Below are 111,290 nucleotides of genomic sequence, written 5' to 3'. Positions count from 1 at the left end.
TCGGCTCGCGCCAGCGGTGCGCCGGGGCAGCTGTGGATCCCTCGTCCGAATGAGATGTGCTGGCGAGCATTCTTGCGGCCGGGATCGAAGGTGGTGGGGTCTTCGAACCGGCGCGGGTCTCGGTTGGCGGCCGCCTGCACGACCATCACCGTGGTGCCCGCGGGCAGGTCGACCCCACCGACGTTGACGGGTACCCGGTTCATCCGGAAGTCGCCCTTGACCGGGCTTTCGATGCGCAGCGCCTCTTCGATGAAGTTGGGAATCAGGCTGCGGTCCTTGCGCAACTGCGCCTGGATGTCGGGACGCTCCCCGAGCGTCTGCAGCGCGGCGCCGAGCAGCCGCACGGTGGTCTCCTGGCCCGCCGAGAAAACATTGCTGGCGACGCGGGCCACGTCCTCGACCTCGGGTATCGAACCGTCAGGGTAGGTGGCGGTCGCCAGGCCGGTCAGCACGTCGTCGCGGGGCTCGCGGCGGCGGTCCCGGACGTAGTCGGAGAAAAGGCCGTAAAGAAATTCCAGCGGGCTGTGTGACAGCGACTCCTTGCCCGTGCCTCCAATGCCGCCGCCCGCGTGCTCGGCGATGCCCTTGACGAACTTGTCACGATCCTCCAGGGGCACACCCAACAGGTCGGCGATGACGAGCAGCGTGAAGGGACCGGCGAAGCCCTTGATCCATTCGCCGTGGCCGGGCGCCAGGAAATCGTCGAGAGCCTGGTCGGCGAGCGCCCACATCGCGTCCTCGTTCTCCTTGAGGCGCTTGGGGGTGATCAGCCGCATCAGCAGGGAGCGGTGGTTGGTGTGGGTCGGCGGATCCAGCGTGGGCAGCTGGTCGCTGAACGGCAGCTCGTCGCGGTGCTGCTCGATCAACTCGGTCACGTCGTCACCCTCGAGCGGCACGGGGAAGCCGGGAAACGGGCCGGTCACCGAGATGCAGGAGGACCAGGTCTCGGCGTCGTTCAGCACGGCGCAGGCTTCTTCCCAGCCGGTCACCATGGTGACGCCGTGGTGCTCTTCCCGGGTGACCGGGCATTGCTGCCGGAGAGCCTCGTAGTAGGGGTACGGGTCCCCGATGAGCTCCTTGCCGCGGAAGAAGTCCATCTTGGTGAAGTCGTTCACCCTGTCGCTCCGTTCGAATCTCAGCAGTGAGAATGATCCTCTCAGAGATGAGTATTACATTTCCACACGGCGTGGTCGCCGTCAAACGGCGACGGAGCTGCTGTGGGAATACCGACGCGCTAGCCGGCGGGTACCAGATCGGCGGCTACCGACGGACACGCCAGCAGACCGCTGCGGAAGGTTTCGACGTGATCGATCGAGTCGTGCGGCGTCGCGGCGGCGGCCAGCGCCCGCGCCTTGAATATCTGCGCGGCCGTGCTCAACCGGTGTTGCACCAGGCCGACGCTGCCATCGACCTCGGCCGGCCACGTCTCGCCCCAGAGCGTGACCTCCGTGACGCCGTGATCCAGGGCCTGCAGTACGCCTTGGCGGACCCGCGGGTCGCATCCGAAGAGATCCGCACCGGCCGCCAGGGCCTGGGGCCGGGGTCGGGTTTCCATCGAGGCCAGCGCGTCCTCGAGGTCGAGTATCTGCGCACCGAGGATCTGCAGTGGCCGGTCGTCGGGACGGTCGGCGATCAGCACGGTGACGTCCCATCCCGCCATCGCCCGGTCAAAGAGCCACCCGCCGGCGAATCGCACGACGTCGACGACGTCGCCTGCGACCACGTCGAGCCGGTACCTCAAGTCTTGGTCGGCGGCGCGAAGTCCCGCGCCAGCGACTCCGCGTACTCCTTGAATACCTCGGTCAGCGGTATCGAAGGGTTGAGCAACCATATCGTTTCCATTCCGTGGACGAAGGCGAGAATTTCCACTGCCTTGACGGCGGGGTCTATGTCGGCGCGATACCGGCCGTCGGCCTGACCCAGCCGGATCAGCTCGGCGACGATGTCGATCGCTTCGCGCTGCCTGGCCAGCATTCGGTCGTGCAGCGGGGCGTCGGGAAGGATGTTTTCGACCAGCAGGACGGTGAAGGTGCCCAGCATTTCGGGCGCCCGGTTGAACCGCTCGGCGACGCGGGCGATCTCGACGAGGAGATCTCCGGCCCGGTCGGCGTGGGTGTCGTCGTCGAGATCACGCGCGTCCAGCACGGCGTGCAGCAGCTGCTCCTTGGATTCGAAATGGTGTAGCAGCCCCGCCGGCGTGACCCCGGCCTCGCCGGCGATCTGGGCAAGCGTGGTGTTGCGCCAGCCATTTCGCGTGAGCAGGCGCTGCGCGACGTCGAGGATCCGCTGCTTGCGGTCCTCGCCTTTGGCGAGAAGCGTGTCGTATCGCCGTGCGACGGGCACCGGACTCCTTGCATCGATTCGGGGCCACAAACCTACTGAACACACAGTAGGTTGGTTTGACCGTTGTGACAAGGGTCTCAACCCAGACGGATTCTCGACGCGCTTAAGAGATGAGTTCGACCAGGGTGGCGTTGGCGGTGCCGCCGCCTTCGCACATGGTCTGCAGGCCGAAACGAATGCCGTTATCGCGCATGTGGTGAGCCATGCGAGTCATCAGTACCGCGCCGGAAGCACCCAGCGGGTGGCCCAGCGCGATGGCGCCGCCCAGCGGATTGACCACGCGCGGGTCGGCACCGGTCTCGGCGATCCACGCCAGCGGCACCGGCGCGAACGCCTCGTTCACCTCGAAGGCGCCCACTTCGGACAGCGCGACGCCGGCCTTTTTCAGCACCTTCTCGGTCGCTGGGATCGGGCCGGTGAGCATGAGCACCGGATCGGCTCCGGTGACCGCGCCGGCGCGGTAGCGGACGAGCGGCGTCAGCCCCAGCGAAACCGCCATCTCCGACGTCGTCACCAACAGTGCGGCCGCGCCGTCGGAGATCTGCGACGAATTGCCCGCGTGGATGACGCCGTCGTCGACGAACGCGGGCTTGAGCGCGGCGAGTTTCTCCACCGTGGTTCCCCGCCGCACCCCCTCGTCGGCGACGACGACCGTGCCGTCCTCGCCCTCGGTGAAGACCGGAACGATCTGTTCGGTGAACGCCCCGCCGTCCTGGGCCGCGGCGGCGCGTTCGTGTGATTGCACGGAGTACTCGTCGAGCTGGTTGCGGGAGAATCCCCACTTCTTGGCGATCATCTCCGCCGACAAACCCTGATTGAAGGAGAAATCGTCATAGCGGGCAAGGACTTTCGGACCGTATGGCATCCCGGTTGCCCTGGCCGCGCCGAGCGGGACGCGGCTCATCACCTCGACGCCACCGGCCACCACGACGTCCTGCTGGCCCGACATGACGGCCTGCACCGCGAAGTCGAGGGCCTGCTGGCTGGAACCACACGCGCGGTTGACCGTTGTCCCCGGGATGCTCTCGGGCCAGCCGGCCGCGAGCACGGCGTAGCGCCCGATGTTGCTGGACTGATCGCCCACCTGCGAAACACAGCCCCAGATCACGTCATCGACGATCTCCGGACCGACGCCGGCGCGTTCCAGCAGTTCGTTCAGGACGACCGCGGACAGGTCGGCGGCATGCATGCCGGACAGCCCGCCGTTGCGCTTCCCGACTGCCGTGCGTACCGCCTCAACGATGACCGTCTCACGCATGTTCACTCCGTTGTCCCTCGTCAAATTTTGACAGCGCCCACCGACCAGTAAACGACGGCTCCCGCCGCTCCGCGAAAGCGGCATAGGCGGCCGCTGCATCCGTCGTCGCGAAATTGACTGCCTGCGCGCGAGCCTCGTTGGCCAGCGCGTCGCGCAGCGTGTGGTCCGCGCCCTCGTTCAGCAGCGCCTTCGTCTGCGCGAGCGCGACGGGCGGACCGGCGGCCAGTCGGTCGGCGAGATCGGCGACGAAGGCGTCGATCTCAGCGGCGGACACCACCCAGGTCACCAGACCCAAAGCGTGAGCTTCCGCGGCGTCGATGGTTTCGGCAAGCAGCGTGAGCCGCTTAGCCTGTTGCAGGCCAACGAGTTTCGGCAACAACCACGAGCCGCCGAGGTCGATCGACAGGCCCCGCTTGGAAAAGATCTGGCAGAACTTCGATTCCGGCGTCGCGACCACGAAATCGCAACCCAGTGCCAGGTTCCATCCGGCGCCGACCGCTACCCCGTCGACCTTGGCGACCGTTGGGATCTGCAGCTCGTGCAACGCGAGCGCCACGTCGGTCAGGCGCCGCAGTTTATCCCTTGGATGGACGTCGTCGCGGACCGAAATGTCGGCGCCGGAGCAAAAACTGCCGCCGGCGCCGGTGATGACCAGGGCGCGCACGCTGCGGTCGCGACCGGCGGCATCGAGAGCGTCTCGCAACGCGATCCACAGCTGCGGGGTGATCGCGTTTTTGCGGTGCGGGCGGTTAAGGGTGAGGGTGCGCACCCCGTCGCGGTCATCGGACAGCAGCACGGGGTCATCGGTTTCGGTCATCGGAGGCGGACGGTCATCAGTAGCTGCGCGGCAGTTTCAGCGTGTGGGCTCCCAGGAAGTTCAGGATCATCTCCTGGCTGATCGGCGCGATCTTCATCAGGCGGGCCTCACGGAAGTAGCGCGCCACGTGGTATTCCTCCGAATAACCCATGCCGCCGTGGGTTTGCAACGCGCGGTCCGCGGCGGTGAAGCCGGCGTCGGCGCACAGGTATTTGGCGGTATTCGCTTCGCGCCCACAGGGTTTGCCGTTGTCGTACAGCCAGGTGGCCTTGCGCAGCATCAGCTCCGCAGCGTCCAGCCGGGCCAGGGAGTCCGCCAACGGGAACTGGATGCCCTGGTTCATACCGATCAGGCGGCCGAAGACCTCGCGCTCGTTGGCGTACTTCACCGCTTTTTCGAGGGCGACCCTGCCGATGCCGAGCGCCTCGGCGGCGATCAGCATGCGTTCGGGGTTCAGGCCATCGAGAATGTACTGAAATCCCTTGCCCTCCTCGCCGACTCGATCCTCGACCGGCACTTCGAGATTGTCGATGAACAGCTCGTTGGAGCTGACGGCGTTGCGGCCCATCTTTCGGATCGGGCGGACGTCGACCTTGCTGCGATCGAGGTCGGTGAGGAAGAGCGTCATCCCGTCGGTCTTCTTGGCGACCTCGTCGTAGCTTTGAGTCCGCGTCAACAGCAGGATCTTGTCGGACTCCATGGCTTTGGAGATCCACACCTTACGGCCGTTGACGATGTAGCGATCCCCGTCGCGCTTGGCGAACGTGGTGATGCGCGACGTGTCCAGCCCGGCACCGGGTTCGGTCACCCCGAAGCAGACGTGCACTTCGCCGGTCGCGACGGGCGGCAATGTCCGCGCCTTGAGTTCCTCGGAACCGTGCACGACCACGGGTTGCATTCCGAAGATGGACAGGTGGATCGAGCTGGCCGCGTTCATGCCGCCGCCGGATTTGGCGACTTCCTCGAGCAGCAGGGTGGCCTCGGTGATTCCGAGGCCATGGCCGCCGTACTCGGTCGGAATCGTCATACCCAGCCAGCCGCCCTGAGCGATGGCGTCGTAGAACTCCGTCGGAAACTCGTGCGCCTGGTCTTTTTCCATCCAGTACTGGTCGTCGAACTTCCGCGCCAGCTCGGCGACCGACCGGCGGATCAGCTCCTGGTCATCGGTCAGCTCGAAATTCATTCCTTCGCCGGGCACTGCTAAATCTCCTCTGATCGAAATGCACCGGCGCACTTAGCATTCCGGCGGCGCATCAGTCCTTGTTGCCGGAGAGGGCTTTCGCGTTGGCCGCGAAGTCCGCGAACGACGAGCCACCGCGGCTGTCCTTTTCGTGGCCCTTCGCCTTTATGGACACGTCGTGCCCCTCGGCCGCCTTACGCAGCGCACCGACGGTCGCCTGCTCCGGCGTGATGTGGGTGAACGGGTCGAACGAGTACCACCGCATCGCGTTCTCATGGGTCATCTTCTTGATCTCGTCGTCCGGCACGCTGTTGATGGACAGCACGTCCCACAGCTCTTCCGGCGCACCCGGCCACATCGAGTCGCTGTGCGGGTAGTCGGCCTCCCAGCAGATGTTGTCGATGCCGATCATGTTGCGCAGGGCGACACCGACCTTGTCGCTGATGAAGCAGGTCAGGAAGTGATCCCGGAAGACCTCACTGGGCAGCTTGCCGCCGAAGTTCTGGTGTGTCCACGCGGAGTGCATCTCGTACGTGCGGTCCGCCCGCTCCAGGAAGTAAGGAATCCAGCCGGTTCCGCCCTCGGACAGCGCGATCTTGAGGTCCGGGTACTCCTTGATCGGCCGCGACCACAGGAGGTCGGCAGCGGCCTGGACGATGTTCATCGGCTGCAGCGTGATCATCACGTCCATCGGCGCATCGGGCGCGGTGATGGCCAGCCTGCCCGAGGACCCGATGTGGATGTTCATCACGGTGTTGGTGTCTACCAAGGCTTCCCACAGCGGGTTCCAGTACTCGTCGTGGAAGCTGGGGTAGCCCATCGCGGCCGGGTTCTCGGTGAACGTCAGCGCGTGCACGCCCTTCTTCGCGACTCGGCGCACCTCGGCGGCGCACGCCTCGGCGTCCCAGATCACCGGTATCGCCATCGGGATGAACCGCGCCGGGTAGGCCCCGCACCATTCGTCGATGTGCCAGTCGTTGTAAGCCTGCACCAACGCGATCGAGAAATCGTGGTCTTCGGTGACGAACAGCCGACCGGCAAAGCCCGGGAAGGACGGGAAGCAGATCGAGGCCAGGATGCCGCCGGCGTTCATGTCCTTGATGCGTTCATCGACGTTGTAGCAACCCGGCCGGATCTCATCCAGGCCCGTCGGCTCGATCCCGTACTCCTCCTTGGGCCGGCCGGCGACCGCGTTGAGCGCGACATTCGGGATGACCGTGTCGCGGAACTTCCACATGTCCGAGCCGTCGGGGTTGTGCACCAGCCGGGGCGCGTCGTCGGCGTACTTCTTCGCCAGATGGTTCTTGAACATGTCGGGCGGCTCGACGGTGTGGTCGTCCACGCTGATCAGGATCATGTCTTCTTTGTTCATGTCCGCTCCCTCTCGATCGAATCCGTCGGACGCGCTGTGCCCACACAGCTACGGCGAACCGCCGCTTGGCGCCAAGAACACTATTTTGAAAACTATCTTCTCGTGCAGCGAGAATCAACATCCAGCACCCCTCGCAGCGAACCACGGAGCCCTGACCAGGCGCTAAGACGATTAGCCCGATTGCCCTCTTCCGAGCGACACCGCCACGAGGTAAATGCCGGGGCCACCTAGAGAAACCTGACGTTTCGCGGGAAAGCGCGGACCCACGGCACGGGCCGAGCGGGCAACGCTTCCTTCGCGGTCCGCCCGGGCGGCTGGCCAGTGCGGATCGCGACCCGCTGGCATTGACCAGCCGACCGAATCGTGCAAGTCTGTTGGTTGGAAATGAGAATATGATTCTCTTTCACCGAGAGGAGCTTGCCTGATGCGTCTGCGGCCGCTGCCCGCCGACCAATGGGACGAGGCTGTCGAGCAGTCACTGTCCGGCATGCTTCCCCAGGAACGGCGCAACCCCCGGGACGCCGGCACCCTCATGTCGACCCTGGTCCGCCACCCCAAACTGGCCCGCGCATTCCTGCGGTTCAGCGGGTACCTGCTGTTCGGCTCCACCCTCCCGGCGCGCATCCGCGAGCAAGCGATCCTGCGCGTCGCCCATCGACGCGGCTGCGACTACGAGTGGTCCCACCACGTGAGCATCGCGAAGAAGGAGGGACTGTCCGAAGCCGAGATCGCCGCCGCCCAGACCGGCGAGACGAGCGACGAGTTCGATCGCGCCGTGTTCACGGCCGTCGACGAGCTCGACGAAAAATCCAACCTCTCCGATCAGACGTGGACGGCTCTTTGCGAACGGCTTGACGAACGTCAGCGTATGGACCTGATCTTCACCATTGGTGGCTACATCGCACTCGCGATGGCCATCAACACTTTTGGCGTACAGCTCGAGAACGAGAAAGGTTAGAGCCTTGCCCCACTTTCCGAAACCGGCCGCAGGCAGCTGGACAGAAAACTATCCCGAACTGGGCACAGCGCCAGTCGATTACACCGACTCGATCGATCCGGCATTCTTCGAGGCCGAACGCGACGCAATCTTCAAACGGACGTGGCTTAACGTCGGCCGCGTCAATCGCCTGCCGCGCACCGGCAGCTACTTCACCAAGGAACTGCCGTCCGCGGGCAAGGGCATGTCGGTCATCATCGTCAAGACCAAGGACGGGACCGTCAAGGCGTTTCACAACGTCTGCCGCCACCGCGGAAACAAGTTGGTGTGGAACGACTTTCCGCATGAGGAGACATCGGGCACCTGCCGGCAGTTCACCTGCAAGTACCACGCCTGGCGCTACAGCCTCGACGGAGACCTGACCTTCGTCCAGCAGCCGGATGAGTTCTTCAATGTCGACAAGGCCGACTACGGCTTGGTACCGGTGCGCTGCGAGGTGTGGGAAGGCTTCATCTTCATCAACTTCGACAACAACGCCGCGCCGCTCACCGACTACCTCGGACCGCTGGCCAAGAGCATCGAAGGCTATCCCTTCGGCGAGATGACCGAGACCTACTCCTACCGCGCCGAGGTCGGCAGCAACTGGAAGCTGTTCATCGACGCGTTCGTCGAGTTCTATCACGCGCCAATCCTGCATCAGGGGCAGTACACCAAGGAGGAAGCGGCCAAAATCCAGAAGTACGGCTACGAGGCGCTGCACTACGAGTTGGCCGGCCCGCACAACCTGCAGTCGACCTGGGGTGGGCAGGCGCCGCCGCCCGACATGTCCATGGTCAAGCCGATGGACCAGGTGTTGCGCAGCGGGTTGTTCGGTCCGTGGGACAAGCCGGAGATCATCCAGAACCTGGAGCTGCCGCCGGGTGTCAACGTGAAGAAGGTGCCGCAGTGGGGCATCGACTCCTGGCTCTTCTACCCGAACTTCATGCTGCTGATCTGGGAGCCCGGCTGGTTCTTGACCTACCACTACTGGCCAACCGCCGTCGACAAGCACACCTTCGAGTGCTCGCTCTATTTCGTTCCGCCGCGCAACGCGCGCGAACGCCTCGCCCAGGAGCTGGCGGCGGTGACGTTCAAGGAGTACGCGCTGCAGGACGCCAACACGCTGGAGGCGACCCAGACCATGATCGGCACTCGGGCCGTCAAGGAGTTCCTGTTGTGCGATCAGGAGGTCCTGATCCGCCATCTGCACAAGACGACCGGCGACTACGTGAAGGAGTACCAGCGCAATGGCGTTACCGTCTGAATTCGCTGACCTGGAGCCCTATTTGGATTGGGACCTGGCCACCGAACCCGAGCGCTACGCCAAGCGGCTGGCCTCGACGATGCCCGAGATGCAGGCGTTCTATGACGTCGCGTTCCCCAGGCTGAACGACGCCATCGAGTACTGTGACAAGTTCCCGCTGGACGATCTGCCCGAGGACGCCCGTACGCTCATGCACATCATGCAGTCGCTGGTCATGGTGTCGTTTCCGATAGAGGCGTGGAAACAGCCGCGCGTGCCTGACAGCGGCGCCGCGTGGGTGGAGCTGATCCGGGAGCCGGTGATCTGAGAGGTGTTGACGCTCAAGGCCGCCGGGCTGCTCGACGTTGACGCCGGCGAGATCCTGCGGCCCGGTATCCTGCGCATCGATGGCGATCGGATCGTCGGTGTCGGCGGTGACGCCGAAGGCGAGCTGATCGACCTCGGCGACCAAATCCTGCTGCCCGGATTCATGGACATGGAGGTCAACCTCCTGATGGGCGGCCGCGGGGAGAAGCCCGGGCTGTCGCAGGTTCAGGACGATCCCCCGACGCGGGTGCTGCGCGCGATTGGCAACGCCCGCCGCACGCTGCGCGCGGGGTTCACCACCGTGCGCAATCTTGGTCTCTTCGTCAAGACCGGCGGCTATCTGCTAGATGTCGCACTGGGCAAGGCAATCGACGCGGGCTGGGTCGACGGGCCGCGGGTGGTCCCGGCCGGTCATGCCATCACGCCGACGGGCGGGCATTTGGATCCGACGATGTTCGCGGCGTTCGCACCGCACGTGCTGGACTTGACGGTCGAGGAGGGCATCGCCAACGGAATCGACGAGATCCGCAAGGCGGTGCGTTACCAGATCAAACACGGCGCCGAGCTGATCAAGGTCTGCTGCTCGGGTGGGGTGATGTCACTGACGGGACCCCCTGGGGCGCAGCATTATTCGGATGAGGAACTGCGCGCGATCGTCGACGAGGCCCACCGGCGCGGGCTGCGGGTGGCCGCGCACACGCACGGCGCCGACGCCGTCAAACACGCGGTGGCGGCCGGTATCGACTGCATCGAGCACGGTTTCCTGGTCGACGACGAGGCCATCGCGATGATGGTCGAGCACGGCACGTTCCTGGTTTCCACCCGGCGCCTCGCCGAGGGGATGGATGTCTCGCACGCCCCGCCCGAACTACAGGCCAAGGCCGCCGAGATGTTCCCGAGGTCGCGCACCTCGATAGTGGCCGCGCACGAGGCCGGCGTGAAGATCGCGGTCGGCACCGATGCGCCGGCGATTCCACACGGCCGCAACGCCGACGAGCTTGTCACGCTCGTCGACTGGGGCCTACCTCCGCTAGCGGTGCTGCGGGCGGCGACGGTGACCGCGGCCGAGCTCATCAACTCGACCGACCGCGGGCGGCTCGCGCCGGGCCAGCTCGCCGATATTATCGCGGTACCGGGAAACCCGTTGGAAGACATAACCGTTACCCAGCACGTCAGCTTTGTCATGAAAGGCGGCAAGGTCTATGTCGACAAATCGGCCGACCAGAACTGAGGATCTGGTCGAGATCCAGCAACTACTCGCCCGCTACGCGGTCACCATCACCCAGGAAGACATCGAGGGCCTCATCGGCGTCTTCACACCAGACGGAACCTACAGCGCGTTCGGCGACACGTACGGCTTGGACAAATTCCCGGAACTGGTGGCCGCGGCACCAAAGGGCTTGTTTCTCACCGGAACTGCGTTGGTCGACATCGACGGCGATGCGGCCAGCGGGACGCAACCGCTGTGCTTCATCGATCACGCCACCCATGACATGCGCATCGGCTACTACCGCGACACCTACTCACGCACCGCCGACGGATGGCGGCTGAAGACCCGGGCCATGACGTTCATCCGGCGCAGCGGAGTGCACGATTCCGGGCGTCCGCACGCCGTCGGCCGCCCCACCCCGTGAATGTCGAGGACTTCCGGGCGGGGCTGTGCGCATGGCTCGACGACAATGACCTGACCCCGGGACCAGATCATTCGCTGCAGGGACACATGCAGCAATTCGCCCGAGTGAGCCGGGCGCTGTATGACGCCGATTGGATGCGCTACGGCTGGCCGGTCGAAGTCGGCGGATTGGGCGGGCCCGCGGTGTTTCGCGCGATCGTCGGCGAGGAGGTGGTCGGCCGACGGCTCGCCGAGCCCGGCCCGTACTCGATGCTCGAGGTGCTCGCGCCGACGATGATCGATTACGCCCCCGCAGAACTCGCCGCGGAGATGGTGCCGCGCCTGCTCAGCGGCGGCGAGCATTGGTGTCAGGGCTTTTCGGAGCCGGGCTCCGGCAGCGACCTGGCCTCGCTGACCACCCGGGCCGTGCAGCAGGGTGACGATTGGATTGTCAACGGGCAGAAGGTCTGGACGAGCTTCGCGCAGTTCTCCACGCGGTGTGTCCTGCTCGCCCGCACCGCGCCCGGCCACGACGGAATTACCGCGTTCTTCGTCGACCTGGACACCCCGGGCATCACCATTCGGCCGCTGCGCACGATGCACGGCGTGGACGAGTTCTGCGAGGTGTACTACGACGACGTGGTGATCCCGTCGAGCCGGATGCTCGGCCAACCCGGAGACGGATGGCGGCTGGCGATGGACCTGCTGCCCTACGAACGCTCCGCGTGCTTCTGGCAGCGGATCGCCTACCTCTACTCCCGCTTCGACGAGCTGATTGCACAGACGGCCGCGGGCGAACCCGGCGGCCACGACGAGTTCGAGCTTGGCGCAGCGTATCTCGCGCTGCACACACTGCGCTGCCGATCCCGCGACACCCAGCACAGATTGCGCGACGGGGCGCGGCTCGGACCGGACACCTCCATCGACAAGGTGCTGCTGGCCAGCGCCGAGCAACGGCTCTACGACACTGTCCGCGACCTGCTCCCCGGAACCCTCGAGCTCGACGACACGCCGTGGCGCTCGGAGTACCTGTATTCCCGGGCCGCGACGATCTATGGCGGCACCGCCGAAATTCAGCGCAACATCATCGCCCGCCGGCTGCTCGACCTCGGAAAGGAGTAGAGCCGTGGACCCCGAGGCGTTGCGCATGCTGGCCGACTCCCTACGCACCGCAATGACCGCGGCGACGGGAGCCAAGCTCGACGCCGCGCTAACCGAGCTCGGCTGGCTCGACATGCTCGACGAAATCCCGGATGCCGCAGTTCCTTTGGTGTTCGAGCTGCTCGGCGAGACCGGCGCGCACGCCTCGGTGCTTAACGACGTCGTACTGCGGGCGACCGGAAGCGCGCCGGAAGGCACCGTGCCGCTCCCGTGTGCCGGTGACCGCTGGGTGGTGTGGGAACGGGGCGACGGCTCCAGCTCGGCACTCGACGACGAGCTGCCGATACGTTCCGTACCCGGGGGAGAGTCGCTGCCGCCGGCGGCGTTAGCCGCCGGACGGCGTGCCGTGGGCTGGTGGCTGGTGGGCGCCAGCCGGGCGATGCTCGCACTGGCGCGCCAGCATGCCGTGGACCGCGTTCAATTCGGCCGGCACATCAGCTCGTTCCAGGCGATCCGGCACCGGCTTGCCGAGACGCTCGTCGCGATAGAGGGGGCCGAAGCGAGCCTGCGGGCCGTCACCGCGGAGACGGATGACCCGGATGGCCTGGCCGCCCTGCTGGCCAAGGCCGCCGCCGGCCAGGCGGCGCTTTCCACCTCGCGCCACTGCCAGCAGGTCCTCGGTGGCATCGGCTTCACCGCCGAGCACCCCCTGCATCGCCACGTCAAACGGGCGCTGGTCCTGGACGGCCTGCTGGGCAGCGCGAGAGAACTGACACACGAGGCGGGAAAGACATTGCGGTCCAAAGGATATGCGCCGCGGGTGGCGCAGCTGTAGGAGCTCGATGTCCCACCGGTCACAAATCGGGAGGGATACCCAATGTGCCCGCCTCACAGCGACAATCTGGCGGTGCTGGAGGCCAGGGCACGAGTTTGTCGCTATGAGGCGGGCAATGCGCGACATCCCGCAACTTCTGCGACACGAGAGGATCTCGTGCCAGACCGGCCACGGGCCCTAGAGTTGGCACGCATGGGCCGCCCAAACGCACCGCGCAACCAGGTAGGCGTCGCCTCCGTCATCTTGGGCGTGCTCGCGCTCGGCACCTGCTGGCTCCTGATCGGGGTCCCCCTCGGCATCGCCGCGGTGCTGACCGGTGACGTCGCCCGTCGGCGCGTCCAGCGCCGCGAAGCCAACAACCTTCACGCCGCGGTAGCCGGCATCGTGCTGGGGTCGGCGGCGATCGTCGCCGGGCTCGTCGCCATCGGCTACTACGCGTGGGTGGACGCCCAAAAGCCTTGACCTCGCAGGCTAATTGCGCGGCAGGCCGAGGATGCGTTCGGCGATGATGTTCCGTTGGATCTCGGAAGTCCCGCCGGCGATGGTCGCGGCGAAGGTGCGCACGTAACGGTCGAACCAGCTGCCGTAGTGGCTGTCCAGGTTAAGCGGCGCGACGGGCGAGGTGACCGCGTGGAGCACGAGCCCGTCCGGCCCCTCGGCACTCAGCGCGTCCTCACAGGCTCGTTGCATCGCCTCCGACCCCAGCAGCTTCAGGACCGACTGGGCGGGTACGTCCTCTTCTCCGCGTGCCGCCTTGGCCAAAGTCGCCGACCCGATCAGCCGCAGCGCGTAGCAGTCCATCACGAGGGTTGCGTAGAGATCGCGCTGCACCGGTCCCGACGGACCGAAATCGACCGTGAGCGCGTGCAACATCCCGGCGTAGTCCATCCACAGCATGGCGCGCTCGTGACCGAGCGAACCGGTTGCCACCCGCCAGCCTTGGTTGATCTCCCCCACCAAGTTCTCGGCGGGGACACGCACGTCGGTGAAGAACACCTCGTTGAAATCGACGTCTTCGCTGTCGGCCACCGACGCGAAGGGACGGCGGACCACGCCGGGGGTGTCGGTCGGGATGAGTAAAGCACTGATGCCCTTGTGTTTTGGCGCCTCTGGGTCCGTACGCACGAACGTCAAAAGCACGTCCGCGTCGTGGGCGCCCGATGTCCACACCTTCTGCCCGTTGACAACGAAGTGGTCATCGTCGAGCACCGCACGGGTTTTCAGGGACGCCAGATCCGAGCCCGCGCCGGGTTCGCTCATGCCCAGCGACGCGGTGATCTCGGCGCGCAGAATCGGCACGGCCCATCGCTGCTTTTGCTCATGCGTGCCGAATGTCAACAGTGATGCCGCGATGATGCCCACGCCCTGCGGATTGAAACTTTGATAGATCCGGCGCCGCGACAACTCTTCGAGGTACACGTATTGCTGCAACAAAGTGGCGTTTCGTCCACCGAACTCCGGCGGGTTGCCCGGCAGCAGCCACCCGCTGTCGAACAGCAGCCGTTGCCAGCGTCGTGCCCACTCCGGAATGTGCGAACTCGAGCGGGGCCGGTCGAATGCCTCGGCTTCCGAGGGCAGATGGGCATCGAGGAAGGCGACGAATTCGGAGCGAAACGCCTCGACATCGGCATCGAAACTCAGCTGCACGGCACTCCTAGAACAGGGGTAGATCAAGGTTTCCGCTGACGGCGCAGTTCGCTCTTGCGATTTCACTTCCATACACGCGTGTAAGAGAATAGTATTCTCGTCGTAAGAAAGTTACAATCTCAGACACGTCGTCCGTGAGGGGGTCGAGCGCACAGATGCCACGGCGTTCTCCGGTAGAGTCCAATCATGTTCTCCCCTCGCGGCAATCCTCTGAGCCGCTCGTGACCAGCCCTAGCGAGGAGCCCGCCTGGAAGCAGCGCGCCGTCGAACGGTCGATCAAGACCGCAAAACTGCGGGCCGCCCAGCGCGTCCAGCGTTTCCTCGACGCGGCGCAGGCCATCATCATCGAAAAGGGCAGCACGGACTTCACCGTCCAAGAGGTCGTCGACCGCTCCCGCCAGTCGTTGCGGAGCTTTTACCTGCAGTTCGACGGCAAGCACGAGCTGCTGCTCGCGCTGTTCGAGGACGCGTTAAGCCGCTCTGCCGACCAGATTCGCGCGGCCACGGAAAGCCATACGGATCCGCTCGAGCGGCTCAAGGTTGCCGTTGAGCTGTTGTACGAGTCCTCGCGCCCGGATCCCACGGCGAAACGGCCGTTGTTCACCGACTTTGCGCCGCGATTGCTGGTCACACACCCGGCCGAGGTCAAGGTCGCGCACGCGCCGCTGTTGGCGTTGCTGACGGAACTGATGGAAGCGGCCAGCGAGGCGGGCGAGTTGCGCGCCGAGATCAACCCCAAGCGGGTGGCCGCCATGACGATGCAGACGGTGATGTTCATCGCTCAGTCCAGCGGGGGCTCGGACGACGCGACGATCCATCCCATCACCGCCGACGAGGTGTGGGACTTCTGCTCACGCGGATTCGTCGGCTAGCGATCACGCGATAGCCGGGCTGCTCGGCAACGGTCAAATGAGCAACTATCGCACGTCACTTGCCTCGTGAGAATCAGATTCTCTAATATCTAGAATTGCAAATAGCCAAAACGGATTCGTCGTTGACACTGGTTTGTGGCGATGACAGAGTTCTCAGGCGACACGACGGCGATTCCCCGGGGGGCGGGGCGACGCGGTTCCGGCGAGAGGCGATTGATTTCCCGTGACAGTCAGCGCGGCCAGCGATGTGTACTTCGACCCGTACGACGTGCAGCTGAACGCCGACCCGTACCCGATGTTTCGGCGGCTGCGCGAGGACGTTCCGCTGTACTACAACGAGCAGCATGACTTCTATGCGCTGAGTCGCTTCGCCGACGTCGATGACGCACTGGTCGATTTCCAGACCTTCAGTTCGGCCAAGGGCGCAATACTCGAGCTGATCAAGGCGAACATCGAGATCCCTTCGGGGGTAGTGCTGTTCGAGGACCCGCCGATCCACGACATCCACCGCAAGTTGCTATCCCGGATGTTCACACCGCGCAAGATCAACGAGCTGGAATCCAAAATCCGCGAATTCTGTGCGCAGAGTTTGGATCCGCTGATCGGCACGGACCGGTTCGACTTCGTCGCCGACCTGGGCGCGCAGATGCCGATGCGGGTGATCGGGATGCTGCTCGGTGTGCCCGAGGAGTTCCAGGAGGCGGCGCGCGATCGCGCCAACGCCAACTTGCGCACGGAAGCCGGCAAACCCATGGACACCACGGCCGAAAACATGATGAACGGCGAGTTTTTCGGCCAGTTTATCGACTGGCGCGCCGAACATCCTTCCGACGACATCATGACCGAACTGCTCAATGTGGAGTTCGAAGACGAGAGTGGGACCGTCCGCCGACTCCGCCGTGACGAATTGCTCATCTACATCAGCGTGGTGTCCGGGGCCGGCAACGAAACCACCACCCGGCTCATCGGGTGGACCGGCAAGGTGTTGGCCGAACACCCCGACCAGCGGCGCGAACTGGTCGCCGACCCGTCGTTGATCCCAGGGGCCATCGAGGAGTTGCTGCGCTATGAACCGCCGGCGCCGCACGTGGCCAGGTACGTGACCCGTGATGTCGAGTACTACGGGCGCCGCATCCCGGAGGGCAGCGTCATGATGATGCTCATCGGCGCGGCGAACCGCGATCACCGCCAATTCCCGCCGGACGGAGACGTTTTCGACATCCGACGCGAGCCACGCCAGCATCTGACGTTCAGCGTCGGAACCCACTACTGCCTTGGCTCGGCGCTGGCCCGCCTGGAGGGCCGCATCGCGCTCGAGGAAATTTTGAAGCGGTTTCCGGAGTGGGATGTCGACCTTGCCGAGTGCAAACTCTCCCCGACCTCGACCGTGCGGGGTTGGGACACCATGCCGGCCGTAATCGGTTGAGCCATCAAGGAAATGGGGTAGCCATGACTGGACGTGTTGAGGGCAAGGTCGCTTTCGTCACCGGAGCGGCGCGGGGTCAGGGCCGCAGCCACGCGGTCCGATTGGCGCAAGAGGGGGCCGACATCATCGCGGTCGACGTCTGTAAGCCGATCGTGCGCAACACCACCATCCCGGCCTCGACGCCAGAGGATTTGGCCGAGACCGCCGACCTGGTCAAGGGCCACAACCGCCGGATCTTCACGGCCGAAGTCGATGTGCGCGACTACGACGCGCTGAAAGCCGCGGTGGACAGCGGCGTGGAGCAACTGGGCCGGCTGGACATCATCGTGGCCAACGCGGGGATCGGCAATGGCGGCGACACCCTGGACAAGACCTCCGAATACGACTGGCAGGAAATGATCGACGTGAACCTGTCGAGCGTTTGGAAGTCGGTGAAAGCCGGTGTGCCACACCTGATCGCGGGCGGCAAGGGCGGCTCGATCATTTTGACCAGCTCGGTCGGCGGGCTGAAGGCCTACCCCCATTGCGGCAGCTACGTCGCAGCCAAACACGGTGTGGTGGGCATTATGCGGTCCTTTGCAGTGGAGTTGGGACAGCACATGATTCGCGTCAACTCCGTGCATCCCACGCACGTGAGCACGCCGATGCTGCACAACGAGGGAACCTTCAAGATGTTCCGGCCGGATCTGGAGAATCCGGGGCCCGACGACATGGCCCCGATCTGCCAGATGTTCCACACGCTGCCGATTCCGTGGGTGGACCCTGTCGACATAAGCAATGCGGTGCTGTTCTTCGCCTCCGACGAATCTCGCTATGTCACCGGCGTGACCCTGCCCGTCGACGCGGGTAGCTGCCTGAAATAGGGTTCCGTCCTATGGACGGATTCGAGGGACGCGGGGCGGTCGTCACCGGCGGTGCGAGTGGTATCGGGTTTGCCACCGCCACCGAGTTCGCTCGCCGTGGAGCGCGTGTGTTGCTTGCCGACGTCGACAAGCCCGGGCTGGAACAGGCGGTGGCACAGCTGCACGACGCGGGGTTCGACGCGCACGGCGTGACGTGCGATGTCCGGCATCTCGAGGAGATGGTTCACCTCGCGGATGAGGCCTTCCGCCTGCTCGGCCAGGTCGACGTGGTATTCAGCAATGCCGGCATCGTCGTGGCCGGCCCGATCGCGCAGATGACACATGAGGATTGGCGCTGGGTGATCGACATCGATCTGTGGGGCTCGATTCACGCCGTCGAGGCGTTCGTGCCGAGGCTGCTCGAGCAGGGCACGGGCGGCCACGTCGCCTTCACCGCGTCCTTCGCCGGCCTGGTTCCCAACGCCGGCCTCGGGGCCTACTGCGTCGCCAAGTACGGTGTGGTCGCCCTCGCCGAGACACTGGCCCGCGAGGTCAAGGAGAACGGAATCGGGGTGTCGGTGCTCTGCCCGATGGTCGTCGAAACCAAGCTCGTCTCCAACTCCGAACGAATTCGCGGCGCGGACTACGGATTGGCGTCGACCCCCGACGTGACCGGGTCGCTCGGGCCGTTGCCGGCGCAGGACGACTCGCTGGGCGTCGACGAGGTCGCCCGCCTGACTGCCGACGCGATTCTGGCCAACCGGCTGTACATCCTTCCGCATGAGGCCGCCCGCGCTTCCGTGCACCGCAGGTTCGAGCGCATCGACCGCACCTTCGACGACCAGGCCGCCGAGGGCTGGCGCCACTAAGCCGGAGCCTGGCCGATGATTCCGTCGGCCTCCAGCTCCGCGATCTCTGCAGGCGTCAAACCCAGCTCGGCAAGCAACTCGTGGTTGTGCTGCCCCAGCAGCGGCGCGGCCTTCGTGTGGAATCGCGCCGGACCGCCGGCGAACCGCATCGGCACAGTGCTGAGCCTGGCCCGGCCATTGACCGGGTGGTCGACTTCTTCAAAGAAGCCGCGAAAAGCCAGCTGCTGCAGTTCCGTTTGGCGATGGGGCTGCATGACCTTGGCCACCGGCACTCCGGCATCCCAGAGTTTCGCGACGATGTCGTCGCGGGTGCGCTGCTCACACCAGGCGGCCAGGTGCTCGTCGATCGAATCCTGCTGTGCGCGCCGCCCGGCTTCCGCCGACAGCGCGGGATCGGTCGCCCAAGACGGTGATCCGAGCGCGCCGCACAGGCTTCCCCACTGTTCGTCGCTAGTCACGGCTATCGCGACCCAGCTGTCGAGTCGACCGAACTCGTCGATGTCGGCGGCGCGGTAGAGGTTCTGCGGCGCCGCGGCAGGCCCGCGATTGCCCGCGCGTTCCAGCAGCGCACCGTACGCGGTGTACTCGATGATCTGTTCGGCCGAGATGCTGAGCGCGGCATCCACCATCGCGGCCTCGACGAGCACGCCCTCACCGGTGCGGCGGCGGTGTTCCAGCGCCAGCAGCAGGCCGTTAAGCGCATGCACACCCGCATTGGGGTCGCCGATCGAATACGGTTCGTAGGGAGGGCGGTCAGGATATCCGGTCAGCCAGCTCAGGCCAGAAGCAGACTCGATGGCATAGGCGAACGCGGGATTGTCGCGCCACGGCCCGTCGAGGCCGAATCCGGGCATCCGCAGCATGACGGCATCGGGCCGAATGGCTTGCACGGCAGCAAAATCCAGCCCGATCTGGTCCAGCACCCGAGGAGTGAAGTTCTCCACGATGACGTCACAAGTCTCGATGAGCCGAAGCAATACCTCGCGGCCGCGCCGGGTCTGCAAGTCCAGCGTCAGGCCCTTCTTGTTGGTGTTCAGCGCCGCGTAGATCGGCGACTTCTCCCACCATTGGTCTTCGGTGATCGGCACGCCGGCGATCAGCCGGGTACCGTCGGGCCGGCGTGCGGATTCCACGTGCACGACGTCGGCGCCGAGCATCGCCAGGAAGTGGGTGCAGCAAGGACCCGCCCAGAACGTCGTCATGTCCAATACCCGGATCCCGCTGAACGGCAATCGATTCGGGCCGGAGGAGCGCGTCGGAACCGGCCGTGGCCTCGAATTGCCGGCCCGGTAGCGCGCCGTGTGTTCACCAAGTCGCGGCGCCGGACCCGGCGGCCGAAGCCGGGCGGGCCGCATCCGGTAGGGAAGGTCCGGCTGCTGGAAACCACCACGCGGGTTGCGCACGAAGGAGCCGCGTTCGACAAAATGCTCCAACGTGGCGATGTTCGCGCCGTTGGCCACGGGAGCGTTGGGAATCCGGAACGCCGTCGCGAGTTCACGGATCTCGTCGACCCGATTGGCCTCCACCCACGCGTAGATGTCCTCGGCGTGGACGTTGGCCTGCTCGGTGATGGTCAGCGGCGACTCTTCATCGATCCACTCCGGGTGACCCACCATCGCGCACAGATCGAACCACTGCTGCGCGGTGCCGCATCCCAGGTCGACCAGACCGTCCTTCGCCTGGGCCACCCCCGGAACCGTGAGTCGGCGCGCATCCCGCCAGGGGCGGCCCAGCATTTCGAAGTAGGTGACCGGATAGTAGGTCAGACAAAGGATTTGGGTCTCGAGCATCGACAGATCGATGAGTTCTCCCGGCTCCCCAGAGGCATCGCGGCCGAACCGCGACGCCAGGATCGCGGCGCTGGCGTAGGCTCCGGCCATATATTCCCCGACCTGCCCGCCGATGTAGACGGGGGCTCGTTCGGGCAGCCCGCGTCCCAGCCCGACGATTCCACCCGACCACGCTTGCAGGGTGAACTCCGTTGCGGCCCGATCGCGCCAGGGGCCTTCCAGGCCGAAAGGCGTGATCGACGCGACGGTCAGGTGCGAATGCACTCGGTGAATCGCCGCGGGTGTGAAGCCTTGGCGTTCAGCCACTTTGGAACCCGCGGACCAGACCACCGCGTCGGCCGCGGCGAGCATCCGGTGGACCAACTCGACGTCATCGTCCGCCTCGGGATCGGCGACGACGCTGTGTTTCGATCCGGCCAGGAAGCTGAACAGCGCGCCGTCGCCGCCGGGTGGGATGGGCGCGCCGGAGGCCGACCACTGTCGCAGCGGATCACCGTGCGGCGGCTCGACTTTGACGACGGTAGCGCCGCCGTCGGCGAGCAACTTGGTGCAGTACGCGCCCGCGATTCCGGTTGAGAGGTCGACCACCGTATAACCGGCGAGCGGCGCCTGCGGTTCAGGTTCCCCCACTCATGCCTGCCACGACGGACTACGGGTCAGCACTTCGGGACCGTCGGCGGAGATGAGGACCGCCTCGCGTCCGAAGACCGCCCCGACCCCGGCTTCCCAGACGTAGCCGGTTACGGCCAACACCATGCCTGGCTCCAATCGTTCGCGGACCGCGCTTTCGGGCAGGTGGTCGGAGACCACGGGCGGGTCGAAGCCCATGCCCAGGCCCCGGGCCACCGGCATCGGCGGTGGCGGTTCACCCGCGGCCTGGTAGGCGCCCAGCAATTCGGCGGTCCCGGCTCCGGGCCGGCACGCGGCTAACAGCTTGGCCCACAGGCTGTCCCAGCGTCGGTACAGCGCCGCGGCGCCGGAGGGTTCGCCCACGGGCCAGGTGCGCCCCACCTCGCCGATGTAGCCGCCGGCCAGGACGCCGGCGGAAAAGGCGACGAGGTCGCCGTCCTTGATGCGGCCGTCTCCGTTGACCCGCCGCCACGGATATTCGCGCGAAGTCACCCACGCGACATCCTGGTTCGACGGCGTGCTCACCCCGCCGGCCGCCAGGGCCTCCAGCAGCACCCCGACCAGAATCTGTTCGCTGACCCCCGGCCGCAGTTCGGAGACCGCGGCGCCCAAGCCCGACTCCGCGACCGCGATCGCCTCCCGCAGGGAAACCAACTCTTCGGCCGTCTTGATGCGCCGGGCGGCGCGCATGGCCAGTTCCCCGTCGACCAACTCGGCGTTGGGAAACGCGCTGGGCAGTAACTTGGCGAAAGCCGGTGAGAGCGCATCGGTTCCGACGCGGCGCGCGGTGGCCGCGCCGTCGATGCGCTGCAGCGCCGCAATGGTGTTCATCGGGTTCCACGAGATGCCGTACAGGTTTTCGTGGGGGATGTCGTCGGGAACACCCTCATCCCACGTGCTGAGCAGATGAACGGCGCCGGTCTCGCGGACCAGCACGCAGGTGGGGCCGAACGGGCGGGTGCCCGCGACCCACAGCTGCGGTGCTCCGGACACATAACGGACGTTGGCCTGCCGCCCGAGCACCAGGACATCGAGATCGTGCGCGGCCATTTGCTCCAGTGCCCGGTGCCGGCGCCCCAGCCGCAGCGCCCTATCGTCGGGCAGGACTTCAGTTGCCATAGGGGTCATAGGGGTAGTCGGTCAATTTGATCCAGCCGTCGTCGGTAATCACCAACACCTCTTCGCTGCGGTAGCCGCCGGTGCCGTCCTCCCAGACCACCGGCTCCAATACCAGCACCATGCCCTGCTGCAGGACGAAATTCTCGTCGAACTCGTCGCCGAGATCCGTTCCTATCATCGGCATTTCGGCGGCGTTGACGCCGATGCCGTGACCGAGGTAGAAGTGCGGCAGCCAGGGCTTCCGGCCGCCGTTGGCCTTGATTGCGGCCCTGCCCAGATCGGCGGCGGTGGCTCCGGCCCGTGCGACATCCAGCACCGCGGTCAAGATCTCGAACCATTTGTCGAACTGCGCGCGTTGGCGCGACGACGGGTCCCTGCCGACGATCCAGGTGCGCCCGAAGTCCGAGCAGTAGCCGTGGTAGGTGATGCTGACGTCCGTCCAGAGCACGTCGCCTTCGGCCAGCTCGCGTTCGGTGGAAAGCAGCGGGAGCGCGAGGTCTCCGTGTGTGGTCCACACGCCCTCGGCCTTGCTCGGCGGCATCACCTGCCAGATGGGTTCCAGCATGCTTGCCTCGGCGCCCAGTTCGAATGCTCGTCGCAAAAAGCTTGCGGATAGGTCGATCTGGCGGATGCCGGGTGCCAGCGCCTTGTGGACTTCCACCATCGCCTGGTCGGTGATCCGGACTGCGGTGCGCATGCAGGACAATTCGTCGGGCGTCTTGACTGCCTTGGCGGCGCTGACGACAGCGGCGGCATCGGCGGGAGCGCCGCTGGGGAACAACAAACTCGCCGCGCGCGACATGGCGCCGGTGCATTCGTCGACGGCGATCACGGCGCCGGCGGGAATGAGGTCGGCCAACTGGCGCGCGAAATTCCGGACGCCCTCGTCGAATTCGAGATAGACCGGCCCGTGCAGGTGGTCGGCTGGCAGATCCGACTCCTGCGCGGCACCCTCCCGGAACGGCAGGAACAGGTGCGGCCACGGGTCGCCGGCGACTATGACGGCGACGGGTCGTTCGACGTAGGACAGCCCGGCGTCGCCCAGGGGCCAGCTGGTCCCGGTGGCGTACACCACGGCGTTGTTGCCCAGCAGGATCATCGCGTCGACTCCGCGTTCGGCCATCGCCGAGCGCAGCCGAGCCCCGGTCTCGCGACGCATGCGGGCGAGATCGGGTGTTTCGGGAATCACCAGGCCGTTACCGGTGCCCGCTTGCGCGCACGTCGTCACTACGCCGCTCCTACACGCCCAGGAATTCGGTGATGTTGCCGCTGACGATGCGCGCCGCGTCGGCCGGTCCGACGGCGTCGACAACCGCCGCCAGTGACTTCTCCGAATAGCCGTATGTGCTTTCGTTGTGCGGATAATCGCTGGACCACATCACCTTGTCCACGCCGATCTTGTCGATCAGTTGCAGACCCAGCGGGTCGACCATGAACGAGGCGCTCATGTGGGTGTCCCAGTAGTAGCGCACGTCGTGTTCCAGCGGCCGGTTGAACATGTGCCGATAGGAGGCGACAAGGTGCTCGGCGTCTTGCAGCGCCCACGGCACCCACGAAATGCCGCCCTCGAACCACCCGATCCGCAGGCTTGGGTGCTGGTCGAGGATGCCGCCAAAGATGTACTTGGAGAACGTCTCCCGGAATCCATCGATGTTGATCATCATCCCGACGACGACGCTGTTGAACTCGCACGGGCTTTTCGGCGGGGTTTCGCCGATGTGGTGGGTTACCGGCAGGCCGGCGGCCTCGATCTCGTCCCAGACGGCGCTCATCGACGTGCTCGAGTAGTCGATCGGGTTGCCGTCGTCGTCCTTGCCGGGGTTCAACGGCATCAGGAACGTCTTGAGCCCCAACGACTTCAGCTCTTCCAGCGTTTGCCGTGTGCCTCGCGGGTCCCACCAGTTGATCAGCCCGGCACCGTAGAAATGGCCATCCGAGCGTTCCTGGAGCTCCGCGATGTATTCGTTGTAGATCCGGAAGGCAAGCTCGCGGAGCTTCTTGTCGGGATAGTGGAACAGCGCTAACACCGCGTTGGGGAAAGCAAGCTCCTTATCGACGCCGTCATCGTGCAGCTCCTGAATCCGGGCCTCGATGTTGGTGCTTGCGGCGCCGGGCAGGTCGTCGTATTGCATCAACACCGCGCTGAAGTCGCCCGGCAGGAACGACTGCCCCTTGCGCCCAACCTGGTACGCGCCGTCCTCGTACCAGATCCGCGGCGCCTTCTCCTTGAGATCGTCGGGGAAGCGTTCGTAAAAGATGTCGGCGGCCAGGGAGATGTGGTTGTCCGCGGAAAAGACCACGGTCCCGTCGGGCAGGCCCACATCGGCGCCGCCGGCGTGCCCGCGGCGATCCTTCGGTGCGCCAAAGCCTTCGGGCGGGTAGAGCGAAATGGTGCTTGATTGAGTCGTCATCATTGACCCTCCATTCGGATCGGCATGGCTACCAGGTCACCGGCAATTCGTAGACGCCGTAGGCGAGACGGTCGTCCTTAAAGGGAATGTCCTCGATCGGGACCGCCAGCGTCAGCGTCGGGATGCGGCGGAACAGTGTGCGGTAGACGATTTGCAACTCCGCGCGGGCGAGCTGCTGGCCCACGCACTGATGCCGGCCGTAACCGAATGCGACGTTGCGATCGGCCCCCGCGCGGTGCAGATACAGTCGGTCCGGCTCGGGGAAAGCATTTGCATCCCAGTTCGCCGGAGCCAGATCGATGATGATGCCTTCGCCGGCCTTGATGACCTCTCCGCCGATGTGGATGTCTTCGACCGCGACTCGGCGCTGACCATTCTGGATGATGCTGAGGTAGCGAAGCAGCTCCTCTACGGCGCTCGCGATGATCTTCGGGTCTTCGGCGTCGCGGATGACGGCGAGCTGCTCGGGATTCTGCAGCAGGGCAAGCACGCCGATACCGATCATGTTCGAGGTGGTTTCGTGTCCGGCGATGAGCAGTCCGGTGCCGAGCTGCGCGGCTTCCTTCACGCTGAGCTCGCCGGCCTTGACGCGCTCGGCCAGGTCGGAGACCGCGTCCTCGTCGGGGTTTTCCATTTTGGCTTCGACCAGCTGGGCCAGATATTTGTGCAGGCTGATCGCACCCTTGGCGGTGTCCTCGCCGGTCGCGTAGCGCGCCAGGCCCACGTTGGCGTGGTGCTGGAACATCTCGGCGTCCTCGTACGGCACCCCGAGCAGCTGGCTGATCACCAGCGACGGGACCGGCAGCGCCAGCGCGGTGACAACGTCGGCAGGCTGCGGGCCGGCCAGCATCGCATCGATGTGGTCGTCCGTGATCCGCTGGATGTTCGGGCGCAGACCTTCCACCCGCCGAAACGTGAACGGTTTCGACAACATCCGCCGGAACCGCGTGTGCTCTTCACCGTCGGCGGTGAAGACCGATCGCGGACGCTTGTGCACCGTGGACAACATGCCCGCGTTCCAGTGCGGGAACCCGGGCACCCGATCGTCGACGCTGACGCGGGAATCGGAGAACAGCTCGCGCACTTCCTCGTAACCCGTGATGAGCCATGGGGTGCTGCCATCCCAGATCCGCACCCTGGACAGCGGCTTGCTCGCCGCCAGCGCCATGACGTCCGGGGGCGGGGCAAACGGGCAACGCGCATTCCTGGCCATCGGGTAATCCGGGATTTCGGCGGTCGCCTGGTTTTCGGTGCCCGTCAGTGTTTCTGACATTTCATTCCTCGATGTAGATGGCCTGGGCGGGGCATGCCGCTGCTGCGCGGCGTGCGCCCTCGGTCTGTTCCGCCGACGGATGCTCGTTGAGTAGGACGACAACCCCGTCGTCGTCGCGCTGATCGAACACCTCCGGGGCATTCATGACGCAGTTCCCCGAGGACGCGCAAAGGTTTTGGTCGACAGTCACTTTCATCTTCAACACACTTTTATTCGTACGGCGTGACGGGTGCCAACCAGAGGCCCACGATCGCGTCGATGAGTCCGGATGCTGCTGCCCGCCAAGAGGTTTGGTGCATGGTTGATCCCGCCGCCAGCGCGCGCTCACGGTCGGCGCAGGTATGCATCAGCAGGTTGCGTGCCATGATGTTGCGTTCGAAACGAACCTCGGCGGGCAGGTTGGGCAGGCAGCTATTGATCCCGTCGACGACCTGGACCAGCGACGGCGAGCTGAGCGCACCCTTGACGATGATGTTGTAGTAGGCCGGATCGGTCATCGCCTGCGCCGCGAAGCGCGCGTACCACGTCGGATTGCCCAGATCCGCCAGGTGCTCCGTGAGCGGACGCACCAGGCAGCCCACCCAGTCGCGCATCTCCGCCGGGCCGCCGGAGGCCGACAGCTCCGCCACCATTTGTTCGCGGAGTTCCTCGACGGGTCCGCGGTGTTTCTGCTCGATGGCGCGCACCAGATCGGCCTTCGTGCCGAAGTGGTAGCCCACCGCGGCGTTGTTGCCCTGCCCGGCGGCCTCGCTGACCTGCCGGTTCGACACGGCGAACATGCCGTGCTCGGCATACAACCGCTCCGCCGCCACCAGGATCGCCTCCTGGGTGGAGCTGGCCCGCTCGGTGCGAACCGTCCTGCCCGCCGTGGTCATTGCCCCAGTCAACCCGGAGGTCCGGATTAAGTCAAGCGCTTGATTTAAACTCTGGAATGCCGAGCGTGACGCTGCAGTCACTCTCGGGGCCGAACGTGACTGCAGCGTCACGCTCGAGGCGCCTCCACGGGTTGACTTCAACAACACTTGAAGTCCTAGCCTGCCGTCATGACCTTCAAATCGCATGAAATTGCTTTCCTGCGCCAGGCCGACCTGGGCCGGTTGGCCACCATCCAGCGCGACGGCGCGCCACAGAACAGTCCGGTGGGATTCACCTACAACGAGGCACTGGGCACCATCGATATCGCTGGCTATCGGATGTCGAAGAGCCAGAAGTACCGCAACGTCGCTCACGACAACAGGGTGGCCTTCGTCGTTGACGACATCACCTCGCGCGACCCGTGGCGGGTGCGTTGCCTCGAGATACGCGGAACCGCCGAGCAAGCCGAGGCACCGTCGGCACAGGGCGCGGCCGGTGACGAGCTCGACACGGCCATCATCCGTGTCACGCCGCGGCGCATCATCAGCTTCGGCATTGACGATCAGGTCAGCGAACCGCACCAGCTGCAGGTGGACCGGCGCGACGTTTAGCGCGAGGTCACCCCTTGCGCTTGGACCGAATGGCCTTGCCGGCGACCGTCCCCCCATCCACCGGAAGCACGGTTCCGGTGACGTAGCGCGACCGGTCGCTGGCGAAGTACAGCGCCGCCTCGGCGATATCCGCGGGCGTGCCCTCGCGCTTCAACGGCCGGTCGGCTCGCATCGTCTCGCGGATCGCCGCCTCATACCGCTCGAGCTCCTCCGGATCCATGTTGACCGTGGTAGCGAGGAGGGGGGTGGGGATGTTGCCGGGCGCGATCGCGTTGACTCGAATCTCGTAGTACGCCAACTCGATTGCCGCGGACTTGGTGAACTGAATGACGGCGGCTTTGGACGCGCGGTAAGTCATCACACCACCACCGGCTTGGATTCCGCCGATCGAGGTCATGTTGACGATGGATCCCCCGCCGTGGGCGGCCATGTGCCGGGCGGCATCTCGCGTGCCGGCCATGACACCCAGGACGTTGACCGCCATGACGCGGTGGAAATCGGCCAGGTCGTCGTCGAGGAATCGACTGTGCATGGTGCTCGAAACCCCGGCGTTGTTGACCATGACGTGCAGCCCGCCGAATGCCTCGACCGCTGTCGCTACCAGGGCCCCGATCTGCTCGGGATCGGAGACGTCGGTCCGCCGAAACAGGGCGTCGGCGCCTAGCTCCGCCGCGAGAGCTTCACCCCTGTCCTCGTCGATGTCGGCGATGACGACGCGCGCGCCCTCGCCGACAAACCGCTCCACGGTGCCTCGGCCGATGCCGGAAGCACCGCCGGTGACGATGGCGACTTTGCCGGCCAGTTCATCAACCACACGACGAGTTAATCGGCGTGTGCCCCGTTAAGTCAAGCAGTTGATTTAAGTTGTTCGAGCGAACTGGGCGCATATCAATTCGTTTGCAGAAGTGGAAAGCTGACTTCACCGGTTCATTGACTACCTCGGAAGGGCTCGATCATGAAGGTGTTGGTCATCGGCGGCAGCGGGCTCATCGGCTCCCAGGTCATCGCCAATCTGACCGAGCTTGGGCATGAGGCGATCTCGGCCTCGCCGCGCTCGGGTGTCAACAGCGTCACCGGTGAAGGCCTCGCCGAAGCGGTGGCGGGCGTCGACACCGTGGTGGACGTGTCCAACTCCCCGTCGTTCGACGACGATCCCGTGCTGCAGTTCTTCACCGCGTCGACCAAAAACCTCCTCGCCGCCGAGCGCGAGGCCGGTGTGCAGCACCACGTCGCCCTCTCGATCGTGGGCGCCGACCGCGCCCCCGACAGTGGCTACATGCGGGCCAAGGTTGCCCAAGAGAAATTGATCGAGGAATCGGGATCCCCGTATTCGATCGTGCGGGCGACGCAGTTCTTCGAATTCGTCGACGCCATAGCCGATTCGGCGACTGACGGCGATACGGTCCTGCTGCCGGAAGGGGCGTTTCAGCCCATCGCCGCCAAAGACGTCGCCACGGCCGTCACCCGCGCAGCGACCGCCGATCCGATCAACAGCACCACCAACATCGCCGGCCCCGAAAAACGTGGGATGGACGACTTCATCCGGACCGCGCTGGCCGATTCCGGCGATCCACGCCGGGTAGTGGGCGACCCGACGGCCCGCTATTTCGGTACCCAGCTCGACGAGCACACCATCGTCCCCACCGACGGCGAAAACCCGACGATCTATCCCACCCGCTTCAGCGACTGGAAGGCCGCCCGGACGCCCAGCGGTTCGCAGTAAGCAAGGAGCGATCAATGCCCGAGCTGCCGACGAGCGGGGTCCCCTTCGACACGACGCGGTTCACCAGGCGCGGCTTCATGGTCGCCGGCATCGCCGGCGGACTGACGCTAGCGGCGTGCAGCCAATCCAAATCTCAGGTGACCGGCAGCGCCGCACAGATGACCGCAGCCATAGCCGAGGTCGAGGCCGCTCGCCCACACAGCGGGCGGACCGTGACTGCCTCCCTAACCCCACAGCCGGCCCAGGTCGATCTCGGTGGGCCGATCGTCCATACGTTCGCCTATGGCAATTCCATTCCCGGACCGCTGATCCGGGCCAGCATTGGCGATGAGCTGGCCGTCACGGTTTCAAACCGCCTCGACCGGCCCACATCGGTGCATTGGCACGGTATCGCGATGCGCAACGACATGGACGGCGCTGCACCCGCCACCCCGAACATCGCAGCGGGCCAGGACTTTACCTACCGGTTCTCCGTCCCGAATTCAGGCACGTATTGGGCCCATCCACACACCGGCCTGGACGCCGACAAGGGACTCTATCTGCCGGTGATCGTCGACGATCCGACCGAGGGCAACTACGACGCCGAATGGATTGTCGTCCTTGATGATTGGACCGATGGCGTCGGCAAGAGTCCCCAGCAGCTGTACAACGAACTCACCAGCCCGAATAAGCCCCCCATGTCGAACATGCCGATGACAACCGAGCCGACGTCGACGACGACAACGACAACGACCACGACGAGCCCGACGACCTCGGCGACCTCGACGACGTCGGCGACAACAACAACGACGACCACACCGTCGAGCTCGTTGGCCGAGACACCACGGGGCGGTGCCAGCAAAAGCGACCTGCTAGGCGGCGACGCCGGCGACATCACCTACCCGTACTACCTCATCAATGGCCGAATCCCCGCGGCTCCCACCACTTTCAACGCGAAGCCGGGTCAGCGAATCAGGATCCGCTTCATCAACACCGGCTCCGACACCGCATTTCGCGTCGCGCTGGCCGGTCATTCGATGACGGTCACCCACACCGATGGTTACCCCGTCGTGCCCAGACAGGTCGATGCCCTGCTCATCGGCATGGCCGAACGCTACGACGTCATCGTGACCGCGGCTGACGGGGTCTTCCCACTGGTGGCGCTCGCAGAAGGAAAGGGTGCCTTGGCGCGGGCGCTGCTCGCCACCGGCTCCGGCAGCCAACCCGACCCGGGTTTTCAACCGGCCGAACTGACCAAACGCGTGGGCACCATCGACATGTTCACCGCCACCACACCGGTCAACCTCGGTCGCCCCGAAGCCGGCCTGAACCTCCCGGTCGTACTGGGCGGCAACATGATGCAATACAACTGGACGATCAACGGGCAACCCTACCGCAGCACCAATCCGCTGCATGTCCGGCAGGGCCAACGGCCCACCATCACGTTCGACAACCCCACCATGATGTATCACCCAATTCACCTACACGGCCACACATTCCAGTTGATCAAGGCCGACGGCAGCCCCGGCGCACGCAAGGACACAGTGATCGTCTTGCCAAAGCAGAAGATCCTCGCGGTCCTCATCGCCGACAACCCCGGCTTGTGGGTGCTGCACTGCCACAACACATACCACCAAGAGGCGGGCATGCAGACCCGCCTGGACTATGTCTTCTGACTTTTCGCCAGAAAGTCCAGCAGCAGCTCGTTGACCGTTGCCGCCTGCTCGATCTGCGGGCAGTGACCCGCCTCGTCGACCACCACCGAGCGGGCACCGTCGATCTGCTTGGCGATCTGGGCCGCCCAGCCCGTTGGCAACAACTTGTCGTCTCCGCCCTCGACGACGAGGGTCGGCACGTTGATGCGCTCGTAGGCTCGCGCCGCTGGCGGTGTCGGCGGTGGTGCGGCATCCGGACGCCGAAATCTGGCCGCGGCCACGGCCTCCCATGCACCGGGCACAGTGCTTGATTCGTAGCGGCGCCGCACGTAGTCGTCGTCGGCCGCGTAGCAGGCGTCGTAGAACAACGCTTCGACGATGCGCCGCATCGCGGGCAGGGTGGCGTCGTATTGCTGGAGCGCCTCGAAGTGCCGGTTCTGTTGGATTTCTCCCCCACCGCAGATGATCACCAAGCTGCGGATCGGCAGCAGCGGTGCATCCGAGGTCGCGTCGGTGAGCAGGTTGATGGCTCCCATCGAATTGCCGACGAAATGCGCCGAGTCGATGCCAAGCGTCTCGCAGAAGCGGGCCACATGCCGAATCCGCATGCCACGGCCGTTGACGAAATCGATGACCTTCGCCGACTGACCGAATCCCAGCTGGTCGAGCGCCAGGACGCGATTTCGAGCGGCGAGGGCGGCGATGTTGCGTTCCCAGCCGAGCTCGGCGCTGGCACCGAACTCGCCGCCGTGCAGCAGGACCACCGGATCGCCCTCGCCGGCCTCCAGGTAGCTGGTGACCAGCCCGTCGACCAGCGTGGACTTACGCCGAACTTCCATCACTTGATCGCGATCGGATTCACCGGGGAGCCCACGGCGCCAACAACTCTCAACGGTGGCGCGATCAGCTGAAATTCGTACACGCCGTCGGCCGCACAGTCGTCTGCTAGGGCACCAAGGTCCCAGTACTCGCCAAACATCAGCCCCATGTCGCGCAGGCACAGCAGATGCAGGGGCAAAAAAACCCCGTCCACCCCGGACACCAGGTCTTCGACTTGCAGGTTGTCGGCGGCGACCGCGGCGACCTCATGATCATGCAGCCACGATGCGCATCGCCAATCCAGCCCGGAGTAGCCTTCCATCTTGTTGCCGGTCTCCAGAAACCGTGTCCACCAACCGGTTCGGATCAACACGATGTCACCCTGCCCGATCGTCACGCCCTGCGCGCGGACCACGTCGTCGAGTTCTTCGGGAGTGATCGGGTTTCCGGGTTCGAGGAAGACCTGCGCGCCGCGATGGCGAACCACGTCCAACAGCACACCGCGCGAGGTGATGCCCTTGCCGTCGACCTTGTCGATGCCGCAGTGATAGGCCCCCATGCTGGTCACCGAACCCGCCGGGAAACCGTTGTAGAGCTTGTCGTCGTAGTAGACGTGGGACAACGCATCCCACTGGCTGGCGGCCTGGAGCGGCATGATGATCAAGTCGTCGTTGAAGCGGAACGGATTGTCCGCCATGTATTGACTCAGCTGCTGCGCCAACGGGTTACGCGCCCATGCGGGCCCGTATCGGGCCAGGGTGTTCACGTCGCCACCGTCGATGGTCATGACATGCACCGGGTTGTGGCGGAATTCGAAGGCGCCCTGCGGTCCTGATGCGCCGAAGTCCACACCGAGCGGAAAGACCTTGCCACGCCGGACCAAGCTTGCCGCCTGAGCAACTTTCTCCTCGGTGATGAAGTTCAGGGTGCCGAGCTCGTCGTCGCTTCCCCATCGCCCCCAGTTGGAGACGTCACGAGCGACCTGCCGAAAGTCAGTCACGCTGGCCACGGGGCCCGCCCTTCCTCGAGTTCACGGGCGATCGCCGCGCCGACGTTCCCACCGTCGACCCAGACGACTTGACCCGAGATATAGCTGGCTGCACAGCTATTCAGAAACAGTAGAACCGAGGCCTGCTCGTCCGGACCGGCGACGCGCCCCAGCGGCTTGGGAATGTCGTCGAGATAGCCCTGCCCGTAGGCCGTGCGCAGCTGGTCAAGAATGGGCGTTTCGGTCACCCCGGGTCCTGTGCAATTGATGCGGATGCCCCGCGCGCCCAGCGGCGTGGCGCTCCGCATGGTGTAGAGGATGATCGCTTCCTTGGACAATTGGTACCCGCCGCCGGTCAGCTCCTCGGGATGGCTGTGGCACCAGTCGATGCCCTCTTGCATCGTCGCGGTGTTCAGCAGCGGTGCCACGTTTCGCAGGTGTTCGCGATATCCGGCAGCGGCCAGCGATGACACGCTCACTATGGACGACCCCTCGACCATCTTGGGAATCAGTGCCTCGGTGGCGTGCCGCAAGCCGAGGAAGTTGATCGTGACAACCAGCGGCGGGTCGCCGATCCCGGAGGAGACACCGGCGACGTTGAATAGCGCGTCGACCCGCCCGCTGATGTTGGCTACCGCATCGTCGATTGATCCCGCGTCGGCGAGGTCGACTTCATGAAAATCATTGAGCTCGACGGGCGGCGGGCGCTTGTCCAGGCCGACGACGTCGGCTCCGAGTTCGGTGAGTTGCCGCACCACGTGTTCGCCGATGCCCGACGCGCACCCGGTCACCACCGCGCGGCGGCCGTCATAACGCCAGAGCTCGTCGAATCGTGTCAACACTCTTCCTAAACTCAGAGGCCCTTCGGAATCACTTGCCCTGCTCCTTCGCGCGCTGCGCCGCCTGGACGCGACCCTCGTTGATCTCCGCCATGGCTTCGGGGATCTCGCTGGCGGTGAACTTACCGCCGCGCCCGGTCGGCAGGCCACCGAAGGAGTAGTTTTCGTCGAATTGCGGTGCGGTCGACGGCGGTCGCCGCGCCTCGACCTTCTCGATCACGGGTGCGAGCCGGACGGCTTTGTCGGCCACCGCCTTCTCGTCGCGCTCGATGAACTCGGGCAGCACCTCCTTGCCCATCAGCTCGATCGATTCCATGGTCCCCTCGTGGCTGCGCGGGTTGAGCAGCAGGATGATCTCGTCGACGCCGCTTTCCTCGTAGCCGCGCAGGAACTCGCGCACGGTGGCCGGCGAACCGATCGCGCCGCGTCCGGGGCCGTAGGCCAGTGTCGGGTCCTTTTCGACCTCTTCCAGGTAGCGCTTCCACACCCCGGTCCGCCCGGGCGTGTGCACACCGGTCATGTAGAAGTGCATGATGCCGAACGAGAAGAATCCGCCGCCCTGGCCGAGGCGTTTGAGCGCCTCGTCGTCGGACTTGGCGACCATCATCGACAGGTCGCCGCCGATGGCGAGAATGTTCGGGTTGATCCGTGGTGTGACCGGCACACCGTTCTCCTCGAATTCCTTGTAGTAGCCGTTGACCCGCTCGGTGAGCGGTCCGGGGCCGGTGTAGGCGAAACTCAAGGCGCCGATGGCCTTTTGGGCGGCCATCTGCACGCTGGCCGGCCGCGTGCAGGCGACCCAGACCGGCGGATGGGGCTTTTGCAGCGGCTTGGGGATCACGTTGCGGGCAGGCATCTGGATGTGCTCGCCGTTGAATCCGGCGAAGGGTTCCTCGATCATGCAGCGAATGGATACCTCGAGGGCCTCTTCCCATTGCGCGCGTTTGTCGGCGGGGTCGATGTTGAATCCGCCGAGCTCACCGACCGAGGACGATTCCCCGGTGCCGAACTCGACGCGTCCGTTGCACAGTAGGTCGAGGGTGGCGATGCGTTCGGCAACCCTCGCGGGATGATTCACCGCGGGCGGAAGGTGCATGATGCCGAACCCGAGCCGGATATTCTTGGTCCGCTGGCTGGCCGCGGCCAGGAATATCTCCGGAGCGGTGGAATGACAGTATTCCTCGAGGAAGTGGTGCTCGGTCAGCCAGACCGTGGAGAACCCCGCCTTGTCGGCCGCCTCGACCTCTTCCAGGCAGTCCTGCAACAAGACATGTTCGTCGTCGGGTGCCCACGGACGGGGAAGGGCGAACTCGTAGAACAGCGAGATTTTCATCGTTTACCTCCTATGAGAATTAAGTGTTCGCGTGACCGCCTGGGCGGCAAGGTGTTTGGCCGCGACAAAGCCGAAGGTCATCGCTGGGCCGATGGTCGCCCCGGCTCCGGCGTAGCTGCGGCCCATCACCGGCGCGGCGGTGTTGCCCACCGCGTACAGCCCCCGCACGACGGTGTCGTCGGGCCGTAGTACTCGGGCGTATTCGTCGGTACGCAGGCCCCCTGACGTCCCGAGGTCGCCGAGCACGATTCGAAACGCGTAGTACGGGGGATCGCCCAGTGGATACAGATTCGGGTTGGGCAGCGTCGGGTCGCCGTAGTAGTTGTCATAGACGCTGTCCCCGCGGTTGAAATCGTCGTCGTGTCCTCTGCGGGCGAGTTCGTTGAAACGCGTTGCGGTTTCGGACAGCTGGCGCGCCGGGACGCCGATCTTGTTCGCCATGTCTGCCCAACTCGTGGCGGCTTTGACGACGCCGGATTCCAGCCAGGCCGACGGAACCTTACGTCCCGTGGGCACCGGCGCCCCAGGGATTTTGGGAATCGGCAAATGGCCGCCGATGACATAGCGATTCCAAGACCGATGGTCGGTGATGAGCCAGCAGGGGATGTGCGTGACGCCGGATTTCTGGCCGTCGATCATGGCGTGGCCGAAGTCCATATAGGGCGCCGCCTCGTTGATGAAGCGCTTGCCGTCGCCGTTGACGATGAACTGCGCGGGCATCATCCGTTCGTTGAGCATGAATTGCATTCGGCCGTCCGGCCATTGGATTGCCGGGAACCACCACGCCTCGTCGAGCAGGTCGGTTCCGGCGCCCACCTGCTGGCCCGCCCGAATGCCGTCGCCCATGGCGGCGGGGTTGCCGAAGCTCCAATCCTGGGACCCCGCAGTCTCCAAGACGGGCAGCTGCTCTTTGCGCCGGGCGAGATCGTGATCGAATCCACCGGACGCCAGGATGACGCCGCGGCGGGCGCCGATTCGCTGCTTACCGCCGTCGCGCTCCAGCACTGCCCCGGTCACCGATCCGTCGCCGTCGGTGAGCAACTCAACCATCGGCGAGTCCAGCCACAGTGGGATGCCGCGCTCCCGCATCGCCAGAAACAACCGTGTCGCCAGTGACTGCCCGATCGCCGCCATCCGCTCGTTGAGCGCTCTGGCTTTGACCATGCGCCAGATCAGCTTCAACAGGACGCCCTTGCCCGCCCATGACTGCCTGATCCGGTAGAAGGTTCGAAGCTCCTTGGGGCCCAACCAGATTCCCTTGGGGGCGAGCGCGAGCGGCTGAAGCAGCTTCCCCTCGTCGGGACCCAATGTGCGCAGGTCGATGGGCGGCACGTTAATTGTGCTACCGAGTTCGGAGCCGCCGGGAAATTCCGGATAGTAATCCGCGTAGCCGGGCTTCCAGACGAACTCCAACCATCCCGACAGCCGCTCGAGGAAGTCGAGCATCTGCGGCGCCGACTCGGCGTACTGCCGGATGCGCGCCTCGCTGACCAGGCCATCGGTGATCTTGCGCAGGTATTCGACGACACCTTCGGGGTCCGGGACGTAGCCCTCCCTGCGTTGTGCGGGCGCCCCGGGCACCCAGATGCCGCCACCGGAGAGGGCGGTGGAACCGCCGAAATGGGACGACTTTTCCACCACTAGCGTGTCCAGTCCGGAAGCGTCCGCGGTGAGGGCGGCCGCCATGCCGCCACCGCCGGATCCGACGATGAGCACGTCGACCACGTGGTCGAAACCGTCGGCAGTCATGCCGGTGTCGCCGTTCTGATGGCAAACCCCGCGATCAGTTCGGGGGCCGGCTTGTAGTAGCGCATCACGGTCCGGTACGGCCCCGCCGATTCCAGTGCGGCGAAAGCCGCTACCCAGGTTCTGATTTCGTGCGCCGAACTGCCGCCTTCGTGGACTACGAACGAGTTTGACCACTGATCGAGTTCGTCCAGCCGTCCCGCGTCGACGATTTCAAGGAAGCGATGATCCCACGCAGGGTTGAGGGGTTGCAGGTCATTTTCGCCGGCGGCGAAGCTTTTGGCCGCGCCCGCCGTCGCCGCTTGCCGAGCCTGCCGCTGCTCGGGTGTCATCGGCCGGCCGTCCACGATGCGTTCGCGCACAGCGGGAGACGCGGTCGCCAGCGTCGGAACCGGAGGGCTGTGCGAGAGTCCACCGGAGCCGATCACCAGCACCCGCTTGTCCAGGGTGGCGAGGTAGCGTCCGACGGCGGCGCCCAGTGCGCGGCAGCGCTGCAACGGCCCCAACGGAACCGCGATTGCGTTGACGAAGACCGGGATTACCGGGCACGCGGTGGCGTTCCCGAAGAGCTTCTCCAGCGGCTGAACGGTGCCGTGGTCCACGTCCATATTGGCCGACACCGCGACATCGACACCCGCGCCGAGTACGGCCTGCGCGCATTCGGTGGCCAGCTCCTCGGGAACGTCGAGCGGGCCGGCGTGGGTGCCGTAGTCGCCAATCCCGTTAGCACTCATGCCTATACAGAATGGCGGCATCACTTTGTAGAAGAACCCGTTGTAGTGATCCGGCGAGAAGATGACCGCGAGTTCCGGGTTGTAATCTTCGACGAATGCGCGCGCCTCGGCGATCGCGCCTTCGATGTCGTCAAGCAGGTCCCGCGACGGTCCTGGAAGATTCAGGAGCGGGCTGTGGGACATACAGCACAGAGCCAGAGGCACTTCGGTGATCACCCCCTCCCGGGGTGAGCGTGAGGGCATCGAGGAGCGCGGCGCTCAGCTCGGGCGCGCGCTGTGCGATGCAGGCACCCGCGATACACCGATCGGGGCGCAGGAACACGACCGATTCAGGGTGCGTGTCGAACCAGGATTTGACACCACCACTCCGGTCGCCGACGACCATGACATCGGGATCGTCGTGGCCGGTCCAGTGCAGCTGGGTGGCGGGGCGCAGCGCGATGAACCGCGCGCCCAGGGCTTTCCATGCCGCGAAGGCCTCATCGCCGAGAATCTTGCGTGGGTTGTTGTTCCAGCTCAGCACCGCGAACCAGTCGCCGAGGACATCGTCCAACAGGACGTCTTGCTGGACGCGGGTGTCGACCCGGGGCTGGATGAACAGGGTGCCGACCGGCGAGTCCGCGCGAGCTGGCGCGTTGGGACCCACCGAATGCACCACGGCGCCCTGCTCGTAGCGAGGCATCGGCTTGAATCGCATCTCCAGCACATATCGCTTGAGCGAGGGCACAATTGACGCGGATCGCACGAGGAGGTCCCGCGCGGTCGCCACCCGGCGGTTTGTCGGCGAGATGACGCGGCCGACCATGGTGGACAGGTCGATCATCGCCCGTGCGTGCTTGCGGCGCTCCATGTCGTAGGTGTCCAGCAACTTGTCGGTGGCCTGCCCGTTCACCACCGCGGCGAGCTTCCAGCCCAGATTGGCCGCGTCCCGAATGCCGCTGTTGTAGCCCTGGCCCTGCCACACCGGCATCAGGTGGGCGGCGTCGCCGGCCAGCAACAACCGGCCGCTGCGAAACGCGCCGGCGATCCGCGAATGGTGGGTGTAGACCCGGCGCCGGATCACGTCGACCCGGTCGGGTTGGGGCACCATGCGTGCCAGCATCCGGGTCAGGAAGGCCGGGTCCTCCGCTTGCTCGTCGGTCTCGTTGGCGTGAATCATGAACTCGAAGCGGCGAATTCCGTGGGCGATCGAGATCGAGGCGTAGGGGCGTTCGGGGTCGGCGCCGACCTCGCTGTTGGGGTGGCCCAGCGGGTCGTTGGCGACATCGACCACCAGCCACCGCGTCGACGACGTCGTCCCGTCGAAGGAAACGTCCATCATCCGTCGCGTCTGGCTGCGGCCGCCGTCGCACCCGACGACGTAACGCGCACGCGCACTGGCCGCGTCGCCGTCGCCGCCGAGCTCGACGATCACCCCGTCGTCGTCCTGGGCACACGACGTCATCGGGCGGCCCCACCACACCTCGACGTGTTCGAATCTGTCCAGTCCGGCGAGCAATTCGGCGTCGACGAGCGGTTGCACGAACCCGTTGCGCTTGGGCCAGCCGAAACGCGCGTCGGGCGGGGCCATTTCGGCGAGCACACGACGTTTGGCGTCGACGAAACGCAGGATCTGGTTGGGCACGGTATGCGGCAGGACGCGCTCGACCAGGCCGATCGATTGGAAGGTCCGCAGGGACTCGTCGTCCAGCCCCACGCCGCGCGGGTAGTCGATGAGCGTGTCTCGTTCCTCGACCACCAGCGTGCTGACACCTTGTAGGCCAAGGATATTGGCCAGCGTCAGCCCGACGGGGCCGGCGCCGACGACCACAACGTCGACAGCGGCGGATTGTGTCTGGTGCCCGTCGGTATCCATCAGCGGCCCAGCAGGAAATCGAGATGTAAGCGATTGAAGGTCTTCGCGTCCTCGTACTGCGGCCAGTGGCCACACCCCGGCATTACCTCGAACCGTGCGTTCGGGATCATCGACGCGATACGGCGCCCTTCCGTGACGTCGGCGGTGGGGTCGTCACTGGTCCACAGCACCAGCGTCGGCGCGGTGATCGACCCGTACTCGGCCGGGCCCAGGATGTTCCGAGCCCGAATCTCGGGGTCTTGCAACGCCATAATGTCGCGCATGGCGGCGACGAATCCGGGTTGCCGATAGACCCGCTGGCGGCTTGCCACGAGGTCGTCGTAATCCTTGGACTTGTCGGCCATCAACCATTTGATCCTGGCCTGTACCGTCTCCCACGTCGGGTCCTCGGCGGCGGCCATGGACAACGTGATGATCCGTTGCATCACAACCGGATCGGCCTGGGAGCCGCCTGCTGTGTTGAGGACCAGCCGGTCAACCACGTCGGGATGGTCGACGGCGGCGCGGGCGGCCACCCAGCCGCCCAGCGACTCGCCGCTGAGGCAGGCGCGGTCGACGCCGATGGTGCGCAGCACGGCCATCAGGTGCTCGACGTAGTGGTTGACTTCCAGCGGGTGGCCGGGCTTGTCGGTGTACCCGTGCCCCAGCATGTCGATCGACCAGGTCCAGAAGTGTTCGGCGTGCGCTCCCAGATTGCGGACGTAGGCCTCGGCATGGCCGCCGGATCCGTGGAGCAGGACCAGCACCGGCTTGCCCGGGTCACCGGCGCGCAGATAGCGGGTTCGAACTCCGCCGGCGTCCAGGTAACCCTGCGAAAAGGCGACGCCCTGGAGATCGCTCCATATGCTCTCGAACTCCGCCACGGTTCCTCTCTGGCTGCAGCTGGGGAAATCTCGTTCTCGATTTCTACTTATCTGGTGTGCTAATATCGCACAATAGTGTGCGTTATATATAGAGCTTCGCTCTCGCATGAAGGTCTGTCAAGGCTGTGACGGGTCCTGGGACCGGTTCGCAGACCCTGGCCAGGGGCCTGACCGCGCTGCAGATGGTGGCGGCCTCGCCGGCTGGGCTCACCGTGCAGCAGCTCGCCGACCAGGTCGGAGTGCACCGGACCATCGCGTATCGCTTGCTGTCGACGTTGGCTCAGTTCCGGTTGGTCGCCAAGGGAGAGGACGGGCGCTACCGACCCGCCGCCGGCCTTGCCGTGCTGGGCGCGTCGTTCGACCGCAACGTGCGCCAACTAAGTCTGCCCACGCTGCGCGCGCTGGCCGACGAACTCGGGACCACGGTGTCGTTGCTCGTCGCCGAGGGCGACCAGCAGGTGGCCGTCGCGGTGATCGTGCCGAGCCACGTCGCCTACCAACTGTCCTTCCATGAAGGCAGCCGATATCCGTTGGAGCGCGGTGCCGCCGGGATCGCATTGCTCGCGAGCATGCCCCCGCGCCCGGGCGAGCGGGATCTGGTCGCTCGCGCTCGCGAACGCGGATGGGTGACGACGTATGCGGAGATCGAGCCGAACACATACGGCCTGGCCGTGCCGGTCCGCCGCCAAGCCCCCTCTCCCCCAACGTGTATCAACCTCATCTCCCATCGAGAGGATGTCGTGATGCGCGGGAAGGATGCGGTCATCCGTGCCGCAAAGCAGTTGTCTGACCTATTGAGCTGAAGGGATATCAGTCCATGCCTTGGGACTCCGAAGTCGACGTCGTCGTGCTGGGCAGCGGCGGGGCCGGGCTCACCGCCGCGCTGTCGGCCGCCGCGGCCGGGGCGTCCGTTGCGGTCTTCGAGAAGGCACCGACCGTCGGCGGCACCACCGCCGTGTCGGGTGGCATCGTGTGGATCCCGGCCCATAACCGTTCTCCCGATGGCGAATTGACGGTCGACGATGCGTTGCGATACCTGCGCGCGCAGTCCCACGGCTCGATGGACGACGCCCTGGTCGAGACGTTCGTGCGAACCGGCCCGGCCATGCTCGAATTCGTCGAAGCGCACAGCGGTCTGCGCTTCGAAATCGCCACCGGCTTCCCCGATTACCAACCGGAGTTGCCGGGAGGACAACCCACGGGAGGCCGGTCGCTCAGCGCAGCTCCCTTCGATCTCGCCCAATTGGGCGAGTGGGCCACGCAGATCACGTCGTTTCCCGCCGATTGGTCCAACGTCGGTTTCGATGCCGAGACCCGAGCCCGGTTGCACGCAGCCATAGACGAACGCACGAGCCATCTGTGTGTCGCCGGGACCGCGCTGATCGCGGGGCTGCTGAAAGGGTTGCTCGACGTCGGGGTGACGCCGCGGGTGAATGCGCGGGCCGAACAACTACTCGCCGAGGGCGGGGAGGTCACCGGCGTACAGGTGGCAGTGCCCGGAGGAAGCCTGAACGTGCGCGCTCGACGCGGTGTCATCCTGGGCACTGGCGGATTCGAATGGGATCCCGTTCTGGCGCAGGCCTTTTTGCGTGGACCGATGCACGGGGCGGTCTCGCCGCCGAACAACACCGGCGACGGGCTGCGCATGGCGATGGCGCACGGCGCCGACTTGGCCAACATGGGCGAGGCGTGGTGGGTGCCGATCGTACGGATCCCGGGCGACACCATCGACGGCGAGCCGCGCAGCCGCAGCGTACGCCTGGAGCGGACCCGGCCGAGGAGCATCATCGTCAACGCAGCCGGCCACCGGTTCGTCAACGAGGCATGCGACTACAACTCGATGGCCGGCGCGTTCCACTACCTCGATCCCCGCGGCGGGTACGTCAACGATCGCGGCTGGATCGTTTTCGATTCCGCGCACCTGCAACGCTACGGATTTCTGGGTGTGGCTCCCGGACAACCGGTCCCGGACTGGTTCTGCGAGTCGGCGGACCTTACCGAGTTGGCCGCGAAGACCGGCATTGACGCCGACGGTCTCACCCAAACGGTCCAGGAGTGGAACCGCCAGGTCGCGGCGGGCGCGGATCCCGACTTCGGCCGCGGCTCGAGCGCATACGACGGCTACTGGGGCGACGACAGCGCTACCACTCTGGCCGGAAAGACGCTCGGCCCGATCGACACCGCTCCCTATTACGCGGTACCGGTATGCATCGGTTCGATGGGAACCAAAGGCGGACCGCGAACCGATCCTGACGGCCGCGTGCTCCATGTCAGTGGTGAGCCGATCACCGGGCTGTTTGCCGCGGGCAACGCAATGGCCGGTGTGACCGGCCGAGCCTATGGCGGTGCCGGCGGAACCATCGGCCCGGCAATGGTTTTCGGTTATCGCGCTGGCCACGCAGCGGCCACCGGGAAGTCCGTCGAGCTTTAGCCTTGCGCCGAACGTGTACCGAGTGCGAAAAATCGGTGCAAATCTCGCACTGAGTACACGTTCGGCGCTGCGGGCGGCATACGTCAGCGTGTTGCGGCCGCAGACAGAAGTTTCGTCACGAGCGGGTGCGGACTGTCGATCGTCGAGCGATTCTGCGGCACAAATAGCGTGGCGATATAGAACGGGTGCCCGGGTAGTTCAAAGATGCGAGCTTCGGCATCGTCGTCCTGTCCGGTGACACGAAGTCCGCCTTCCTCGAGTACCTGACGGAAGTCCGGATTGAGTCCAAAGTTGCAGTAATACTCTTCGTTGACCCTCCGCATGCCATAGCACTGGGCGGCAATGGATTCCGGTTCGAGGTTGACCGGCATGGTGCGGCCTGCCAAAGAGCAAGTCAACGCCGAGATGAATAGCCGAGAACTATACGGATCGTACTCGGCATGCTGCGCGTCCTTGAATCCCAGAACGTTGCGGGCGTATTCCAAAATGATGTGCTGGCACCCGCCGCACGTACCTAGAGTAGGCACGGCGTTTTCTCGCCCGAAACGCAGCGCGGCGAGCGCCCCGAGCAAGCTGCGATATGGGCTGCCGGGCGCGCACCACAGCGCGTCCGCAGTCGTCAGCGAGCTCAGATCGGTCTCCAGTGATTCAGTGGCCACCCAGGCCACCGAGACATCCAACCCGAGCGCACCCGCGGAATGGCGAATCGCTTCATTGGTGGCTACGTGAGGCGCATACGAGCTATCGAAATCGCCGATGATCGCAACGTTCAACAGATCCGTCATTCGCCCGCGTCCTTCGCCTAGGCTGTCTTGGATGCCTTTACGGGGCAACGAGATACGTTCCGTGCCCTTCGATCACCAGACCTTCGCCGAACCGTAAGATTTCGCAAACCCGCGTATTCTCTTGGTTTCGGTACACGATGGCGATGGTCTCGATTCCCTGGTAGACGTCCTCGACGACGAACCGAAGATTGGGAATTCGCTGCAATGCTTTGGCCCAGTAATGGCGCAGGGACGCCTTGCCCACGACGATCCCCGCTGTGTCCGGCAGCAGCTTGGCTGCCACCGGCGAACTGAACACCACGTCCTCGTGAAAGTACTCAAGAACCGACTCCACGTCGTGGGAATTCCATGCCCGTACCCACTGCTCGCTAAAGGTGACGGCGTCAAGGTGCACGTTGGACACGGTAGTCGCCGGTGCGGCCGATGGTCCAAGCATTTTCGCGGGGAACCTGGCGGAGCGGATTCGGCATGCGTCATCCTGAATCGGTGGTTGCCTATGACCGGATCGGCAGTAGCTATGTCGCGACGCGGCGACCCGACCCGCGGATTGCCACCCAAGTTCATGCGGCGCTGTCCGCAATGAGAACCGTCGTCGACGTTGGGGCCGGCGCTGGTTCCTATGAACCGGCCCAGACCATTGCCGCCGTCGAGCCCAGCACGGTGATGATCGCTCAGCGGCCACCGGGGTCGGCCCCCTGCGTGCGGGCCGTCGCGGAAGCTTTGCCATTGCGAGACAAGTGCGTTGACGCCGCAATGGCCATTCTGACCGTGCACCACTGGAGCGACATCGCCGCGGGGATTGGCGAATTGCGTCGAGTCGCCCGTCGCCGGATAGTAATTCTGACCTGGGATCAAGCGGTGATCCAGAACTTCTGGTTGCTGCGTGAATACCTTCCCGAGGCGGGCCGCATCAACGATGCGCTGTACGTACCAGTCGATCAACTCGTCGATTTGTTGGCGGGGGCAGACGTGCAGACGGTCCCGGTTCCACACGACTGCACCGACGGGTTCGGCGCCGCCTACTGGCGTCGCCCAGAGGCCTACCTTGACCCGACCGTCCGCGCCGGGATATCTATGTTGGCCTTTGCAGATGACTCTGCCCTAGCCGATGGCCTCACACGCCTCGCGGCCGACCTGCGCTCCGGGGCATGGCGCGCACGACATGTCGACCTGCTCGAGCAAGAGCAATTCGACGCCGGCTACCGCCTGTTGATCAGCGACCCTGGTTAAGGGTTGCCGGCAATTTCGTTGGGAGATGTGGAAACTGGACAACGTGACTTCGCCGAATACGGATGCCGCCGATCAGATTCGCCGACAGGCGCTAACTCTGCTCGCGGTGGCGCAGAATGGCCTCGCCTTCGCCGACGACCCGTACGACAGGCAACGCTACGAACAGGTACGTGGGTCTGCTGAAGCGCTGATGGGCCTTGTGAGTGAGGGTGGGCCTGAGCAACTGCGTGCGATCGTTGCCCTCGACGCCGGCTACATGACACCCAAGGTCGATGTCCGAGCCGGTGTGTTTGATTCGAACGGCAAAGTGCTCCTAGTCCAGGAACGCTCAGACGGTCGCTGGACCTTGCCGGGCGGCTGGTGCGACGTTTTGGAGAGCCCCGCGGAGGCCGTCGTCAGGGAGGTCCAGGAGGAAGCCGGCGTGAATGTCGGTGTGGAGAAGCTTGTCGCCGTGTTAGACCGCGACAAACAGGGCCATCGGCCGCATCTCCCATTTCACGTCTACAAGCTGTTTTTTCTTTGCAGCGAACAGTCCCGAGTCCCACCCGATCCCACCGAAACAACAGCGATCGACTGGTTCGCTCTTAACGAGCTGCCCCCGCTATCCACATCACGAGTACTCGAAACCCAGCTACGTCTTGTGCACACCCACTACCTGAATCCCGAACTGCCCACCAGCTTCGACTGACGTCCGACCGCCTAACTTGCGTACGAGGGGCCTTCGGGCAACATGTGCTTGCGCACGAGTTTGCGCCAGCGCCGATGCCGGTAGCGATAAATTCCCTTCGCGAGCGCGGCGACGAACGGGGTCGCAACTCCAGCATCGATGTCGACGGTGTCGCTATAGCGACTCGAGCGTTCATCGATCTGTTCGACATGCAGCGTGTGGTTCCACGCCTTGAGGAGTCCCCCGTGCTCGTGGGTGCGCACGGTTCTACTCGCCTGGTCCACCTCAACGATTTCGATCGTGTGCCGGTACGCCGGTATCACATGGAATGCGAACAACCATCCGGTTCCGCGCTCACCCGCGCGCAGTACCTCCGAGCGTCCCGCGAGCGCCGGAAAGCCGAGGAGGCCCTTACACACGTAGAGGAAGGTGACCGGGGACAGCATCGCCGACCACACCCTGTCGGCGTCGGTCGGCAGGATCGTTTCGATGTGAACGGTTCGCACCGGTACTCCTTCGGCAGTAGTTAGGGTACCCTAATTCTGCTGGTGAAAGCGCCGGTTGACTACTCGCATTTCGCAGGAGATCCACGATCGCGCCAACGGACCGATTTCGGCAACGTAAGCAGCCCAAACAGGAGCGGGCCGCCCAGACCCGACAACGGATTCTGGATGCTGCGGCTCGCGTTTTCGCCGATCACGGCTACACCGCCGGCACCACCAATCGAATCGCCGACGGCGCCGGGATCTCGATCGGCTCGCTGTATCAATACTTTCCGAACAAGGACGCCGTGCTGCGAGCCTTGATGGACTCGCACGTCGATGCCGGCGCCAGGTTGCTCGGTGAGCGGTTGGCGAGTGGTATGCCGCAAGGGCTCGACGAAGCGCTGCGGCTATTTGTGCGCGCGACCATCGACAACCACCGGGACAATCCGCGCCTGCATCGCGTGCTGTTCGAAGAGGCCCCTCGCGCACCGGAGTTCCTGGCGCGGCTGCACGACTTGGAGCAGCTGATGGTGGACGCGACCACGCGCCTACTCGAGCAGCAGCCGGACGTGCGTGCCAGCAGACTGAACGCCCAAATCGTGGTGGCGACGATCGAATCGCTCGTTCACCGGCTAGTCGCCTCGCCGAGCCCCGTTGACTTCCAACGGCTCGAAGATGAAATCGTCCTTCTGCTCACCGGATATCTGCAGCCGCACAACGATTCCCGTGCCAACTAGGCCGGCGGAAGGATGATGCACGTGGTGGTGGCGTGGGCGACAAGCTTGCCGTCTTGGTCCACGACCCGGCCCTCCGCCGTCGCAGTGCGGCGTCCGGAGTGAACGACGGTGCCTGTGGCCGTGAGGGTTTGGCCATCGGTGCTGGCGGCACGGATGTAGTTGACCTTGATTTCCAGGGTGGTATAGCTGACGCCGGCCGGCAGGGTGGTGTGAACCGCGCAGCCCATGACCGAGTCGAGGAGGGTAGCGGCGATACCGCCGTGGACGGTGCCAAGGGGGTTGGCGAATTCGGGACGGGTGTCAAGGGACATCACGACACGTCCGCGGTCGAGCTCGTCGAAGCGCAGGCCGAGCAGGCGGCCGATCCACGGTATGTCGGTGGGGCGTTCGCTTTGCACCCAGCGCATCAGTTCCAGGCCGGTCATGGCGGCGATGTCTGTGGTCACGATCGTTCTCCTTGGTGGCGTCGACGCCGGGGTCAGCCCAACGGGGTGTCGGTGTCGCGCAAGGTGACCAGCACCGGGGCATACATGCGGGCCTTGATGGCGCCCAGAGTGTCGCCGGCCTTGTTCGCCTGCGCGCCGGCGAGTTCGATGGCCTTGGCGCGCACCACATCCTCTGCCACCGCGTCGTCGACGATGCCGGCCGCGACGGCGTCCGTCCCGCCGTAGCGGTGTCCGCTGAGCATGGCCTGGTGCGCGGTTTGCGGCGCCAACCGGGCCTGAATGAGTGCGGCCATGCCGGGGCTGAACGGGATGTTGATGTCCACCTCGGGCAAGCACCAGTAGCCGCGGTCGGCGCGCATGACGCGAAAGTCGTGCGCCAGGGTGAACATCGCGCCCGCGGCGAAGGCGTGTCCCTGTACGGAGGCCACGGTGATCACCGGCAGCGACAACACTCGCCCGAAGAGTTGGTGAACGGAAACGACGTAGTCGATGTGTTGGTCGGCGTGGGCGGATAGCCAGTCCAGGTCCAGACCGTTGGAGTAGAACTTCCCGGTGGCGGCGGTAACGAGGGCCCGGGGTCCGTGGGCCTTCTCCACCTCTTCCAGCCCGGCGTCGACGGAAGAGATCCAGTCGGGGTGAAAGCGGTTCTCACCGTCGCCGAGGTCGAGAACGAAGACGTTGTCGTGGCGATCGAGCGTGGGCATGCAAAACCCTACCTTTCATTCGTCAATCCACCAGCCGGAGCGACGAAAAGCGCTGGCTTCGCAGGGCTTTCGCGGCTCCGAGGGGTACTGCTATCGATCGGTCCCTCTCGTCCCGATGCACCGCCACATGGCGGCCCTTCATGTTACTATCTGCAGAATAGCGAGCTATCTATAGGATAGGAAGCTGGTGAGACATGGACCACAGCCGCGAACCCACGGCGTGGCTGCCGTATTGCCCGTATTACGCCGCGGCCGGCGACATCTTGACCCGCCGCTGGGCACCGACGGTGCTGCGTGCCCTGGTCACCGGTCCCAAGCGGTTCGGCGAGATAGCCGCGGCTATCCCCGATATGACGGACAAGCTGCTGTCCCAGCGGCTCAAGGACCTTGAAGACGAGGGCTTGATCGAGCGCTTTCTCGGCGACGGTCGTCCGGCGCGCGTCGAGTATCGGTTGACAGAGAAGGGCGTCGAGCTCGGTGACATCCTGCTCGACATCAATCTGTGGGCGCTGAAGTGGATTGACCTGTCCGACCGTCAACCAGCGGAGAAAACACGAGTAAGCCGCCGCACACGATCCACCACCGCCAAAATGAAAGGGACAGAATGAAACTCGATGACGCCACACGCAAGTTTCTCGGCGACGGCGTAGACGCCACCCTGGTCACGATCAACCCCGACGGTAGCCCCCATGTGTCGGTCGTATGGGTTGCGCTCCAATCCACGCCAGAAGGCGACGAGCTAGTGAGCGCGCATCTGAGCGAGTACCGAAAGACCCGCAACATTCGCCGGGACCCCCGGGTGGCTCTGACGATCCTTTCCAAGGAGCCCCATCCCGGACAGCCCACACCGTATCTGTCCGTCACCGGGTCCGCCCGCATCGTCGAGGGCGGCGCGCCCGAATTGTTGACCGAGCTGGCCGAGGTCATGCTGGGATCCAGCGAGCATTTTCCGCCGCCGAATTCCCCATCGGGGCTACTCACCAGAATCCGCATCGAAAAGGTCGGCGGCGCCGGCGCTTAGGGCCGACTCGATTACTGCTTCAGCGGCAGTTCGACGCATATGTGAGTGCCCACCGGAACATCGAGAAAGACGAACGTTCCGCCCGCCGCTTCGACCCGGGCCCGGTGCGAGGCTAGCCCGATGTGTCCCTCGCCCAGGCGGCGCGCCATCGCCTCGTCGGTGAATCCCACGCCGTCGTCGACCACATCCAAAACGCAGCTGCCTTCGTTGATCCCAAGGCGGACTGAAGCATTGCCGGCCCGAGAATGTTGCGCCAGGTTGGACAGCAACTCCCGCGCCACCCCGAAGACGATGGGGTCGACCTCGTTGCGTAGCGGGTAGTCGATGTCCGTCGAGACCTCGATACCGGAACGCTGGGCGGTGTGCGCAGCTAGTTGCTGCAGCGCCGCACCCAATCCGACCTGCTCGAGGACGGCCGGATGCAGCTCAAACGTCGCCTGCCGCAATCGGTCCGAGGCAGCCTGCAGCCCGGCCATCGCGCGACCGACTCGCTCGTCACCAGGAAACGCCGTATCCAACTCGACGAGCTCTTGGCGCACGGCCAGGATGTCTTGCAGCGGTCCGTCGTGGATGGATTCCGAAATCCGGCGCTGCTCCACATCCGACGCAGTCATTGTCTGCGCCAGCAGTTCCTCGCGTAGTGTGCTGAGCCCGGCCACCGACCGGGTATGCCGTTCTTCGACGCGTACAGCGACAAACGCTGTGACACAAAGGAACCCGTAGAGCAGGAACCGGAACGTGGCCTCGGTGATGCCGATCGAGCCGACCATTTCCGGGTCCTCGAGCACCGCGATCGCGAACCCCACCATCGAGAAGATCAACACCACCGCCGCTCGCCGGGAGGAAACGTCGAGCCCGATGAGGATCGGCAACGCCGTCATGATGAGCAGCGGGTGCAGTCCGTTGGTGGACAGCACCTGGAAGACGGTCAGCACGATCACGTCGATGACGGTGAACGCAAACGGCTCCACGCGGCCGACGTCGGCCAACCGGCCGCGTGCGAGCCATCGTCGGCTGCCGGAGAAGGCCAGCGTCAGCGCGCACAGCGCCATCAAGCCGTACCCGATGATCAGCACGGTTTGCTGGGGCCATTCGGACCGGCGCGTGTCGCTCAGCATCGCAGCGATCATCAAGCCCACCACGCCGAGCCGAAGCACCGACGCAATTCGATACGAGCGCAGCTGGTGGACCCTGCGCACCCGCTTCAGTTCTGCGTCGCTGGCCACCGCCACCCGATCACCGTACTCATCCGCGCCGGCGCGACCGTGGCAAATCGCGCGAAAACGCATCAGAGCACCCGAAATCGCGAACGAATGCTTTGGGTAAACGGCTACACTCATCGCCATGGCCGACGCGGCTACGCCCGCCGAAGTACGTGTGGTCGTTGGTGACGACCACCCGCTCTTTCGCGAGGGCGTAGTGCGCGCGCTCGCCTCGAGCGGTTCGGTGAACGTGGTCGGCGAGGCCGACGACGGATCGGCGGCATTGGAATTGATCAAGACGCACCTCCCCGATGTCGCGTTGCTTGACTACCGAATGCCCAGCATGGATGGCTCCGAGGTCGCGGCGGCGGTGCGAAGCCAGGAATTGCCTACCCGGGTGTTGCTTCTCTCGGCACACGACGAGCCGGCGATCGTGTTCCAGGCACTGCAGCAGGGCGCCGCCGGCTTCTTGCTGAAGGACTCGACCCGCGCCGAAATCGTCAAGGCGGTCCTCGATTGCGCGGAGGGGCGCGACGTAGTAGCACCCGGCCTTGTCGGGGGCCTCGCCGCGGAAATTCGCCAGCGCGCGGCACCCTCGGCACCCGTGCTCAGCGCGCGAGAGCGCGAGGTGCTCAATCGGATTGCCCGCGGACAAAGCATCCCCGCGATCGCAGCCGAGCTCTACGTCGCCCCGTCGACGGTCAAGACCCACGTGCAACGCCTCTACGAAAAGCTCGGGGTCGGCGATCGCGCAGCCGCCGTGGCGGAAGCCATGCGACAAGGTCTGCTCAGCTAGCGGCCGACCGCGGGTCCCGCTCGCTCACGAAGCCGGATCTTCCGCGCCCAACAGTTCGTTCGCGGATGACATGGCCTCCGCCATCATTTGGCGAGCCCGTCGTTCCACCTCGTAAAGGTGGTCGTCGCTGACGCCGGCACCGATCAGCCGCCGTCGGGCGAAAACCAAAGGATCGACGCCAGAGGGGTGATTGGTGCGGTAGGTGACCGCTTTCACCACGGTGGGGCCGCCGCCGACGCTCGCTCGTTCTACCGCGTGGGCGACCGATTTGTGCACCGCCGCAACGTCTCTACCGTCGGCCAACAGGACGGGCATTCCGTGGCTCCCGCGTGCACCGCGGCGCACGCCCGATCCGGTGCGAATGTCCTCGACGACGAACACCACCGGAAGCCGCCACGACACGGCTATGCGCGCGGCCGTTTCGAACTCGACGGAGTTCGAGTCCTCATTGCCGATGACACACAGTGTGACCTTGCCTGCGCCGGCCATTTGCTGCGCATAGGCATCGCCAAGGGCGAACATGACTGATTGCTTCAACGGGCTTGAGCCGGCAAATATCAGCTTCCATTCCGCAGCGAACGGGTCTTCGCTGGACGCGCCGCCCACTTCCCGGCTCGGGGCGAATATTTCGGCGATGGCCGGACCCAGCGGGAGCGAAAGACCGATCTGCTCTGCGTGCTGGAAATGGGGGATGGCGGTGCTGATGATGTCGCCCGGTCGAAGCGCAGCGGTAGCGCCCACGGCCACGGCTTCCTGACCGAACGCGGCCACCATGGGTCCGTTGAGCAGACCGTCGATGCGCGACTCTTCCAGTGCCATGTCGAGCAGGCGCAGTGCCCACATGCGGCGGTACAGCTCCAGCTGTTCACCGACAGGCGCCGCAGAGGGTTTTGCCGACAGTTTCGAGGTGCGAGCCATGTCCCGGTCTCCTAACCGATCGTTTGGGCGGTTGGTCGCCCTGTTAGACACAAGCTCAAAGTAGATGGGTATAGCTTGGGCGCACCTCCGCTGATCGGTCCGCAAAAGTGATGAACGCCCATTCCCCCGATTGGGGGACACGGCGAGTTCAGTCCGGGCGTTGAGGGCTCGGGGCCAGCAGCTTTTCGGCCGCGGTATACGGATCGTCGTGGGCGTCGACCACCGCCTCGGCGAGCCGGTCGAGATCCGGCCGGCCGCGCAGCCGCGTTTGCGCCAGCGACAGGATCTGCGCCCGGGCCCGGGCCAGCCGACGGTCGCGGCTGTCGGTGCGGCGGTGATCGTCGATGGCCGCGACCAGGTCCGCGACGCCTTCTCCCTGGGCGGCGACGAGGCTGACGATCGGCGCCTTGGTTTCGGCGCGCAGATCCCGCACGGTCTGTTCGGCACCGTCGCGGTCGGCTTTGTTGACCACCACGATGTCGGCGACCTCGAGCACTCCCGCCTTGGCGGCCTGCACCGCGTCGCCCGCCCCGGGATTCAGGATGACGACGGTTGGGTCGGCGACGGCGGCAATCTCGATCTCGCACTGCCCCACCCCCACCGTCTCGAGCATGACCACGTCGTAACCGATCGCGCCGAGCAGGCGGATGGCGGCCGGAACCGCGGCGGCCAGGCCACCGAGATGGCCACGCGTTGCCACCGACCGAATCAGCACATCGGAATCGTTGATATGCGCGGCCATTCGAATTCGATCGCCCAGCAGCGCGCCTCCACTGAACGGCGACGTCGGGTCCACGGCCAGTACGGCCACCCGGGACCCGCGCTCGCGATAGGCGCCGACCAACGCCGCGATCGTCGTCGACTTGCCCGCGCCCGGCGGTCCGGTGATGCCGATGATCGGGCCCGCGCATGCCGACGAGGGCCCGATGCTCGCCAGCACCTCGTCGCGCCGCTCCCCCTCCACCAGACTCAGTAGCCGACCCGCCGCCCGCGGAGACCCGTTGCGCGCACCGGTTATTAGGTCGGCGATGGTCATTTGCGCATTATGGCGCAGCGACCTCGATGACCGTCGCCGAGCCCATCCCGCCGCCGGCGCACATGGCCGCGACCCCGATTCCCCCGCCGCGGCGGCGCAATTCGTGCACCAGCGTGACGAGCATCCTGGCCCCGGTTGCCGCGACGGGGTGTCCCAGCGAGCAGCCGCTGCCGCTGACGTTCACCTTGTCCGGGTCGAGATCGAGAATCTTGACGGTGGCCACGCACATCGCCGCGAATGCCTCGTTGATTTCGAACAAGTCCACGGCTGAGATCGAAAGCCCCGCGCGGCCAAGGGCTTTCGGGATGGCTTCCACCGGAGCCAAGCCGGTGATCGCCGGGTCGACGCCCACGGACGCCCACGATCGCACGGTGGCCAGCGCGGGCAGCCCGAGCCGCTCGCTCGCGATGGTCAACACCGCGGCACCGTCGTTGGCTCCGCAGGCATTACCGGCGGTAATCGAGAAGCCCTCGATCTCCGGATGCAGCGGCTTGAGTGCGGCCAGCTTCTCCAAGCTGGTGTCACGGCGTGGATGCTCGTCGACCGAAAACAACCCGTGCGGCGACTCGATGGGAACGATCTCCTCTTTGAAGCGGCCCTCGTCGATCGCGGCGATGGCATTGCGGTGGGAGCGCAGCGCCCAGGCATCCATCTCTTCGCGACTCACGCCCGCCTTGACCGCAGCGTTCCACCCCACCGTGATCGACATGTCGAGGTTGGGCGCATCGGGACGGTCGGGGTGGGTCGGCGGAAACCAGTCGACCCACTCGCCGTCCACCTGCATCCGTGACCGCGGCGACGTGGACGCGGAGTTCACGCCACCGGCGATGACGAGCTGGTCCATCCCGGCTCGCACGCTCGCCGCCGCACTCTGCACCGCCGCCTGACCCGCCGCGCAGTGCCGGTTGTTGGCCAAACCGGGCACGTGGGTCAGACCGCTCGTGATGGCCGCATGCCGGGCCAGCACGCCGCCACCGTAGAGGCCCTCACCGAGGATCACGTCGTCGACCTGCGCGGGATCGAGGTCGGCGGCGGCCTCGGAGACGACGTGGTGCGCCAGGTCGAATGCGCTGGTGTCGCGCAGCGTTCCCTTGCGCGCGGTGCCGATCGGGGTGCGCAGGGCGGACACGATGACGGCTTCGGGCACGGGTCTTCTCCAGTTCAGCGTCTACGAGAACCCTATTCTCTCATTTTGAGAGTCTCAGTTGCAAGAAGCGCTCCCGTGGCCGATCAGTTGGTGCGGTTGGACCAGCCGGAGGGCAGGTTTTCGGGACCGGTGTCGATGACGGTCTCGTCGTCTGTTCCGACGTATTCGAACAAGGTGATGTAGGCGAACTCGGGGACTTCGTAGATCGGGTAGGTCGGGCCACGGTCGCGGTGGGCCCGCATCTCATCCAGGTGTTCGTTCTGGAAGCAAACGGTGCGCTCACCGTGCATGCGGATCCACTGCGGGAAGAAGATGACTCCGTGGATGCGTCGTTTGGCGGGCAAGATGTTGACGGCCACGCAGGTGCCCGTCGGTTCGGTCCAGGACACTTTGAAACTGTCGTCGTCGAGTTGGACGAGGTTGACTTCCTGGCCTTTGACCCAACGGCCTCCGACATGCCCGGAGTGAATACGGTAGTCGATGGTCGAGGCGTTCTTGACGTACATTTCGTACTGCCAGCCGTTGGCGTAGGTGTAGATGAAGCGGTGGCCGACGATACCCGAAAGATCCTGCGGCGGAATCGGGTTCGCGATGCTGGTCATGCCGTTCCTCCTGGAACTGATCGGGAAGCGGGGCGGTGGCGTGTCAGTGCTCGATCCTGCCAGGCGCGTGGCGCGCTCTAGCGCTTGGCTGCGGGAAACGCGTGGATTTGCGATGGTGGACGAATGACTGAGGGAATGGTCGCAGTCCCGGGCGGGAATGTGTGGTTCACGCGGGTCGGTGGTGGGCCAGGCCTTCCGCTGCTCGCGGTTCATGGGGGTCCGGGGCTGCCGCACGACTATTTGCGGTCGCTGGAGCGCCTGGCTGACGAGCGCGAGGTCATTTTCTGGGACCAGCTCGGCTGCGGAAACTCGGAATCCCCTTCCGACCGACGGCTTTGGACGATGGAGCGCTCGGTGGCCGAAATGGACACCGTGGTGAAGGCGCTGGGGCTGAACCGCTTTCACGTCTTTGGCAATTCGTGGGGCGGCATGCTGGCGCAGCAGTACGTGCTTGATGCCGCATCCGGAGCGGAGAGCCTCGTCATCTCGAACAGCATCGCGTCCATCCCGCAATTCGCGCAGATGGTGGCCCGGTTGAAGTCCGAGTTGGATCCGGCGACTCAATCGGCCATCGACCGTCACGAAGCCGCCGGCACGACGTACGCGGCCGAATATCAGGCGGCGATACGCACCTGGAACGAGACGTATCTTTGCCGCGTTCGTCCCTGGCCCATCGAGCTCGAGAACGCGTTCCGCCGCATGGGCATCGAGATCTTCGAAACGATGTTCGGGCCCAGCGACTTTCACATCGTCGGAACCATTCGGAACTGGGACGTGTTCGACCGCTTGGCCGAAATCTCGCTACCGACGCTTGTCGTTGCCGGCCGGCACGACGAATGCGTACCCGAGCACATGTGGGAAATGCACGCGCGCATACCGGGTTCGCGGTTTGAGTTGTTCGAGTCCAGCTCTCACATGCCGTTCATCGAGGAGCCAGACCGGTTCGATCACGTGATGAGGGATTTTCTGCGGCAGCACGACTGATCGGTCGTTGAGTCAGCGCGGCGGTTGCCCCGATTCGACGCTGTGCACGACGAGCCCTATTGCCCATTCGATCGCCCTGATGGCGTCCGCGGAACTCGCCCCCCAGTGCACGACCAGGCGTTCGTAGGAGGGCGGGCTCCACAGCACGTCGAGCACGCCGGCCACAAGGGCTTGCTGCTGCGGCGACCAGTCCGGCGCAGCGGTCGCGACGGCGCCTCGCAGGGCGTCGCCGCGGGCACGGTCCATGGCGGTGAACGTGGGGTCATTGGGCTCGACTCCCCAGGACGAGACGGCGAAAGACGACAACGCTTCGAAGACGCGGCGGGCCACCGTGGCGACGCCCGCAAGGTCGACATTCTCATAGTTCACCCCGGCACGCTCTTGGAATCGCTGCATCACGGCATCATGCAATTCTCGTTCGGTTGCGAAGTGCCGGAACACCGTTCGCTTGCTTACGCCCGCACCTTCGGCCACCGCCTGAAAAGTCATAGGGCTCCAATCCATATCGGTGAGCCCTTCGACGATCGCAACGCCGGCGCCCAAAATCCGCTCACGTGTGTCGGCGGTCTTCCGTTCACGTAGTGGACTGCGATAGGGACGCTGTGTGCGCGCCGGCGTATCTTGCGAAGTCGGCATTGACAGCCCCTTGTTATTCACGTCATCATAGTGACATCAATTAGCTCTCGGATAAAGCCGGCGTGCGGATTGCTGGAGGTGCGCCAAGGAGAAGCTCGATGAACTCGGTCGAAGAAGCGCTCGCCACTGCTCGTAGCGAGACTGGACTCGACGACTTTGGCGTTGACTCGTTTCGCGAGGGCTTGGAAGTTCTCCTCGAATCGGTGGGTACCGAGGCGGATCTGAATCCCCTGGGCGAGTTGATTGTTCGGAATCTGATCATCACCGGGCTGAAGAACCGGTTGCGCATCGAGGATTGGTACCGGCGTCACCCTGAGATAGAGGACGAGGTGATCGAGCGGCCGTTGATTGGGCTCGGCTTACCGCGCACCGGGTCGACGGCTCTATCGTTCTTGCTTGCCGAAGATCCCCATGCGCGTTCGCTGCGTCGATGGGAGGCTGGCGAGCCGTGCCCGCCGCCGTCCACCGTGGTGGGCCCCGATCCCCGGATCGCCGCCGCGGCGGCGCAGCAGGAAACGCTGGACACCGCGGCACCGAGGTTGGCCGCGCTGGTGCCGACGACGCCGACGGGGCCGGAGGAGTGTCAGGACCTGATGGCGCTGGACTTCAAAAGCCAGTACTTTCAGGCGTTCGCGCACATTCCCACGTATTCGCGGTGGCTTCTCGATGCTGATCTCACGCCAACCTACGCCTATGAGCGGCGGACCCTGAAGTTGTTGCAGTGGGGCCAACCTCGCCGACCCTGGCGGTTGAAGTGCCCCACACATTTGTTGTTCCTGCCCCATCTGGACAGGGCGTTCCCCGATGCCCGCTACGTCTGGACGCATCGCGACCCCACCGAGGTGATTCTGTCGGTCGCCGACCTCTACGCCGAGTTCCGACAGATGACCTCGAACACGGTCGACCGAAACTATCTCGGGCAACTCAATGTCGAGCATTGGTCAGTCGGCATGCAGCGAGCGTTGGCGTTCCGGGACGCCGGCAACGATGATCGGTTTTTCGATCTCGATTTCACTGCCGTGCAACGTGATCCGATCGGCGAAGTGAAACGCTTGTACGCATGGCTAGGCGAGCCCGTATCAGCCGAGTTCGAGGCGGGCATGCGCGCGTGGTGGCAGGCCGAAGCCGCATCGCGGTCGCCGAACACGCATCCGGAGGCCGCGGCGTTCGGGGTGAACTTGGCGGCGGTACGCCCGCTGTTCGCCGACTACATGCAACGTATGGCCGCGTGGACAGCGGCGACGCGAGGAGAGGTTGCGCAGTCATGACCATCGATGTGACCGGCGGACTGCGCGAGGACTGGGAGTACGTCTGGGACCGCCAACCAGAGGACCCGGAAGCGCGTGAATCCGTGAATGCCTGGATCTGGGACGACAGCGGCGGTTTCGGTCTGCCGCGAATCGGGGTCGAGGCGGTGGCCGACCAATGGAACACCCACGACGTCCAGGTGAACATCGCCTTCGCGGACGGCCGCGTTTTCAACGTTTTCGGCAACGGTCCGGTGCACAACCCGCTAGGTTCCGACGGCAGGCCGCGGACCCTCGGCGCCGGGCCGCTGTCGTTCGAGATCGTTGAGCCCTATCGGCACCTACGCGTCAAGCTCGATGGCCAGGCACTCGCCACGACGGTCGATGCCCAGATGGCCGGGTGGATGCCTTGGTCGGCCGAGGGCGAGAGGGTCGCGGTCAAGGCGCAGATAGATATCCGGCCGGTGCTGCCTCCTTGGGAAAACGGTTCGACGAGCGAGGACGCGCGGCGCATCTTGTCCACCCAGGAAGAGGGCTACCTGATCGGCTATCCGTGGCGATTCGAACAGCTTTGCAGCGCAAGCGGCACCATGACCATCGGCAACGAGACGCACGAGATCAAGGGCGGCGCCAACCGGATCCGCCGCCAAGGTGTGCGACGACTGGCCCGGCTCCGGGGCCACGTTTGGCAAGCGGCGGCGTTCCCAAGCGGTTTCGGATTCGGTTTCCAGATCTATCCGCCGCGCGCCGACGGCAAGCCGACGTACAACGAAGGCTACGTAGTCAAGGATGGCGCAGTCGTCCCCGCCCGGGTTATCAAGGCGCCGTTCATGAATCGGTTGCAACCGAGGGATGAAGATGTGTCCCTAGTTCTCGAGGCCGGCGGCGACCCCCTCGAAATCGAGGGCCACACCACGATGTCGACGTTCATGGTCATGCCCCCCGAGGTCGGCGGCGGCCTGCAGTTGCAGCAAGGACTCGCGCGCTACAGCTTCAACGGGGAGACGGTGATAGGAATGATCGAACGTTCGACGGCGCAAGACCAAGTTTCGCCTTGACGGCCTCAGTTTTTGCCCGCCGCCAGCTTGGTGACGATCGACCGGAAGTCCTCGGTTTGGAACGACTGGCTTTCTGCCGACAGCGCATAGTCCAGACTGGCCAGTACGGCGCGCTCAAGATGGATGTTGAGCACGCGCTTGGTGCTCTCCACCGCCTGCTGGGGCAGCTCCAAAATCTTTTTGGCGCAACCGATTGCCTCCGCGACGGGATCGGCCGCCACATGGTTGGCCAAACCGAGTTCGACGGCGCGCTGCGCGCTGATGCGGGTGCCGGTCAGTGCGTACTCCTTGGCCAGCAGCAGGCTGATGTGCAGCGGCCAGGTCAGCGGTCCCCCGTCGGCCGCCACCAGTCCGACCTGCACATGAGGGTCGGCGAGGTAGGCATCTTCGGCGATGTAGACGATGTCACTCAACGCGACCAGGCTGCAGCCGAGTCCGACAGCCGGGCCATTTACGGCCGCCACCACGGGGATTCGGCACCGCGCCATGCCCAGCACGATCTCGCGCCCGTCCCGGATGGTCTTGGCGCGCAGCTCGGCATCCCCCGACAGTTCCTTGAGATACGAGAAATCGCCGCCGGCCGAAAACGCCCTGCCGGCCCCGGTGATCACCGCCGCGCGGGCCGAGGGGTCGTCGGTCAATCGTTGCCACAGCCGCGCGAGCCCGACGTGCAGGTTGTCGTTGACCGAGTTGAGGGACTCCGGCCGGTTCAGGGTGATGATCCGCAACGCGCCTTCGGCGCGGACATCGATTTCGGCAGGCATGTCGTACATTCAGACTCCCAATCCCAAGATTCGCGAAGCGATGATGTTCTTCTGTATCTGTGAAGTCCCACCCATGACGCTCTGCGCACGGCTGTACAAATAGGCGCCGAGCAGATCGGGATCCCGGGTCCCGGTGACGGCCAGTGCCGCATGGCCGACGGATTGCTCGACCCAGGTCATCAGCAGCTTGTCGAGCGAGCCTTCGGGCCCGTGCGACACCCCGTCCAGCTGTTCGGACAGTCGCCGCCGGACGTGGTGGGTCAGCATTTCCGACTGGACGGCCGCCCACGTCAACTCGTCGGATATCGGACCGTCGTTGCGCGCCAACAGCTCTCGGACAAGCTTGCCGTATCTGGCCGCATAGCCCAGCGTGGAAGGTTCGCGCTCGTGCCCGACGACGGTCATGGCCACGGCCCAACCGTCACCGGGAGCGCCGACCATCCGATCCGCCGGCACGGTCGCGCCGTCGAAGAACACCTGACCGAATTCGTTGGTGACCCCGTTCATCATGCGCAGCGGGCGCTGTTGCACGCCCGGTTGTTTCATGGCGATGACGAACGCCGAAAGGCCCCGGTGTCGCTTAGCCTCGGGCTCGGTGCGGGCCAACAACAGGCACCAGTCCGCGACGTCGGAGTAGCTCGTCCAGATCTTGTGTCCATGCACCACATAGTTGTCGCCCTCGCGAGTGGCGGTGGTGGTCAGCGAGGCCAGATCCGAACCGGCACCGGGCTCGCTGAAACCCTGACACCAACGCTCGGTGCCACTGATGATGCCCGGCAGGAAGCGCTTGCGTAGTTCGTCGCTGCCGTGCCTGCCGATGCCGTGGACCAGGTAACCCACGCTGGGGCGCGGCGGAGCGCCGGCGCGCACCAGTTCTTCGTCGACAATCACGTCATAAACCGGAGGCAGGTCTTGCCCGCCGTAGTCGCGCGGCCAGGACAGGCCGAAAAAACCGTTGTCGTACAAGGCCCGATGCCAATCGGCCATGCGCTCCCAATACTCGTCACCCGAGCCGGAAAACTCCTTGGCGTGCACCGAAAGCCACGCTCGCAGCCGCTCGCGGAATGCGGCCTCCTGAGCTGAATCACGAAAGTCCAAGATCGATCTCCTTCAGCATTACCGGCCACAACTCGGTCGATGTCAGCGCGCGCCGCAGGTAGACATGCACCACGCACTCCCACGTATTGCCAATGCCGCCATGCACCTGCACGGCGGTCTCACAGACCGTTCGGGCGGCGCGCGCACAGTAGACCTTCGCAACCTGGGCGGCTCGAATGGCCTCGGCGGGCGTCAGTTCGTCAACCGCCCAGGCGGCATGGCGCAACACGCTGACCGAACCTTCGATCAGCGCAAGGCTTTCGGCCAACATGTGGGCGATCGCCTGGTAGGAGCCGATCGCCTTGCCGTACTGTTCGCGGATTTTCGCGTAGTCGACCGCGACGGCCTGAGCGCCCCGGGCGATCCCCACCAGGTCCGCCGTCGTGGTCACCAACGCGAGCGCCCGCCATCGCGTCGCGACGTCCGCGGATACCTCGCCGAGAACCGCCGGCGATCCCACCGCGGCGGCTTCGGTCCGGGTCAAATCGGCGGCGGTCCGGACGTCGGCCACATCCGTCGCCAAAACCGTGGTACCGGAAAGGAACAGGGCTCGTCGGGCGCCGCGCGCGTCGATCGCCCGGTTATAGACAGCGATGGTCGCGCCAGTGGCGTCGGCATCGATATGGCGGGCGAGATCGTCGGCCAGCACCGGACCCAGAAACGGTGCGTCGACCAGTCGGCGCCCGAATTCCTCGGCGACGATGGCCACCTCGACGCCGGTTGCCCCGTCGGAGCGCAGCGATCGCCAACCCGTCGTCGTAACCTGCTTGTCCAGACGCGCAATTCGCTCATCGTCGGCTAGGTCGTTGACGGTTGCGGGCCCCAGATCGTCGGCCAGCTTGGCGGCGGCGTCGCGCAGCTGCTGCTGTTCAGCTGTCAGACGTACATCCATAGCGCTCCTTCAAGACTCGGCGCAGCACCTTGCCCGAGGGCAGGCGAGGGATATCGGGCACGAACACGATCCGGTTCAGATGTTTGTAGGAGGCCAGCTTCTCATCCACTCTGGCGATCAGGTCCGCGGCGTCAACCCGTGCATGCACCGCGACGGCGGCGACAACCGCCTCGCCGTTGACCCCGTCGGGAACCCCGAACACCGCGCAATCTTTGACGGCCGGATGGCCGTGCAGCACCGTCTCGATTTCGGCCGGCGCCACCTGAAAGCCGCGCACCTTGATCATTTCTTTGAGGCGGTCGGTGATCCGCAGCCAACCGTCGGCGTCGAGCCAGCCCACATCCCCGGTCCGGTACCAGCCGTCGCACATCGCCTCGTCGGTCGCCTCGGCCGGCAGGTAGCCGGCCATCAGCGACGTCGACCGCGCCTGGATCTCACCGACCTCCCCCGGGCCGACGGGTTGGCCGGTCTCGAGCGAGACCATGCGCAGGTCCACACCGGGCACAGGGTGGCCGACCGCGTCCAGTCGGGCTCCGTCGAGCGGATTGCACGCGATGACCGGCAGTTCCGTGGTGCCGTACGCGGGCACCCAACCGACGCCGGTACGTCGGGTCACGGTCTCGGCGATGTCGGCGCTGACCGGCGTCGCACCCCACATGATGAAGCGCAGCGACGATAGGTCGTAGGACTCGAGGTCTGGGTGCGAGGCGATGGCCAGCGCGATCGGGGCGACCGCCATTTCGATTGTGATGCGGTCGTTTTCGATGTGACGCAGGATCTGGTCGATGTCAAAGCGGCGATGCAGCCGCGTCCACGCGCGCATCTGCAGCGCCGTCAGGATGTTGAGCAGGCCGAGGATATGTGAAGGGGGCGTGGCGATTTGAATGCGGTCACGCCGTGTCAGCTGCAGTGCGTCGCGCCAGTGCTGCACGGCCACACTCAAAGACGTGTGAGTGTGCCGGACCGCCTTCGGCAGTCCGGTGGTACCCGAACTGAAGGCAAGCACCGCGTCGCCGTCTGGCGGCAGCGAACACGAGGACGTCGGTTCTGCGGGCGTGATCGGTTCGTCAAGGTGCAACATCGGCATCAAACCGGCAAGCACGGGATGGTCCCCGACGGCGTGGTCCGGGTTGGTCAGCGCCAGGGCGTGGTCGACTTCCTGGCGCTTCCACGCCGGGCTGAGCAGCACCGCGCCGGCACCAAGCCGCCAGATCGCAAGCAGGGCGGCGACGAATTCCGGCCGATTGGACGCCATGAGCGCAACCCGCTGACCCGCGGCGACATTGCTGGTGGCCAGGGCCCGGGCCAGCCCGTTGGCCAGCGCATCGAGCTGGGGCAGGGTGAATCGCCGTTCCTCGAACACGAGCGCGGCCGGCTCGGTCACGTCTCGTTCCTCCAGCTGTCCAGGCGACTTGAGAAGATACTATCGCTTAGGGAGAATAATATTCTCTATACTGAAGAATGCAAATATGGGGAGGGCGGCCATGGTGACGGCCCGCATCATCGAGGAGACCGTGTCAGATCCCGATTCAAACGGCGCCGAGGCCGGCACGGTGACGATCTATCTCGATCGTAAGAAGGTGTCGGTACCGCTGGTCCCGGGCGAGACGCTGCTGGAAACCGCGCGCCGGGCCGGCCTGGAACCGCCTTTCAGCTGCGAGGCCGGCAACTGCGGCACCTGCATGGCCAAGCTCGAGGGGGGCCGCGCGACCATGCGGGTCAACGACGCTCTCGAAGAAGACGAAGTGGCCGAGGGTTACATTCTGACGTGCCAGGGCGTGCCCGACACGGACTCGATCACGGTGCGCTACGAGTAGTCACAGGAGAGGCGGCGACGATGGCCAAGGGGATCATGTACGTCGAGAGTCGGCCCAGTTCGCCCGATCGCGAGCAGGAGTACAACACCTGGTACGACGAAGTGCACATCCCCGAACTGCTGGCACTCGACGGAATTGTCGCGGCACGCCGGCTGCGTCCCGTTGACGGGCAGGGCCCGTATGTCGCCATCTACGAACTTGAGGGCGACGACCTGCAGGCGATCATGGACAACATGGTCGCCAACGCCGGTCAGCTACACATGTCTGATGCCTTGCTGTTAGATCCGGCCCCGATCCCGCGAGTGCTTGAGTACCTTTCCTAGCCGGTGTCGAACGTGACGGTGCAGTCACGCTGGAGGCCGAATGTGACTGCACCGTCACGTTCGGGCGAAGTTATCCGTCGCCCAGCTCCGGGGGCGGGCGGTACTCGGGTTGGTAGCCCGCGACGTTGATCGGGCTCCCGACGAGGCGGAAATCGCCTGCGGTCACAACGACTTCCGGGGTCGCTTCGAGTGCTTCGGGAAGCGTCCTGACGGCCGCGGCCGGAACCCCGAGGCGGCGCAGCCGCCGTTCCCAGCCGGCCGCGGAGTCGGTCGCCAGCATCGCCGTGACGACGGCCAGCACCTCATCGCGGCGGGCCACCCGTTCGGCCATGGTTTCGAAACCGCCGATACCCGCCTCGGCAGCGAAGGATTTCCAGAAGCCGTCGTGGGTGATGAACAGCGCCAGATACCCGTCTGACGTCGGAAAAAGCTGAGCCGGAACGTAATACGAGTGGGCCCCGTGCGGCCTTCGCTGTGGCTCGACGCCGTCGTTGAGATAGGCGGAGGCGTGATAGTTGAGCTGCGACAGCATCACGTCGCGCAGCGACACGTCCACTTGCCCGCCGGTGCCGGAGATGATCTTGGCCAGCAGCCCCAACGCCGCACACATTCCGGTCGAGTTGTCGGCCGACGAATACCCCGGCAGGGTCGGCGGGCCGTCGGGATCGCCGGTCAGGGCGGCGGTGCCGACACCCGCCTGAACGACATAGTCGAACGCCGGGTCGTCGCCACCGTGCAGGCCGAAGCCGGTGATCGCCACGCAGACGATCCGCTCGTTGTGCCGCCGCAGGTGCTCGTACGTGAGGCCCAACCTGCGGATGGCCGACGGTTTCAGGTTCACCAGCAGGGCGTGCGACTGCGACACGAGTTCACCCAAGTGTTGCTGTCCCGCTTCGGAATTCAGGTCCAAGGAGAGGCTGGACTTGTTGCGGTTCAGGCTGGCGAAGTAGCTGGGCCCGACGCCGCGGGAGATCTCGCCGCCGCTCGGTTCGATCTTGGTGACTTCGGCGCCGAGGTCGGCGAGCAGCATGGTGGCATAGGGACCGGCGAGCATGGTGCCGACTTCGAGAATCCGAATCCCCGCCAGCGGCCCGCTGGCCGTCACCGCAACTCCGTTGCCAGCGTGGCGATCACCTCGCGGGTGCGGCGTTTGGAGGCGACGAGCTCGTCCCGGTTCTCGCCGATCGGCAACAACCGCACCGACAGGTCGGTCACGCCTGCGTCGGCGAATCGCCGCATTCGCGCCAGGATGGCAGTCTCGTCGCCGGCCGCACATAGATCGCCGACATCGCGCGCATCACCGCGTTCGAGCAGGCGCTGGTAGTTAGGCGACACTTCGGCCTCGCCCAGGATGCGGTTGGCCCGTTCCTTGGCCTCGTCGACTTGCGCAGGCGGACACAGGCATACGGGGATACCCGCGACGATCCTCGGAGCGTTTCGCCCGGCGTCCGCGGCGGCCTTGGTGATCTTGGGCGCGATGTGATCACCGATCGCGCGTTCGTCGGCCATCCACAACACGGTGCCGTCGGCGAGTTCACCGGCAAGCTGCAGCATCACCGGCCCCAGCGCGGCGACCAGGACGGGCATCGGGGTATCGGCCCCGATCGCCATCGGATTGTGCACCGCGAACGAATCATTCTCGACGTCAACAGAACCCGGCCCGGCAATCGCGGCGTTGAGCACCTGCAAGTAGTCGCGGGTGTAGGCGGCCGGCTTCTCGTAGGGCAAGCCGAGCATGTCTCGGATGATCCAGTGGTGCGACGGTCCGACTCCCAGCGCCAGCCGGCCGCCGGTCACCGCGTGCGTCGAAAGCGCTTGGCGGGCAAGGGCGACCGGATGCTGGGCCTGCAACGGCACCACCGCGGTACCCAGCTCGATGCGCGAGCTGTGCGCGGCCATCAGCGACACCATGGTCAGGCAGTCGAAGTCGTCGGGCACCTGCGGCATCCACGCAGTGTCCAGGCTCGCGGATTCGGCCCATTCGATATCGGAGGCCAGCTTGCCCACCTTGCGGGCCATATCGCCACGCTCGGCGCCGATCATTACTCCGATGCGCACGGTTCCTCCGGGGCTGTTTGCAAGGCGGGCTGCGGTGTTCCGGTCAGCGCGCGGATCTCGCGCACCAGCGTGTCGAGCGGTGTCCCAGTGGGGAATACCGCTGCGGCGCCGGCCGAGAGCAGCTTGGGTACGTCGGCGTGCGGAATGGTTCCACCGACGACGACGGCGATGTCGGCGGCATCGGCGGCGCGCAACGCCTCGACGGTGCGTGTGGTCAGCGCCAGGTGCGCACCGGACAGGATGCTCAGGCCCACGACGGCGACGTCCTCCTGGACGGCGATCGAGGCAATGTCTTCGATGCGCTGCCGGATGCCGGTGTAGATGACCTCGAAGCCGGCGTCGCGCAGCGTGCGGGCGACGATCTTGGCTCCTCGGTCGTGCCCGTCGAGGCCAGGTTTGGCAACGAGAATCCGAACGGCCATCTAGAACACCACCGGTTGCTGGAATTCGCCCCATACCGCTTTGAGCGCGGAGACCATCTCGCCGACCGTGCAGTAGGCGTTGGCGCAGTCGACTAGCTTGTGCATCAGGTTGTCGGTTCCTTCGGCGGCGTGCGACAGGGCCGCGAGGCTGGATTTCACTGCGGCCGAGTCCCTTTCGGCCTTGACCTTGGAGAGCCGCTTCAGCTGCAGGTCGCGGCCCTCGGCGTCGAGCTCGTAGGTGACGACATCGTGTTCTGGCTCCTCGGTCACGAAGCGGTTGACCCCGACGACGGGTCGGGTGCCGGCCTCGATGTCCTGGTGCACGCGGAAGGCTTCGTCGGCGATCAGGCCCTGCAGGTAGCCGTCCTCGATGGCATGGACCATACCGCCGTGCCGCTCGAGGTCGTCCATGATCTCGATGATGCGGGCTTCGGTGGAGTCGGTGAGCGCCTCGACGAAGTACGAGCCGCCGAGCGGGTCGGCGACGCTGGCGACGCCGGTTTCGTGCGCGAGAATCTGTTGGGTGCGCAGCGCCAGCGTGGTGGTTTCCTCGGTGGGTAAGGCGAACGGTTCGTCCCAGGCCGCGGTGAACATCGACTGGACGCCGCCCAGCACCGCCGCCATCGCCTCGTAGGCCACCCGGACGATGTTGTTGTGGGCCTGCGGGGCGTACAGCGACGCGCCGCCACAGACGCAGCCGAAGCGGAACATCGACGCCTTCTCCGTCGTCGCTCCGTAGCGCTCCCGCACGATCGTCGCCCAACGGCGCCGCCCCGCACGGTATTTGGCGATCTCTTCGAAGAAGTCCCCATGAGTGTAGAAGAAGAACGAGATCTGCGGCGCGAACTGGTCGATGGTCATCCGGCCGCGCTGCACCACGGTGTCGCAGTAGGTCACCCCGTCGGCCAGGGTGAATGCCATCTCCTGCACCGCATTGGCCCCGGCGTCGCGGAAGTGCGCCCCGGCCACCGAGATCGCGTTGAATCTGGGGACCTCCGCGGCGCAGAACTCGATGGTGTCGGCGATCAGCCGCAGCGACGGCTCCGGCGGCCAGATCCACGTTCCGCGGGACGCGTACTCCTTGAGGATGTCGTTCTGGATGGTCCCGGTGAGCTTGGCCCGCGGTATCCCCTTTTTCTCGGCGGCGGCGACGTAGAAAGCCAACAGGATCGCGGCGGTGCCGTTGATCGTCATGCTCGTGCTGAGCTTGTCCAGCGGGATGCCGTCGAACAGGATCTCGAAGTCGGCCAGCGTGTCCACCGCGACGCCGACCCGGCCGACCTCCTCACCGAACTCGGGATCGTCGGAGTCGTATCCACACTGGGTGGGCAGATCGAGCGCCACCGACAGTCCCGTCCCGCCCTGATCCAGCAGGTAGCGGTAGCGCCGATTGGACTCCTCGGCGGTACCAAAGCCGGAGTATTGCCGAAACGTCCACAACTTGCCGCGGTACCCGGACGCGAAGTTGCCCCTCGTGAACGGAAACTCCCCGGGCGGCGGAGGTTCCGCGCTCCTATCCGCTGGCCCGTAGACGGGTTGCAGCGGGATGCCCGATGGGGTCTGAGACTCATTATCCATCGATGAATAACGTACTTGCAAAAAAAGAGAATGCCAATACCGCATGGTTGACCTGGACAAACAGTGCCTTGTGCGGCCCGTTGTCACCCGAGGATCGCCGGGTGCGCTCTAAGCTGCTGTGCGCGAGGGCCGAGACGACGACGGAGGTCGACATGACGGTTTCCAGGCCATCGGCGGCGGATATCGAGGCCGCGGCCGAACACTTCGGCTTTCACCTAGATGCCGACGCTCAGCGGGCCTATCGGGCCATCGTGGAGTACACGCTGAAGTCTTACGACATCGTCGACAAGCTGTATGACGAGTTCGCCCGCCCGCAGCTCCCCGAACGCGGCTACAAGTTCCCGACCCCTGACGCCAACCCACTGGGCGCCTGGTATGTCCGGGCGGAAATCGCGTCCGGCGCCGAGGGTCCGTTATCGGGCCGGACGGTGGCCATCAAGGACAACATCGCCGTCGCCGGCATTCCGATGATGAACGGATCACGCGCGGTGGAGGGCTTCATCCCCAGCCGCGACGCGACCGTTGTCGAGCGGCTGCTTGCCGCCGGGGCAACGATCGCGGGCAAAAGCGTCTGCGAGGACCTGTGCGCTTCGGGGTCCAGTTTCACCTCCGCCTCCGGCCCGGTGCGCAACCCGTGGGACACCACCCGCGAAACCGGCGGATCATCCAGCGGCAGCGCCGCACTCGTCGCCGCCGGTGCGGTCGATCTGGCCCTCGGCGGCGACCAGGGCGGGTCGATTCGGATCCCGGCATCGCTGTGCGGCGTTGTCGGGCACAAGCCGACGTATGGGCTTATTCCTTATACGGGGGCGTTCCCGATCGAGCGGACGCTCGATCACCTCGGTCCTATGACGCGGACGGTCGCCGACGCCGCGCTTCTGCTCACGCTTCTCGCCGGGCCCGACGGCGATGACCCGCGCCAGCCCGAGAAGATAGCAGCGGTCGACTACAGCGCAGCGCTGACCGGCGACGTGGCCGGTCTACGGGTCGGCATTGTCACCGAGGGTTTCGGGCAACCCGGCTCACGGCCGGAGGTCGAAGACCTCGTCCGGTCGGCGGCGCGGCAGTTCACCGAAATCGGCTGCACCGTAGGCGAAATCAGTGTGCCGTTGCACCGCACCGCCATTCATGTGTTCGCCGTTCTCTTCACCGACGGTGCCACCTATCAGATGTTGGGCGGCAACGGATACGGGCTCGGCGTGGAAGCACGCTACGACCCAGAGCTCATGGCGCACTTCGCAAAACAGCGAGCAGTCAACGCCGACCAACTCGCCAGCATCATCAAGGCGACGGCGCTGGGCGGACACTACGGGCTGAGCACGCTTGGGGGCGCGTCGTATGCCAAGGCGCGCAATCTGGTGCCGCACGTGCGCGCCGCCTACGATGCGGCGCTCGCGCAATACAACGTGCTGGTGATGCCGACCGTGCCCGGGACGGCAGACACGCTGCCGACGGGCAGCCCACAGGATGTCGCGCTGTTTGGACGAGCGGTCGGCAAGGCTTTCAACGTCGCACCCATCGACATCACCGGCCACCCCGCGATCTCGGTGCCCGCCGGCCAGGTCGAAGGCCTGCCCGTCGGAATGATGCTCGTGGGCAAGCGGTTTGACGACGCCACGGTTCTCAAGCTCGCCGATGCGTTCGAATCCCTCTGCGGCGGTTTTCCCGTCGCGCCCAAGGCTTAAAAATTATGCCCGGCAAAGGATTTCGCCGTGTGGGATCGCCAGCCAGCCGTCCGGTGCGGCGGCCCAGGCCCGCCACGCCGCGGAGATCTCGTCAAGCTGCACCGAAGTGGCCAGGCCCAGGTGCAACAAGTCACGCGCCACGTCGGAATGAAGTATCCGGTCCGCCCACATCCCGCCCCACCAGTCGCGGGTGGCGGCCGTCGCGTAACACCACAGGCTGCCCGTCGGCGTGACGTCGTCGAATCCCGCCTCCAGAGCCCACGACAACAGGCACCTGCCCGCATCGGGTTCGCCGCCGTTGGCACGGGCCGCGCGTTGGTAGAGGTCGCGCCAAAGATCGAGTTCCGGTAGCCGCGGGAACCAGATGAACCCCGCGTAGTCCGCGTCGCGGGCCGCCACGATTCCGCCCGGGCGGCAGACGCGGCGCATCTCGCGCAGCGCCCGCACCGGGTCGGCGACGTGCTGCAGCACCTGATGAGCGTGGATGACGTCGAATGCGTCGTCGGCAATGTCGAGGTTGTGCACGTCGGCGGTGGCAAACAAGACGTTGGACAGGTTGCGCCGCCCGACCTCAGCGCGCGCCACGTCGAGAACGTCGGCGGATTGGTCGACGGCCGTCACCGCTCCCGGGGCGACCCGGGCGGCGAGATCGGCGGTGATCGTCCCGGGCCCGCATCCAATGTCGAGCACCGACGCTCCGGGCGCCAGGTGGGGAAGCAAGTAGGCCGCCGAGTCCTCGGCGGTGCGGCGCTGGTGGCTGCGCAGCACCGATTCGTGATGGCCGTGCGTGTAGGTAGCCGAACGCTCACTCATGGCGCGAAAGCTTACGGGCATTACTCACATTATGAAACTGTCGTCTCAATATGTGAGAGGCTAGTCGACCGGAACGTTGAGGATCGGGCGGTCGACGTCGGCGCCGGGACCGTCGAAATGCCACCACTCCCCGGAGTACGGCGTCAGCCCGCCGTATTTCATGGCGTCCCGCAGCCGCGCCCGGTTGGCCTGGGCGTCGGCGCTGACCCCCTGGGTGGCGAACGCCGTTGCGCGCGGCGAGAAGTCGTCGAAGTCGGTGCCCATATCGGCCAGGCAAAGCCCGTCGGCCTGCCGTTCGGGCGGGCACTGCGATTGCACGCTGGTGAAGGTCACGTCGACCGAGCGTCCGGACTCGTGGCTGCGCGCGTACTGGCCCGGACGGGCCACCCAGGCCGGGTTGGGGACCACGTTGAACATCCTGACCTGAACATCGTGTGGCCGGTAGCAGTCCCAGAACACCATCAGGTGGCCCTGTGGACGCAGCGCCGACGCCGCCGTCGCGAGGCCCGGAGCCATGGATTGGTGCACCAGGCACCGGGCGTCGGACGGGTACAACTGGGTGCCGGTGAAATTGTTGGTGGTGGCGTAGCGCAGGTTGATTACCGCGTCGGGGACCACGGTCCGGACGTCGACGAATCCGGCCGCACGCGCCGCGTCACCGACGGGCGGCACGTCAGGGCCGGCGTGCGCCGTGGTCGCAGGGGAAACGGCGAGCAGTCCGGTGGCCAGCAGGAGCCCAGACACACGCAACGTAGGAGGCACGAAGCCATTGTCGCGCGTCTGCGGCGCGATATCGCCGCTATCAGCCCGCCGGGGCGAACTCGATGTGCAGCTCGGTAAGCCCACGCAGCAGAAACGTGGGTGCGTAGTGATATTGGCGATGGGTAGCCGGCCCGTGCTTGGCCGAACTGATCGCGATGTCGCGCGTCCGGTCGAGCAGGCGGCTGACGGTGATCTGTCCTTCCACGCGGGCAAGCGGCGCACCCGCGCAGGTGTGGATACCGCGGCCGAAGGCAATGTGCTCCCGTACGTTCCTGCGATCGATCTGAAACTCGTTGGGATTCTCGAACTTTCGCGGATCGCGGTTGGCCGCACCCAGGCACAGCATGAGCACAGTGCCGGCCGGGATGCGTACCCCGCCCAGGGTGGTGGTCTTGCGCGCCAGCCGGAAGTCCACCTTGGTGGGGCTCTGCATGCGCAATGCCTCTTCGATGAACGGGCCGACGAGTTCTCGGTCGGCGCGCAGACGCTCCTGTAGCTCCGGCTGGTCGCCGAGCACCTGCACTGCCGAGCTCAGCAGCTTGGTCACGGTCTCCTGTCCGGCCGCGAACAAGAAAGTGGCCGGCCTGACCACCTCCAGCAGCGGAGGCGTCGAGCCATCGGGGTAGGCAGCGCTGGCCAGACCGGTGAGCACGTCCTCGCGCGGTCGTTCGCGTCGCTCGGCAATGTAGCCGCTGAACAAGTCGTCGAGGTATTGCAACGGATTACTGCCGACGGGCTCGTGGTCAAGCGCGCCCACCCTGGTGCCCGGCGCCGTGCCGGCGCCGAGGTTGCGGCGGATCTCCGCGCGATCCTCGTCGGGAACCCCGAGGAGATCGGCGATCGCCAAGGTCGCGAACGGCTTTGCGTAGTCGCCAAGGAACTCGCAGCGGCCGTTGGCGATGAACTCGTCGAGCTGCCGATCCGCCAATTGCCAGATGTAGTCCTTGTTTTCCTGCAACCGGCGCGGCGTCAGCAGCCGCCCCAACAGGGAACGCGCCTTGTCGTGCTCGGGCGGATCCATGACGACCATGTGCTCGAAGATCGGGAACTCGTGGCGATGCGCCTCGATCTGCTCGCTGATGTCGTCGCCTTCCGGGGTGAACGGCAGCGGCGGGAACGGGCCGCCGATCGCGTTGACCGCGGAGAACGAGTCGTGATCTTTGAAAGCGGCTTGCACTTCCTGATAGCCGGTGACGGCCACGACCCCGTAGTGCGGCTCGCGGAATACCGGTCCCTGATCGCGCAGGTGGTCCCAGTACTCATACGGGTCTTGGGCGATTTCGGCGTCGGTGAAGTAGTCGGGCTCAGCGAGATCGGTCACGAGTCGAAATCCTTTCCCGGCCTTCCACCGTATGGACTCATCCGGCCATGAACTGATCGATCGACCAAATTGCTAGGATGCGGTATGCCTACCACGCAGCGCTCGGGCCGGTCAAGCACACCGGCCCCGCCGAAGATCCCGGCGACCCGGCGGAACAGGAAACAGGACGACGCAGGGGCACGCGGCAAGCTGATCGAGGCGACCGCCCGAATCATGCGTGAGGAAGGCTACGCCGCGGCCACGTCGCGCCGCGTCGCCACCGCCGCAGGCGTCAAGCAGGCCCTGGTCTACTACTACTTCCCAACAATGGACGATCTGTTCGTCGAGGTGCTACGCGCCGGCGCGGAGGTAGCGTTAAGCCGCATGCGCGCCTTGCTGGCCGACGACGATCCCCTCCGGGCGCTGTGGCTGCTGAACAGCGATTCGGCGGCGACGACCCTCAACGCCGAGTTCATGGCATTGGCCAACCACCGCAAGACAATTGGCGCCGAGCTGAAGGCATACGCCGAACGCGTTCGCGACATCGAGACCGCCGCGGTCACGATGGTGCTCCGCGCCAATGGCATCGATCTCGAGGAGTATCCCCCACTCGCGATCTCCATGCTGATCGCGCAGACCGCCCGCAGCCTATGCAACGAGAGCGCCGTCGGCGTCACCCAGGGACACGCCGAGTTGCGCGCCTTCGCCGAACGCCAGCTGAGCCTGCTCAAGGCTCCCGCGGCCGCAGCCAAACCACACGGCTAGCACCGCTCAGCAATTCCTGCGGGTGCCACCGTCGTGGTGGGCCGAGCTAGCAGCCGCCCCTCAGCCGGCCTGTTGACAGCGCGCACCCTTTGATGCCAGGCTCCTGATCGATCGACAAAATATTTGAGCGATGACCGGCGAGCAGTGAGGTGCAGTCATGGGTGGGCGAGTTGAGGGCAAGGTGGCCTTTATCACCGGTGCGGCGCGTGGCCAGGGACGCAGTCACGCCGTGCGGCTAGCGCAGGAGGGCGCCGACATCATCGCGGTCGACATCTGTAAGCCGATCAGCAGTAGCAGCGAGATCCCGCCGTCCACACCGGATGACCTCGCCAAGACCGCCGATCTCATCAAGGGCCTCAACCGTCGCGTCGTGGCCGCCGAGGTCGACGTGCGCGACTACGGCGCTTTGAAAGCGGCAGTCGACAGCGGCGTCGAGCAGCTGGGCCGCTTGGACATCATCTGCGCCAACGCCGGAATCGGCAACGGAGGCCGGACTCTCGACAAGACCAGTGAAGACGACTGGCGCGACATGATCGACGTCAACCTCTCGGGCGTCTGGAAGACGGTCAAAGCCGGTGTCCCCCACTTGATTTCGCAGGGTCAGGGCGGATCGATCATCCTGACCAGCTCAGTCGGCGGGCTCAAGGCCTACCCGCACACCGGTCACTACATCGCCGCCAAACACGGTGTCGTCGGCTTGATGCGCACCTTCGCCGTCGAACTTGGCCAGCACTTCATCCGGGTCAACTCCGTCCACCCCACCAATGTGAACACCCCGATGTTCATGAACGAGGGGACGATGAAACTCTTTAGGCCCGATCTGCAAAATCCGGGTCCGGACGACCTCAAGGTCGCCGCACAGTTCATGCACGTGCTGCCGATCGGCTGGGTCGAGCCGGTTGATATCAGCAACGCGGTGCTGTTCTTGGCGTCGGATGAATCCCGTTACATCACGGGGCTTCCCGTCACCGTCGATGCGGGGAGCATGCTCAAGTAGCCTCCCGCTCCGAATTCAGGTCGCGGGCATGCCGATGCGGATGTTTTTGGCTTGGAGGAATTCGTAGAGCCCGTCGGGCCCGCCGCTGCGCCCAAAGCCGCTGTGCTTGTAGCCGCCGTAGGGCCCCTGGGGCTCGATGTCGCTATGGGTGTTGATCCACACCGAACCGGCTTCGAGTTTGCGCGCGACGCGGTGCGCGCGAAGCAGGTCAGTCGTCTGTAGGAAAGCGTTGAGCCCGAACTGGGTGTCGTTGGCCAGGCTGATGGCATGGTCCTCGTCCCGGAACCGCATCACCGAGACCACCGGACCGAAGGTTTCGCGTTGGGCCACTGCGGCACCGTTGTCAACCTCGGCGAAGACGGTGGGTTCGATGTAGAAACCGTTGGCGAGTTCGCCGCCGATGCGGTGTCCGCCCAGAATGAGTTCTCCGGTTTTGCTGGCGATCGTGTCGTCGATGACGGCCATGATCCGTTCGGTGGCGCTGTGACTGATCACCGGGCCGAACAAGACGTCGGACCGCAACGGATCACCGACCGGAGCGGATCGCACCACGGCCAGGAATTTGCCCAGGAAGGCGTCGTAGATGCTGTCCTGCACCAGGATTCGGCTCGCGCAGGCGCAGCTCTGGCCGGACTGGGTCAACGGTCCCTGGAAGGCCGCCAAGGTGGCCGCGGTGTCAAGGTCGGCGTCGGCGAACACGATGTTGGCGGATTTCCCGCCGAGTTCGGCGATCACCGGTGTCAGATTGCCCGCGGCGGTGCGCAATACCTCGCGAGCGGTGGCGTGGCCGCCGGTGAAATGGATCTTTGCGATCCCCGGATGAGCGACCAACGCTTGCCCGCCATCGGCCTTGGCCGGCAGCACGTTGACCAGTCCCGGTGGGAGTCCGGCCTCGAGGCAGAGCTCGCCGAATCGCAACGGCGCCAACGGGGCTAGCTCGGAGGGCTTGAGGACGACGGCGTTGCCGGCGGCCAGTGCCGGCGCGACGGCCAAGCCGATGACCACCAGGGGGCCGTTCCACGGCGTGATCACCGCGACCACGCCGTAGGGTTCGCGTTCGACGATGTTGACGTCGAAGCCGCCGCTGACGGGAGTGCTCAGGCCGTGGGCTTTGTCGACATAGCCGGCGTAGTACCGGAGAAATCGCTCGGTGAGCACCGAGTTTGCGGCCATGGCCAGGGGCACCCCGTAGTCGCAGGCGTTGATGGCCGCCAGTTCGGCAGCGTGCTGCGCCACCAAATCCGCCAACGCCATCAGCAGATCGCGGCGCCGATCGACCGGAAAGCCGACCCATTGTCGTTGCGCGTCGCGGGCGGCGCCGATCGCTCGATCGATCTCGGCGGGGCCGGCAAGCTCGATGGCTGCGTTCGGTTGACCGGTTCCCGGGTAGATGTGCTCGTGAATCCCGCCGGAGGCGCCCGTGACCCGCTCGTCCGCAATCAGCAGCGCGCCGGACGGCAGCGCGGCGGCATCGACGACGGTCGTCGCCGCGTCACCCATCGTGGGCCGATTCGGCCAGGACACGTTGTTTCTGTTCGGCGATGACCTGGTTCAGGTAAGAAGCTTTCGGCCATCCGTAGTAGGCGGCGAAATGCAATGCGAATTCGTCCATCTCATCGAAAGAAAGGTCACCGCTTTTCAACGCGGCGTAGACGTGAGACATGATCGGGTACTGGGCGTCCTGAAAACCCACACACGCCAGCGTGATCAGGCGCCGCTCCTTCATACCAAGGCCGGGCCTCAACCACATCTCCCCGAACACGAAGTTGAGGATTCCCGCGCCCGAATACGGGTTGTCCCGCGGCGGCGCAAACGGCAGACAGTTGATCTCACGGAACGCGTCCTCACCGCCGGCCAGGCGCGCGTCGGGGTCGCTCGGGGTCACCAGCGGAAGCAACGGTGGCGGCGACGGGAGACTCTCGCCGCGCTCGCGCGCAATGCGTTCCCACTGACTATCGACGACCATGTTGAACTGCGATGCTTTCGGCCAGCCCGCATACACCGCGAAATGCAGGACAGCTTCCCGCATTTCGATGATCGTGAGATCGCCGCTTCGTAGCGCGGCATACACGTGCTGCTCCAGCACGGAAGTCACGTCGGCGCCGGCGACGCAGGCCAGCGTGACGAACCGGCGGTCGCGGCGACTCAGACCAGGGCGGCTCCAGACCTCGGCGAACACGAAATCGATGAGCCCGTCGGCGATCGCCGGGCTGCTGTCGCCGGGTGCATCGACCGTCATCACCTCGGCGAATTCGACGCGTCCTCGCTCGCGCCGCTGACTTTTGCTGCTCATCTGTGCCCCGCTATCTGATCGTCACGCCGGCATCGACGGTGAACTGTAACCCCGTCACGTGGCGTGCCTCGTCGGAGACGAGGAACAGCACCGCATTGCTGACGTCGATGGCCTCGGTCATCAACACCGGTAGCGCGTTCATGAACAGCGGGCCCAAATCGGGTCGCCGCTCGGCGATGAGTTGATGCATCGACGGCGGCGCCATCCCCGTGGGCACACCCGTCGGGTGCACGGTGTTGACGCGAATGCTCTGCGCGGCAAGCTCGTTGGCCAACGCCAGGCTCATCCCGACGATGCCGTGCTTGGCGGCGGTGTAGGGCGTGTGCAGCGGGGTGCCCTTGATGCCGGCGGACGAACTGATATTGACCAAGCTGCCGCCGCCCGCGGCGACCAGGTGCGGCAGAGCCGCCGCACACGTATTCCAGGCGCCGATCAGGTTGATGTCCACCACCAGCCGCCATTGGTCGGGCGTGGTCGTGTCCCAGGTGCCCACGGTCAATACGCCGGCGTTGGCCACCGCGGCATCCAGGCCCCCGAGTTCGGCAGCCCCCTCGTCGACCGCGGCCTTGAGCGCCGCAGCGTCCCGCACGTCGACGACCTTCGTGATGACCGATCGGCCAAATTGGGCAACGAGTTTGGCGGTCTGGCGCAGGTCGTCCTCGGTCGCCAGCGCATATTCCAAACCGTCGGGAGTAGCGCAGACGTCGACCAGCAGGCAGTCCGCGCCCTCTTCGGCCAACCGCACCGCGTGGCTGCGGCCCATTCCGCGGGCCGCACCGGTGATCAAGACTCGCTTGCCGGCCACCCGGCCCCGTGTCGCGGCCGTGGCGGTCATAGCTTGTTGCAGAAGCCGGCGTCCACGGGGAACGTCACCCCGGTGACGTACTTGGCCTCGTCGGAAACGAGGTACGCGATCGCCGCACTGATGTCTTCGGGCTCGAGCATTTCGACCGGCATCGGATTTTGCAGGTGCGCACCGCCTTCCGGGAAGCTCTCCAAGAATTCGGTCATTGCGGGATTGACGGCCATCATCGTGCGTACCGCGGTGGGATGAACAGTGTTGACTCGAATGCTGTAGGGCGCCAACGTGTTCGCCAGCGTACGCATCAGTCCCACGACCCCGTGCTTGGACGCCGCATACCCCAGCCCACCGCCCTGCAGGCCGCCGAAGCCGCGCAGCCCGGCGGTCGAGCTCGTGAATACGATCGCCCCGCCGCGTTGCCCGGCAAGCAGATGGGGGATCGCTGCCCACGCGGTGTGGTAGGCGCCATCCAGGTTGACCCCGATGGCCGCCCTCCATTGCGCCAGCTCCTCCTCGATGGTCAACTGACGAAACGCGACGGGTGCGATCCCCGCGTTGGCGCAGACGATATCGAGCCGACCGAAATGCTCGACCCCGCCGTCCAGCGCAACCTTGACTTGCAGGAAATCGCGCACATCGGCCACCGTGCCGACCATCTTGCCGCCCTCGGCTTCCACGAGCTCGATCGTTTCCTCGAGCTCATCGCGAGTGGCCATCGCATACCCGTTCGCCGGGATGTCGGCGCAGATATCGATCCCGATGATGTCGGCGCCGTCCCGGGCCAGTCGCACCGCATGACTGCGGCCCTGCCCACGTGCCACCCCGGTGACGAAAGCCACCTTGCCGTCTAGACCGCCCACCAGCCCCTCGCTTCGCTGCGCCGTTAGTAACCGCGTTACTCTGGTTGGGACAGTAACATCGTTATCGTGGTCGGTAAAGCGGCGATGCGAGACAGCGAGAGGTCAGCAGCGGCGTCGGAGGTCGCGCCCGATCCCCTCATCGACATCGTGGTCGACCTGCTCGACACACAGGGCTATGACGCGGTCCAGCTGCGGGAAGTCGCACGTCGAGCGCGCATGTCGCTCACCACGATCTACAAGCGCTACCCGACGCGAGACGAACTCATCGTCGCCGCCCTGCGATGGTGGATGGACACCCATCGCTACGCCGCCTTGACCTCGGACCGCTCCCCGTCGTCCGAGGAATCGATCTACGACGGGCTCATGTGGATCTTCCGGGCGATCTTCGAACCCTGGGAAAAGCACCCGAATATGCTGCGGGCCTACGTGCGGGCCAAGGCCGGCCCGGGCGGTGACGCGCTCACGCAGCATGGGTTCGATGTGGTCGTGCCCGCCGCATTGGCCGTGCTGAGCAATTGCGACGACCGGTTCGCCGAGGACGTGGGCGTCATCCTGACGGGCATCGTCTATGGAACATTGGGCCGGTTCGCCTCCGGCGCCATCGCGATCACCGACATTGTGCCCACGATCGAACGCACCGTGTATTGGCTCGCCAAGGCGCACGAAAACGTCTACGGCGATCGATAGCCCGAAACCGGGCCCGGCACAAGGTTTTTCGCTCGATGCTTGGTGGCCAGGGGCGGGATCGAACCGCCGACCTTCCGCTTTTCAGGCGGACGCTCATACCGACTGAGCTACCTGGCCGGAAGGCAGCGAGTGCCTCGCCGCGCTGGCGACCCTGACGGGACTCGAACCCGCGACCTCCGCCGTGACAGGGCGGCGCGCTAACCAACTGCGCCACAGGGCCTTGCTGCTGCTCCGCGTCACCGCGTCGCGCGTACCCCCAACGGGATTCGAACCCGTGCTACCGCCGTGAAAGGGCGGCGTCCTAGGCCACTAGACGATGGGGGCCAGAACCGAATCACTCCGGGGTACTCGCAACGTGGTTACCGTTGGGAGCCACGTCAGCTTAGGTTACCGCGTGCCGAATCCTCAAACGAGCGCCGTTCGGGCGCCGTTCCCAACCCAGTATCCTGAATCTCCGCGGCCCCTATAGCTCAGTTGGTAGAGCTACGGACTTTTAATCCGCAGGTCCTAGGTTCGAGTCCTAGTGGGGGCACCGAGAGGCGCGTGACCTGGGCTGTTGCTCGACATTGTTGGCTTCGGGTGATGGGCTGGCACTCCCTACCCGGCAGACGGCTTGGCTATGCTTCGCAGGATGAGCGGCGACGCGGCCTCCCCCAACGCCCCGGTAGCCCTGGTTACGCTGGAAATCCGTCACCCGGCAACGGATTCCCCCACCGAATCGTCGAGCAAAGAACTGAAAAACCTGCTCTTCGAATACCTGCCGATCGAACGCCAGGGCCAAGACATGGCTTGGGCGATGGGCGCCGGCGGAAGTCCGACTCCGACCACGGAGCGCTTCGCCCGCTACGTCAACCGGGACAACACGCTCGCCGCCTCGTTGAAAACCCAGGCGCTCGTCGTGGAGACGACCGCGTACACGGACTTCGACTCGTTGGTCGACGTCACGATGCGGGTCGTCGACGCCCGCTCGCAGGTCTCGTCGATCGTGGGAGTGGAGCGCATCGGTCTGCGGTATGTCCTGGAGGCACGTGTCCCCGTGGGCGCGGATGGTCGCATCGACTGGGCCAGCGGGATCGCCGAGCCTCTGCTGGGGCCCCAGCAGGTCGCACCCGGCGGCCTGACACTGACCGAGTGGCAAGGCGCCGCGGTCTATCGCGAGGCGCAACCGGGCAAGTCGATCATCGTGCGCTACGGCCCGGGTTTGGGCCAGGCGCTTGATCCGAACTACCACCTGCGCCGGACGATACCGGTCCAGCCCGGACCGTTTTTCCTGCTAGATATCGACAGCTTCTGGACACCGGTCGGCTCGATACCCGAATACGACCGGGAAACGGTGCGCGAGACATTCCGCAGTCTGTACGACCCCGCCCGCGCCGTGTTTCAGGAAATGCTCATCGGCCGCCCGCAGGACGACCCGCTTCGTTCGTAGGGCTCAGCGCGCGAGCACCGCGCTGGAGTAGGTCACGTCGGCGAACGCCGCGGCGACGTCGTCGTCGGGGTAGGTGAAACCGTTGGCCGCGTGCAACTCCGCCACCGTGCGGGTCGAGGTCTGCCAGCCGCGCTCGTTCAGATGGTCGACGATGTGGCTGCGCGAGCCGTGATAGACGAGATCGTTGAAGTCGATTTCGAACCCCAGTTCACTCATCCGGTCGTGGTGCGCGCGCCACCGCTCGTCGGCGAAAATCGCAGTGTCGGGCACGAATTCAAACGCGAGCCGACTGCCGCGGGCGCTCAGCGCGGTGACGTTGTCGAACAGCGCATCCTGCGCCGCGTCCGGCAAATACACCAGCAATCCTTCGGCGCTCCACGCCGCGGGGGCCTGCGGGTCAAAGCCCGCCTCCTGCAGCGCGGCGGCCCAGTCGTCGCGCAGATCGATGCCCACGGTGCGCCGTTCGGCGCTCGGCTCGGCGCCGAGGTCGCCGAGCGTCAGGGTCTTGAACTCGATCACCTCCGGCATGTCGACCTCGTAGACCACGGTGCCCGCCGGCCACGGCAGCCGGTAGGCGCGCGCGTCGAGACCGGCCGCCAGGATTACCGCCTGGCCAACCCCGCCCCGTGCGGCGTCGAGAAAGAATTGGTCGTAGAACCTGGTGCGGCAAGCCATCCCCCGAGCCATGCGGTGTGGATCGAATTCGGAATCCCCGCCGACCGGGATCTGCCCGTTGACCAATCGGACGTAGACATCGATTCCCACCGCGCGCACCAACGGCGCCGCGAACGGGTCATCGATGTACTTCGCGTCGGAAGACAGCGCCCGCTGGGCGGCGACCATCGTCGCCGTCGCCCCGACACTGGTCGCAAGATCCCAGCGATCGCTATCGGTGCGCGCCATGTGTTCCCTCATCCCAGCCCGAAAAATATAGACAGTCTGGTTACTATCACAGGCCGCTTCCCGGGCCCTCGCGACTACCCTCCGAGCTGTGACCGACTTCGCCCAGCGCACGATCGACCTGGCCCGCCAGAACGTCGCCGAGGGCGGCCGGCCCTTCGCGACGGTGATCATTCAGGGCGGCCAGGTTCTCGCCGAGAGCGCCAACAAGGTGGCGCAGACCAACGATCCGACCGCACACGCGGAAATCCTGGCCATCCGGGAGGCGTGCATGAAGCTGGGCACCGAGGACCTCGTCGACGCCACGATCTATGTGATGGCCCACCCGTGCCCAATGTGCCTGGGTTCGCTGTACTACTGCTCACCCAAAGAAGTCGTCTTCCTGATCACCCGCGAGTCATACGAGCGGTACTACCTGGACGACCGCAAATACTTCGAGGTCTCGTCCTTCTACGACGAATTCGCCAAGAGCTGGGACCAGCGGCGCCTGCCGATGCGCTACGAACCCCGGGACGACGCCGTGGACGTCTATCGCTTGTGGAACGACCGCAACGGCGGTCGGCGTCGATCCACCGACGTCCCGTCGTCCTGAACCCGCACGCGGCCTTTCCCGTTACTATCTGCGTATGCATGCAGGTAATGGCGAAGGCCGGTTGCCCGACGACCAGGCCAGCCTGGTGGTCGAGGTCTTCCGGATGCTGGCCGACGCCACCCGCGTGCAGGTGCTCTGGTCGCTGACGCATCGCGAGATGTCGGTCAACGAACTCGCCGAGCATGTGGGCAAGCCCGCGCCGTCGGTTTCCCAGCACCTCGCGAAGCTGCGGATGGCACGTCTCGTGCGCACCCGCAGGGACGGCACCACCATCTTCTACAGCCTGGAGAACGACCACGTCCGACAGCTCGTGATCGATGCCGTGTTCAACGCCGAGCATGCCGGTCCCGGGGTCCCCCGTCATCACCGCGGTGACGGTGGACTGAAGGCAGTCGCCGAATCGCCGCTAAGTTAGGAGACCTTGGGGCAGTAGTGCTTTGGGTCGCCGCGCTCGTCCAATGGCGGCAAGTTACGCGCGGGAGTCTGCACCAGCGGGGTGTCGCGCGAGATTCTCCCCGCGGCACGGTCCCAGCCGGCGCGGGCCCGCGGGTGCTTTCGGAATCGGCTTGGCACGAAAGCGAATACGAGACGAACGAGGTCGCCGAAGCGGCGGTGCAGCCATTCGTCGCGGCGCGACCAGCGGTAGCCCATCAGCTCACGCACCGGCGGATCGTAAAGGCCGACGGTGAGCCAGACGAAGAACGGTGCCAGCAATTTGCGTTGTGCGGCCCATAGCCAATCCGGAACCCCTTGGGCGAAAGGAGGTTTGGGTAGCACGGTCAGATCAAGCACGGCACGTGCCGCCTCATTGTTCTCCAATACGTTGCGGCACATGTGGTCCCAGTAGTCCTGGAATTCCTCCCAGGACGCCGGCACCGGCCGCATGCTCATGCCGTACATCCGATACCAGTCGATGTGTTCGTCGAACAGCTGGCGCTTCTGCGCCTCGCTCACGCCGCCGCAAAACCGTTCGGCCACATGAATAGTGCCGACAAAGAAGGTGGCGTGCGCCCAGTAGAAGACATCGGGGTTCAAGGCGTGGTAGCGGCGGCCCTGATCGTCGACGCCCTTGATGTTGGTGTGGTAATCACGGACCTCGCCGCCGGTGACCGGGGCGCGTTCCCCGTCGAAAACGACGCCGCCGATCGGATACAACGACCGCAGCAGCCGGGGCCACCGTTCCCGGAAGAACGTCGAGTGATCGATGACGGCCGCGCCCAGTTGCGGGTGCATGTTTTGCATCGAACCCGCCCACGGCCCCTGCAGCATGCCGCGCCAATCCCCGAAGTACCGCCAGGTCAGGGAGTCGGGTCCGAGCGGACTGGGCGGCGCGTCGTAGCCGAGCGGCGAGACCGGACAACCGCCCGCCACCCCAGCCGACTCGCTCGGGGCTGCGGCGCTGGTCAGCGGGCGCGCTGCGGACGTATGTTGAGTCACGGTTGGATTCCCTGCTAGCTATCCGAGATTCTGACTACATGCGTTGTCAGTTTTCAGCTTAGGAGCCATGTGGAGCCCAGTCAACGACGGGGCCGTTGGACCGGCGTCCCCCTGGAGAGTCGCCTGGCCCTGCGCCGCGACAACCTCATCGACGCCGGGGTGCAGTTGCTGGGCAGCGAACGCGGGCCCGCGCTGACCGTCCGTGCGGTGTGCCGCAAGGCCGCACTGACCGAACGCTATTTCTACGAAAGCTTTTCCGACCGTGACGAATTCGTGCGCGCGGTCTACGACGACGTGTGCACCCGGGCGATGAGCACCCTTACGTCGGCGAAGACCCCTCGGGAAGCCGTCGAACAATTCGTCGAGCTGATGGTCGACGACCCCGTGCGCGGGCGCGTGCTGCTGCTGGCACCGGCCGTCGAGCCGATACTGACCCGGTCGGGCGCGGAGTGGATGCCCAACTTCATCGAGCTGCTGCAGCGCAAGCTGTCGCGGATCGGCGATCCCGTTTTGCAGAAGATGATCGCGACCAGCCTGGTCGGCGGCCTGTCCAGTCTGTTCACCGCGTACCTGAACGGGCAGCTCGGGGCCACCCGCAAGGAATTCATCGACTACTGCGTCAGCATGCTGTTCAACACCGCGGCCCCCTTTGTCCCCACGCCTGAGCTGGGAAAATCCGAGTAGAGGTCGTCACCGGGCGCGGATCGAACTGTGACCTGACGTGCGGCGAGGGAACTTGATGCTACTGAGGTACACAGATATATTGACTGCTACCAATCGACACAGATAACTGGAGGCACTATGTCAGCTGAGCTGACCGACCTACAGCTGTTGCATGAACTCGAGCCGGTCGTCGAGAAGTACCTGAACCGGCACGAAAGCATGCACAAGAATTGGAACCCGCACGACTACATCCCGTGGTCGGACGGAAAGAACTTCTACGCGCTCGGCGGGCAGGACTGGGACCCCGAGCAGAGCAAGCTGTCCGACCTCGCCCAGGTGGCGATGGTGCAGAACCTGATGACCGAGGACAACCTGCCCTCGTATCACCGCGAGATCGCGATGAACTTCGGCATGGACGGCGCCTGGGGGCAGTGGGTCAACCGCTGGACCGCCGAGGAGAACCGGCACGGGATCGCGCTGCGGGACTACCTGGTGGTGACCCGCGCGGTCGACCCGGTCGAATTGGAGAAGCTGCGGCTTGAGGTGGTGAACCGCGGCTTCAGCCCCGGCCAGAACCACCAGGTTCGAGAAGACCTGTTCGCCGAGAGCCTCTTCGACTCCGTCATCTACGTCACCTTCCAGGAGCTGGCGACCCGCATTTCGCACCGCAACACCGGCAAGGCCTGCAACGAGACCATCGCCGACCAACTGCTGGCCAAGATCTCGGCCGACGAAAACCTGCACATGATCTTCTACCGGGACGTCAGCGAGGCCGGGTTCGCGATCGATCCCAATCGGGCGACGAAGTCGTTGCACAAGATCCTGCGCAACTTCCAGATGCCCGGCTTCCAGGTGCCCGAGTTCCGGCGCAAGGCCGTCTTCATCGCCGTCGGCGGCGTGTACGACCCTCGAATCCATCTCGACGAGGTCGTGATGCCGATTCTGAAGAAGTGGCGCTTCTTCGAGCGCGAGGACATCACGGGTGAGGCGGCCGAATTGCGCGAGGACCTCGCCCTGCTGATCAAGGAACTCGAGACGACCTGCGACAAGTTCGAGGTGTCCAAGCAGCGCCAGCTCGATCGGGAAGCCCGCACCGGCAAGAAGACGACCGCAGCTGAGCTGCACCAGACCGCGGGCACGCTGACCATGAGCCGGCGGTAACCAAGCGGTGCGCATCGGTTCCATCGCGGTCGCCAGCCCGGTGGTGCTGGCGCCGATGGCGGGTGTGACCAACGTCGCATTCCGGACGCTGTGCCGCGAGTTGGAGCAGGCGAAGGTCGGCACCGTCAGCGGGCTGTACGTCTGCGAAATGGTGACGGCGCGTGCGCTCGTCGAGCGCCACCCCGTCACGATGCACATGACGACGTTCTCCCCGGACGAGTCGCCACGCTCGCTGCAGCTCTACACCGTCGACCCCGCCACCACCTACGCGGCCGCCAAGATGATCGCCGACGAAGGCCTGGCCGACCACATCGACATGAACTTCGGCTGCCCGGTGCCCAAAGTGACCAAGCGCGGCGGCGGGGCGGCGCTGCCGTTCAAGCGGCGGCTGTTCGGCCAGATCGTCGCCGCTGCCGTCCGCGCCACCGAGGGCACCGCCATACCGGTGACCGTCAAGTTCCGCATCGGCATCGACGACGACCACCACACCCACCTGGATGCCGGTCGCATCGCCGAAGCTGAGGGCGCTGCGGCGGTCGCGCTGCACGCCCGCACGGCGGCGCAACGCTATTCCGGCACCGCCGATTGGGAACAGATCGCGCTGCTCAAGCAGCAGGTCACGACCATCCCCGTGCTCGGCAACGGCGACATCTACGACGCCAGCGACGCGCTGGCAATGATGGCCAGCACCGGATGCGACGGCGTGGTCATCGGCCGCGGATGCCTCGGCCGGCCCTGGCTTTTCGCCGAACTGTCGGCCGCGTTCACCGGCAGCCCCCCGCCCGTCCCGCCCACGCTGGGCGAGGTCGCCGACATTGTCCGCCGGCACGGGCAGCTGCTGGCCGCGCACTTCGGCGAAGACAAGGGCATGCGCGACATCCGCAAGCACATCGCCTGGTACCTGCACGGCTTTCCCGCCGGATCGGAGCTGCGCCGCGCGCTGGCGATGGTCAGCACGCTGACCGAACTCGACTCCCTGCTGGATCGATTGGACTGCACCGTCGCTTTCCCGGACGCGGCGACCGGGCCCCGGGGCCGGCAGGGTTCGCCCGCCCGAGTGGCCCTGCCCGAGGGTTGGCTGACCGACCCGGACGACTGCACCGTGCCGGCCGGGGCGGACGTCATGCACTCCGGCGGCTGAACCCGAGCGCTCTTGAAATCGCGTCCCGCGGGATAACTCAGTACGATGTGGGCTTTGTTGCATTGCGTTCTGCGGCGGATCGGGTTACCCGGTTAACGCGCACACGGACACCACTGACGTCCGCATCAGAGATTCGGAGGCCGGTAGGACATGGGTGACGGCGAGTACGACGCCACTCCCGGCCGTCGGCGTGCGTCCAGCGCCCGCCCACTACCGACGCTTCGTCCCGCGCCGTGGGAGCGGTTCTCCGAGCCGGAGCTCAATGAAGGCGTCCACCGATGGCAGCCCGAGCCTTCCCTCATCGAGTCCGCGCGGCCCGTTATCGAGCGCCCGGTCGAGCCCGAAGCCGGTGACGACGAGCCCGGGGGCTGCCACACCTCCGGTGGAGTCAGCGTCGCCGACCTGATCGCCAAAGTGGGTGGCCCGGCCGGCAGGCGGCCCAGCCACCACCACTTCGCCCCGGATATCGCCGAGCCGGAAATACCCAACGCTCTGCAGGACACCCAGGTCATCGACACCCCGGCGTACTCGCTCGACGTCGTCTCCGACCTCGCCGACCTCGATGACACCTTCGACCCGCCGGTCGATGAGCCCGGCGACACCGCCGAGGCGCCGCTACGAAAACTCAAATCGCGGCGGCGGCCGCTGCTGCTCGCCGGGCGCTCACTGACGGCGTTGTTCGCCGTGCTTGCGCTGGTTCTCACCGGCGGGGCGTGGCAGTGGAGCACGTCGAAAAACAGCCGCCTCAACACGATCAACGCGCTCGACCCGGACTCGGGCGACATTCGCGACCCCGGTGGACAGTACGGTGACGAAAACTTCTTGATCGTCGGGGTCGACTCGCGCGCCGGGGACAACGCCAACATGGGCGCCGGCGACACCGACGCCGCCGACGGCCAGCGGTCGGACACGGTGATGTTGGTCAACATCCCGGCGAACCGCAAACGCGTCGTGGCGGTGTCGTTCCCCCGCGACCTGGCGATCACCCCGATGCAATGTGAGGCCTGGAATCCCAACACGGCCAAGTACGGACCCCTTTTCGACGCGAAGACCAAGACGTGGGGCCCCAAGATGATCTACACCGAGACCAAGCTGAACTCGGCGTTCGCCTTCGGCGGTCCCAAGTGTCTGGTGAAGGAAATTCAGAAGCTGTCCGGCTTGAACATCAACCGTTTCATCGCCGTTGACTTTTCCGGTTTCGCGAGGATGGTCGATGCCCTGGGCGGTGTCGAGGTGTGCTCCACCACGCCGCTGCACGACTACGAACTGGGCACGGTCTTGGAACACAGCGGACGTCAAGTCCTCGATGGCCCAACCGCATTGAATTATGTGCGGGCGCGTCAGGTCACCACCGAGACCAACGGTGACTACGGCCGCATCAAACGCCAGCAGCTGTTCTTGTCGTCGCTGCTGCGTGCGTTGATCTCCGAGGACACGTTGCTCGATCTCAACAAGCTCAACAACGTCGTCAATTTGGTGATCGGCGACACCTACGTCGACAACGTCAAGACCAGGGACCTCGTCCAGCTGGGTCAGTCGTTGCAGGGCATGGCGGCCGGACACATGACGTTTGTCACCGTTCCGACCGGCGTCACGGACCAGAACGGGGACGAGCCGCCGCGCATGGCCGATATGCGGGCGCTATTCGATGCGATCATCAACGACGATCCGTTGCCGGAGGAAAACGACCAGAACGCAAGGAATTTGGGGACTTCCCAAGCCTCGGGTCCGACGACCGCGCCCACCACCAAGAAGACGACACCCCCGAGCGCCGCTCCGGAGGCGCAACGCCAGCAGGTCACGGCGGCCTCCCCGCAGGACGTCACGGTGCGGGTATCCAACGCGACCGCGCGAACCGGTCTCGCCGCGACCGCCACCACCCAGCTCAAGCGCGACGGCTTCAACGTGATGACGCCCGATGACTACCCGAGTTCGGTGAACTCGACGACGGTGTTGTTCTCGCCCGGCAACGAACAGGCCGCGGCCGCGGTGGCGTCGTCGTTCGCCAACGCAAAGGTGCAGCGGGTCTCCGGCTACGGGCAGGTCGTCCAGGTGGTGCTAGGCCCCGACTTCAACTCGGTGAGCACACCGGCGCCGAGCGGTTCGCCGATCAGCATGCAGATAGAGCGTGGTTCGGGAAGCGCACCGACCAAGCTGCCCGACGACCTGAGCGTCACCAACGCCGCCGACACCACCTGCGGTTAACGGTTTCTCGCGTCAGTCGACCGCCTTTTTCGGCCTCGAGAACGTAGTCTTGAGGACATGCGGACCGCCTACCATGAGCAGCTCGCGGAATTGTCCGAGCGGCTCGGCGAGATGTGCGGGCTGGCCGGGATCGCCATGGAGCGGGCAACGCAGGCCCTGCTGCAGGCCGACCTGGTGCTGGCCGAGCAGGTGATCTCCGACCACGAAAAGATCGCCAGGCTGAGCGCGCACGCCGAGGAGAGCGCGTTTGTGCTGCTGGCGTTGCAGGCGCCGGTCGCCGGTGACCTGAGATCTATCGTGAGCGCCATTCAGATGGTGGCCGACATCGACCGGATGGGCGCGCTGGCCTTACACGTCGCCAAGATCACCCGTCGGCGCCACCCCCAGCACGCGCTGCCCGAAGAGGTCAATGGTTACTTCGCCGAGATGGGCAGAGTCGCAGTCGAATTGGGCAACAGCGCCCAAGAGGTGGTGTTGTCCCGCGACCCGGAGAAGGCGGCCCGGATCCGCGAAGAAGACGACGCCATGGACGACCTGCACCGGCACCTGTTCTCGGTGCTGATGGACCGGGAATGGAAATACGGCGTGGCCGCCGCCGTCGACGTGACGTTGCTGGGCCGGTTCTACGAGCGCTTCGCCGACCACGCGGTCGAAGTGGCCAGGCGCGTGATCTTCCAGGCGACCGGCAGATTCCCCGAGGACGACGCGGCGTCCGCCGCGCATCAGCCGAAGCGGCCGGAGATGTAGTCCTCGGTGGCTTTCTGAGTGGGGTTGGAGAAGATTTTCTCGGTGTCGTCGATCTCGATCAGCCGGCCGGGCTTTCCTACCGCTTCCAAGTTGAAAAACGCCGTCTGATCGCTCACCCGGGCGGCCTGCTGCATGTTGTGCGTGACGATGACGATCGTGTAGTCCTGCTTCAACTCACTGATCAGGTCTTCGATAGCCATCGTCGAGATCGGGTCCAGCGAGGAGCACGGCTCATCCATCAGCAACACATCGGGTTGGACAGCGATGGCCCGCGCGATGCACAAGCGCTGCTGCTGCCCACCAGACAACCCACCGCCCGGCCTGTCCATCCGGTCCTTCACCTCGTCCCACAGGTTCGCACCGCGCAGCGAATACTCGGCGGTCTCGTCGAGCAGCTTGCGATTGCGTACGCCCTGGAGTTTCAGGCCGGCCACCACGTTGTCCCGAATCGACATGGCGGGGAACGGATTTGGCCGCTGGAACACCATCCCGATCGCGCGGCGAACCCCCACCGGGTCGATATTGGCGGCATAGATGTTTTCGTCGTCGAGCAGCACGCTGCCCTCGACCCGGGCGCCGGGGATCACCTCATGCATCCGGTTGAGCGTGCGCAGCACGGTGGTCTTACCGCAGCCGGACGGCCCGATGAAGGCCGTGACGCTGCGGGGCAGGATCGACAACGACACATCCGAGACAGCGTGAAACGTCCCGTAGTAGATGTTGACGTCTTTCAGGTCCAATCGCTTGGCCACTAACTACTCCTGCCTACGGCCCGATAACCGCGATCATCAGAATGAGGGTTGACGCGGCACCCCACAACTGGGCCAACGAGCGACTCCGGAAAGGGCGCGGTGATCCCGTCACAGCTCTCGCTCCTTATGCCCATGGCCTACTGCATTGCGTCGATCGCGGCGACCAATCGCTCCTTGACTTTATCGGGCAGCGGAACATAGCCGGCCGCCGAGAGCCCGGCCTGACCGTCGTTGGCGGCCACGGTGAGGAACGACTTGATCGCCCGGGCGGTGTCGGGATCGTAGCCCTTCGAGCACACGATTTCGTAGGTAGCCAGCACCAGCGGGTAGGCGTGCGGGTCTTTCGCGTCGTACATCGGGTTCAGGTCCAGCACCAGGTCGTTGCCGTCGGTCACGAAGCCGGCCGCGTTGACGGCGTTGCGTGCCGTGTCGGCGCTGAGCGCAACCACGCCGTTGCCGGTGTCGATCCGGGCGTACGGCCGGTGGGCGTGATCGGCGAAGCGTTTCTCGACGTATCCGATGGCGCCCGGCGTGGCCTGGACCGCCTGAATCACGCCACCCGACTTCGTGGCGCCTCTGCCGACACCGCCCTGGAAGTCGGTGCCGACGCCCCTGGTCCAGGTCTGCGGCGCGGCGGCCGTCAGATACTTCTGCACGTTGTCGGTCGTTCCCGACGAATCCGACCGATAGATCGGCGCGATTTTGGTGTCCGGCAGGGCCACGCCCGGATTGAGCGCAGCGAGTATCGGATCGTTCCAGGCCGAAATCCTGCCGCTGAAGATTCTCGCCAGCGCGTCGCTACTGAGGACCAGCCCGCCGATGCCAGGCAGGTTGTAGACCAGCGCAACCGGCCCGAACACCAATGGCAGATCCCACGCCGGGTTTCCGGCGCAGCGTTTGGCGGCCGGGCCGATTTGTTCGGCGACCAGCGGGGAGTCGGCTCCAGCGAAGTCGACGTGTCCCGCGATGAACTGCTCCCGGCCGGCGCCCGAGCCGGTCGGGTTGTAGGCCACGCGCTTGCCCGGGCAGGACCGGCCCCACGCCTGGTTGAACAGCTCCATCGCGTGCTGCTGAGCGGTCGAGCCGTCCGCGGTCAGCCCGTCCTTGCCGGCACAGCCCGCCGTGCCGGCGGCTCCCGGGGTGGCCGCCGAGGCGCCCCGGTTGCCGTCGCTGCCACAGCCCGCCAGGGCCCCGCCACCGACCAGCATCGTCAACATCGCGGCCGCCAGCGTCCTCCCCACCCTGTCGAGCCTCACCGATCTCGCTTTCTCGCGCATCGCGGACGCTTGTGGCGCCGGCGGCCACTCCCCCAAGGGAAGTCTGCCAAGTCACCGCGAAAGTATGCGTCGAGGGCACCCATGCGAGTGGCGAGCATGTGAACGTGCAGTGAATACTGCGGGGCCCGCGCGGCGTGTACCTGCGCCTCGGCTCAGCGGGCGGGCGGCGCGTAGGCGGTGTCGACGCTGTAGGTGGTGAAACCCGAACGTTCGTAGGTCCGCACGGCCGCGACGTTGTCGGACTCCACGTAGAGCATCACCGTCGGTTCGGCGGAGTCGGCGAGCCGCCGTGCGAGCGATTCGATGCCGATGGCCGTCAACAGCTGCCCCAGTCCGCGGCCCTGCGCGGACGGGTCGACGCCCAGGACGTACACCTCGCCCAGACCCGGCTGATCGAGGTGCACTTTGGTCCAGTGGAAGCCCAGCAGCCTGCCCGCCTGCTCACTCGCGGCATCGGCGAACGCCAGGAACAAGCCGGCCGGGTCGAACCACGGTTCGCTGCGCCGCTCCGCCAACTCGACTTCCGTCCAGCCACCCTGCTCGGGATGCTCGACGAACGCGGCGTTGTTGACCCGCAGTAACTCGGCGTCGTCGCCGGCGCCCGCGTAGGTGCGGACCTTGACCCCCGGCACCGGGGCCACGGTATCGGGGACATCGCGCAGCGAGCGCCGCATCTGCACCAGTTCGCGCACGGGGATCAAACCCAGCGCCGACGCGGCGGCCTGCGCGGGCTCGAGGGTGCCGTGTGCCCAAAACTGGTTGCGCCCTGCGGTTTTGGCCAGAGCCGCGCGCGCCAGTGCCGCGCCGATTCCGCGCCGGCGGGCGTGCGGATGCACCACCAGCTCGGCCATCCCCGCGCCGCTATCGCGTGGCGGGCTGAGGTTGAGGTAGCCGAGGATCGCAGTGTTCGAATCGGCGACCAGCAGGTGGTCGGTGCGGTCGTGGCCGAGTTCTCGAAGCACCTGTTCGCCGACGGGTGCGACGCCGTCGAATTCGGTTGCCGCCGAGACGAGTTCGCGCACGCCGCGCTGTTCTTCGGGGGTCAGCGCGGAGCGCCATTCGGGCTCGCGGTCCGACGAGGTCACTGAGTGCGTAGCGGGTCGCCCAGCGGGTCCCCCAGGCCGTCTGTGTCGGGCTGGGCCTCTTCGGTCTCCTCGGGTTCGGCAACCGGCGCCCGCCCGCGCGCCGGCCGCACGGCCTTGTAACCCACGTTGCGTACCGTGCCGATCAACGCCTCATACTCGGGGCCGAGTTTGGCCCGCAGTCGCCGCACGTGCACATCGACGGTCCGGGTGCCGCCGAAGAAGTCATAGCCCCACACCTCGTGCAGCAGTTGCGCGCGGGTGAACACCCGGCCGGCATGCTGGGCCAGGTACTTCAGCAGCTCGAACTCTTTGTAGGTCAGATCAAGCGGACGCCCGCGCAACCGCGCGGTGTAGGTGCCTTCGTCGATCACCAGCTCGCCGAGGCTGACCTTGCCCGCGCTTTCCTGGTCCGCCAGCCCGCCGCGGCGGCCGATGACCAGCCGCAGTCTGGCGTCGATCTCGGCCGGCCCGGTGCTGGGCAGCAGGATTTCGTCCAAACCCCAATCGGCGCTGACCGCCACCAGGCCGCCCTCGCTGACGACCGCCAGGACCGGGACCGACCGGCCGGCGGTACTCAGCAAACGGCACAGGCCGCGCGCCGACGACAGGTCCGTGCGCGCGTCGACGAGCACGGCGTCCGCCGTTCCGGCCTCCAATAATGAGGACGGTTCTGGCGGCGCCGTCCGGACGGTATGCGGCAGCAGCGACAACGACGGCAGGACCGGGTCGGGATGCAGCTCCGAGGTCAGCAGTAAAAGCTCCAACAAGCCCCTCCAGCTCGTGGGAAAGGCATCTCCCAAATCGGTAACGCAACGCAGCGTTAGTGGCCAGGTCATCTAACGATAACGTGCCACCAGGCAGTTGGCCCGGCGACGAAGCCCTTCGGAGCGGAGTGTGACGAAGCGCTCTGGCCGCAGCGAGAGCGCTCGCCGCCCGGCGCCGTGCAGCGGCCCGCGGATGGACAGGCCACAATATGCGGATGCGCAGGGTGCTGATCTGGATGATCGCGGCCGCCGCGGTAGCCGTGATCGCCGTCGGCGCCGTCGGCGTCGACTACGGGGCCAGCATCTACGCCGAATACCGGCTGTCGTCCAACGTGCGCAAAGCGGCGAATCTGGGGTCAGACCCGTTCGTCGCGATCCTGGCTTTCCCTTTCGTGCCGCAGGCGATGCGCGGCCACTACGACCAGGTCGAGATCAAGGCCAATGCCGTTGATCACGCGATGGTCGGCAAGGCCACCCTCGAGGCCACGATGTATTCGGTCGACCTGACCCATGCCTCCTGGCTGATCAGGCCCGATGCGAAGCTCCCGGTGAGCAGGCTGGAGAGCCGCATCATCGTCGACTCGACGCACCTGGGCCGGTATATGGGCATCAGCGACCTGATGGTCGAGGCGCCACCCAAGGAAACCAACACCGCCACCGGGGGCGTCACCGCGTCGGGCATCTCCGACAGCCACGGACTGGTGTTCAGCGGCACGCCGCATTCGGCCGGCTTCGAGCACCGGGTCAGCGTGTCGGTGGACCTTTCCATCGCCCCCGACGACCAGGCGACGCTGCTGTTCACGCCGACCGGCGTCCTGACCGGGCCGGACACCGCCGACCAAGCCGTGCCGGATGACAAGCGGGATGCGGTGTTGCGCGCCTTCAACACCAGGCTGCCCAACCAGCGGCTTCCGTTCGGCGTCGCACCCACCAGCGAAGGCGCACGCGGCTCCGACGTCATCATCGAGGGCGTCACGCGGGGAGTAACGGTCAGCCTCGACGGGTTCAAACAGTCATGAATTGCGCCGACGACGATGCAGAGCGCAGCGATGAGGTGGGGGCACCTCCCGCTTGCGGGGGAGAGTGGCGCAGGTGAATACCGTCATCGTCGCGATCGTGGCGGCGGTCCTGGTGGCATCCCTGGCGGGATGGTTGCTCACCCGGCGCTCCGGAAACATCCGCGAAGTTCGGTCGGAGTCGGACGCCGGCGTGGATGCCGCTGACCTAGGGCTTTCCCGCAGCGGACCGACCGTCGTGCACTTCAGCGCGCCATGGTGCGGACCGTGTGATCGCGTCCGCCGGGTGGTCGACCAGGTCTGCGACGACCTCGGCGACCTAGGCTTCATAGCCCACGTCGAGGTTGACCTGGATGCCAATCCCCAGGCAGCCAGCCGATTTTCGGTTCTGTCACTGCCCACCACATTGATCTTCGATATCGACGGGCGACAGCGATACCGGGCGTCGGGCGTGCCTAAGGCCGCCGAGCTGCGGTCGGCGCTCGAACCGCTGTTGGCTTGATCACCATGTCATTGGGTAAGCTTGCCGACGTGTCAGCCCGCCTCGAGCCCATGCTCACCAAGCGTCGCGCAGTCGATCTGTGCCGCATCGCGGGTTGTTGTTGTTGCTGTAGCTGCTGAGTAGCCGCGCCCTTCCGCGTAGCTCTCGGAGCAGCCCGGAGCCCCACCGTGGCATGCCTCCACCGTTTCCGTGCAATAGGCGTACCTAGGAGTCGTTCGTGTCAAGCAGCAACACCAGCACCCAACCGGACCGCGTTGACGTCCGCGGGCCCAGGTTCGCCGCCTGGGTCACGACCGCGGTCCTGGTCGTCACGCTGATCGTCTCGGCCATCAGCGCCGGGGCCGCCGCGCTGATCCTGGGCCTGCAGGCGGTGGTCTTTGCCATCGGTGCCGTGGGCGGGCCGCGCCTGCATCCCTATGGGCGGGTCTTCGCCGCCGTCGTGGCGCCCAGGCTGGACCCGGTCACCGAGCGCGAACCGGTGCCGCCGCTGAAGTTCGCCCAACTCGTCGGACTGATCTTCGCGGTCGTCGGCATTGGCGGATTCGCCGGTGGCGCGCCGCTGCTGGGCGTCATCGCCACCGCGGCGGCTCTGGTGGCCGCCTTCCTGAACGCGGCCTTCGGCATCTGCCTTGGCTGCCAGCTCTACCCCCTCGTCGCGCGTTTCCGGCCGACCGCCCGTTCCGCGCAACCCGGCTGACCACCTCGTTAGAAGAAACCGAAAGGAACCCCACCATGGCACGCTCCGACGTCCTGGTCTCCGCTGACTGGGCCGAGAGCAATCTCGACGCCGCGAACGTCGTCTTCGTCGAGGTCGACGAAGACACCAGCGCCTACGACGGCGGCCACATCCCGGGCGCGATCAAGCTGGATTGGCGAACCGACTTGCAGGACCCGGTCAAGCGCGACTTCGTCGACGCCCAGCAGTTCTCCAAACTGCTCTCCGACCGCGGCATCTCCAACGACGACACCGTGATCCTCTACGGCGGCAACAACAATTGGTTCGCCGCCTACGCGTACTGGTACTTCAAGCTCTACGGCCACGACAAGGTCAAGCTGCTCGACGGCGGTCGCAAGAAGTGGGAGCTCGACAGGCGCCCGCTGTCCAGCGACACCGTCAGCAGACCCGCGACCTCTTATACCGCGGCCGCGCCGGACAACAGCATCAGAGCCTTCCGCGACGAGGTCATCGCCGCCATCAACACCAAGAACCTCGTCGACGTGCGCTCACCCGACGAGTTCTCCGGCAAGATCCTCGCGCCGGCGCACCTGCCGCAGGAGCAGAGCCAGCGGCCGGGCCACATCCCCGGCGCGATCAACGTCCCGTGGAGCAAGGCCGCCAACGAGGACGGCACCTTCAAGTCCGACGATGAGCTGGCCAAGCTCTACGCCGACGCCGGGCTGGACGGCACGAAAGAGACGATCGCGTACTGCCGCATCGGGGAGCGTTCGTCGCACACCTGGTTCGTGCTGCAGGAATTGCTGGGACACAAGAACGTTAAGAACTACGACGGCAGTTGGACGGAATACGGCTCCCTGGTGGGTGCCCCGATCGAGTTGGGAAGTTGATATGTGCTCTGGACCGAAGCAAGGGCTGACATTGCCCGCGAGCGTCGACCTGGAGAAGGAAACGGTGATCACCGGCCGCGTCGTTGACCGCGACGGCCAGGCCGTCGGTGGCGCGTTCGTCCGCTTGCTGGACTCTTCGGACGAGTTCACGGCCGAGGTCGTCGCGTCCGCCACGGGTGACTTCCGGTTCTTCGCCGCTCCGGGCTCCTGGACCGTGCGCGCGCTGTCGGCCGTCGGCAACGGCGACGCCGTCGTGACGCCGTCCGGCGCGGGCATCCACGAGGTGGACGTCAAGGTCGCCTGACGGCGGCCCCCTGACCGGGAGGCCCCGCATGCCGGGGGACGAATAGACTTGCCCCCGTGGTGCTCTTCTTCGAGATCATCCTGGTCGGGATGACGGTGTTCATCTCATGGTTCGCGCTGTACACGCTCTACCGGCTTATCACTGACGAGTCGTGACCCGCGCCGGCGACGATGCAGAGCGTAGCGATGGGGTGGGGGCACCTCCCGCTTGCGGGGGAGAGCGGCGCGCGACGTCCGACGAGGCCCCTCACGGACCGGCCGGTTCCGCGGGTTCCGGCGATCGTGCCGTGGCCGCCGCTGCCGAACGCGCCAAGGTGACCGCATCCCGCAACATCCCCGCCTTCGACGATCTGCCCGTTCCCGCCGATACCGCCAACCTGCGCGAGGGCGCCAACCTCAATGACACGCTGCTGGCACTGCTGCCGCTGGTCGGTGTGTGGCGCGGCGAAGGCGAGGGCCGCGGAGCCGACGGCGACTATCGATTCGGCCAGCAGATCGTGGTGTCGCACGACGGCGGCGACTACCTGAATTGGGAAGCCCGTTCTTGGCGGCTCGATGACGCCGGCGACTACCAGGAACCCGGCCTGCGCGAGACGGGCTTCTGGCGCTTCGTCAACGACCCCGACGATCCGAGCGAGTCGCAGGCCATCGAATTGCTGCTGGCCCATTCGGCCGGCTACGTCGAACTGTTCTACGGGCGCCCGCGCACGCAGTCGTCGTGGGAACTGGTGACCGATGCGTTGGCCCGCAGCCGATCCGGCGTGCTGGTGGGCGGCGCCAAACGCCTCTACGGCATCGTCGAGGGCGGCGACCTGGCCTACGTCGAGGAACGCGTGGACGCCGACGGCGGTCTGGTGCCACACCTTTCGGCGCGGCTGTCGCGGTTCGCCGGGTAATTGCGGTTGGCGGCAGTGGATTCCGCAGCCGGCTACGCCGACCGAGGCCTGACATGGAACGGCCCCCGAGCGAAGCTCCTGGTTGGACAGACCGGAAGCTCGGGGGCCGGGTGGCTACGGGGAATTCGCCAGCGCGCGTTGATCGCTAGCTCTTCCGAGCCAATGCAGCTAGCGCGTAGCCACCTCACATGTCCATGAAGCTATCAATTTCGCGGACCACCTCCTTCCTTGTGTACGGCCGACCGTACCCGCCATTGCGCGAGGCGACAACAGAATTCAGCGCTCAGCGATCGCTGACGATCGCGGCGTCCACCAGTTCGGCGAATTCGGCGGCCAGCGGGGACCGGGGCAGTGGCCGGCCGTCGAGCGTGTGCACGCGGGCGGCCAGCGTCATGCTCGACACCAGCCAAATTCCTTGGGCGGCATGCAAATCCGCGATCCGCAGCGCCCGATAGTCGCAGGCGTAGCCCTTGCCCCTGGCCACCTCGAACAGGGCTTGTTGCGTGGTGCCCCGCAGGATCGGATACCACGGCGGCGGCGTCAGCAGGCACGGATCACCCGCCCCGGAGTCGGTGGCGATGACGACCGTCGAGCGGGGGCCCTCCAGGATGTAGCCGTCCGAGCTGACGAAGATCACGTCGCCGGCGCCCTGCCGGGCGGCATGGCGCAGGGCGGCCATGTTGACCGCGTACGACAGAGTTTTGGCGCCGGCCAGGAGCCACGGCATCGCATCGGCGCCGGCAGCCGGCAACCCGCGGTCCAGCGTGACCGCCGACAATCCGTCGCGCCGGACCGCGGCAACTCGTTCCGGGACGGGGGTGACCATCACATAGGCGGTCGGTGGCGAGCCGCTCTCGCGACCCCGGCTGCAGATCAGACGCAGCGCGCCCTCGTCGGCGGTCTTCGCGGCCCACTGCCGCGTCGCCACCTCGATCGCGTGCCGCCAGCTCGCGAGGTCCGGTTCGGGCAGATCCATGAATTTGGCCGACTGTGTCAGCCGCTGCAGATGGGCTTCGACCAGACACGCGGTGCCGTCGCGGACCAGTAGCGTCTCGAAGATGCCGTCGCCCCGAACGGCCGCGAGGTCGTCGGCGTGCAGCAGCGGGGCATCTGGCGGATGTATCTCACCGTCCAGCGTGACGATCACACCCATGGTGGTGAAGCTTAGCCGCGAGCGTGCGGCTAGCCGCACCGTCGGGGTCGAGCGTGCGGCTAGCCGCACACTCGGATCCGTAGAGTTGATGCATGACTGCAGTCCCTGCGCCCGATCAGGGCCCCGACGCCGGTGCGATCTGGCACTACGGCGATCCGCTGGGCGAGCAGCGGGCGGCCGAAACCGATGCCGTGGTCGTGGACCGCGCGCACCGCGCGGTGCTCACCCTCACCGGAAGCGACCGGCAGACCTGGCTGCACAACATTTCGACCCAACACGTCAGCGACCTCGCCGAGGGCGCCAGCACCGAAAACCTCAGCCTCGACCGCCAGGGCCGGGTCGAGGACCACTGGATCCAGAGCGAGCTGGGCGGCACCACCTACCTCGATACCGAGCCATGGCGGGGCGAACCGCTGCTGAGCTACCTGCGCAAGATGGTGTTCTGGTCCGACGTGACGGCGGCCGCCGCGGACATGGCGGTGCTGTCGCTGCTGGGGCCACGGCTGGCTGACAATGCGGTGCTCAACGTGCTGGGGCTGGCTAGCCTGCCGGCCGAGCTGACTGCCGTCCCGGTCGCCGGTGCCGGTTTTGTGCGCCGGATGCCCGCCGCGATTGCCGGCCACATCGAACTGGACCTGCTCGTACCGCGTGGCGAGGCGGACGGTTGGAAGGCCCGCCTGGAGCAGGCGGGCGTTCGCCCGGCCGGAGTGTGGGCCTACGAGGCCCACCGAGTCGCGGCCCGTCGTCCCCGGCTCGGCGTCGACACCGACGAGCGCACCATCCCCCACGAGGTGGGCTGGATCGGTGGTCCCGGTGAAGGCGCGGTCCATCTGGACAAGGGCTGCTATCGCGGACAGGAGACCGTCGCGCGGGTCCACAACCTCGGGAAACCGCCGCGGATGCTGGTGTTGCTACATCTCGACGGTTCGGTGGAGCGACCCTCGACCGGCGACGCGGTGCTGGCCGGTGGTCGCACCGTCGGACGCCTCGGAACGGTCGTCGACCACGTGGACCTCGGGCCGGTGGCGCTGGCACTGCTCAAGCGTGGGCTGCCCGCCGACACCGAGCTCGCGATCGGCGACCAAGCCGCGGTCATCGACCCCGACTCGCTGCCCGCCGTCGAACAGATCGGCGCGGGCCGGCTGGCCGTTGAACGGTTGCGGGGAGGTACGCGATGATTGGCGATATGGTCCGCCACGGCGGGCAGGGGGCACCGGCGCCCAACCGTACGGCACGGTAAACTGTCGGCAGGACAATAACGACACCAAGAGATCGGAGCCGCCTACTCGTTAGGCCGCTCCGTTATTGCGCGAGGGGGTTCCCCCATGGGCCGCGGCCGGGCTAAGGCAAAGCAGACCAAGGTTGCTCGAGAACTTAAGTACAGCTCCCCGCAGACCGACTTCCAGCGGCTCCAACGCGAGCTGTCAGGGACGGGCGCCGACGATTCCGACGAGCTGAACGGCGAGGCCGCAGACGACTCGTGGGATCGCGAGGACGACTGGCGCCGCTAGACCACTCTTGTGTGCCGATGCATTTCGCATCGGCACCTTGCTTTGTCGCAGCCCCTTAGAACCTTGGGTGTTGTCCGACCAGCCGGGCCCGCGGGCCCGCTTTTCCACCCTTGCAGACGGTTCCCAACACCCAGCAGTCCAAGTGCCGTGCGGTCAGGATCGCGAGGGCGCGGTCGGTGTCTTCGGGCGCCACGACGGCGATCATGCCGACGCCCATGTTGAACGTCTTTTCCATCTCCTCGCGCGTAACCCGGCCACGCTGGGCGATCATCGCGAACACAGGCGCGGGTGTCCATGTGCCGCGGTCGATCTCGGCGGTGAGGCCATGCGGGATGACGCGTTGTAGGTTTCCGGCCAGCCCTCCGCCGGTGACGTGGCAGAACGTGCGGACGTGGGTTTCGGCGGCCAGTGCCAGGCAGTCTTTGGCGTAGATCCGGGTGGGCTCCAGCAATTCCTCGCCCAGGGTGCGGCCGAACTCCTCCACATAACCGGCGAGGTTCATCCGGTCGATCTCGAGGAGGACGGTGCGCGCCAGCGAGTACCCGTTGGAGTGCAGGCCCGACGAGCCCAGCGCGATGATGGCGTCGCCGGGTTTGACGCGGTCGGGGCCCAGCACGTCGTCGGCCTCGACAATGCCCACGCCGGTGGCCGAGATGTCGTAGTGGTCGGGTTCCATCAGACCCGGGTGTTCGGCAGTCTCGCCGCCGAGCAGAGCGCACCCCGCCCGCACACATCCCTCGGCGATGCCGCTGACGATCGCGCTCAGCCGTTCCGGCACCGTCCGGCCGACGGCGATGTAGTCCTGCAGAAAGAGCGGTTCGGCTCCGCAGACCACAAGGTCGTCGACAACCATCGCCACGAGGTCGAGGCCGACGGTGTCGTGTTTGTCCATGGCCTGAGCCACTGCCAGCTTGGTGCCCACACCGTCGGTGGAGGCCGCCAGCACCGGTTCGCGGTAGCCGCCGCGCAGCGCGAACAGTCCGGCGAATCCGCCCAGCCCGCCGCGCACCTCGGGCCTGGTGGCCTTTGTGGCCAGCGGCTTGAACAACTCGACAGCGCGGTCGCCGGCCTCAATGTCCACCCCGGCCGTCGCGTAGGTGATGCCCTGGCTGCCCGGGCTGCGTCCGGGGCTCTTTCCGGGATCCGTCATCGCGATAAAGGCTACCGGGCGGCGCTCGCCGCCGGTATCAAACGTCGTCAGTGCGCAACCGGTAGTTCGGGTACGTCGCCGGGCGCCAGATCGTCGAGTCCGGACCCCCGCGCCGCATTCGCGAGCATGTGCTCGATGACGTTCTTGCCGAGCGCGGTTTCGCTGGGCAGTTCGATCGGATACTTGCCGTCGAAGCACGCGGTGCACAGCCGCGAGGCCGGCTGCTCGGAAGCCGCGACCATGCCCCGCAGCGAGACGTAGCCAAGGGTGTCAGCCCCGATCGCATGCCGCACCGCTTCGAGCATTTCCGCCTCGTCTTCGACGGCGTTGGCGATCAGCTCAGCCGGTGACGGGAAGTCGATGCCGTAGAAGCACGGCCACTTCACCGGTGGCGAGGCGATGCGCACGTGAACCTCGACGGCACCGGCCTCGCGCAGCATTCGCAGCAACGCCCGCTGCGTGTTTCCCCGAACGATCGAGTCGTCGACGACGATGAGCCGCTTGCCGCGGATCACCTCCCGCAGCGGGTTGAGCTTCAACCGGATGCCGAGCTGGCGGATGGTCTGCGAGGGCTGGATAAAGGTGCGCCCGACGTAGGCGTTCTTCATCAGGCCCTGGCCATAGGGGATGCCGGACTCCTGCGCGTATCCCACCGCGGCGGGGGTGCCGGACTCCGGCACGCCGATCACCAGGTCGGCCTCGACCGGGCATTCGCGGGCCAGCCGGCGCCCGATCTCGACCCGGGTGGCGTGCACGGACCGGCCGGCGATCGTGCTGTCCGGACGCGCCAGGTAGACGTACTCGAACACGCAGCCCTTGGGCGTGGGGTTGGCGAAACGCGTGGAGCGCACCCCGTCGGCGTCGATGGCCAGCAGTTCACCCGGTTCGATGTCACGCACGAACGAGGCGCCGACGATGTCGAGCGCGGCGGTTTCGGAGGCCACCACCCAGCCGCGATCCAGCCGCCCGAGCGACAGCGGGCGCACCCCATAGGGGTCGCGGCACGCATACAGCGTGTTCTCGTCCATGAACGTCAGGCAGAAGGCGCCGCGTACGGTCGGCAGCAGTTCCAGCGCCGCCTGTTCCAGGGTGGAATCGGCCGCTCCGTGGGCCAGCAGCGCGCCCAGGATGTCCGAGTCGGTGGTCGCCGGGGCTGGGCAGCGCTTGGCGATCAGCCCGGCGTCGCGGGCGCGGGCCGCAAGTTCGGCGGTGTTGACCAGATTTCCGTTGTGCCCCAACGCAACTCCGGTGCCCGCCGCGGTATTACGGAACACGGGCTGGGCGTTTTCCCACGTGGTGTCGCCCGTGGTGGAGTAGCGGCAGTGCCCGATGGCGACGTGGCCTTGCATGGCGCCCAGCGTCTGCTCGTCGAACACCTGACTGACCAGGCCGAGGTCTTTGAACACCAGCACCTGGGAGCCGTCGGCGACCGCGATGCCCGCGGCCTCCTGGCCGCGATGTTGCAGCGCGTACAAGCCGTAGTACGTGAGCTTGGCGACTTCTTCGCCGGGTGCCCAGACCCCGAATACGCCGCACTCTTCACGGGGCGAGTTCAGGTCCTGCTGGGGTTCCTGGACGGTCACGGGTCGGCGGCTCCCTGGGGAACGGTTGGTGACGTAACGGAGTCTACGGGCACGGTGGCCTCAGCGCCGAATTCAGCAGGCGTGTTGGGCACCGAATAATCCATGCCTCCAGTCTAAACCTGCAGTTCAGGGTGATGTTCAGCCGACCGCTATCACGGGTAGCCAGTGGTCGATTTCACCCGCCCTGGAGCCCGATAACGTCAGCGCACCGGCGCTCTTCGCCTGCGCCAGCGACACCATCCCGGTGGCGAGCAGCAGCCATGTCCGTGGATCGGCCTCCACCACATTGGGTGGCGTGCCGCGGGTATGCCTGGGCCCGGCAACGCACTGCACCGCGACGAACGGCGGGATCCGGACCTCGACGCTGGCGCCGGGCGCGACGGCGGCCAGGGTGCGTGCGGTGAGGCGCACGGCGGTCGCCAGGGCGTCGCGGTCGGGCGTCGGACGGGTTTCGTCGCGCAACCACTCGGCGACGGCCAACACGGCTTGCCGGGTCTTGGCCGGATCGGCTTTCTGACGGGCGGCCATACCTCAGGATGCCATCACGCCGATCCGTTCACGCGAGACCGCCGCTGGACGGTCAGCGCGGCCGCGGCGCCCGCCTCGTTGATGGCCAAATGCACCAGCATCGGTGCGGCGAGGCTGCCGGAACGGTCGGCCAGCCAACCGAACAGCCAGCCCCCGACGCCGGTGACCAGCACGGTGGGCACTACCGGCTCGCCGGTCGCGCGTGCGTCCGCGATGTGGGAGAGCCCAAAAGCGGTGGCCTGCAACAGCCTTCCGCCGGACGTGCCGAAGGCGCGCGAACCGAGGGTGCCGAGCGCCGCGCGGAAGGCGGCCTCCTCGGCCCAGACGGTGCCGATCGGTATCCGCCACAGCAGCCAGTCACGCGCGGACACGGGAAGTTCGAGGGCGGCCATCGACAGCCGTACCGGAGGCAGCGGGGCAGCCGCGGAGATGGCCGCCGCCGTGGCCGCACCCGACGCTGATCCCAGCCGCAGCCCCGCCCACAGCCGCGGAGGACGTAACCCCAGCGGCGCACGTGTCGCGAGCACCAGCAGGCCGGCGACACCGGCCTGCAGCCCCGCCCGCAGCTCATTCGGTAGCCGCGGGCCGGCGAAACTCCAGCCGACCAGCGCGGCGGCCAACGACAGCGCGCGGAGCCTGCTTATCCGAAGAATCGCGGCAACACCGACTCGGAGGTCTCGCGCAGTTCCGCCAGCGACACCGTGAACAGCCCCTGAACCTCCACGGCATCCGAGCCCTGATCGACGATGCCGATACGGACGGCGGGTAGCCCCCGCACCTCACACATGGACCGGAACCGGCTCTCCTCGGTTCGCGGCACGGCCACCAGTGCCCGGCCGGCCGACTCGGAGAACAGCATCACGAAGGGATCGGCGCCCTCGGGAAGCACTATGCGGCAACCGGTTTCACCGGCCAGGGCCGATTCGACGATGGCCTGCGCCAGGCCGCCCTCGGACAGGTCGTGCGCGGCGGACACCAGCCCGTCCCGCGACGCCGAGCTCAGCACCTCGGCCAGCAGCTTCTCGCGCGCCAGGTCAACCGCAGGCGGCCGCCCGCCGAGGTGGTCGCCGATCACCTGCGCCCAGATGGAACCGTCGAATTCGTCGTGCGTGTCACCCAGCAGCAGCAGGGTCTCTCCCGGTTCGCCGCCGAAAGACGTGTGGAGACGTCGGCTCACGTCATCCAAGACACCCAGCACCCCGACGACCGGCGTGGGCAGGATCGCCGCCGTCCCGGTCTGGTTGTAGAAGCTGACGTTGCCGCCGGTGACCGGAATCCCCAGGGCCGCACAGCCATCCGCCAGACCCCGCACCGCCTGTGCGAATTGCCACATCACGCCGGGGTCCTCGGGTGAGCCGAAGTTGAGGCAGTTGGTCACCGCGACCGGCGTCGCACCGGTGACCGCGACGTTGCGGTATGCCTCGGCCAGCGCCAGCTGGGCGCCCACGTAGGGATCCAGCAGCGTGTAGCGCCCCGACGCGTCGGTCGATACCGCGATGCCGCGGCCTGTCGTCTCGTCGATGCGCAGCACGCCGCCGTCGGCGTGCTCGGCCAGCACGGTGTTGCCGCGCACGTACCGGTCGTACTGCTCGGTGATGAATGCCCGGCTGCACAGGTGCGGACTGCCCAGCAGCGCAAGCAAAGTCGCGCGCAGTTCGGCGCCGGTGGCCGGCCGCGGCAGCCCGCTGGAGGTGTCGGCGTTCAACGCGTCCTGCGATTCGGGGCGGGCGACCGGGCGCCGGTAGACCGGGCCTTCGTGGGCCACCGTGCGCGGTGGCACGTCGACGACCGTCTCGCCGTGCCAGGTGATCTGCAGCCGGTCGCCCTCGGTGACCTCGCCGATGACGGCGGCCAGCACCTCCCACTTGCGACAGACCGCGAGGAAGGCATCGACATTCTCTGGCGCGACCACCGCGCACATCCGCTCCTGCGACTCGCTGGACAGGATCTCGGCCGGCGTCATGTTGGCGGCCCGCAGCGGCACGCTGTCCAATTCGACCCGCATGCCGCCGTCACCGGCCGACGCGAGTTCAGATGTGGCGCAGGATAATCCGGCCCCACCGAGGTCTTGGATGCCGATCACCAACCCGCCTGCGTACAGCTCGAGGCAGCATTCGATCAGCACCTTCTCGGTGAACGGGTCGCCGACCTGCACCGAGGGCAGCTTCTTGCGGCCGGGCCCCCCGCCTTCGTCGCCGCCGAAGGTTTCCGACGCCAACACCGACACGCCGCCGATGCCGTCGAGACCGGTGCGCGCGCCGAACAGGATGATCTTGTTTCCGGTTCCCGACGCGAAGGCAAGGTGCAGATCCTCCTTTCGCAGCGCTCCAACGCACAACGCGTTGACCAGCGGGTTGCCCGCGTACGACGCGTCGAACACGGTCTCGCCGCCGATGTTGGGCAGGCCCAACGAGTTTCCGTAACCGCCGATGCCGCGAACCACGCCGTCGAGCACGCGGCGGGTGTCCGGCGCGTCGGCCGCGCCGAATCGAAGCTGGTCCATCACCGCGACGGGCCGCGCGCCCATGGCCATGATGTCGCGGACGATGCCCCCGACGCCGGTGGCGGCGCCCTGGTAGGGCTCGACGTACGAGGGGTGGTTGTGCGATTCCACCTTGAAGGTCACGGCCCAGCCGTCGCCGATGTCGACGACCCCGGCGTTCTCGCCGATCCCGGCGAGCATGCCGGCGCGCATCTCGTCGGTCGTGGTCTCACCGAAGTAGCGCAGGTGAACTTTGGAGGACTTGTACGAGCAGTGCTCGCTCCACATAACCGAGTACATCGCCAGCTCGGTGTCGGTGGGCCTGCGGCCCAGGATCTCGCGTATCCGCTGGTACTCGTCGTCTTTGAGGCCGAGCTCGCGAAAGGGTTGCGGCTGATCGGGAGTGGTCGCGGCGTGCTCGACGGTGTCAATCACCTGGACGCGCGCGCCCGTTCCGGAGACGGTCACGCAGACAGTCTAGGGTGGCCCCGCCTTCGACGCCGCGACGCGCGTTTGTGCCCCCGATCGGCGGGTAGCCGACTGTGGTCCGGCAAGTGACGAAACGGAGGAACGAGATGACCGCTGAAACGGGCAACGTCACCGGCACCAAAGACAAGAACTACAACCTCATTTGGTACACCGAGAAGTGCCTCGACAACGCGCTGCGGCTGGAAACCTACATTCAGGACGCGGAGCGCGACGGCGACGACGAAGTGGCCGACCTTTTCCGCAAGGCGCAATCGGATAGCCGCAAGGGCGCCGAGATGGCCGAGCATCTGCTCGCCAAGCGTTTGTAGGGAAGGCCAAGTGCGCGCTACCCGCGGAGCATGCGTGCGCTTTCCGGGTCAGCCGGGTAGAACAACTCGACGGCCAGCTCGGCGAGGGTGACGTCGAGCGGGGTTCCGAACGTCGTGAGCGTCGTGAACATCGACAGCCGCTTCCCGCCGCCGGCGTCGAGCACGAAAGGAATCAGCAGCGAGGCGTTATCCGGCGTGCCCCGCCCAGCGGCGGCCGCAGCGACTCCCGGGTACGCGCGCACCTCCTCGTCGATCGCCTGCAACACCGGGTCGCCGGTGAGTGCGATCGTGCGCCGGAGCTGACTCAGCAGGTAGCCCGCCCATTCGTCGAAATTCAGGGTCCGGTTGGCGAGACCGTCGGGATGCAGGCATAGCCGGTACACGTTCGGGTAGCGCGGCGCAAACCCGGCGGCGAGCAGCAGCGAGTTGCGCTCCCGCAACGGAACGTCGAGGCCCTCGGCGAGCGCGAGCACCATCTCGGGACTGGGCCGGGAACGACCGGTCTCGATGAAGCTCAGATGCCGCGCCGACACGCCCACGCTCAGCGACAGGTCGAGCTGACTCACCCGTCGGCGAGCCCGCCATCCGCGCAACAGGACACCCACCGCGGCATCGCTCACGAAGCAACCGTAACCACGCCCGCGCACCCGCGGCGATGACCTCGGAGGTAATTGTGCCGCCGCGCGGGCCGGGACACGCTTGGCGTACGCGCTCGATCGAAGCGCCTGACACAGGGAGGAACCATGACCGACGTCAAGACCGCCGCGCCGAACTTCAGTGCAGAACTGTGGGCCGCCTATTGGGCCGCGCCGACGTTGTCGCGCGGCTTCGACATTCTGGCCGACGACATCGTCGGCTACTGGCCGGGTGACCCGGAGCCGGTCCGGGGGATCGAGGCGTACACGGCGAAGATCGCCGAAATACTCGACGCCGCACCGGATTTGAAGCTTGAGCTCATCGACAGCGCAACCGTTCCCGGCGCCGCCGAGGGTGAGGAACTGGTGTTCTTGCATTACGTCGGTGAGGGCACCGGCCCCGCCGGACCATTCCGGATCCGCGGCCTCGACCGGGTCCGCAGCCGCGACGGGATGGTTGTGGAGAACGTCATCCGCTACGACCCGCTCTTCCTCGATCAGCGCTGACGCGCGGCGGCCCGGCTAAAGGGCGGGATTGCCGACGATGCAGAACACGTTGCCTTCGGGGTCGGCCAGCACTACCCATCGGAATTTCTCGCCGAACTTGTGCCGGCCGACCTCTTTGGCCCCAGCCGCCGTCAGCCGCGACACCTCGGCGTCGATGTCGGCCGCACTCAAATCGAGGTGCACCCGGTTCTTTCCCGGGGTGGGATCGGGCACTTTCTGGAACCCGAGTCGCAGCCCTTCCGGAAAGGTCACCGCCGTGAACTCGTCCGCGAGGATGACGTGCGTCGTGCCACCGAACTGCTCGGCCCACCAGCCGGCCAGGCTCGCGGGATCGCCGCAGTCGAAGGTGACCATTTCTACGTTGAGGGTCATTTCCGGATCGTAGGTCAGCCTGGCGACAAAAACGCTTGCAGTGCCGCCGAATAGGCGGCCACATCCTGCGCCCCCATCAACTCGCGCGCGGAGTGCATCGCGAGCTGGGCAGCGCCGACGTCGACGGTGGGGATGCCGGTACGCGCCGACGCCAGCGGCCCGATCGTCGACCCGCACGGCAGATCGGCGCGGTGTTCGTAGCGCTGCAACCGCACACCGGCCTGCCGGCACGCCAGCGCGAACGCAGCGGCCGTGCGTCCGTCGGTGGCGTAACGCAGATTGGGATGCACCTTGAGCACCGGTCCACCGTTGACGCCGATCGGATGACCCGGCTCGTGCCGCTCCGGGTAGTTGGGGTGGGTGGCGTGCGCCATGTCGGCCGAGGCCAGCAGCGACGCCGGCAGGCGCCGCAAGTAATCTTCCCGCCCGCCACCGGCCGCGAGCACCATCCTTTCCAAAACGATGCTCAGCAGGTTGGATTGGGCGCCGTGGTCGGAGGAGGAACCGACCTCTTCGTGGTCAAAGAGCACCAGCACCGGGACGAAACCGCGCGGCTCCACGGCCAGCAGGGCCTCCACGCCCGCGTAGCAACTGGCCTGGTTATCCAGCCTCGGCGCGCTGACCAGGTCGCCGTCCGCGCCGATCACCGCGGACGGGGTCAGGTCGTGCGTCATCAGGTCGGCCGACAGCACGTCGACCGCGGCCACCCCCGAGCGGTCGGCGACATAGTCGACGAAGGACGCGACGCCGTCGCCGACTCCCCATACCGCGTTCACGTGTCGTTGCGGGTCCAGGGTGAGCGACTTGCGGTCCTCGGCCAGGTGAATGGCCAGCTGCGGTACCCGCAGGATCGGATCGTCGATCCGCACCAGCCGCTGGCTGGCCCGGTCCCCGTCGCGGACCGACAAACGCCCGCTGATGCCCAGGTCTCGGTCCAGCCAGGAGTTGAGCCACGCTCCCCCGTACGGCTCCAGCGCCACCACCCGCCAGCCGGCGACGAGCCGGTCGGGATGCTGCTTGACCCGTAGGTTCGGGCTGTCGGTGTGGGCGCCGACGATCCGGAACGGCCCGTCGGCGCCGGCCGAGTTCCAGGCGACCAGCGAGCCGGCGCGGACGGTGAAGTAGCGACCGGGTTGCGCCGGCCAGCTGTCGGCTTCGTCCAGTTCGGTGTATCCGGCGTCGACCAATCGTCCGGCCACCGTGGCGCAAACATGAAACGGCGACGGTGAGGCGTCGATGAATTCGCAGAGGCCTGCGGCACTGGCCGACATGTTGAACATCATGGCTGTCGGCGACAGCGCAGTTCCCGATAGGGTCGCCCATGTGCCTCCGGTACAGCCGCAGCCCATCCTTGCGCCGTTAACGCCCGCGGCAATCTTTCTCGTGGTCACCATCGACGATGGCGGCGAAGCGACTGTCCACGACGCGCTGCCGGATCTGTCCGGGCTGGTGCGCGCCATCGGCTTCCGCGATCCGACCAAACGCTTGTCGGTCATCGCCTCGATCGGCTCCGACGCGTGGGACCGGTTGTTCGGCGGGCCACGTCCCGCCGAACTGCATACCTTCGTCGAGCTGACCGGCCCGCGGCACACCGCCCCGGCCACGCCCGGCGATCTGCTGTTTCACATTCGAGCCGAGACGATGGACGTGTGTTTCGAGCTAGCCGGACGCATCCTCAAATCGATGGCGGGTGCGGTCACCGTGGTCGACGAGGTGCACGGCTTCCGGTTCTTCGACAACCGCGACCTGCTCGGCTTCGTCGACGGCACCGAAAATCCGGATGGCCCAATCGCCATCAGCGCCACCGCCATCGGCGACGAAGACCCCGACTTCGCCGGCTCGTGCTACGTCCACGTCCAGAAGTACGTGCACGACATGGAGTCGTGGGACGCGCTGCCGGTCGCCGAACAGGAGGGGGTGATCGGGCGCACCAAGCTGGAAGACATCGAGCTCGACGATGACGTCAAGCCGGCCAACTCGCACATCGCGCTGAACGTGATCGAAGACGACGACGGCACAGAACTGAAGATCGTGCGGCACAACATGCCGTTCGGTGAACTCGGCAAGGCCGAGTACGGCACGTACTTCATCGGCTATTCGCGAACACCCGAGGTCACCGAGCAGATGCTGCGCAACATGTTCCTCGGTGATCCGCCGGGCAACACCGACCGCATCCTGGATTTCTCCACCGCGGTCACCGGCGGCCTGTTCTTCTCCCCCACCGTGGATTTCCTCGACGACCCGCCCCCGCTGCCCGCCCCGATGGCAACGGAACGACCCGCCTTATCTTTGCCTGACCCAGCCTCCAATGGCTCACTTTCGATCGGCAGCCTGAAAGGAACCACCGGATGATCAACAACCTCTACCGCGATCTGGCACCGGTTACCGACGTCGCTTGGGCCGAAATCGAATTGGAGGCGACGCGCACGTTCAAACGGCACGTCGCGGGGCGCCGGGTGGTCGACGTCAGCGAGCCCGGAGGACCCGTCACCGCGGCGGTCAGCACCGGCCGGCTGATCGACGTCAAGGCGCCCACCGACGGTGTGGTCGCCCACCTCCGGGCCAGCAAACCCCTTGTCCGGCTGCGGGTTCCGTTCACGTTGTCTCGCTCCGAGATCGACGATGTGGAGCGTGGCTCCAACGACTCCGACTGGGACCCCGTCAAGGATGCCGCCAAGAAGCTGGCGTTCGTCGAGGACCGCACCATCTTTGAGGGCTACGCCGCCGCTTCCATCGAGGGCATTCGCAGCGCCAGCTCCAACAAGCCGCTGACGTTGCCCGAGGACCCTCGAGACATGCCGGATGCCATCTCGCAGGCGTTGACCGAACTGCGGCTCGCCGGTGTCGACGGACCCTACTCGGTGCTGCTATCCGCAGGCGTCTACACCAAGGTCAGCGAGACCACCGAACACGGATATCCGATCCGCGAGCACCTGAACCGGTTGGTGGATGGCGACATCATCTGGGCGCCGGCCATCGACGGCGCCTTCGTCCTGACCACTCGCGGCGGAGATTTCGACCTGCAACTGGGCACCGACGTCGCCATCGGCTACAGCAGTCACGACGCCGACACCGTGCAGCTCTATCTGCAGGAGACCCTGACGTTCCTGTGCTATACCGCCGAGGCATCGGTCGCACTCGGCCCGTAATGGCACGCCAGCAACGCTATCCGATCCGGGTACTGACGATCGGAAACGCGCCCGCCGGGCCCAACAGCCGCGGCGGGATGGCGACGGTGATGCGATTGCTGAGCGAAGACACGGACCAACGGTTTCTGGTCAACCTCGTGCCCACCTATATCGATGCCGCACTGGGGGCGCGGCTGTGGACGGGAGTGACGGGTATCCTCAAGGCATCGGCGCTGCTGCTGTTCGGCTTCGTCGACGTGTTACACGCCCATTTTTCCTTGCGCGGCAGCGTCGTTCGCAAGGCCATTCCGTTGTTCATCGCTCGGCTGCGCGGCGTCCCGACCATCGTCCACTGCCACAGCTCGCACTTTTTCACCTGGCTCGATGAGCTGCCGCCGCTCCTGCGCCGCGCCGTGCGCGCGGCGCTGCACGCCGACTATTCGGTGGTGCTCGGCCAATCCCATCTCAGGGAATCGTGCGTGCGCCTTGGATTCGACGAATCCAACACCCGAGTCCTCTACAACCCCGTGGTGATGCCCGCGATCGGCCCGGCGCCGCGCACTCAACGGCCGCTACGGGTGGTGTCGCTGGGCAGGTTGGGCCCCAACAAGGGCAGCTACGACCTCGTTCGTGCGATCGGCATGCTGCCCAACGACATTCGGGCCAACCTGCGGGTCACGCTGGCCGGCGACGGGGAAGTGGACGAGGTACGCGAGTTCGTCCGCACCAGCGCACTCGAAGACACCGTGGACGTCGTCGGCTGGGTGGACCCGGTCGAGAGGGACCGGCTACTGGCCGAATCGGCGATCTTCGTGTTGCCCAGCTACAGCGAGGGTCTTCCGATGGCGGTGCTGGAGGCGATGGCCAACGGCGTGGTCCCGGTGACCACCGCGGTGGGCGCGATTCCGGAGGTGATCATCGACGGGGAAAACGGTGTGCTGGTCCGCCCCGGCGATCCGGGCCAGTTGGCCGAGGCGCTGCAATCCCTGATCATCGATGCCGCGTTGCGTGACCGCC

119 protein-coding genes, 4 tRNA genes and 1 pseudogene (2 of these 124 only partly in view) are annotated in these 111,290 nt (G+C 66.0%); 55 read left to right on the top strand and 69 right to left on the bottom strand.

The window, feature by feature from the left end; all coding sequences use genetic code 11:
* From ACQI5H_RS11620 to ACQI5H_RS11590, 7 genes are all read right to left on the bottom strand, one after another.
* On the bottom strand, positions 1–1,097 hold the 5' portion of the coding sequence (locus ACQI5H_RS11620; protein WP_427079597.1) for a cytochrome P450. 157 nt of this gene lie to the left of the window's left edge; only the first 1,097 of its 1,254 coding nucleotides appear in the window; its start codon is at positions 1,095–1,097; its stop codon lies beyond the left edge, outside the window.
* Between the two features lie 137 nt (positions 1,098–1,234).
* Positions 1,235–1,741, bottom strand: a complete 507-nt coding sequence (locus ACQI5H_RS11615; protein WP_427079514.1) for a hypothetical protein — start codon at positions 1,739–1,741, stop codon at positions 1,235–1,237.
* Positions 1,738–2,343 (bottom strand): TetR/AcrR family transcriptional regulator, encoded by a 606-nt coding sequence (locus tag ACQI5H_RS11610; RefSeq protein WP_076245110.1) that lies wholly within the window; start codon positions 2,341–2,343, stop codon positions 1,738–1,740. The genes ACQI5H_RS11615 and ACQI5H_RS11610 overlap by 4 nt, the downstream gene beginning before the upstream one ends.
* Positions 2,344–2,446: 103 nt before the next feature.
* Positions 2,447–3,601, bottom strand: a complete 1,155-nt coding sequence (locus ACQI5H_RS11605) for a thiolase family protein (RefSeq protein ID WP_427079513.1) — start codon at positions 3,599–3,601, stop codon at positions 2,447–2,449.
* Positions 3,594–4,418 carry an enoyl-CoA hydratase/isomerase family protein gene (locus ACQI5H_RS11600; RefSeq protein WP_427079512.1) on the bottom strand — a complete coding sequence of 275 codons (825 nt, stop codon included), beginning with the start codon at positions 4,416–4,418 and terminating at the stop codon, positions 3,594–3,596. The genes ACQI5H_RS11605 and ACQI5H_RS11600 overlap by 8 nt, the downstream gene beginning before the upstream one ends.
* Positions 4,419–4,434: 16 nt before the next feature.
* Entirely contained in the window at positions 4,435–5,601 is a 1,167-nt protein-coding gene (locus ACQI5H_RS11595; RefSeq protein ID WP_076122541.1) for an acyl-CoA dehydrogenase family protein, read from the bottom strand.
* 70 nt (positions 5,602–5,671) lie between these two features.
* Positions 5,672–6,970 carry an amidohydrolase family protein gene (locus tag ACQI5H_RS11590; RefSeq protein WP_427079511.1) on the bottom strand — a complete coding sequence of 433 codons (1,299 nt, stop codon included), beginning with the start codon at positions 6,968–6,970 and terminating at the stop codon, positions 5,672–5,674.
* Positions 6,971–7,394: 424 nt separating this feature from the next.
* Here ACQI5H_RS11590 and ACQI5H_RS11585 point away from each other — a divergent pair, with 424 nt between their 5' ends.
* The 8 genes from ACQI5H_RS11585 to ACQI5H_RS11550 all read left to right on the top strand — a co-directional run bounded on the left by ACQI5H_RS11585 (position 7,395) and on the right by ACQI5H_RS11550 (position 13,526).
* Positions 7,395–7,928 (top strand): carboxymuconolactone decarboxylase family protein, encoded by a 534-nt coding sequence (locus ACQI5H_RS11585; protein ID WP_427079510.1) that lies wholly within the window; start codon positions 7,395–7,397, stop codon positions 7,926–7,928.
* 4 nt (positions 7,929–7,932) lie between these two features.
* On the top strand, positions 7,933–9,210 hold the full coding sequence (locus tag ACQI5H_RS11580; RefSeq protein WP_427079509.1) for an aromatic ring-hydroxylating oxygenase subunit alpha: 1,278 nt from the start codon (positions 7,933–7,935) through the stop codon (positions 9,208–9,210).
* Complete coding sequence (locus tag ACQI5H_RS11575) at positions 9,194–9,517, top strand: hypothetical protein (RefSeq protein WP_076058982.1); 324 nt, start codon at positions 9,194–9,196, stop codon at positions 9,515–9,517. Before ACQI5H_RS11580 ends, ACQI5H_RS11575 begins: the two co-directional genes overlap by 17 nt.
* A 3-nt stretch (positions 9,518–9,520) precedes the next feature.
* Complete coding sequence (locus ACQI5H_RS11570) at positions 9,521–10,747, top strand: amidohydrolase family protein (RefSeq protein WP_427079508.1); 1,227 nt, start codon at positions 9,521–9,523, stop codon at positions 10,745–10,747.
* A complete protein-coding gene (locus ACQI5H_RS11565; RefSeq protein WP_427079507.1) occupies positions 10,719–11,150 on the top strand; it encodes a nuclear transport factor 2 family protein in 432 nt (143 codons plus the stop codon). The genes ACQI5H_RS11570 and ACQI5H_RS11565 overlap by 29 nt, the downstream gene beginning before the upstream one ends.
* Positions 11,147–12,250 (top strand): acyl-CoA dehydrogenase family protein, encoded by a 1,104-nt coding sequence (locus tag ACQI5H_RS11560; RefSeq protein ID WP_427079506.1) that lies wholly within the window; start codon positions 11,147–11,149, stop codon positions 12,248–12,250. Before ACQI5H_RS11565 ends, ACQI5H_RS11560 begins: the two co-directional genes overlap by 4 nt.
* Before the next feature lie 25 nt (positions 12,251–12,275).
* On the top strand, positions 12,276–13,064 hold the full coding sequence (locus tag ACQI5H_RS11555; protein ID WP_427079596.1) for an acyl-CoA dehydrogenase family protein: 789 nt from the start codon (positions 12,276–12,278) through the stop codon (positions 13,062–13,064).
* A 192-nt stretch (positions 13,065–13,256) separates the two neighbouring features.
* Entirely contained in the window at positions 13,257–13,526 is a 270-nt protein-coding gene (locus tag ACQI5H_RS11550; RefSeq protein ID WP_427079505.1) for a DUF4190 domain-containing protein, read from the top strand.
* Positions 13,527–13,535: 9 nt separating this feature from the next.
* Here ACQI5H_RS11550 and ACQI5H_RS11545 read toward each other — a convergent pair whose 3' ends face one another.
* Complete coding sequence (locus tag ACQI5H_RS11545) at positions 13,536–14,711, bottom strand: acyl-CoA dehydrogenase family protein (RefSeq protein ID WP_427079504.1); 1,176 nt, start codon at positions 14,709–14,711, stop codon at positions 13,536–13,538.
* Between the two features lie 221 nt (positions 14,712–14,932).
* Here ACQI5H_RS11545 and ACQI5H_RS11540 point away from each other — a divergent pair, with 221 nt between their 5' ends.
* The 4 genes from ACQI5H_RS11540 (at position 14,933) to ACQI5H_RS11525 (ending at position 18,720) form a co-directional block, all read left to right on the top strand.
* The gene (locus ACQI5H_RS11540) at positions 14,933–15,583 is read left to right on the top strand and encodes a TetR/AcrR family transcriptional regulator (RefSeq protein WP_427079503.1); all 651 of its coding nucleotides are present in this window, start codon (positions 14,933–14,935) and stop codon (positions 15,581–15,583) included.
* 223 nt (positions 15,584–15,806) lie between these two features.
* Positions 15,807–17,009: a cytochrome P450 gene (locus ACQI5H_RS11535; protein WP_427079502.1), complete on the top strand. Its 1,203-nt coding sequence runs from the start codon at positions 15,807–15,809 to the stop codon at positions 17,007–17,009.
* A gap of 23 nt (positions 17,010–17,032) precedes the next feature.
* On the top strand, positions 17,033–17,872 hold the full coding sequence (locus tag ACQI5H_RS11530; protein WP_427079501.1) for a mycofactocin-coupled SDR family oxidoreductase: 840 nt from the start codon (positions 17,033–17,035) through the stop codon (positions 17,870–17,872).
* An 11-nt stretch (positions 17,873–17,883) separates the two neighbouring features.
* Positions 17,884–18,720, top strand: coding sequence for an SDR family NAD(P)-dependent oxidoreductase (locus ACQI5H_RS11525; RefSeq protein ID WP_427079500.1), 837 nt, complete (start codon positions 17,884–17,886; stop codon positions 18,718–18,720).
* Here ACQI5H_RS11525 and ACQI5H_RS11520 read toward each other — a convergent pair.
* The 7 genes from ACQI5H_RS11520 to ACQI5H_RS11490 all read right to left on the bottom strand — a co-directional run bounded on the left by ACQI5H_RS11520 (position 18,717) and on the right by ACQI5H_RS11490 (position 26,818).
* Positions 18,717–21,140, bottom strand: coding sequence for a CaiB/BaiF CoA transferase family protein (locus ACQI5H_RS11520; protein WP_427079499.1), 2,424 nt, complete (start codon positions 21,138–21,140; stop codon positions 18,717–18,719). The two genes, ACQI5H_RS11525 and ACQI5H_RS11520, sit on opposite strands and share 4 nt — an antisense overlap.
* The gene (locus tag ACQI5H_RS11515; RefSeq protein WP_427079498.1) at positions 21,141–22,259 is read right to left on the bottom strand and encodes a M24 family metallopeptidase; all 1,119 of its coding nucleotides are present in this window, start codon (positions 22,257–22,259) and stop codon (positions 21,141–21,143) included.
* Positions 22,249–23,418, bottom strand: a complete 1,170-nt coding sequence (locus ACQI5H_RS11510) for a M24 family metallopeptidase (protein WP_427079595.1) — start codon at positions 23,416–23,418, stop codon at positions 22,249–22,251. Before ACQI5H_RS11510 ends, ACQI5H_RS11515 begins: the two co-directional genes overlap by 11 nt.
* Before the next feature lie 79 nt (positions 23,419–23,497).
* Positions 23,498–24,559: an amidohydrolase family protein gene (locus tag ACQI5H_RS11505; RefSeq protein WP_427079594.1), complete on the bottom strand. Its 1,062-nt coding sequence runs from the start codon at positions 24,557–24,559 to the stop codon at positions 23,498–23,500.
* Positions 24,560–24,698: 139 nt separating this feature from the next.
* The gene (locus ACQI5H_RS11500) at positions 24,699–25,943 is read right to left on the bottom strand and encodes a cytochrome P450 (protein ID WP_427079497.1); all 1,245 of its coding nucleotides are present in this window, start codon (positions 25,941–25,943) and stop codon (positions 24,699–24,701) included.
* A gap of 1 nt (position 25,944) precedes the next feature.
* Positions 25,945–26,139 carry a ferredoxin gene (locus ACQI5H_RS11495; protein WP_427079496.1) on the bottom strand — a complete coding sequence of 65 codons (195 nt, stop codon included), beginning with the start codon at positions 26,137–26,139 and terminating at the stop codon, positions 25,945–25,947.
* A 13-nt stretch (positions 26,140–26,152) separates the two neighbouring features.
* The gene (locus tag ACQI5H_RS11490) at positions 26,153–26,818 is read right to left on the bottom strand and encodes a TetR/AcrR family transcriptional regulator (RefSeq protein WP_427079495.1); all 666 of its coding nucleotides are present in this window, start codon (positions 26,816–26,818) and stop codon (positions 26,153–26,155) included.
* A 168-nt stretch (positions 26,819–26,986) separates the two neighbouring features.
* Between ACQI5H_RS11490 and ACQI5H_RS11485 the strand changes: the two genes are divergently transcribed.
* The gene (locus ACQI5H_RS11485) at positions 26,987–27,409 is read left to right on the top strand and encodes a PPOX class F420-dependent oxidoreductase (RefSeq protein WP_427079494.1); all 423 of its coding nucleotides are present in this window, start codon (positions 26,987–26,989) and stop codon (positions 27,407–27,409) included.
* Between the two features lie 7 nt (positions 27,410–27,416).
* Here the strand turns inward: ACQI5H_RS11485 and ACQI5H_RS11480 are convergent, their stop codons facing one another.
* Positions 27,417–28,223 (bottom strand): SDR family NAD(P)-dependent oxidoreductase, encoded by an 807-nt coding sequence (locus tag ACQI5H_RS11480; protein ID WP_427079493.1) that lies wholly within the window; start codon positions 28,221–28,223, stop codon positions 27,417–27,419.
* Positions 28,224–28,364: 141 nt separating this feature from the next.
* On the opposite strand from ACQI5H_RS11480, the gene ACQI5H_RS11475 reads away from it, so the two are divergent.
* Positions 28,365–29,132, top strand: coding sequence for an SDR family oxidoreductase (locus tag ACQI5H_RS11475; RefSeq protein ID WP_427079492.1), 768 nt, complete (start codon positions 28,365–28,367; stop codon positions 29,130–29,132).
* Between the two features lie 14 nt (positions 29,133–29,146).
* On the top strand, positions 29,147–30,787 hold the full coding sequence (locus tag ACQI5H_RS11470; RefSeq protein WP_427079491.1) for a multicopper oxidase family protein: 1,641 nt from the start codon (positions 29,147–29,149) through the stop codon (positions 30,785–30,787).
* Here the strand turns inward: ACQI5H_RS11470 and ACQI5H_RS11465 are convergent.
* The 8 genes from ACQI5H_RS11465 to ACQI5H_RS11430 are packed head-to-tail and all read right to left on the bottom strand — an operon-like array spanning position 30,775 to position 39,943.
* Positions 30,775–31,605, bottom strand: coding sequence for an alpha/beta fold hydrolase (locus tag ACQI5H_RS11465; protein ID WP_427079490.1), 831 nt, complete (start codon positions 31,603–31,605; stop codon positions 30,775–30,777). The genes ACQI5H_RS11470 and ACQI5H_RS11465 overlap by 13 nt on opposite strands.
* Complete coding sequence (locus tag ACQI5H_RS11460) at positions 31,605–32,594, bottom strand: cyclase family protein (protein ID WP_427079489.1); 990 nt, start codon at positions 32,592–32,594, stop codon at positions 31,605–31,607. The genes ACQI5H_RS11465 and ACQI5H_RS11460 overlap by 1 nt, the downstream gene beginning before the upstream one ends.
* Positions 32,582–33,412 (bottom strand): coniferyl-alcohol dehydrogenase, encoded by an 831-nt coding sequence (locus ACQI5H_RS11455; protein WP_427079488.1) that lies wholly within the window; start codon positions 33,410–33,412, stop codon positions 32,582–32,584. Before ACQI5H_RS11455 ends, ACQI5H_RS11460 begins: the two co-directional genes overlap by 13 nt.
* A 31-nt stretch (positions 33,413–33,443) precedes the next feature.
* Positions 33,444–34,745 (bottom strand): LLM class flavin-dependent oxidoreductase, encoded by a 1,302-nt coding sequence (locus tag ACQI5H_RS11450; protein ID WP_427079487.1) that lies wholly within the window; start codon positions 34,743–34,745, stop codon positions 33,444–33,446.
* Positions 34,746–34,748: 3 nt separating this feature from the next.
* A complete protein-coding gene (locus ACQI5H_RS11445) occupies positions 34,749–36,494 on the bottom strand; it encodes an FAD-binding protein (RefSeq protein WP_427079486.1) in 1,746 nt (581 codons plus the stop codon).
* The gene (locus ACQI5H_RS11440) at positions 36,491–37,408 is read right to left on the bottom strand and encodes a 3-carboxyethylcatechol 2,3-dioxygenase (protein ID WP_427079485.1); all 918 of its coding nucleotides are present in this window, start codon (positions 37,406–37,408) and stop codon (positions 36,491–36,493) included. Before ACQI5H_RS11440 ends, ACQI5H_RS11445 begins: the two co-directional genes overlap by 4 nt.
* Positions 37,356–39,080, bottom strand: a complete 1,725-nt coding sequence (locus ACQI5H_RS11435; RefSeq protein ID WP_427079484.1) for a bifunctional 3-(3-hydroxy-phenyl)propionate/3-hydroxycinnamic acid hydroxylase — start codon at positions 39,078–39,080, stop codon at positions 37,356–37,358. Before ACQI5H_RS11435 ends, ACQI5H_RS11440 begins: the two co-directional genes overlap by 53 nt.
* Positions 39,080–39,943 (bottom strand): alpha/beta fold hydrolase, encoded by an 864-nt coding sequence (locus ACQI5H_RS11430; RefSeq protein ID WP_427079483.1) that lies wholly within the window; start codon positions 39,941–39,943, stop codon positions 39,080–39,082. Before ACQI5H_RS11430 ends, ACQI5H_RS11435 begins: the two co-directional genes overlap by 1 nt.
* 125 nt (positions 39,944–40,068) lie before the next feature.
* Between ACQI5H_RS11430 and ACQI5H_RS11425 the strand changes: the two genes are divergently transcribed.
* Complete coding sequence (locus ACQI5H_RS11425) at positions 40,069–40,746, top strand: IclR family transcriptional regulator (RefSeq protein WP_427079482.1); 678 nt, start codon at positions 40,069–40,071, stop codon at positions 40,744–40,746.
* Positions 40,747–40,760: 14 nt separating this feature from the next.
* Complete coding sequence (locus tag ACQI5H_RS11420; protein WP_427079481.1) at positions 40,761–42,374, top strand: FAD-dependent oxidoreductase; 1,614 nt, start codon at positions 40,761–40,763, stop codon at positions 42,372–42,374.
* Positions 42,375–42,457: 83 nt separating this feature from the next.
* Here ACQI5H_RS11420 and ACQI5H_RS11415 read toward each other — a convergent pair whose 3' ends face one another.
* Together ACQI5H_RS11415 and ACQI5H_RS11410 are read right to left on the bottom strand one after the other, a co-directional pair.
* Complete coding sequence (locus tag ACQI5H_RS11415; protein ID WP_427079480.1) at positions 42,458–43,159, bottom strand: CTP synthase C-terminal region-related (seleno)protein; 702 nt, start codon at positions 43,157–43,159, stop codon at positions 42,458–42,460.
* A 37-nt stretch (positions 43,160–43,196) separates the two neighbouring features.
* Positions 43,197–43,553 carry a nuclear transport factor 2 family protein gene (locus tag ACQI5H_RS11410; protein ID WP_427079479.1) on the bottom strand — a complete coding sequence of 119 codons (357 nt, stop codon included), beginning with the start codon at positions 43,551–43,553 and terminating at the stop codon, positions 43,197–43,199.
* A gap of 92 nt (positions 43,554–43,645) precedes the next feature.
* Between ACQI5H_RS11410 and ACQI5H_RS11405 the strand changes: the two genes are divergently transcribed.
* Both ACQI5H_RS11405 and ACQI5H_RS11400 read left to right on the top strand, forming a co-directional pair.
* On the top strand, positions 43,646–44,389 hold the full coding sequence (locus ACQI5H_RS11405) for a class I SAM-dependent methyltransferase (protein ID WP_427079593.1): 744 nt from the start codon (positions 43,646–43,648) through the stop codon (positions 44,387–44,389).
* A 25-nt stretch (positions 44,390–44,414) separates the two neighbouring features.
* A complete protein-coding gene (locus ACQI5H_RS11400) occupies positions 44,415–45,077 on the top strand; it encodes an NUDIX hydrolase (RefSeq protein ID WP_427079478.1) in 663 nt (220 codons plus the stop codon).
* 11 nt (positions 45,078–45,088) lie between these two features.
* Here the strand turns inward: ACQI5H_RS11400 and ACQI5H_RS11395 are convergent, their stop codons facing one another.
* Complete coding sequence (locus ACQI5H_RS11395; protein ID WP_427079477.1) at positions 45,089–45,562, bottom strand: hypothetical protein; 474 nt, start codon at positions 45,560–45,562, stop codon at positions 45,089–45,091.
* Positions 45,563–45,648: 86 nt separating this feature from the next.
* Here ACQI5H_RS11395 and ACQI5H_RS11390 point away from each other — a divergent pair, with 86 nt between their 5' ends.
* Positions 45,649–46,278: a TetR/AcrR family transcriptional regulator gene (locus tag ACQI5H_RS11390; protein WP_427079592.1), complete on the top strand. Its 630-nt coding sequence runs from the start codon at positions 45,649–45,651 to the stop codon at positions 46,276–46,278.
* Here ACQI5H_RS11390 and ACQI5H_RS11385 read toward each other — a convergent pair.
* The gene (locus ACQI5H_RS11385) at positions 46,275–46,703 is read right to left on the bottom strand and encodes a PaaI family thioesterase (protein ID WP_427079591.1); all 429 of its coding nucleotides are present in this window, start codon (positions 46,701–46,703) and stop codon (positions 46,275–46,277) included. The genes ACQI5H_RS11390 and ACQI5H_RS11385 overlap by 4 nt on opposite strands.
* 53 nt (positions 46,704–46,756) lie before the next feature.
* Positions 46,757–47,428, bottom strand: a complete 672-nt coding sequence (locus tag ACQI5H_RS11380) for an enoyl-CoA hydratase-related protein (protein WP_427079476.1) — start codon at positions 47,426–47,428, stop codon at positions 46,757–46,759.
* 194 nt (positions 47,429–47,622) lie between these two features.
* Here ACQI5H_RS11380 and ACQI5H_RS11375 point away from each other — a divergent pair, with 194 nt between their 5' ends.
* Entirely contained in the window at positions 47,623–48,036 is a 414-nt protein-coding gene (locus tag ACQI5H_RS11375) for a winged helix-turn-helix transcriptional regulator (RefSeq protein WP_427079475.1), read from the top strand.
* Positions 48,033–48,449: a PPOX class F420-dependent oxidoreductase gene (locus ACQI5H_RS11370; protein ID WP_427079474.1), complete on the top strand. Its 417-nt coding sequence runs from the start codon at positions 48,033–48,035 to the stop codon at positions 48,447–48,449. The genes ACQI5H_RS11375 and ACQI5H_RS11370 overlap by 4 nt, the downstream gene beginning before the upstream one ends.
* An 11-nt stretch (positions 48,450–48,460) precedes the next feature.
* Here the strand turns inward: ACQI5H_RS11370 and ACQI5H_RS11365 are convergent, their stop codons facing one another.
* Entirely contained in the window at positions 48,461–49,681 is a 1,221-nt protein-coding gene (locus tag ACQI5H_RS11365; protein WP_427079473.1) for a sensor histidine kinase, read from the bottom strand.
* 112 nt (positions 49,682–49,793) lie between these two features.
* Here ACQI5H_RS11365 and ACQI5H_RS11360 point away from each other — a divergent pair, with 112 nt between their 5' ends.
* Positions 49,794–50,447, top strand: a complete 654-nt coding sequence (locus ACQI5H_RS11360) for a response regulator (RefSeq protein WP_427079472.1) — start codon at positions 49,794–49,796, stop codon at positions 50,445–50,447.
* Positions 50,448–50,471: 24 nt separating this feature from the next.
* Here ACQI5H_RS11360 and ACQI5H_RS11355 read toward each other — a convergent pair whose 3' ends face one another.
* From ACQI5H_RS11355 to ACQI5H_RS11340, 4 genes are all read right to left on the bottom strand, one after another.
* Complete coding sequence (locus ACQI5H_RS11355) at positions 50,472–51,470, bottom strand: thiamine pyrophosphate-dependent enzyme (protein WP_427079471.1); 999 nt, start codon at positions 51,468–51,470, stop codon at positions 50,472–50,474.
* A 43-nt stretch (positions 51,471–51,513) separates the two neighbouring features.
* Positions 51,514–52,401: a methylmalonyl Co-A mutase-associated GTPase MeaB gene (meaB, locus tag ACQI5H_RS11350; protein ID WP_427079470.1), complete on the bottom strand. Its 888-nt coding sequence runs from the start codon at positions 52,399–52,401 to the stop codon at positions 51,514–51,516.
* A 7-nt stretch (positions 52,402–52,408) separates the two neighbouring features.
* Positions 52,409–53,548: a thiolase family protein gene (locus ACQI5H_RS11345; RefSeq protein ID WP_427079469.1), complete on the bottom strand. Its 1,140-nt coding sequence runs from the start codon at positions 53,546–53,548 to the stop codon at positions 52,409–52,411.
* An 83-nt stretch (positions 53,549–53,631) separates the two neighbouring features.
* Positions 53,632–54,150 carry a phenolic acid decarboxylase gene (locus tag ACQI5H_RS11340; RefSeq protein ID WP_427079468.1) on the bottom strand — a complete coding sequence of 173 codons (519 nt, stop codon included), beginning with the start codon at positions 54,148–54,150 and terminating at the stop codon, positions 53,632–53,634.
* Positions 54,151–54,285: 135 nt separating this feature from the next.
* On the opposite strand from ACQI5H_RS11340, the gene ACQI5H_RS11335 reads away from it, so the two are divergent.
* Positions 54,286–55,134, top strand: a complete 849-nt coding sequence (locus ACQI5H_RS11335; RefSeq protein WP_427079590.1) for a proline iminopeptidase-family hydrolase — start codon at positions 54,286–54,288, stop codon at positions 55,132–55,134.
* Between the two features lie 12 nt (positions 55,135–55,146).
* Here the strand turns inward: ACQI5H_RS11335 and ACQI5H_RS11330 are convergent, their stop codons facing one another.
* A complete protein-coding gene (locus ACQI5H_RS11330) occupies positions 55,147–55,530 on the bottom strand; it encodes a hypothetical protein (protein ID WP_427079601.1) in 384 nt (127 codons plus the stop codon).
* Positions 55,531–55,545: 15 nt separating this feature from the next.
* Positions 55,546–55,623: pseudogene (locus ACQI5H_RS11325) on the bottom strand (TetR family transcriptional regulator); the annotation flags it as partial.
* 245 nt (positions 55,624–55,868) lie between these two features.
* Here ACQI5H_RS11325 and ACQI5H_RS11320 point away from each other — a divergent pair.
* Complete coding sequence (locus ACQI5H_RS11320) at positions 55,869–57,038, top strand: sulfotransferase family protein (RefSeq protein ID WP_427079467.1); 1,170 nt, start codon at positions 55,869–55,871, stop codon at positions 57,036–57,038.
* A complete protein-coding gene (locus tag ACQI5H_RS11315) occupies positions 57,035–58,075 on the top strand; it encodes a DUF7064 domain-containing protein (protein WP_427079466.1) in 1,041 nt (346 codons plus the stop codon). Before ACQI5H_RS11320 ends, ACQI5H_RS11315 begins: the two co-directional genes overlap by 4 nt.
* Positions 58,076–58,080: 5 nt before the next feature.
* On the opposite strand, the gene ACQI5H_RS11310 is transcribed toward ACQI5H_RS11315, so the two are convergent.
* Genes ACQI5H_RS11310 through ACQI5H_RS11295 form a run of 4 tightly spaced genes read right to left on the bottom strand, consistent with a single transcriptional unit; the run spans position 58,081 to position 62,213 of the window.
* Positions 58,081–58,848, bottom strand: coding sequence for an enoyl-CoA hydratase/isomerase family protein (locus ACQI5H_RS11310; protein ID WP_427079465.1), 768 nt, complete (start codon positions 58,846–58,848; stop codon positions 58,081–58,083).
* Complete coding sequence (locus tag ACQI5H_RS11305) at positions 58,849–59,937, bottom strand: acyl-CoA dehydrogenase family protein (RefSeq protein WP_427079464.1); 1,089 nt, start codon at positions 59,935–59,937, stop codon at positions 58,849–58,851.
* Positions 59,924–60,829, bottom strand: coding sequence for an acyl-CoA dehydrogenase family protein (locus ACQI5H_RS11300; protein ID WP_427079463.1), 906 nt, complete (start codon positions 60,827–60,829; stop codon positions 59,924–59,926). The genes ACQI5H_RS11305 and ACQI5H_RS11300 overlap by 14 nt, the downstream gene beginning before the upstream one ends.
* Positions 60,807–62,213, bottom strand: coding sequence for a class I adenylate-forming enzyme family protein (locus ACQI5H_RS11295; RefSeq protein WP_427079462.1), 1,407 nt, complete (start codon positions 62,211–62,213; stop codon positions 60,807–60,809). Before ACQI5H_RS11295 ends, ACQI5H_RS11300 begins: the two co-directional genes overlap by 23 nt.
* A 100-nt stretch (positions 62,214–62,313) precedes the next feature.
* On the opposite strand from ACQI5H_RS11295, the gene ACQI5H_RS11290 reads away from it, so the two are divergent.
* Together ACQI5H_RS11290 and ACQI5H_RS11285 are read left to right on the top strand one after the other, a co-directional pair.
* The gene (locus ACQI5H_RS11290; RefSeq protein WP_427079461.1) at positions 62,314–62,646 is read left to right on the top strand and encodes a 2Fe-2S iron-sulfur cluster-binding protein; all 333 of its coding nucleotides are present in this window, start codon (positions 62,314–62,316) and stop codon (positions 62,644–62,646) included.
* 20 nt (positions 62,647–62,666) lie between these two features.
* A complete protein-coding gene (locus tag ACQI5H_RS11285) occupies positions 62,667–62,969 on the top strand; it encodes a hypothetical protein (RefSeq protein WP_427079460.1) in 303 nt (100 codons plus the stop codon).
* A gap of 70 nt (positions 62,970–63,039) precedes the next feature.
* Here ACQI5H_RS11285 and ACQI5H_RS11280 read toward each other — a convergent pair whose 3' ends face one another.
* From ACQI5H_RS11280 to ACQI5H_RS11265, 4 genes are read right to left on the bottom strand one after another with little or no spacing between them, the layout of a single operon-like run.
* Positions 63,040–64,074: a CaiB/BaiF CoA transferase family protein gene (locus ACQI5H_RS11280; protein WP_427079459.1), complete on the bottom strand. Its 1,035-nt coding sequence runs from the start codon at positions 64,072–64,074 to the stop codon at positions 63,040–63,042.
* Positions 64,071–65,027: an LLM class F420-dependent oxidoreductase gene (locus ACQI5H_RS11275; RefSeq protein ID WP_427079458.1), complete on the bottom strand. Its 957-nt coding sequence runs from the start codon at positions 65,025–65,027 to the stop codon at positions 64,071–64,073. Before ACQI5H_RS11275 ends, ACQI5H_RS11280 begins: the two co-directional genes overlap by 4 nt.
* Complete coding sequence (locus ACQI5H_RS11270; protein ID WP_427079457.1) at positions 65,012–65,449, bottom strand: cobalamin-dependent protein; 438 nt, start codon at positions 65,447–65,449, stop codon at positions 65,012–65,014. Before ACQI5H_RS11270 ends, ACQI5H_RS11275 begins: the two co-directional genes overlap by 16 nt.
* A complete protein-coding gene (locus ACQI5H_RS11265; RefSeq protein ID WP_427079456.1) occupies positions 65,450–67,027 on the bottom strand; it encodes a methylmalonyl-CoA mutase family protein in 1,578 nt (525 codons plus the stop codon).
* 152 nt (positions 67,028–67,179) lie between these two features.
* On the opposite strand from ACQI5H_RS11265, the gene ACQI5H_RS11260 reads away from it, so the two are divergent.
* Positions 67,180–68,712 (top strand): amidase, encoded by a 1,533-nt coding sequence (locus tag ACQI5H_RS11260; RefSeq protein ID WP_427079589.1) that lies wholly within the window; start codon positions 67,180–67,182, stop codon positions 68,710–68,712.
* 3 nt (positions 68,713–68,715) lie between these two features.
* On the opposite strand, the gene ACQI5H_RS11255 is transcribed toward ACQI5H_RS11260, so the two are convergent.
* Genes ACQI5H_RS11255 through ACQI5H_RS11245 form a run of 3 tightly spaced genes read right to left on the bottom strand, consistent with a single transcriptional unit; the run spans position 68,716 to position 71,608 of the window.
* The gene (locus ACQI5H_RS11255) at positions 68,716–69,525 is read right to left on the bottom strand and encodes a class I SAM-dependent methyltransferase (protein ID WP_427079455.1); all 810 of its coding nucleotides are present in this window, start codon (positions 69,523–69,525) and stop codon (positions 68,716–68,718) included.
* A 60-nt stretch (positions 69,526–69,585) separates the two neighbouring features.
* The gene (locus ACQI5H_RS11250) at positions 69,586–70,275 is read right to left on the bottom strand and encodes a M15 family metallopeptidase (RefSeq protein WP_427079588.1); all 690 of its coding nucleotides are present in this window, start codon (positions 70,273–70,275) and stop codon (positions 69,586–69,588) included.
* 52 nt (positions 70,276–70,327) lie between these two features.
* On the bottom strand, positions 70,328–71,608 hold the full coding sequence (locus ACQI5H_RS11245; protein ID WP_427079454.1) for a cytochrome P450: 1,281 nt from the start codon (positions 71,606–71,608) through the stop codon (positions 70,328–70,330).
* Positions 71,609–71,797: 189 nt separating this feature from the next.
* Here ACQI5H_RS11245 and ACQI5H_RS11240 point away from each other — a divergent pair, with 189 nt between their 5' ends.
* Both ACQI5H_RS11240 and ACQI5H_RS11235 read left to right on the top strand, forming a co-directional pair.
* Positions 71,798–72,352 (top strand): TetR/AcrR family transcriptional regulator, encoded by a 555-nt coding sequence (locus ACQI5H_RS11240; RefSeq protein WP_427079587.1) that lies wholly within the window; start codon positions 71,798–71,800, stop codon positions 72,350–72,352.
* 157 nt (positions 72,353–72,509) lie between these two features.
* Positions 72,510–73,349 (top strand): mycofactocin-coupled SDR family oxidoreductase, encoded by an 840-nt coding sequence (locus ACQI5H_RS11235; RefSeq protein ID WP_427079453.1) that lies wholly within the window; start codon positions 72,510–72,512, stop codon positions 73,347–73,349.
* A 15-nt stretch (positions 73,350–73,364) separates the two neighbouring features.
* Here ACQI5H_RS11235 and ACQI5H_RS11230 read toward each other — a convergent pair whose 3' ends face one another.
* Genes ACQI5H_RS11230 through ACQI5H_RS11215 form a run of 4 tightly spaced genes read right to left on the bottom strand, consistent with a single transcriptional unit; the run spans position 73,365 to position 77,304 of the window.
* Complete coding sequence (locus ACQI5H_RS11230; RefSeq protein ID WP_427079586.1) at positions 73,365–74,849, bottom strand: aldehyde dehydrogenase family protein; 1,485 nt, start codon at positions 74,847–74,849, stop codon at positions 73,365–73,367.
* A complete protein-coding gene (locus ACQI5H_RS11225) occupies positions 74,842–75,642 on the bottom strand; it encodes a carboxymuconolactone decarboxylase family protein (RefSeq protein WP_427079452.1) in 801 nt (266 codons plus the stop codon). The genes ACQI5H_RS11230 and ACQI5H_RS11225 overlap by 8 nt, the downstream gene beginning before the upstream one ends.
* Before the next feature lie 10 nt (positions 75,643–75,652).
* Complete coding sequence (locus tag ACQI5H_RS11220) at positions 75,653–76,477, bottom strand: mycofactocin-coupled SDR family oxidoreductase (protein WP_427079451.1); 825 nt, start codon at positions 76,475–76,477, stop codon at positions 75,653–75,655.
* Positions 76,474–77,304, bottom strand: coding sequence for a mycofactocin-coupled SDR family oxidoreductase (locus ACQI5H_RS11215; RefSeq protein WP_427079450.1), 831 nt, complete (start codon positions 77,302–77,304; stop codon positions 76,474–76,476). The genes ACQI5H_RS11220 and ACQI5H_RS11215 overlap by 4 nt, the downstream gene beginning before the upstream one ends.
* Before the next feature lie 84 nt (positions 77,305–77,388).
* On the opposite strand from ACQI5H_RS11215, the gene ACQI5H_RS11210 reads away from it, so the two are divergent.
* A complete protein-coding gene (locus ACQI5H_RS11210) occupies positions 77,389–77,991 on the top strand; it encodes a TetR family transcriptional regulator (protein WP_427079585.1) in 603 nt (200 codons plus the stop codon).
* A gap of 40 nt (positions 77,992–78,031) precedes the next feature.
* Here the strand turns inward: ACQI5H_RS11210 and ACQI5H_RS11205 are convergent.
* The 3 genes from ACQI5H_RS11205 to ACQI5H_RS11195 form a co-directional block, all read right to left on the bottom strand.
* Positions 78,032–78,108, bottom strand: a tRNA-Phe gene (locus ACQI5H_RS11205).
* A 26-nt stretch (positions 78,109–78,134) separates the two neighbouring features.
* Positions 78,135–78,211, bottom strand: a tRNA-Asp gene (locus ACQI5H_RS11200).
* Between the two features lie 31 nt (positions 78,212–78,242).
* Positions 78,243–78,315, bottom strand: a tRNA-Glu gene (locus ACQI5H_RS11195).
* 135 nt (positions 78,316–78,450) lie between these two features.
* Here ACQI5H_RS11195 and ACQI5H_RS11190 point away from each other — a divergent pair.
* A tRNA-Lys gene (locus ACQI5H_RS11190) sits at positions 78,451–78,523 on the top strand.
* Positions 78,524–78,610: 87 nt separating this feature from the next.
* Positions 78,611–79,420 (top strand): TIGR04255 family protein, encoded by an 810-nt coding sequence (locus tag ACQI5H_RS11185; protein WP_427079449.1) that lies wholly within the window; start codon positions 78,611–78,613, stop codon positions 79,418–79,420.
* 3 nt (positions 79,421–79,423) lie between these two features.
* On the opposite strand, the gene ACQI5H_RS11180 is transcribed toward ACQI5H_RS11185, so the two are convergent.
* Complete coding sequence (locus tag ACQI5H_RS11180) at positions 79,424–80,323, bottom strand: SAM-dependent methyltransferase (protein WP_427079448.1); 900 nt, start codon at positions 80,321–80,323, stop codon at positions 79,424–79,426.
* An 88-nt stretch (positions 80,324–80,411) separates the two neighbouring features.
* Here ACQI5H_RS11180 and ACQI5H_RS11175 point away from each other — a divergent pair, with 88 nt between their 5' ends.
* Both ACQI5H_RS11175 and ACQI5H_RS11170 read left to right on the top strand, forming a co-directional pair.
* Positions 80,412–80,912, top strand: coding sequence for a nucleoside deaminase (locus ACQI5H_RS11175; protein ID WP_427079447.1), 501 nt, complete (start codon positions 80,412–80,414; stop codon positions 80,910–80,912).
* A 34-nt stretch (positions 80,913–80,946) separates the two neighbouring features.
* A complete protein-coding gene (locus ACQI5H_RS11170) occupies positions 80,947–81,327 on the top strand; it encodes an ArsR/SmtB family transcription factor (RefSeq protein WP_427079446.1) in 381 nt (126 codons plus the stop codon).
* On the opposite strand, the gene ACQI5H_RS11165 is transcribed toward ACQI5H_RS11170, so the two are convergent.
* Positions 81,324–82,349, bottom strand: coding sequence for an oxygenase MpaB family protein (locus tag ACQI5H_RS11165; RefSeq protein ID WP_427079445.1), 1,026 nt, complete (start codon positions 82,347–82,349; stop codon positions 81,324–81,326). The two genes, ACQI5H_RS11170 and ACQI5H_RS11165, sit on opposite strands and share 4 nt — an antisense overlap.
* A 69-nt stretch (positions 82,350–82,418) precedes the next feature.
* On the opposite strand from ACQI5H_RS11165, the gene ACQI5H_RS11160 reads away from it, so the two are divergent.
* From ACQI5H_RS11160 to phoU, 5 genes are all read left to right on the top strand, one after another.
* Positions 82,419–83,033: a TetR/AcrR family transcriptional regulator gene (locus tag ACQI5H_RS11160; protein ID WP_427079444.1), complete on the top strand. Its 615-nt coding sequence runs from the start codon at positions 82,419–82,421 to the stop codon at positions 83,031–83,033.
* 117 nt (positions 83,034–83,150) lie between these two features.
* Positions 83,151–84,173, top strand: coding sequence for an acyl-ACP desaturase (locus tag ACQI5H_RS11155; RefSeq protein WP_427079443.1), 1,023 nt, complete (start codon positions 83,151–83,153; stop codon positions 84,171–84,173).
* Positions 84,174–84,180: 7 nt separating this feature from the next.
* Entirely contained in the window at positions 84,181–85,314 is a 1,134-nt protein-coding gene (dusB, locus tag ACQI5H_RS11150) for a tRNA dihydrouridine synthase DusB (RefSeq protein WP_427079442.1), read from the top strand.
* 150 nt (positions 85,315–85,464) lie between these two features.
* Positions 85,465–87,519, top strand: coding sequence for an LCP family protein (locus tag ACQI5H_RS11145; protein WP_427079441.1), 2,055 nt, complete (start codon positions 85,465–85,467; stop codon positions 87,517–87,519).
* A 57-nt stretch (positions 87,520–87,576) separates the two neighbouring features.
* Complete coding sequence (phoU, locus tag ACQI5H_RS11140) at positions 87,577–88,266, top strand: phosphate signaling complex protein PhoU (RefSeq protein WP_427079440.1); 690 nt, start codon at positions 87,577–87,579, stop codon at positions 88,264–88,266.
* Here the strand turns inward: phoU and pstB are convergent.
* The 4 genes from pstB to ACQI5H_RS11120 all read right to left on the bottom strand — a co-directional run bounded on the left by pstB (position 88,242) and on the right by ACQI5H_RS11120 (position 92,147).
* Positions 88,242–89,018 (bottom strand): phosphate ABC transporter ATP-binding protein PstB, encoded by a 777-nt coding sequence (pstB, locus tag ACQI5H_RS11135; protein ID WP_076122619.1) that lies wholly within the window; start codon positions 89,016–89,018, stop codon positions 88,242–88,244. The two genes, phoU and pstB, sit on opposite strands and share 25 nt — an antisense overlap.
* Before the next feature lie 137 nt (positions 89,019–89,155).
* Positions 89,156–90,274, bottom strand: a complete 1,119-nt coding sequence (pstS, locus tag ACQI5H_RS11130) for a phosphate ABC transporter substrate-binding protein PstS (RefSeq protein ID WP_427079439.1) — start codon at positions 90,272–90,274, stop codon at positions 89,156–89,158.
* A gap of 173 nt (positions 90,275–90,447) precedes the next feature.
* Positions 90,448–91,380: a mycothiol synthase gene (gene mshD / locus ACQI5H_RS11125; protein ID WP_427079438.1), complete on the bottom strand. Its 933-nt coding sequence runs from the start codon at positions 91,378–91,380 to the stop codon at positions 90,448–90,450.
* A complete protein-coding gene (locus ACQI5H_RS11120; RefSeq protein ID WP_427079437.1) occupies positions 91,377–92,147 on the bottom strand; it encodes a winged helix-turn-helix transcriptional regulator in 771 nt (256 codons plus the stop codon). The genes mshD and ACQI5H_RS11120 overlap by 4 nt, the downstream gene beginning before the upstream one ends.
* Positions 92,148–92,353: 206 nt before the next feature.
* Between ACQI5H_RS11120 and lmeA the strand changes: the two genes are divergently transcribed.
* The 7 genes from lmeA to ACQI5H_RS11085 all read left to right on the top strand — a co-directional run bounded on the left by lmeA (position 92,354) and on the right by ACQI5H_RS11085 (position 96,427).
* Complete coding sequence (lmeA, locus tag ACQI5H_RS11115; protein WP_427079436.1) at positions 92,354–93,163, top strand: mannan chain length control protein LmeA; 810 nt, start codon at positions 92,354–92,356, stop codon at positions 93,161–93,163.
* A gap of 73 nt (positions 93,164–93,236) precedes the next feature.
* Entirely contained in the window at positions 93,237–93,662 is a 426-nt protein-coding gene (locus tag ACQI5H_RS11110; RefSeq protein ID WP_427079435.1) for a thioredoxin family protein, read from the top strand.
* Between the two features lie 5 nt (positions 93,663–93,667).
* Complete coding sequence (locus ACQI5H_RS11105; RefSeq protein WP_369805001.1) at positions 93,668–93,781, top strand: Ms5788A family Cys-rich leader peptide; 114 nt, start codon at positions 93,668–93,670, stop codon at positions 93,779–93,781.
* A gap of 98 nt (positions 93,782–93,879) precedes the next feature.
* Positions 93,880–94,359: a DUF4395 domain-containing protein gene (locus ACQI5H_RS11100; protein WP_427079434.1), complete on the top strand. Its 480-nt coding sequence runs from the start codon at positions 93,880–93,882 to the stop codon at positions 94,357–94,359.
* Between the two features lie 35 nt (positions 94,360–94,394).
* Entirely contained in the window at positions 94,395–95,228 is an 834-nt protein-coding gene (locus ACQI5H_RS11095) for a sulfurtransferase (protein ID WP_427079433.1), read from the top strand.
* A 1-nt stretch (position 95,229) separates the two neighbouring features.
* Entirely contained in the window at positions 95,230–95,532 is a 303-nt protein-coding gene (locus ACQI5H_RS11090; protein ID WP_076064332.1) for a DUF1416 domain-containing protein, read from the top strand.
* A 286-nt stretch (positions 95,533–95,818) separates the two neighbouring features.
* A complete protein-coding gene (locus ACQI5H_RS11085; RefSeq protein ID WP_427079432.1) occupies positions 95,819–96,427 on the top strand; it encodes an FABP family protein in 609 nt (202 codons plus the stop codon).
* Positions 96,428–96,710: 283 nt separating this feature from the next.
* Here ACQI5H_RS11085 and ACQI5H_RS11080 read toward each other — a convergent pair whose 3' ends face one another.
* A complete protein-coding gene (locus ACQI5H_RS11080; RefSeq protein ID WP_427079584.1) occupies positions 96,711–97,574 on the bottom strand; it encodes an aminodeoxychorismate lyase in 864 nt (287 codons plus the stop codon).
* A 98-nt stretch (positions 97,575–97,672) separates the two neighbouring features.
* On the opposite strand from ACQI5H_RS11080, the gene ACQI5H_RS11075 reads away from it, so the two are divergent.
* The gene (locus ACQI5H_RS11075) at positions 97,673–98,758 is read left to right on the top strand and encodes a YgfZ/GcvT domain-containing protein (RefSeq protein WP_427079431.1); all 1,086 of its coding nucleotides are present in this window, start codon (positions 97,673–97,675) and stop codon (positions 98,756–98,758) included.
* A gap of 147 nt (positions 98,759–98,905) precedes the next feature.
* Positions 98,906–99,091 carry a DUF3073 domain-containing protein gene (locus tag ACQI5H_RS11070; RefSeq protein ID WP_427079430.1) on the top strand — a complete coding sequence of 62 codons (186 nt, stop codon included), beginning with the start codon at positions 98,906–98,908 and terminating at the stop codon, positions 99,089–99,091.
* 55 nt (positions 99,092–99,146) lie between these two features.
* Here ACQI5H_RS11070 and purM read toward each other — a convergent pair whose 3' ends face one another.
* The 5 genes from purM to purL form a co-directional block, all read right to left on the bottom strand.
* Positions 99,147–100,241, bottom strand: a complete 1,095-nt coding sequence (purM, locus tag ACQI5H_RS11065) for a phosphoribosylformylglycinamidine cyclo-ligase (protein WP_076122629.1) — start codon at positions 100,239–100,241, stop codon at positions 99,147–99,149.
* 47 nt (positions 100,242–100,288) lie between these two features.
* Complete coding sequence (gene purF / locus ACQI5H_RS11060) at positions 100,289–101,824, bottom strand: amidophosphoribosyltransferase (RefSeq protein ID WP_076064326.1); 1,536 nt, start codon at positions 101,822–101,824, stop codon at positions 100,289–100,291.
* Positions 101,825–101,962: 138 nt separating this feature from the next.
* Positions 101,963–102,352 (bottom strand): sterol carrier family protein, encoded by a 390-nt coding sequence (locus tag ACQI5H_RS11055; RefSeq protein WP_427079429.1) that lies wholly within the window; start codon positions 102,350–102,352, stop codon positions 101,963–101,965.
* 14 nt (positions 102,353–102,366) lie between these two features.
* Positions 102,367–102,996 carry an Rv0804 family intramembrane glutamic endopeptidase gene (locus ACQI5H_RS11050; RefSeq protein WP_427079583.1) on the bottom strand — a complete coding sequence of 210 codons (630 nt, stop codon included), beginning with the start codon at positions 102,994–102,996 and terminating at the stop codon, positions 102,367–102,369.
* A complete protein-coding gene (purL, locus tag ACQI5H_RS11045; RefSeq protein WP_427079582.1) occupies positions 102,993–105,269 on the bottom strand; it encodes a phosphoribosylformylglycinamidine synthase subunit PurL in 2,277 nt (758 codons plus the stop codon). The genes ACQI5H_RS11050 and purL overlap by 4 nt, the downstream gene beginning before the upstream one ends.
* A gap of 140 nt (positions 105,270–105,409) precedes the next feature.
* On the opposite strand from purL, the gene ACQI5H_RS11040 reads away from it, so the two are divergent.
* Positions 105,410–105,631 (top strand): hypothetical protein, encoded by a 222-nt coding sequence (locus ACQI5H_RS11040; protein ID WP_076064323.1) that lies wholly within the window; start codon positions 105,410–105,412, stop codon positions 105,629–105,631.
* A gap of 17 nt (positions 105,632–105,648) precedes the next feature.
* Here ACQI5H_RS11040 and ACQI5H_RS11035 read toward each other — a convergent pair whose 3' ends face one another.
* Positions 105,649–106,251, bottom strand: coding sequence for a helix-turn-helix domain-containing protein (locus tag ACQI5H_RS11035; protein WP_427079428.1), 603 nt, complete (start codon positions 106,249–106,251; stop codon positions 105,649–105,651).
* Between the two features lie 123 nt (positions 106,252–106,374).
* Here ACQI5H_RS11035 and ACQI5H_RS11030 point away from each other — a divergent pair, with 123 nt between their 5' ends.
* Positions 106,375–106,773, top strand: coding sequence for a nuclear transport factor 2 family protein (locus ACQI5H_RS11030; protein WP_427079427.1), 399 nt, complete (start codon positions 106,375–106,377; stop codon positions 106,771–106,773).
* Between the two features lie 15 nt (positions 106,774–106,788).
* Here the strand turns inward: ACQI5H_RS11030 and ACQI5H_RS11025 are convergent, their stop codons facing one another.
* Together ACQI5H_RS11025 and ACQI5H_RS11020 are read right to left on the bottom strand one after the other, a co-directional pair.
* Positions 106,789–107,145 (bottom strand): VOC family protein, encoded by a 357-nt coding sequence (locus ACQI5H_RS11025; RefSeq protein ID WP_427079426.1) that lies wholly within the window; start codon positions 107,143–107,145, stop codon positions 106,789–106,791.
* Between the two features lie 14 nt (positions 107,146–107,159).
* Positions 107,160–108,416 carry a M18 family aminopeptidase gene (locus ACQI5H_RS11020; protein ID WP_427079425.1) on the bottom strand — a complete coding sequence of 419 codons (1,257 nt, stop codon included), beginning with the start codon at positions 108,414–108,416 and terminating at the stop codon, positions 107,160–107,162.
* A gap of 10 nt (positions 108,417–108,426) precedes the next feature.
* On the opposite strand from ACQI5H_RS11020, the gene ACQI5H_RS11015 reads away from it, so the two are divergent.
* The 3 genes in view from ACQI5H_RS11015 to ACQI5H_RS11005 are tightly spaced (each overlapping or abutting the next) and all read left to right on the top strand, a layout consistent with a single transcriptional unit that may run on beyond the window.
* The gene (locus ACQI5H_RS11015) at positions 108,427–109,497 is read left to right on the top strand and encodes a Dyp-type peroxidase (RefSeq protein WP_427079424.1); all 1,071 of its coding nucleotides are present in this window, start codon (positions 108,427–108,429) and stop codon (positions 109,495–109,497) included.
* Complete coding sequence (locus tag ACQI5H_RS11010; protein ID WP_427079581.1) at positions 109,497–110,294, top strand: family 1 encapsulin nanocompartment shell protein; 798 nt, start codon at positions 109,497–109,499, stop codon at positions 110,292–110,294. The genes ACQI5H_RS11015 and ACQI5H_RS11010 overlap by 1 nt, the downstream gene beginning before the upstream one ends.
* Positions 110,294–111,290 carry the 5' portion of a glycosyltransferase family 4 protein gene (locus ACQI5H_RS11005; protein ID WP_427079423.1) on the top strand. The gene runs 95 nt beyond the window's last position, so the window shows 997 of its 1,092 coding nt (coding positions 1–997); it begins with the start codon at positions 110,294–110,296; its stop codon lies off the right edge, out of view. Before ACQI5H_RS11010 ends, ACQI5H_RS11005 begins: the two co-directional genes overlap by 1 nt.

Source organism: Mycobacterium heidelbergense, from assembly GCF_050205645.1.
In the GTDB taxonomy this organism is placed as follows: Bacteria; Actinomycetota; Actinomycetes; order Mycobacteriales; family Mycobacteriaceae; genus Mycobacterium; species Mycobacterium heidelbergense_A.
The sequence above is the reverse complement of the archived record's forward strand: the minus strand, read 5'-3'. Positions and strand labels throughout refer to the sequence as shown.

Bases quoted from the DNA above. Each gene is read 5' to 3' on its own strand.
- ACQI5H_RS11605 (WP_427079513.1), bottom strand. From the start codon at position 3,601: ATGCGTGAGACGGTCATCGTTGAGGCGGTACGCACGGCAGTCGGGAAG.
- ACQI5H_RS11600 (WP_427079512.1), bottom strand. From the start codon at position 4,418: ATGACCGAAACCGATGACCCCGTGCTGCTGTCCGATGACCGCGACGGG.
- ACQI5H_RS11595 (WP_076122541.1), bottom strand. From the start codon at position 5,601: ATGAATTTCGAGCTGACCGATGACCAGGAGCTGATCCGCCGGTCGGTC.
- ACQI5H_RS11590 (WP_427079511.1), bottom strand. From the start codon at position 6,970: ATGAACAAAGAAGACATGATCCTGATCAGCGTGGACGACCACACCGTC.
- ACQI5H_RS11585 (WP_427079510.1), top strand. From the start codon at position 7,395: ATGCGTCTGCGGCCGCTGCCCGCCGACCAATGGGACGAGGCTGTCGAG.
- ACQI5H_RS11575 (WP_076058982.1), top strand. From the start codon at position 9,194: ATGGCGTTACCGTCTGAATTCGCTGACCTGGAGCCCTATTTGGATTGG.
- ACQI5H_RS11565 (WP_427079507.1), top strand. From the start codon at position 10,719: ATGTCGACAAATCGGCCGACCAGAACTGAGGATCTGGTCGAGATCCAG.
- ACQI5H_RS11555 (WP_427079596.1), top strand. From the start codon at position 12,276: ATGCTGGCCGACTCCCTACGCACCGCAATGACCGCGGCGACGGGAGCC.
- ACQI5H_RS11550 (WP_427079505.1), top strand. From the start codon at position 13,257: ATGGGCCGCCCAAACGCACCGCGCAACCAGGTAGGCGTCGCCTCCGTC.
- ACQI5H_RS11530 (WP_427079501.1), top strand. From the start codon at position 17,033: ATGACTGGACGTGTTGAGGGCAAGGTCGCTTTCGTCACCGGAGCGGCG.
- ACQI5H_RS11525 (WP_427079500.1), top strand. From the start codon at position 17,884: ATGGACGGATTCGAGGGACGCGGGGCGGTCGTCACCGGCGGTGCGAGT.
- ACQI5H_RS11515 (WP_427079498.1), bottom strand. From the start codon at position 22,259: ATGGCAACTGAAGTCCTGCCCGACGATAGGGCGCTGCGGCTGGGGCGC.
- ACQI5H_RS11510 (WP_427079595.1), bottom strand. From the start codon at position 23,418: ATGCGTCGCGAGACCGGGGCTCGGCTGCGCTCGGCGATGGCCGAACGC.
- ACQI5H_RS11500 (WP_427079497.1), bottom strand. From the start codon at position 25,943: ATGTCAGAAACACTGACGGGCACCGAAAACCAGGCGACCGCCGAAATC.
- ACQI5H_RS11495 (WP_427079496.1), bottom strand. From the start codon at position 26,139: ATGAAAGTGACTGTCGACCAAAACCTTTGCGCGTCCTCGGGGAACTGC.
- ACQI5H_RS11490 (WP_427079495.1), bottom strand. From the start codon at position 26,818: ATGACCACGGCGGGCAGGACGGTTCGCACCGAGCGGGCCAGCTCCACC.
- ACQI5H_RS11485 (WP_427079494.1), top strand. From the start codon at position 26,987: ATGACCTTCAAATCGCATGAAATTGCTTTCCTGCGCCAGGCCGACCTG.
- ACQI5H_RS11475 (WP_427079492.1), top strand. From the start codon at position 28,365: ATGAAGGTGTTGGTCATCGGCGGCAGCGGGCTCATCGGCTCCCAGGTC.
- ACQI5H_RS11470 (WP_427079491.1), top strand. From the start codon at position 29,147: ATGCCCGAGCTGCCGACGAGCGGGGTCCCCTTCGACACGACGCGGTTC.
- ACQI5H_RS11465 (WP_427079490.1), bottom strand. From the start codon at position 31,605: ATGGAAGTTCGGCGTAAGTCCACGCTGGTCGACGGGCTGGTCACCAGC.
- ACQI5H_RS11450 (WP_427079487.1), bottom strand. From the start codon at position 34,745: ATGAAAATCTCGCTGTTCTACGAGTTCGCCCTTCCCCGTCCGTGGGCA.
- ACQI5H_RS11445 (WP_427079486.1), bottom strand. From the start codon at position 36,494: ATGACTGCCGACGGTTTCGACCACGTGGTCGACGTGCTCATCGTCGGA.
- ACQI5H_RS11440 (WP_427079485.1), bottom strand. From the start codon at position 37,408: ATGTCCCACAGCCCGCTCCTGAATCTTCCAGGACCGTCGCGGGACCTG.
- ACQI5H_RS11435 (WP_427079484.1), bottom strand. From the start codon at position 39,080: ATGGATACCGACGGGCACCAGACACAATCCGCCGCTGTCGACGTTGTG.
- ACQI5H_RS11420 (WP_427079481.1), top strand. From the start codon at position 40,761: ATGCCTTGGGACTCCGAAGTCGACGTCGTCGTGCTGGGCAGCGGCGGG.
- ACQI5H_RS11415 (WP_427079480.1), bottom strand. From the start codon at position 43,159: ATGACGGATCTGTTGAACGTTGCGATCATCGGCGATTTCGATAGCTCG.
- ACQI5H_RS11400 (WP_427079478.1), top strand. From the start codon at position 44,415: ATGTGGAAACTGGACAACGTGACTTCGCCGAATACGGATGCCGCCGAT.
- ACQI5H_RS11385 (WP_427079591.1), bottom strand. From the start codon at position 46,703: ATGACCGGCCTGGAACTGATGCGCTGGGTGCAAAGCGAACGCCCCACC.
- ACQI5H_RS11380 (WP_427079476.1), bottom strand. From the start codon at position 47,428: ATGCCCACGCTCGATCGCCACGACAACGTCTTCGTTCTCGACCTCGGC.
- ACQI5H_RS11375 (WP_427079475.1), top strand. From the start codon at position 47,623: ATGGACCACAGCCGCGAACCCACGGCGTGGCTGCCGTATTGCCCGTAT.
- ACQI5H_RS11370 (WP_427079474.1), top strand. From the start codon at position 48,033: ATGAAACTCGATGACGCCACACGCAAGTTTCTCGGCGACGGCGTAGAC.
- ACQI5H_RS11360 (WP_427079472.1), top strand. From the start codon at position 49,794: ATGGCCGACGCGGCTACGCCCGCCGAAGTACGTGTGGTCGTTGGTGAC.
- meaB (WP_427079470.1), bottom strand. From the start codon at position 52,401: ATGACCATCGCCGACCTAATAACCGGTGCGCGCAACGGGTCTCCGCGG.
- ACQI5H_RS11340 (WP_427079468.1), bottom strand. From the start codon at position 54,150: ATGACCAGCATCGCGAACCCGATTCCGCCGCAGGATCTTTCGGGTATC.
- ACQI5H_RS11335 (WP_427079590.1), top strand. From the start codon at position 54,286: ATGGTCGCAGTCCCGGGCGGGAATGTGTGGTTCACGCGGGTCGGTGGT.
- ACQI5H_RS11330 (WP_427079601.1), bottom strand. From the start codon at position 55,530: ATGCAGCGATTCCAAGAGCGTGCCGGGGTGAACTATGAGAATGTCGAC.
- ACQI5H_RS11320 (WP_427079467.1), top strand. From the start codon at position 55,869: ATGAACTCGGTCGAAGAAGCGCTCGCCACTGCTCGTAGCGAGACTGGA.
- ACQI5H_RS11315 (WP_427079466.1), top strand. From the start codon at position 57,035: ATGACCATCGATGTGACCGGCGGACTGCGCGAGGACTGGGAGTACGTC.
- ACQI5H_RS11310 (WP_427079465.1), bottom strand. From the start codon at position 58,848: ATGTACGACATGCCTGCCGAAATCGATGTCCGCGCCGAAGGCGCGTTG.
- ACQI5H_RS11300 (WP_427079463.1), bottom strand. From the start codon at position 60,829: ATGGATGTACGTCTGACAGCTGAACAGCAGCAGCTGCGCGACGCCGCC.
- ACQI5H_RS11290 (WP_427079461.1), top strand. From the start codon at position 62,314: ATGGTGACGGCCCGCATCATCGAGGAGACCGTGTCAGATCCCGATTCA.
- ACQI5H_RS11285 (WP_427079460.1), top strand. From the start codon at position 62,667: ATGGCCAAGGGGATCATGTACGTCGAGAGTCGGCCCAGTTCGCCCGAT.
- ACQI5H_RS11270 (WP_427079457.1), bottom strand. From the start codon at position 65,449: ATGGCCGTTCGGATTCTCGTTGCCAAACCTGGCCTCGACGGGCACGAC.
- ACQI5H_RS11265 (WP_427079456.1), bottom strand. From the start codon at position 67,027: ATGGATAATGAGTCTCAGACCCCATCGGGCATCCCGCTGCAACCCGTC.
- ACQI5H_RS11260 (WP_427079589.1), top strand. From the start codon at position 67,180: ATGACGGTTTCCAGGCCATCGGCGGCGGATATCGAGGCCGCGGCCGAA.
- ACQI5H_RS11255 (WP_427079455.1), bottom strand. From the start codon at position 69,525: ATGAGTGAGCGTTCGGCTACCTACACGCACGGCCATCACGAATCGGTG.
- ACQI5H_RS11235 (WP_427079453.1), top strand. From the start codon at position 72,510: ATGGGTGGGCGAGTTGAGGGCAAGGTGGCCTTTATCACCGGTGCGGCG.
- ACQI5H_RS11230 (WP_427079586.1), bottom strand. From the start codon at position 74,849: ATGGGTGACGCGGCGACGACCGTCGTCGATGCCGCCGCGCTGCCGTCC.
- ACQI5H_RS11225 (WP_427079452.1), bottom strand. From the start codon at position 75,642: ATGAGCAGCAAAAGTCAGCGGCGCGAGCGAGGACGCGTCGAATTCGCC.
- ACQI5H_RS11220 (WP_427079451.1), bottom strand. From the start codon at position 76,477: ATGACCGCCACGGCCGCGACACGGGGCCGGGTGGCCGGCAAGCGAGTC.
- ACQI5H_RS11210 (WP_427079585.1), top strand. From the start codon at position 77,389: ATGCGAGACAGCGAGAGGTCAGCAGCGGCGTCGGAGGTCGCGCCCGAT.
- ACQI5H_RS11185 (WP_427079449.1), top strand. From the start codon at position 78,611: ATGCTTCGCAGGATGAGCGGCGACGCGGCCTCCCCCAACGCCCCGGTA.
- ACQI5H_RS11180 (WP_427079448.1), bottom strand. From the start codon at position 80,323: ATGGCGCGCACCGATAGCGATCGCTGGGATCTTGCGACCAGTGTCGGG.
- ACQI5H_RS11170 (WP_427079446.1), top strand. From the start codon at position 80,947: ATGCATGCAGGTAATGGCGAAGGCCGGTTGCCCGACGACCAGGCCAGC.
- ACQI5H_RS11155 (WP_427079443.1), top strand. From the start codon at position 83,151: ATGTCAGCTGAGCTGACCGACCTACAGCTGTTGCATGAACTCGAGCCG.
- ACQI5H_RS11145 (WP_427079441.1), top strand. From the start codon at position 85,465: ATGGGTGACGGCGAGTACGACGCCACTCCCGGCCGTCGGCGTGCGTCC.
- phoU (WP_427079440.1), top strand. From the start codon at position 87,577: ATGCGGACCGCCTACCATGAGCAGCTCGCGGAATTGTCCGAGCGGCTC.
- lmeA (WP_427079436.1), top strand. From the start codon at position 92,354: ATGCGGATGCGCAGGGTGCTGATCTGGATGATCGCGGCCGCCGCGGTA.
- ACQI5H_RS11105 (WP_369805001.1), top strand. From the start codon at position 93,668: ATGTCATTGGGTAAGCTTGCCGACGTGTCAGCCCGCCTCGAGCCCATG.
- ACQI5H_RS11095 (WP_427079433.1), top strand. From the start codon at position 94,395: ATGGCACGCTCCGACGTCCTGGTCTCCGCTGACTGGGCCGAGAGCAAT.
- ACQI5H_RS11090 (WP_076064332.1), top strand. From the start codon at position 95,230: ATGTGCTCTGGACCGAAGCAAGGGCTGACATTGCCCGCGAGCGTCGAC.
- ACQI5H_RS11075 (WP_427079431.1), top strand. From the start codon at position 97,673: ATGACTGCAGTCCCTGCGCCCGATCAGGGCCCCGACGCCGGTGCGATC.
- ACQI5H_RS11070 (WP_427079430.1), top strand. From the start codon at position 98,906: ATGGGCCGCGGCCGGGCTAAGGCAAAGCAGACCAAGGTTGCTCGAGAA.
- purM (WP_076122629.1), bottom strand. From the start codon at position 100,241: ATGACGGATCCCGGAAAGAGCCCCGGACGCAGCCCGGGCAGCCAGGGC.
- ACQI5H_RS11055 (WP_427079429.1), bottom strand. From the start codon at position 102,352: ATGGCCGCCCGTCAGAAAGCCGATCCGGCCAAGACCCGGCAAGCCGTG.
- ACQI5H_RS11040 (WP_076064323.1), top strand. From the start codon at position 105,410: ATGACCGCTGAAACGGGCAACGTCACCGGCACCAAAGACAAGAACTAC.
- ACQI5H_RS11030 (WP_427079427.1), top strand. From the start codon at position 106,375: ATGACCGACGTCAAGACCGCCGCGCCGAACTTCAGTGCAGAACTGTGG.
- ACQI5H_RS11025 (WP_427079426.1), bottom strand. From the start codon at position 107,145: ATGACCCTCAACGTAGAAATGGTCACCTTCGACTGCGGCGATCCCGCG.
- ACQI5H_RS11020 (WP_427079425.1), bottom strand. From the start codon at position 108,416: ATGTCGGCCAGTGCCGCAGGCCTCTGCGAATTCATCGACGCCTCACCG.
- ACQI5H_RS11015 (WP_427079424.1), top strand. From the start codon at position 108,427: ATGGCTGTCGGCGACAGCGCAGTTCCCGATAGGGTCGCCCATGTGCCT.